Below are 113,209 nucleotides of genomic sequence, written 5' to 3' on the forward strand. Positions count from 1 at the left end.
GCCGGCCGCGGCTTCCTGCCCGCCCCCGGACCGGTCACCAAGTTCGTGCCCCCCACCGGCCCCGGCGTCCGGATGGACTCCGGCGTCGAAACCGGATCGGTGATCGGCGGCCAGTTCGACTCCATGCTCGCCAAGCTCATCGTCACCGGCGCCACCCGCAACGAAGCCCTGGCCCGCGCCCGCCGCGCCCTGGCCGAATTCCAGGTCGAAGGACTGGCCACGGTGATCCCGTTCCACCGGGCCATCGTCTCCGACCCCGCGTTCATCGGTGACGGCGACGGCTTCGACGTCTACACCAAGTGGATCGAAACCGAATGGGACAACCAGGTCGAACCGTTCACCGGTAACCAGCCGATCGACGAGGACGAGTCCCTGCCCCGGCAGAACGTCGTCGTCGAGGTCGGCGGCCGCCGCGTCGAGGTGTCCCTGCCCGGCCAGTTCACCCTCGGCACCGGCACCGGCACCGGCACCGGAGCGGCCGGGGCGGTGCGGAAGAAGCCCAAGGCCCGCACCCGCGGCGGCGCCCACGGCGGCGCCGCGTCCGGTGACGCCGTCACCGCCCCCATGCAGGGCACCGTCGTCAAGGTCGCCGTCGAGGAAGGACAGCAGGTCGCCGAGGGCGACCTCATCGCCGTCCTCGAGGCCATGAAGATGGAAAACCCCGTCAACGCCCACAAGGCCGGCACCGTCACCGGCCTCGCCGTCGAACCCGGCGCCGCCATCACCCAGGGCACCGTCCTCGCCGAACTCAAATAGCCTGTGAGTACTTGTTAACCGCCCGCGGTTAACAAGTACTCACGGGTCAGTAGTCTGTACGCATGTCTGACGTTCCCGAGATCCGGATCGGCACGGCCGAACGTGAGCAGGCGCTGAACCAGTTGAGCGAACACTTCGCGGCGGGCCGGCTGACGGTCGTCGAGTTCGACGAGCGCAGCCTTGCGGTCACGAACGCCACGACGCGCGGTGAACTCGAACGAGTGTTCACCGATCTCCCGGCCACCATGGCCGACTCGCCCACCAAGGTCGAGTCGGTCGGACCGGACAGCGATCAGAACTGGCGCCGCATCGTGATGTCGGTGATCCCGTTCGTCGCCCTCGTGCTGTTCTTCGTGGTCCCGGTGGACAACAGCTGGTTGTTCTTCCTGATGATTCCTGCCGCAGGCGCCATCCTGTTCGGCACCCGCGACGACCGTCACCGTGATCGCCGCCGCGACCGTGATCGGGACCGCTGACATGGAACCTGTCGAGGTCAATGCCGGCGGCTGGTACCTGCGGGCCCTGCGCGCCGACGAACGGGTCGACGATCGCCCGGCACTCGCGGACGGTGGGATCGCCGAACCCGAATATGTCGCCCGCCGCACGGCGCAGTGGCTGAGCGACGAGCACTATTCGTGGGCGATCTGTCAGCCCAACACCGGCGAACTCCTCGCCGAGGTGGGGCTCACCCCGTCCGGTGACGCGGCGACCCTCACCGGGTGGGCGCGTCCCGGCCACGAGGATGCGCTCGCGAGCGGGTCCGATGCGGTGCAACGGTTCGCGGAAGGCGCACTGGGGTTCACGGTCGAGCGGTGAGCATGCGATCCGTTCCGGTGGCGGCGCTCACCGTTCTGGCCCTGGTCATGCTGTTGTCCCCAGCGTCGGCGACCCCCTCGGGCCCTGAGCACGCCGACAAGGTGGTGCATGCCGTGTTGTTCGCGGCGCTGGCCGCCGCCTCACGCTATGCGCTGCTGACGCCGCGGGTCACGGTGCTGTGGCTCGCGGCGTTCGCGGTGACCACCGAGATCCTGCAGGCTGTGTTGCCCATCGGCAGGCACGGTTCGGTCTGGGATCTCTGCGCCGACATGGTGGGTGTGGCGGTCGGGTTGTCCGTTCAGTCCGCGATCATGCGCTCCCGCAGCACGGCCTGAACCGCGGTGTCGAGGCCGAGGCCGTCGGTGAAATACCCTTCGATGGTCCCGTAGTGCTCGCGCATCACGGCCAGCGACACCTCCAGGTACTGCTGACGAACTCCGAGCACCGGCTCGAGCAACGCCGGGTCGCCGCCGGCGTCGACGAACCGCTCGAACACGGCCGAAAACGACGGAAGCAGAAGTTCGTTGGTCAGCAGGTAGTCGTGGAAGACGTCCTCCTCGCTGACTCCGACGAGCAGCAACAGCGCCGCGGTGGCCCATCCCGTCCGGTCCTTGCCCGTGGTGCAGTGCACGAGAGCGGGCATGGTGCCGTCCGAGGCGAGGCCGTCGAACAACGCCCGGTACGACGACACCGCACTCGGCATCAGGACGAAATCGCGGTAGCTGCCTTCGAAGTACTCGATCGCGCGGCCGCCTCCCAGCTCGCGTTCGGCGATCATCGGGTCGGCGATCACTTGGAGCATCTGGGCGGGAATCGACCGTATCCCCTTGTCGGCGAGCACATCCAACGCGACCTCACGCGCCCCGCTGGGGAGAATGTCCGGGGCCGCGTCACGCTCGTCGGCGGTGCGCAGGTCGTAAACCGTCCGAACGCCGAGGTCGGCGAGCAGCGGCAGATCCGTGTCCACGACCCGGCTGAGATCGGTCGATCGGTAGTACACGCCCGTGCGCACCTTCTGGCCGTCTCCGGTGCGGTAGCCGCCGACGTCTCGCAGGTTGGGCACGGACGTGAGCGGTATCGGCGTCATGCGTCGACGGTACCGCCCAGCACCCGGGCCAGCGCATCCACGGCGGCGTCGAGTTCCGCTGTCGTCACCGTGAGGGGCGGACGGAACCTGATCCCGCGCTTGCCGGTCGGCAGGATCAGCACCCGCTCGCGGTCCCGCAGGTCCGCGACGACCCGGTCCCGTCGCTGCGACGTCGGGAGCGTGATCGCACACATGAGGCCGCGTCCCCGCGGCTCGGTCACGTCGGCGTTCGCGCGGGCGAGTTCCCGCAGTCGTTCGAGGAGATGCGCCCCGGTCATCCGGGCCCGGTCGACGAGCCGGTCCTCCTCGATGATCTCCAGGATCCGGCGGGACCGCACCATGTCGGTGAGGTTGCCACCCCAGGTGGAGTTGATCCGCGAGCTGACCGCGAACACGTTGCCGGGGACGTCGTCCACCCTGCCGCCGGCCATGATTCCGCAGACCTGGGTCTTCTTGCCGAATGCGACGACGTCGGGGTGCACTCCCAATTGCTGGTACGCCCAGGCGGTGCCGGTGAGACCGCATCCGGTCTGCACCTCGTCGAGGACGAAGAGAGCGTCGTTGTCCCGGCAGAGTGCTTCCATCGCCTGGAAGAATTCCGGGCGGAAGTGGTGGTCTCCCCCCTCACCCTGGATCGGCTCGGCGATGAAACATGCCACGTCCGACGGGTTCTCGGCGAAGGCGCGCCGCGCCTGGTCGAGTGCGTGACGTTCGGCTTCCTCCACATTCCGCCCGTCCGCGAGGTACGGGGAGTCGATGCGCGGCCAGTCGAACTTGGGGTACCGCGCCACCTTGCCTGGCTCGGTGTTGGTGAGCGACATGGTGTATCCGCTGCGGCCGTGGAACGCCTCGGTCAGATGGAGCACCTTCGAGCCGAGCGCCGGGTCGAGCCCTCGGCTCTCGTTGAGCCTGCTCTTCCAGTCGAACGCCACCTTGAGTGCGTTCTCGACGGCGAGCGCGCCACCGTCGATGAAGAAGAGGTGCGGCAGTGCGGGATCCCCGAGTACGCGGGCGAACGTCTCGACGAACCGCGCCATCGGGACGGTGTAGATGTCGGAGTTGCTCGGCTTGTTGATCGCGGCCGCCGCCAGTTCCCGGCGGAAGGCGTCGTCGTCGGCGAGTGCGGGGTGATTCATCCCCAGGGCCGACGACGCGAAGAACCCGAACATGTCCAGGTAGCTGGTGCCGTCCCGGAGGTCGACGAGATGCGTCCCGCGGGAGCGTTCCAGGTCGAGCACCAGGTCGAAACCGTCGACCAGAATGCGCTCGCGCAGCACATCGTGCACCTGGCTCGCGGGCAGCTCGCCCCCACTTCCGGTGAATCGAATCGCGGTGCTCATACCGAGAGATTACGTCAAAATTCCTGTCGAGCGGCGACGTTCCGGCAACATATCCGGCACAAGACTCATCTGTCGTAAAATGTTTGCAGGATGATGGTGCTGCGGGTGTGTACGTTGGCGGTGGCCCGGATCTCCTGCAGCAGGTGTTCGAGCTCCCGCGGCGACGCGACGCGCACCAGCAGCACGTAGCTTTCCTCCCCCGCGACCGAGTGGCAGGCTTCGATGGCGGGAAGGTCCCGCAACCGGGCGGGCGCATCGTCGGGCTGCGACGGATCGAGAGGGGTGATCGCGACGAATGCGGAAAGTCCGTGCCCGAGCGCATCCGGATCGATCTTCGCGGTGTACCCGCGGATCACTTTGCGGGCCTCGAGTCTGCGTACCCTCGACTGCACCGCGGAGATCGACAGCCCGGCCTTCTCGGCCAGGGTCGCCAGAGTCGCCCGGCCGTCGGCCACCAGCTCCTGCATCAGTACCCGATCGATGTCGTCGAGAGGAGTATGGGGTGCGTCGCTACGGAAAGATTCCACCACCAGCGCAGGCTAGCCCAGCGGAGGTGCACCATGGTTGAAACCTGGGAGCTGCGCGACCGCTTCGCCCGGGCGCTCGCCGCGACGTACGGTCGGGAGGTGCCCGCGTACGGTGTGCTGGTCGAGGTGGCCGATGCGGTCAACGCCGATTTTGCGGCGAGAACTCCTGCCGATGCCGAACGCTTCGGCGGCCTCTCCCGCGTCGCCGCGGAGCGTCGCGGTGCGATCCGGCTCGCCGGACCGGCCGAACTGCGTCAGGCCGCCATCCTGTTCGCCGGCTTCGGGATGCATCCCGTCGGATGCTACGACCGGCGGGACGCATCGACTCCCGCTCCCGTCGTCGCAACGACATTTCGTCCCGTCGATCCGATGGAATTGGCCCGCAACCCGTTCGGGATGTTCGCATCGATGCTCGTCACCGCCGACCGCCGGTTCTTCGGCGCCGACCTGCAGCGCCGTGTCGAGAACCTGCTCGCCGCGCGCACGGTGTTTTCCACCGAACTGTTGCACCTCGCCGCGCTCGCCGCCGAGGAGGGCGGACTCACGGCACCGTCGGCGGAACGGTTCGTCGCCCTCGCGGCCACGGTCTTCGACCCGCAGCAGAGCGCGGCCGACCGATCCTGGCACGTCCGACTCCGGCAAGCCTCCCCCGTCGCCGCCGCCATCGGTGGGCGCACCGGCGTACCTGTCGTGCACCTGGCGCCCCGGGTCTTCGACCTCGACGACCTGTGCGCGCGCTCGGCGGAGCGCGGCCTCGCCACGATCGACGGCGCCGCGTGCCCGCCCGCCCGGCGCCGCCTCGACGTTCTCGTGCGCCACGCGTCGTTTCACGCGCTCGCCGACCCGGACCGGATCGTGGTCGCGGAGTCGCGCGGGGTCGCACTGACACCCGAAGGACGCGAACTGTTCGACCGCCCGGCGGACGCCGATGCCGCCGACGCGGAGCGCGAGTTCCCCCGCACGGACGCCGAACTCGAGGCACGGGGGTTCGCGTATTTCACCCACCGCCGCGTCGGCGGTGAACGAGTGCGGGAGCCGATCGTCTACGAGGACTACCTTCCGGTGGGCGGCGGCGGGCCCGACCACCACCTACGGTGGCTCGCCGAGACCCTCGGCCGGCCCGTGACGAACCCGTTCACGCTCTACCGACGACAGCAGGACGCCACCCGAGAGAGGACAGCATCGTGAATCTTCCCGCCCCCGAGGAATTGTGCCGACGCGCCGAGGATGCGCTGATCCGGTGCGGCGCCGAGATCACCGAGGCCGGCAACCCACTCGTCGCGCGCACACCGATCACCGGAACCGAATTGCGCACGGTGACCGCCAGCAGCGCCGACGACGTGGACCGGGCGATCACCACAACGCACGAGGCATTTCTGGAGTGGCGGTCCGTCCCCGCTCCTCAGCGCGGCGTCGTGGTACGCCGGCTGGGTCAGCTTCTGACAGAGCACAAGACCGATCTGGCGGAACTCGTCACCCTCGAGGCAGGCAAGATTCCGTCCGAGGCGCAGGGCGAAGTGCAGGAGATGATCGACATCTGCGAATTCGCGGTCGGGTTGTCCCGCCAGTTGTACGGCAGGACGATGGCGTCGGAACGTCCCGGACATCGCCTCATGGAGACGTGGCATCCGCTGGGGGTGGTCGGGGTGATCTCTGCCTTCAATTTCCCCGTCGCCGTGTGGTCGTGGAACACCGCCGTCGCCCTGGTCTGCGGCGACACGGTGGTGTGGAAGCCGTCCGACCGGACTCCGCTCACGGCGATCGCCTGTGACGCCCTCCTGGCACAGGCGGCCCGGGACGTCGGCGCACCCGCAGGAATCCACGCGGTGATCCAGGGTGGGGGCGACGTCGGCGAGCGACTCGTCGACGACGCTCGCGTCGCGTTGGTCAGCGCCACCGGATCGGTGCGGATGGGTCGCGCGGTGGGGCCGCGGGTCGCCGCGCGTTTCGGCAAATGCCTGCTCGAACTGGGCGGCAACAATGCGGCGGTCGTCGCCCCGTCCGCCGACCTCGATCTGGCGGTACGGGGCATCGTGTTCTCCGCGGCAGGCACGGCGGGGCAACGCTGCACATCCCTGCGACGGCTGATCGTGCACTCGTCCGTCGCGGACGAACTGGTGCAACGCATCTCCTCGGCCTACGGCCAGCTGAAGGTCGGGAATCCGTTCGACGACGGAGTCCTCGTCGGTCCGCTGGTCAACCGATCCGCGTTCGACGCCATGCAGACCGCCCTCGACAAGGCCCGCGCCGACGGCGGGTCCGTCATCTGCGGCGGCGAACGGCACGGCGGCAACGACTCCGCGTACTACGTCTCTCCGGCCGTCGTCCGCATGCCGGCCCAGACGTCGGTGGTCCGGGAAGAGACCTTCGCCCCGATCCTCTACGTCCTCACCTACGACACCTTCGATCAGGCGATCACGTTGCACAACGAAGTGCCCCAGGGTCTTTCGTCGTCGATCTTCACCACCGACCAGCGTGAGGCCGAGAGGTTCCTCGCGGCAGACGGTTCCGACTGCGGCATCGCCAACGTGAACATCGGCACGTCCGGCGCGGAAATCGGTGGGGCCTTCGGCGGGGAAAAGGAAACGGGCGGCGGACGCGAGTCGGGGTCGGACGCATGGAAGGCCTACATGCGCCGCGCGACCAACACCGTCAACTACTCCGACCAACTCCCGCTCGCACAGGGGGTGGAGTTCACCTGATCGACGGTGCCGACCGGCTACTCTCGGGGCGTGAGCAACTGGACCGAGATGGCGCGTGAGATTGCCGAGAACGTCTTGTTCCCGGTGGCCGACAGCGTCGACGCAGACGGCGAGATTCCCGACAGTCACTTCGAGACGCTCGCCGCCGACGGTTTCTACGGGCTCGCGGCACCCGGTGAGGACAGCGTGACGCCGTCGGTGCTGGTCGATGTGATGGAGACGTTGTGCGGCGGCTGCCTCGCGACGGCGTTCACGTGGATGCAGCATCACGGCGTCGTGGCCGGTCTCGCCGGCTCACCGAACACCGCGCTGCAGGATCGCTACCTCGACGGACTCATCGACGGCACGGTGCGGGCCGGCGTCGCGCTGGCCGGAGCGATTCCCGTCCCGCCGACGCTGTGGGCGCGCAGCGTCGACGACGGATATGTGCTCGATGGGGTGTCGCCGTTCGTGACCGGCTGGGGCATCGTCGATCTTCTCCAGGTGTCGGCGCGAGACGAATTCGACGACTCCATCGTGCACGTCATCATTCCAGCGCAGCCGCTGCGAGGGCTCACCGCCGAGGAACTGCCGCTGATCGCGGCCCGCGGATCCAACACCGTCCGGTTGACATTCGACGGCCTCGCGGTGCCACGGGACCTGGTGAGTGCCGTCGTCTCCCCCGACGATTTCGCGAAGAGCCAGATCTTCGGGTCGTGGCTAAACGGGTGTATGGCGATGGGCATCACCCGCCGGGCGATCAGCGAATTGGACACTCTCGGGGTGGACGCGGACCCGTTCGAGGAGCAGGCCGCGAGGGCACGTCTCGATCTGAACGCCGCCCTCGAAGGCCGGGCCGACATCTCCGACGCGCGTGCTCGCGCTTCGGAACTCGCGATCCGTACCGCGACCGCCCTCGTCACGGCGAAGGGCAGTTCGTCCCTGCTCGCCGGGAACACCGCGGAACGGCTGATGCGCGAGGCAACTTTCACGCTCGTCGCCGCCGGACGGCCGGCGATCAAGTCCGCTCTACTGGGACGCCTCAGCCGCGACTAGCGGTTCCCGCGGGTCTCGATCGGCGGAACACGATGTCGGTGCCGTCGTCTACTCTTCGACGGCTCCACCGTGACGCACCGGCCCTTCGATCGAAGCGAGACAACGTGTTCAGGATGATCGGCGCAGTTGCTCTGGCGCTACTCGCGGTGGGTGCGTACGTGATGTTCTCCGAGCACGAGCCCGCCACCCTCGAGTTGCCGTCGCCGTCGTTCGTCCCGGCGACAGCAGATCTCACGACAGTGTGAGGCAGCGGCTACGGCACTCCGTCTCCGGCCCGTGCCCGGCCGCGGGCTTTCCGGCGTGCGTGAGCGATCATCTCACCGGCGTGGTGTCGGTGATTGATTCGCGGTTTCCTGTCCGGGTCGATGTGCGGCGGTGGGATCCATTCGGTGCGTCCGGCGTACGCGGCACCGGACGGCGCGCTGGTGGTCGTCCAGCCTGCGGGCCCGTCGTGGACCTGGGCGTGGCAGGCATCGCACGCGAGCGTCAGCGAGTCGATGTCGGTGTGTCCGCCCTTGTGCCACTCCTGTACGTGGTGCACGGCGCACAGGCTCGCCGGGGCGGCGCATCCCGCTCGGGTGCATCCGCCCTCGGCAGCGATCAGAGCGAGGCGTTGGTCCGCGCTGGCCACTCGCCGGCGCCGCCCCAGATGTAGCGGCCGGCCATTGTGGTCGAACAGGACGAGCACCGGGTGTGCGTGTTCGGCGAGCTTCAGCGCGTCGTCGACAGGGAGGAGTCCACCGGTGGCGGTGGTGGCCACCCCGCCGGCCGCCTTCTCGAGTTGCTCGAGCGTCATGGTGACGATCGCCGTGACGGGCAGGCCCCGATGCCGACCGAGAATCCCGGATTCGAGCATCACCCGGAAGATCGCGCTGAGGGCGTCGTGGTTTCTCTGCGCCGCGGTGCGGGTGTCCCTCGCCGCGGCCGCGACCAACGCTTCACGATCGATCGACGGGTCCTCCGCGTCGCCGCGTGGTGACTGCGGGTCGTCCGGGTTGTTCATACCGGGCCGGGCCCATTTCGCGAGGATCGGGTCGAGTAGGGCGCGAGCGGTGGGGTCGAGCTCCCCGGAGATCTTCGACATCAGTCCGGAATCCTGACGGCCCAGCGAAACGCCGCGCCGTCTGGAGCGATCACGATCGTCTCCCAGATTCCCGTCGGGATCGAGATGAGCGAGGAGTCGGTGGCCCGCATTCTCTACGTCCTCCGGCGTACCGCCGCGCGCACATTCAGCCAGGATGGATTCGGCTGTGGCGATGTCCGAGTTCGACACGGCGTGCGGGATCTTGCGCATGATCTTCGCGACTGCGCGGGCGTGCTCGGGGCCGATGGCACCGTCGCGTTGGGCGGCCGCGGTTTCCGGCAGTGTTGCGGGCAGACTTTCACCCGACAGCGTGTGCCAGGTTCCGAGGTTGCGGGCGGCCGAGACCCGGGCCGACGCGTCCGACGCCGACACTCGCAGCACCTCGACCAGGAGCTTGTTCGGCGAGTTGTAGCCGAGCGTCGCGGGGAGCGAGCGTTCGACGCTCTCGACGATCAGCCGCTGCGAGACTGCGCCCGCGCGGCGCAGGGACTTCTCGAGCTGCTGCAGGGTCAGCACCACATCGGTATCGGGCATCCCACTGAGATCGGCGTCGAGCAGTCCCGTGACGGCAGCGGCCAATGCCGTCAGGTGTTCTGTCACCTGATCTGCTACCAACCCCCCGGTCGAACTCATGTTCGAATGATACTGCGCCCCACCGACACGTTTCGCCGACCATCTACCACGCCCAGGCTTCTCCCTCGGCACTACTTGATGGCGGTGGCGTTGGCGGGTGAGCCGACGCCACCGGTGAGGTTGAGGGGTTTGACGGTGAGCAGGCATTCGTAGCGGCGGTCTCGTGCGCAGTCGTCACCGAGTTCGTCGAGTTTCCACAGCTCGCCGATGGGCAGGCCGAGGAGCGCGATGAGTTCCTGGTGCATCATCCCGTGGTCGGTGTCGGCGCCGAAGGGTGAATTCGCCACTGCTGGCAGGCGTTCGAGGGCGAAGGTGTCGGATGCGGCGAGCGCGACCCGGTGGTCGGCGAACCAGTCGATCGCGGCCTGCGACTGCGCGAGACCGGTGCAGGTCTTGGTCTGGTGGATCCGGTTCTGTTCGTCCGCGGTGGCCTCGGTGAGGAACCACTGCGCCCATCCGGTGCGGATCAGCAGCAGGTCACCGGGACGCAAACACACGTCTTGCGCGGCAAGGGTGTCGTCGAGTTCGCCGATGTCGAGGGCCTCACCCCGGGCGTGATCGATCGGGCTGCCGGCGGCGGTGCGGTGCCGGCCGACGTCGATGAGGACGCCGCGCCCGGCGATCGGGTGCTCGGACCACCGGTTGATGCCGAGCGCGGGATTCCCTTCGACGACGGCCTCGTCGGGTGTGCCGTTGTAGAAGCCGTGCTCGGCGTGGCGGCGGTGCCGCAGTCCGTCGAGGTGGCTGGCGGCCTGAGGCCAGAAGCCGTCGAGGTAGTCGTCGCGGTGGTCACGGTGCCGGGACACGAGGTGGTGCTCGGGGGCGCTGCGCAGCGTCGCCAGGGACGGCACGAACGCGTCGAGCGGGTAGTCGAGTCCGAAGACGGCGCCCCGCCGGATCAGGTGTGCGGCGTCGCGGACCTCGTCGGGCCCTGCGTAATTGGCCATTCCCCGTTCTGGAGTGGTGCCGAACGCACCCCAGGTGGATCGCGTGGGTGTTGTGGTGGCGTCATCGACCGGCATCGGACACGTCCCCGAGTTCTCGTGCGGGGTGCCCGGTGTAGGCGGGCAGCAGGGTGCGGGGAATGGGCCCCTTGTTGCGCCCGCCCTGCTGTGTCTGCTCCCAGCCGTGGGCGAGGATGCCGACCGACCGGGACAGGACGAACAGCCCGCGACCGAGAGGTGGCGGGAAGCCGAGTTCCGCGTAGACGACGGCGGTGGCGCCGTCGATGTTCATCGGGACCGGCCGGGTGCGTCCGGCGGCGAGCGACTGTTCGAGCGCCAGTGCGGCGTGCAGGTACTGCCCGGACACGGCGCCGTCGTCGCGGGCCTCGGCGACGAGGGACAGCAGTGGGTCGCGGCGCGGGTCGCGCGGGTGGAATCGGTGCCCGAATCCGGGCACATACCGTTTGGCGGCACGGTAGTCGGCGACGATGCGGTCGGCGACCGGGCGTAGTTCGGTGGGGTCGGATGCTCGCTCGACGATGTCGGCGAGCACGCTCATGCACTGCTCCCCGGCGCCGCCGTGGACGTCGCCGAGCATCCCGACGCCGGTGGCCATCACGTTGTTGAGCCCGACCCCGCACGTGGCAGCCATCCGGGCGGCGGCGATCGAGGGGGCCTGCGGCCCGTGGTCGACGGCGGCGACGAGGGCCGCGTCCAGGAGTCGTTCCTGCCACGCGGTGGGGCGCTGCCCACGGATCATCAGCCAGACCATGCCGGCGTAGGAGGTTGCCGGAATCAGATCCTCGACGGCGTAGCCGCGATACCGGATGACGCCGGGGGTGATGTCGCTGATCTCAGTGCGCCACCAGCCGGTGACGTCGTCGATGGTGGTCTGGTCCGCGCCGGGAACCGGGCGGCGTTCGGTGGTGGTCATACCGCGCCTTCCGTGTGCAGGTCGGCGATCTCGGCGGAGCTGAAGCCGAGATCGGTGAGCAGTTCGTCGGTGTGTTGGCTCAGCGTCGGGGGCGGTGACGCCGGGGCGAGGGGTTCGCCGTTGACGTGGAATCCGGTGCCCAGGACGCTGACCGTGCGATCGGGCAGGTCGACCCGGTGGACCAGTTCGCGTTCGGTGATCTGCTCGAGGTCGAGGGAGTCGGTGACGTCGAGGACCAGCCCGGCCGGAACTCCGGCCTCGTTGAGCAGCGGCTCCCACTCGCGGGCGGTCTTGGCCGCCAGCGCGGACTCGACCTCGACCCGCAGTTCCGGGCGGCGGTTCTTGCGGTCGTCGCGCAACGCGAATCGGGGGTCGTCGATGAGGTCTTCGCGGCCGATCAGTTTGCAGAGGATCTCGAACTGTTCCTGCTTGTTAGCCGCGATGTTGAGGGCGCCGGAACCGGTCCGGAACGTCGCCGACGGTGCGCCGGTGGGATTTTCGTTGCCGTTCGCGCTGGGTTGCCGTCCGGCGATGAGGTAGTCGGAGACCACCCAGCCCAACGCGGTCAGCGAACTCTCGAGCATCGACACGTCGAGGTAGACGCCTTCCCCGGTGCGGGCGCGGGATGCGAGAGCGCCGTTGATTGCCATCGCGGCGGTCATCCCGCCGAGGGTGTCGCATACCGGGAACCCGACCCGCAGCGGTGCGGTCTCGGGCGTGCCGGTGACCGCGCTCATCCCGGACAGGCCCTGGATGATCTGGTCGTACGCGGGACGCTCACGCATCGGCCCGGTCTGCCCGAAACCGGAGATCGCGCAGTACACCAGCCGTGGGTTCATCGTGTGCAGCTCGTCCCAGGAGTACCCGAGGCGGCCGAGGACACCCGGCCGGAAGTTCTCGACGAGCACGTCAGCGCCCTCGATCAACCGGTCGAATACCGTCCGGCCGGCCGCACTCTTGAGATTGACGGTGATCGAACGCTTTCCTGCGTTCTGCGCCACGAAGGAGGCACCGAGCTTCTGGCTCGACAGCGCGGTGTCGGCACCGAGCTGTCGAGCCAGGTCGCCGCTGCCGGGCACTTCGACCTTGACGACGTCGGCACCCATCAGCGAGAGCTGGTAGCTCGCGTACGGGCCGGCGAGGACGTTGGTGAGATCCAGGACTCGAACTCCGTCGAGCAGCTTCATCGGAAGATCCTTTCCGTGGGCGAATCCCACCGAACACAGGTGTCGTTGTGTGACAGGCCTAACCTTATCACCAAAACCATCTAGTGGTCTAGATGCACCACCAGATGGTTTTTAGTGAGGTTCGGTGCCTCTTCGATTGTGGAGATCGGTTTCGCCGAACCGTAGAGTGGCGTATCGACAGCCAGCGCTGAAGAGGGAGGATCAGAGGTGACCGCGGTACCGATGGATTCAGCAGAGAAGCCCGCCGTCGCCGACTCCGGCGTGCGCAGCGTCACCCGGGTGATCGACCTCCTCGAGCTCTTCGACACGGCGCACCCGACCCGCACGCTCAAGGAACTCGTCGAGGGCACGGCACTGCCGAAGACCACCGTCGTCCGACTGGTGGCGACGATGTGCGCGCGCAGCGTGCTGACCACGCGGGCGGACGGGACCTACAGCCTCGGCCCCGAGATGCTGCGCTGGGTGCGCCTGGCGGGCACGACCTGGGCGCCGCCGGAAGAAGTCGTCGACGTGATGCGCCAGCTCAGTGCCGACACCGGGGAGACGGTGAACCTGTACATCCGGCAGGGCCTGTCCCGGGTGGTGGTCGCCCAGTGCGAGAGCACCGCCACCGTGCGAAGCGTCATCCCGCTCGGTGTGCCGTACCCGCTGTGGGCCGGCGCCGCCGGCAGGATCCTGCTGCAGGCCGCTCCGGAGATCGTCGACGAGGTGGCCGCGGACTCCCCGCACGGGCCGGAGTTCGCGAACGAGCTGCGCCGGAGGGTCGAAGCCGGCCACGAACGCGGCTACCAGCTCGTCCACGGGGAACGCGAACTCGGCTCCTCCGGGCTGTCGTTCCCGATTACCGACGCGCACGGAACGGTCCGGGCGGCGCTGACGCTCGGTGGGCCCACCGGCCGGTTCACCGAAGACCGCACTCCCCGGTACATCGAGTGCACCCGGATTGCGGCCGAGAAGATTTCGGCTGTCGGCCTGCCCGGCCTCGACTGACCCCGCCATACACAGAGAAAAAGGCTCTCCCCTCGGCCGGAATCAGCCGAGGGGAACGACGCTCGTCCTACCTCACGAGCGGGCGTCGATTCGGCGCGCCAGCTTCGACAGCCCGACGTTCATCAGCAGGTAGATGATCGCGATCAAGACATAGACCGGGATGGCGTACTGCCCGCCGAGGTACTCCACCGCGACCCGTCCGCTGCGGAGCAGTTCCGTGTAGCCGATGACGAAACCGAGGGAGGTTTCCTTCACGATCGTCACCACCTGGCTGATGAGGGCCGGCAGCATGATCCGGATCGCTTGCGGCAGCAGGATGATGCGGAAGATCTGCGTCTTGCGCATCCCGATCGCGGCTGCCGCCTCGGCCTGGCCGCGGGGCAGCGCCGCGACGCCCGCCCGGAAGATCTCGCTCATCACGGCACTGTTGTAGAGCGAGATGCCGATGGTCAGCGCCCAGAACGTCGGGACGACGATCCCGAAGCGGGGCGCGCCGAGGAAGATGAAGAAGATCAGCACCAGCAACGGCAGACCGCGGAAGATCTCCACCCACACCCGCACGATTCCACGCAGAATCGTGTTGTCGGACATGCGCAGTGCCGCGAGCATCATGCCGAAGAGCACCGACAAGATGATGGCGACGATCGCGCACTGGATGGTGGCGAACAGGCCCTTCAGGACACTGCGCATCAGGTCGCGGTCGAGCAGCACCGACCACAGGTCGGGGCTGAGCTGGCCGTGGGAGCCGAGCTGGTACAGCCCCAGGGCCGCGATGATCGCGACCACGCCGGCGCCGATCCAGGTGGCGTTGCGGACTTTCCGTTGCCCCTGCGGGCCGAGGACGTCGTACATCGGAGTCGTGGGTTTCGTCGCTGTCGCTGTCGTTGTCATCGGGCCACCGCGACTTTCTTCTCGACGATGTTGGCGATCGTCCCGGCAGGGATGGTGATCGCCAGGTACAGGATGCTGGTGGCCGCCAGGATCCACAGCACGTCCTGGGAGTCCTCGGCGACGAGTCCCTCGGCGCGGGTGAGCAGTTCGGCGACACCGAACGCGCTGGCGATCGCCGAGCTCTTGGTGAGCGCGATGAAGACGTTGATCAGCGGGGGGACGACGCTGCGGAACGCCTGCGGGAGGACGATATAGCGCATCGACCGGCCGAAAGTGAGTCCGATGGAGCGGCCCGCTTCGAACTGCCCGATCGGGATCGCGTTGATTCCGGACCGGATGGCCTCGCAGAAGAACGCGGAGTAGTAGATCGCCAGGGCGGCGACTGCCGCCCAGAAGAACGGGATCTTGATGCCCAGTTGAGGGAACGCGAACAGGGTCATGAAATAGATGACGGCAGTGGGCACGTTGCGGAAGGTTTCGACGTACCCGGACCCGATCGATTGCAGGAGCGGGATCGGGGAGACGCGGAACGATGCGAGGATCGTCCCTCCGATCAGCGCCAGGACCGTGGAGACGCCGATCAGCGCGAGCGTGACGACGAGGCCCTCCATCAGGGCGCCGAAATTCTCGACTACGGTGTGCATGGGATGTCCTCGGAGTGAGACGAAGGATTCAGGTGCAGGGCTGCAGCGGCGGCATGACCGGCTGCTGGGTGTAGCGGCCGAGACTGTCGGCCCAGGCTTCCTCGGCGGAGCCGTCGGTGTAGAAATCGGTGATCGCGGAGTTGAGGAACTCGCAGAACGCTCGATCACCCTTGGCGATGCCCACGCCCCACGACTCGACCGCGAAGGGTTTGTTGATCAGTTCGATGTCCTTCTGATCCTTGCTGACGTACCCGGCGCCGATCGGCCCCTGCGTGGCGAGGGCGTCGACCGACCCGTTCTTCAGGGCGTCGATGCACTTGGACGACACGTCGAACTCGATCAGATTCGTCTGCGGGAAGTTCTTGCGCAGCGACGCCGAGACGGCACCGCCGAGGGTCGAGCACACCGTCACCCCGTTCGGGGTCTGCGGATCGGTGATGTTCTTCGGGTTGCCCTTCACCGTCACCAAGTCGTTGTTGATGTCCAGGTACGGACCACCGAAGCTGATGACCTGACGGCGCTTGTCGTTGATCGACAGGGTCGCGACGACGACGTCGACCTTGTCCTGTTGGAGCAGTTGCTCACGGCTGGCGGAGTTCGCCTCCGTCCACTCGATCCGGTCTGCCGGGACACCGAGTTTGCCGGCGATGTAGCGAACCAGGTCGATTTCGTAACCCTCCTGCTCGCCGCGCAGGTTGCGCGCCGACAGCCCGGGGTGATCGAACCGGGTTCCCACCCGCAGGATCCCGTCGCGGGCGATCTTCTCCATCGTCGTACCGGGCGCGAATTGCGGGGACTGCGCGACCGCCGGGGTGATGCCCGTGGTCACGGTCGAGCGGGTGCCGAACAGGGCGATGCCGGCGATGGCGAGCACGGCCACCAACGGCACGATCGCCTTACGGGAAAACCTCATGACAGACAACCTTTTTCGTGTGGACTCGGACGCGGCGGTCAGTGCAGGACCTTCGAGAGGAAGTCCTTGGCGCGCGCGGAACGCGGATTGGCGAAGAACTCGTCGGGTTCGGCCTGTTCGACGATCTGCCCGGCGTCCATGAAGATCACCCGGTTCGCCGCCGACCGCGCGAAGGCCATCTCGTGGGTGACCACGACCATCGTCATCCCGGTCTGCGCGAGTTCCTTCATCACCTCGAGAACCTCGTTGACCATCTCCGGGTCGAGGGCGGACGTCGGCTCGTCGAACAGCAGCACCTTCGGCTTCATCGCCAGGGCGCGGGCGATCGCTGCGCGCTGCTGCTGGCCGCCGGACAGCTGCGCCGGCATCTTCTCGGCCTGATTGCCCACCCCCACCCGGTCGAGGAGCGTGCGCGCCGTCGCCTCGGCCTCCTTCTTCGAAACTCCGAGGACCTTGGTCGGCCCGAGCATGACGTTCTCCAGGATCGTCATGTGGGAGAAGAGGTTGAACGACTGAAACACCATTCCGACCTCGGCACGGAGTCGCGCGAGTTGCCTACCCTCGTGCGGCAGTTCGACGCCGTCGAGCAGGATCCGTCCGGAGCTGATCGGCTCGAGCCGGTTGATGGTGCGGCACAACGTCGACTTTCCCGACCCGGACGGGCCGATCACCACCAGCACCTCACCCGCGGAGATGTCCAGATCGATGTCCGTGAGCACGTGATGGGCGCCGAAGTACTTGTTCACCCCCTCCATGCGCACCAGCGCAGGCACTTCGAAGGACGACGACGAGAGCGACGTTTGATCGATGGTCGAGTGCATGATGCTCCTCCGTAAAACAGCCCGACAGGTCATGTCTGTGACGGAACGGATCCCCACACCGCACGGCGGGGAAGTGATCCAGGTCATGTTCCGATGACACGAAAGTAGCATACGAACCATCAGGCGGTCCATAGAAATCATCTAGTGGATCGCTTTGGTATTTCAGTCCATGCCACACGGGGTGTCGTACCCCCGGTGCACTATGGAACGGTGACCGATGTCCTGGGCAGGTTCTCTGCCGCCACGCGCGAGTGGTTCGGCGGCGCCTTTCCTGCGCCGACGGCCGCCCAGCTCGGTGCGTGGGAGTCGATCGCCAGCCGCGCACACACGCTCGTCGTGGCCCCCACCGGGTCGGGCAAGACGCTGTCCGCGTTCCTGTGGTCCCTCGACCAGCTCGCCGCCACCGACGGCAAGGACCGCAAGACCAAGGTCCTCTACATCTCCCCGCTGAAGGCACTGGGCGTCGACGTCGAACGCAACCTGCGCGCGCCGCTCGTGGGGATCACGCAGACGGCGAAACGGCTCGGGCTCACGCCGCCGGAGATCTCGGTGGGCGTCCGCTCCGGCGACACACCGGCCGGCGACCGGCGCGCGCTGATCAAGAATCCGCCCGACATCCTCATCACCACCCCCGAGTCACTGTTCCTCATGCTCACGTCCGCCGCGCGCGAGACGCTGACGCAGGTCGACACCGTCATCGTCGACGAGGTGCACGCGGTGGCCGGCACCAAGCGCGGCGCGCACCTGGCGTTGTCGCTCGAACGCCTCGACCAGCTGCTCGAGACGCCGGCGCAGCGCATCGGACTGTCCGCGACGGTGCGGCCCCACGAGGAGGTGGGCCGGTTCCTGTCCGGTTCGGCGCCCATCCGGATCGTGGCGCCGCCGTCGCCGAAGACGTTCGACCTCACCGTGCAGGTGCCCGTCGAGGACATGACGGAACTCGGGGTGGCGGAACCCGCCGAGGGTTCGGCCTCGGCGACCCCGCAGGCGGGGTCGATCTGGCCGCACGTCGAGGAACAGATCGTCGACCTCGTGCTGGCGCACCGGTCGTCCATCGTGTTCGCCAACTCGCGGCGCCTCGCCGAACGCCTCACCGCGCGTCTCAACGAGATCTACGCCGAACGCGCCGGAACCGCCGTCGACAAGAACCCGAAACCCGCCTCGCAGATCGGCACGCCGTCCGAGGTCAATTTCGGCGCGGACCCCCTGCTCGCCCGCGCCCACCACGGGTCGGTCAGCAAGGATCAGCGGGCCCTCATCGAGGACGACCTCAAGTCGGGACGGCTACGGTGCGTGGTCGCGACGAGCAGCCTCGAACTCGGAATCGACATGGGTGCAGTCGATCTCGTGATCCAGGTGGAGGCCCCGCCGTCGGTGGCGAACGGGTTGCAGCGCGTCGGCCGCGCCGGACACCAGGTCGGGGAGATCTCGCGCGGCGTGGTGTTCCCCAAGCACCGCACGGACCTCGTGCACTGCGCCGTCACCGTCGAGCGGATGGTCACCGGCAAGATCGAGGCGCTCGCCGTCCCCGCCAACCCGCTCGACATCCTCGCCCAGCACACCGTGGCGGCCACCGCACTCGAACCGCTCGACGTCGACGACTGGTTCGAGACGGTCCGGCGCAGCGGCTCGTTCGCGACGCTGCCGCGCTCTGCGTACGAGTCCACCCTCGACCTCCTCGCGGGTCTCTACCCCTCCGACGAATTCGCCGAACTGCGGCCCCGCCTCGTCTGGGATCGCGAGGCCAACACCCTCACCGGACGTCCCGGGGCACAGCGACTCGCCGTCACGTCGGGTGGTGCCATCCCCGACCGCGGTCTGTTCACGGTGTACATGGTCGGTGAGAAGGCTTCCCGCGTCGGCGAACTCGACGAGGAGATGGTGTACGAGTCGCGGGTCACCGACGTCTTCGCACTCGGGGCCACCAGCTGGCGGATCGAGGAGATCACCTTCGACCGGGTGCTGGTCAGCCCCGCCTACGGTCAGCCGGGGCGCCTGCCGTTCTGGCACGGCGACGGGCTGGGGCGTCCGGCCGAGCTGGGCGAGGCCCTCGGACAGTTCCTGCGGGAGATCTCGCTGGGGCACGAGACTGAGGTGCAGGAACGCTGCCGCACCGGCGGACTCGACGAGAACGCCACCAGCAATCTCGTGCAGCTCGTCGCCGAGCAGAAGGCGGCGACCGGGCAGGTCCCCACCGACCGCACGCTGGTGGTCGAACGGTTCCGTGACGAACTCGGCGACTGGCGGCTCATCCTGCACTCGCCGTACGGTCAGCGCGTCCACGCCCCGTGGGCGCTGGCCGTGAGCGCCAGGCTCAGCGAACGGTACGGTCTCGACTCGAACGCGACCGCCTCCGACGACGGCATCATCGTGCGCCTCCCCGACACCGACGACACCCCGCCCGGCGCCGCCCTGTTCGCGTTCGACACCGACGAGATCGAGGACATCGTCACCGAACAGGTCGGCGGGTCCGCGCTGTTCGCGTCGCGGTTCCGCGAATGTGCGGCCCGGGCGCTGCTGCTGCCACGCCGCACACCGGGCAAACGCGCGCCGCTCTGGCAGCAGCGCCAACGGTCCGCCCAGCTGCTCGACGTGGCCCGCAGGTATCCGACGTTCCCGATTCTGCTCGAGACCGTCCGCGAGTGCCTGCAGGACGTGTACGACCTCCCGGCGCTGAAAGACCTGTTCCGCAAGCTCGCACGCCGTCAGATTCGCATCGTCGAGGTCGAGACGCAGTCGCCGTCGCCGTTCGCGGGCGCGCTGCTGTTCAACTATGTCGGCGAGTTCATGTACGAGGGCGACAGCCCCCTCGCCGAGCGCCGGGCGGCGGCCCTGTCCCTGGACTCGACGCTGCTGGCGGAGCTGCTCGGGCGGGTGGAACTGCGCGAACTGCTCGACGCCGACGTCATCACCCACGCCGAACTCGAACTGCAGCGTGTGCTCCCCGACCGCAAGGCGAAGGACCTGGAGGGCGTCGCCGACCTGCTGCGCCTGCTCGGGCCCCTCACCTCCGAGGAAGTCGCCGCCCGGTCGACGACCGATCCCGCCCCCTGGCTCGACGAGCTCGTGCGCGCCAAACGAGCGCTCGCCGTGTCGTTCGCCGGTCACGACTGGTGGACGGCCATCGAGGATGCGGCACGCCTACGGGACGGCCTCGGGGTGCCGCTGCCGATCGGTGTTCCCGCCGCGTTCATCGAACCCGTCGACGATCCTCTGGCCGACCTGTTCAGCCGGTACGCCCGCACCCATGGCCCGTTCACGGTCACCGACGCGGCTGCCCGGTTCGGGCTCGGCTCGGCGGTGGCCCGCGACGTGTTGCAGCGGCTCGCACAGGGCAAACGGGTCGTCGAGGGCGAATTTCGTCCCGGCGCCACGGGCAGCGAATGGTGCGACGCCGAGGTGCTCCGCCGTCTCCGCAGGCGTTCGCTGGCCGCCGCGCGTCAGGAGGTCGAACCGGTCAGCACGGCGACGCTTGGCCGCTTCCTCCCGAGCTGGCAGCACGTCGGGGGCACACTGCGCGGTATCGACGGGGTGGCCACCGTCGTGGAACAGCTTGCGGGCGTTCCGGTTCCCGCGTCGGCGCTCGAATCCCTGATCCTGCCGTCGCGGGTTGCCGACTACTCCCCCGCCATGCTCGACGAACTCACGTCCACCGGTGAGGTGTTGTGGTCGGGAGCGGGCAGCATCTCGGGCAAGGACGGATGGGTGTGTCTCCACCCGGCCGACACCGCTCCGCTCACACTGACCGCGCCGGTGGAATCGGAACTCTCGGAGGTGCAGAGCCGGGTCCTCGACACGCTGTCCGGCGGCGGCGCGTACTTCTTCCGGCAACTCGCGGACACCCTCGACATGTCCGACGACACGGCACTGGCCACCGCCTTGTGGGATCTGGTGTGGCTCGGACATATCGGCAACGACACCCTCGCCCCGGTGCGCGCCCTGCTGTCGGACACGACTCGGACCACGACGAGCCACCGCGTGCCGCGACGACCACCACGCGCTCGCGCCTACCGCAGCCTCGCCGTTCCCAAGCGCACCGCGCCGCCCACGGTCGGGGGCCGGTGGTCGATCCTCCCCGCCGCCGAATCCGATGCCACCCTGCGCGCCAGCGCCACCGCCGAACTGCTGCTGGAGCGATACGGGGTGGTCACGCGCGGGTCCGTGATGACCGAGAACGTGCCCGGTGGCTTCGCGTTGATGTACAAGGTGCTGGGCACGTTCGAAGACAACGGTCGCTGCCGGCGGGGACATTTCGTCGAATCGCTCGGCGGTGCGCAATTCTCCACCCCACCCGTGGTGGACCGACTCCGGAGCTACGGCGACTCACTCGAGGGCAGACATACCGCGCTGCCCGCCGTGACGCTCGCCGCGAGCGATCCGGCCAACCCGTACGGTGCGGCGCTCCCCTGGCCGAAACGCGGTGACGACGCACCCGCGCACCGGCCCGGACGCAAGGCCGGCGGACTGGTGGTGCTGGTGGAGGGTGAGCTGATCCTGTTCGTCGAACGGGGCGGTCGCACGGTGCTCACGTTCACCGACGACCCCGGTGTTCTCCGCACCGCGGCCGTCGCCCTCGCCGGGGTCGTCAAACGCGGCGGGATCGACAAGATCGTGGTCGAGAAGGTCGACGGCGACACCATCCACGGCAGCGACTTCGCTCCGATCCTGACCGAGGCCGGATTCTCGCCCACGCCGCGCGGTTTCCGGTTGCGGGCCTGAGATGCCCGAAGGCGACACCGTCTGGCGCACCGCCAACTCGCTGCGCGACGCCCTGGTGGGCAAGGTACTGACCAGGTGTGACGTGCGGGTGCCGCGATATGCGACCGTCGACCTGTCCGGCCAGGTCGTCGACGAGGTCGTCAGCCGGGGAAAGCACCTCCTCATCCGCGTCGGCGACCACTCCATCCACACCCATCTGAAGATGGAGGGCGCGTGGCACATCTACGCGCCGGACTCGAAGTGGAGGCGGCCGACCCATCAGGCGCGCATCGTGCTCGCCACCGATGATCGGGTGGCGGTCGGATTTTCGCTGGGCATCACCGAGATCCTGGCGCGTGACGACGAGGAGTCCGCGGTCGGGCACCTCGGTCCCGACGTGCTGGGACCGGATTGGGACGCCGACACCGCGATCCGCAATCTGCGGGCCGCCGGCGACCAGCCCATCGGCCTGGCGCTCGTCGACCAGCGCAACCTGGCCGGTCTCGGCAACGTGTACCGCAACGAAGTCTGCTTCCTCCGCGGCGTCCACCCCTACACTCCGTCGAATGCGGTGGCCGATCTGCCCGCGATGGTGGCGCTGGCGCACCGCATGATTCACGCCGACAAGAACAACTCCATCCGGCATCGGTCGTGGGTGTACGGGCGGGCCGGACAGCGCTGCCGCCGGTGCCGGACGGTGATCGAGGGCCACGACCTCGGTCAGCAGCAGATCTTCTTCTGCACGTACTGCCAGCCGCCCGTCGGGACCTAACGCAGAACCGTGGTCGGTGGCCCGAGCGGTGGCGGCCTGCGTGTCCGCCGGCGGCCGAACAGCCAGGCGGCACCGTCCGGCACCCACAGCACCGCGGCGGTGGCGATGGTCAACAGATATGTCGGTGCGATGACGGGCAGGAGAATGCAGCCGAGCAGGGCGACGGGGAAATCCCTGCGCCACAGCAGGGACAGCGCGACCGGCAGCACGAGAAAGAGGGCGGCGAGACCGAAGTGCGCGGTGGCCAGTGCCCACGGCACCCCCACCACCCAGCACACCATGCCCAGCACGTGGTGCGCGATCAGCAGGAACCGGGCAAAGTCGGTGAAGCTCCAGAATCGTCCGACCTCGACCCCGACCCAGAAGATGCGACTGCGGAACGGCCCGACGCCCTCGTCGAGCAGGGCCAGCCGGAACAGCTCGTCCGCGCGCCGTCGCAGCGCGTTGCCCTCCTGCCCCTGTGCGCTCGCACGTTTGCAGAGGTCGTCGTGCATGATCGCGGGCAGCAACTGACGGCCGTACGGGGTGAGCAGTCCTTGCAGCGGGGCGGGGATCGACGCGAGATCCGTGCGCAGCAGACACGGCATCGGCGCGCACCCGGGCACCGTCACCACCGTGTCGTCGTGGACGTAGACGAATTCGCCGACGAGTTGGAAGAACTTGCGGTCGAGCACCCGGAGCTCGGGTTGCGGGCGAGTCGGATCGTCCACGGATACCTGGAACGGCATGCGCACCTCACTCGTGGCCGGCCTTGTTTGCCTCCACCACCAGAGTGACGCAATGCGCGACGAATTGCTCGCGCGACGCGGCAACAGTTCCGTCGAGGTATCCGATGAACAGAGTCGTGAGTGCGCCCACGACACCGATCGCGACGAGTTGCTTCTCCACCTCGTCGTCGACGGCCGAGAGCTGGTCGTGCACCAGCCCGACGAAGCCGGGCATGAGGTCGATGCCCCGCCGGCTCAGCGCGGGTTCGGACAGCGGGGCGAGCAGCAGCACACGGCCCATCGCGGGATCGTCGACCATCAGTTTCACGAACGCGTCGACGGCGGCCTCGGCGCGCTCCCGGGCGGTTCGGGTGGACGCGACGGCCTCGACGAGCGCGGTCTGCGCCTGATCGCCCACGGCGGCGTAGACCGAGCGCACGAATTCGTCCCGGTCCCGGAACGACTCGTAGAAGTACCGCTCGGTGAGCGACGCGGCGCGGCAGACCGCGCGCACGTTCACCGCCGGACCGTCCGGCGCACCGAGCAGCGCGACGCCCGCGCGCAGCAGCGAGTTCCGCCGCGCTTCCCGTCGGTCCTCCAACGTCACTCGTCCGCCTCCGTTCTTGACTACGCGTGTTGTCAGATCTTAGTCTGACAACGTGTGTAGTCACTTGAACGCGGACGGCACGCCCGTCCCGGCCCCGGCTCCCATCCCGCTCGGCCCCGATTCGCTGACCTGGAAGTATTTCGGCGACTGGCGCGGAATGCTGCAGGGCGTCTGGGCCGGGTCGATGCAGAACATGCATCCCGGACTCGGCGCGGGCGTCGAGGAACACTCCCGCTTCTTCGACGAGCGCTGGCAGCGGCTCTACCGGTCGCTGTACCCGATCGGCGGCGTCGTGTTCGACGGCGACCGTGCGCAGCAGACCGCCGAACAGGTGCGCGGATACCACGACACCATCAAGGGGATCGACAAGCACGGCCGCAGGTATCACGCCCTCGATCCCGACACGTTCTACTGGGCGCACGCCACCTTCTTCATGGGCACCGTCCTCACGGGCGACCACTTCATGGGTGGTCTCGGCGAGGACCAGAAGCGCCGGCTGTTCACCGAGCACATCCAGTGGTACCGGCTCTACGGGATGAGCATGCGGCCCGTCCCCGACACCTGGGAGGCCTTCCAGGAGTACTGGGACCACATGTGCCGCAACGTCCTCGAAGACAACAAGGCCACCCGCGACGTCCTCGACCTCTCCGGTCTCGGCGTGCCCCCGTTCCTGTCGTGGCTACCCGATCCGATCTGGGCGATCCTCCGTGTCCCGGTGGCGAAGGGATTCGTGTGGCTCACCGTCGGCATGTACGACCCACCGGTCCGCGACCTCCTCGGCTACCGCTGGACCACGCGCGACGCGCGGCTGCACAAGGCCGTCGGCCGCGCGGTGGGCGCCGCCTTCCGCCTCGTCCCGTGGCGGTACCGCTATCACCCGCGTGCCCGCGCCGGCTGGGACCGCGAGACCGGGCGAACGCCCGCACACGCACCGCTCGTCCACACGCCGCCGCGCAATCTTCCACCGGCCGGACGGCGCGACGACCCGCAGCACTACAGCCCGAAACTCTGAGTTCCCAGGGAGCTCACAGACAACGAACACACTGCTCACGGGTTCGAGGACGATGCTCGATCCCATGGAATTCTTCGCTGTTGCAGCCCTCGTCGTCATGGCGCTCTCCGGGGTCGTCGCCGCACACGCACCGAAATCGCTCGTCCACACTCGCTGATCGCATGCGCATGGAATGCTCGGGAGCATGGAGTGGGACCTTCCGAAGCTCTTCAACCGCCCCGCGCAGTTGACCGATGCCTCGATCGACACCGAACGTGTCGCCCGCCGCATCAGCGCCTACATCTACGGCAACATCCTCGTCCTCGCCGCGCTGATCCCCGTCACCAAGGCGCAGGAAACCGTCGGCATCGCGATCGTCGTCGGGGCGGCGCTGTCCACGTTCCTCGCGCACGTGTTCGCCGAGTCCGTCGGCCAGACACTGCGTCTCGACCGCACCCTCACCCGTGCCGAACGCGGCGGGGAACTCCGCGACGGCCTGCCCATCCTCACGTCGGCCGTGTTTCCCAGCGTCATCCTGGGCATTGCGCTGATCGGCTGGCTGGAGCCGAGAACGGCGCAGCTGATCGCCGAGTTGGTGATGATCACGAGGATCGCGTCGATCAGTTACGTGATCAGCCGACTGCGCCGCGAGAAGGTCACGTCCGGCACCCATTGGGCGGCGTTCGGTCTGGCCGTGGTCGCGACGATCATCGTGATCATCAAGGTATTTCTGACACACTGACCGGCGGTTCGAGCAGTTCGATGCGCGATTCGGGAGCCGCCGCCCGCAACGCGTCGGCGGACAGGTCGTCGGGCTGAGCCTGCGACTGCACCTCCGCCTCCACCCGCGCCTGATACGTCTTCACCTCACGGTCGACGTCGTCGGCGTCCCAGCCGAGGACCGGAGCCACCAGCTGCGCCACCTGCTCGGCACAGTTCACACCGCGGTGCGAGTACTCGATCGCGATGCGCGTGCGCCGGGCGAGGATGTCGTCGAGATGCAGCGCACCCTCGGCCGCCGCCGCGTACACGACCTCCACCTGCAGGTACGCGGGCGCATCCGTGATCGGCTGGAGCAGTTCCGGCTTGTCGGACGCCAGATCGAGCACCTCGCCGATCAGCGACCCGTACCGGTCCAGCAGGTGCTTCACGCGGTACGGGTGCAGTCCGTACAACTGGCCGAGGTGGACGGTCTGGTTGACCAGCGCGAAGTAGCCGTCCGCGCCCACGAGGGGGACCTTCTCGGTGATGGACGGCGCCATCCGCGCCGGAATGTCTTCGGCCGCGAGATCCACGGCGTCCTCGGCCATCACACGGTACGTGGTGTATTTGCCGCCGGCGATGGCGACGAGACCCGGCGCGACCCGCGCGACGGCGTGCTCGCGGGACAGCTTGGACGTCTCGTCGCTCTCCCCCGCGAGCAACGGACGCAAACCCGCGTAGACGCCGTCGATGTCGTCGTGGGTCAGCGAGGTCACCAGCACCTTGTTGACGTGGCCGAGGATGTAGTCGATGTCGGCCTTGGTGGCCGCCGGGTGCGCGAGGTCGAGGTTCCAGTCCGTGTCGGTGGTGCCGATGATCCAGTGGCTGCCCCACGGGATCACGAACAGCACCGACTTCTCGGTGCGGAGGATGATCGCGGCGTCGCTCACGATCCGGTCGCGCGGCACGACGATGTGGACGCCCTTGGAGGCGCGGACCCGGAACCGGCCCCGCTGTCGCGACAGCGCCTGGATCTCGTCGGTCCACACTCCCGTGGCGTTGATGACGACGTGCGCCTTCACGTCCGCGGTGCGCCCGTCCTCACAGTCCCGGATCCGCACCCCGGACACCCGGTCCGCTTCCCGGAGGAAACCGACCACCTGCGTCGACGTCCGCACGACGGCCCCGTAGTGGGCGGCGGTGCGCGCGACGGTCATGGTGTGCCGGGCGTCGTCGACGACGGTGTCGTAGTACTGGATGCCGCCGGTCAGCGAGTTGCGTTTGAGCCCGGGCGCCATCCGCAGCGCACCCGCGCGAGTGAGATGCTTCTGCGCCGGAACCGATTTGGCGCCGCCCATCCGGTCGTAGAGGAAGATGCCCGCCGCCATGTAGGGGCGCTCCCACAGCCGGTGGGTGATCGGGAACAAGAACTTGAGCGGCTTCACGAGATGCGGCGCGAGGGTGGTCAGCGACAGTTCCCGTTCGCGCAGCGCCTCCCGGACCAGACCGAATTCGAGCTGTTCGAGATAGCGCAGGCCGCCGTGGAACATCTTCGACGAGCGACTCGACGTTCCCGACGCGTAGTCGCGCGCCTCCACCAGCGCCACCTTCAGCCCGCGGGTGGCCGCGTCGAGCGCCGCACCGGCCCCGACCACACCGCCGCCGATCACGACCACGTCGAACTGTTCGGTCTGCAGCTTGTCCCAGGCGGCATCGCGCTGCCGGGGACCGAGGAACTGCACACCTGGCTGACTACTCAACTCGGGCTCCTGTGAGATGACGACGGATTCATGCCCAGGCTAGTAGCTTCATGCGTGTGATTCAGTACATCGCCGCGATAGACCAGGGCACCACCTCCAGCCGCTGCATGATCTTCGATCACGACGGTGCGGTGGTCAGTGTCGCCCAGAAGGAACACGACCAGTTCTTTCCGCGCGCAGGCTGGGTGGAACACGACCCGATGCAGCTGTGGATCAACACCCGCGAGGTGGTGGCGTCCGCGCTCGCGAAAGCCGATCTCACCAAACGCGACATCGCCGCGATCGGCATCACCAATCAGCGCGAGACGGCGGTGGTGTGGGACCGGAACACCGGAGAACCCGTGTACAACGCGATCGTCTGGCAGGACACGCGCACCGACGCACTGTGCACGGAACTCGGCGGCGACGAGGGGTCCGGCCGGTACCGGAAGCGCACCGGCCTGCCGCTGTCCACGTATTTCTCGGGGCCGAAGGTCCGATGGATCCTCGACAACGTCGACGGCGCACGCGAGAAGGCGGACGCGGGCGAACTCTGCTTCGGCACCATCGACAGCTGGATTCTGTGGCACATCACGGAGGGCACCCACGTGACGGATGTCACCAACGCGTCCCGCACTCTGCTGATGAATCTCGAGACGCTCGACTGGGATCCGGAGATCTGCGCCGATTTCGGCATTCCGATGTCGATGCTGCCCGAGATCCGCAGCTCGTCCGAGGTCTACGGCGTCGGACGCGAACGCGGGACGCTGCCGGGCGTGCCCGTCGCGGGAATCCTCGGCGACCAGCAGGCAGCGACGTTCGGGCAGGCCTGCCTGTCGGAGGGCGAAGCGAAGAACACGTACGGGACGGGGAACTTCCTGCTGCTCAACACAGGGACCACACCCGTGCACAGCAAGCACGGCCTCCTCACCACCGTCTGCTACAAGATCGGTGACGCGCCGGCCGTGTACGCACTGGAGGGGTCGGTCGCCGTCACCGGTTCACTGGTGCAGTGGCTGCGCGACAACCTGGGAATCATCCAGTCGGCCAAGGACATCGAGGACCTGGCGAAGTCGGTCGACGACAACGGCGGCGCGTATTTCGTGCCCGCGTTCTCCGGACTGTTCGCACCACGGTGGCGTCCCGACGCCCGCGGCGCCATCGTGGGGCTCACCCGGTTCGTGAACAAGGGCCACCTCGCCCGGGCGGCGCTGGAGGCCACCGCGTACCAGACCCGCGAGGTGATCGAGGCGATGCGCGCCGACTCCGGTGTCGCCCTCGCGACGCTGAAGGTGGACGGCGGCATGGTCGTCAACGAGACCCTCATGCAGTTCCAGTCCGACATCCTCGGCGTGCCCGTCATCCGTCCCGTCGTCAACGAGACGACGGCGCTGGGCGCGGCCTATGCGGCCGGTCTTGCGGTCGGGTTCTGGGAGAGCGAGGACGACATCCGGGCGAACTGGGCCGTCGACAAGACGTGGGAGCCCGCGATGGACGAGGCCGAGTCCACCCGGCTCTACGCCGAGTGGAACAAGGCCGTCGAACGGACCTACGACTGGGCGTGATCGGCGTAGGCCGCGCCGAGTCGCGCCGCCGCATCCGTCAGCGTGTCCTCAGAACAGGTCGCGAAGCACAGCCGCAGCGCGCTCCGGTGCCCGGCGGCGACGCCGAACGCGGATCCGGGGACGAAGGCCACGCCGTGCTCCACCGCGGTCTGCAGCAGCGCCGCGGTGTCCAGGCCCGGGTCGGCGAACTCGGTCCAGCAGAACATCCCGCCGACTGCTGACGACACCCGGGCGCGGTCGCCGAACGTCGAGGACACGCCGTCGGCGAGTGCCCGGGCACGGGACCCGTACCGGTCGCGCAGCATGTCGAGGTGCAGGTCCAGCCACGGTTCGTCGGACAGCAGTCCCGCGGCGATCTGGTGCGTCAGGGACGAACCGCACAGGTCTGCGCCCTGCTTGAGCAGTTCGACGGCCTCGCACACCCGCCGGTCGCCGTGCAGCCACCCGACCCGGAGTGCGGGTGCCAGGATCTTCGAGGCGCTGGACAGCCGGATCACCCGATCCGACAGTGCCGCCACGGGCGCGGGGGGTGGACCGTCGAAGAAGAGTTCGCCGTACGGGTCGTCCTCGACCACCCAGAAGCCGTACCGGTCGGCCAGCGCGGCGAGGTGCTCCCGGCGCCCCTGCGCGAGGACGACGCCGCGCGGATTGTGGAAGTTGCTCACCGTGTGGACCACGGCGGGCCGCAGCCCGTCGGTGAGCAGACCCTCCAGGGCCGCGGTGTCCATGCCGTCGGCGTCGAGCGGGACGGACCGGACGTCGGCCTCCGCCGCCCGGAACACCTGCAGCGCTCCGGTGTAGGCGGGTTCCTCGACGATCACGACGTCGCCGGGATCGAGGAGCACCTGAGCCAGGAGGCTCAGCGCCTGCTGCGAGCCGTGGGTGACGACGACGTCCGCGGCGCCCAGCGGTCTGCCGATCCGGGCGCCCTCACGTTCGGCGAGCACGTCGCGGAGCCGGCGCAACCCGGTGGTCTCGCCGTACTGGACGGACGCCGGGTCCGCGAGCGCGAGTTCCGCTTCCTTCCGGATGCGTTCGCGCGGAATGAATTCAGGGTCGGGCAGCCCGCCGGCGAGGCTGACGACGTCGGGCCGGGCGGTGAGGGTGAGCAGGTCACGGATGGCGGAGCTGTGCAGCCCCGCCATGCGGCGGGCGAGTGAGTGCGGCATGTACGACTCCCAGGAGGCACGTCGAAGCGGAGGTCAGGTGGGGAACACCCTGTCCGTCCTGGGTCTGCGGGGCGGGAGAGCGCCGAGGCACGGTCGATGATTTCGAACCGTGCCTCGACTATCCCACCGCACACGTCAGTATGTGAAATGCGCCTCTCACATTTCGGGATCAGTCCAGGTCGTCGTGCCGCATCAGCTGACGTGCCGCCTCGGTGATCGACCCGGTCAGCGACGGGTACACCGAGAACGTCGCGGCGAGATCGTTGACGGTGAGGTTGTTCTGCACGGCGATCGCGATGGGGAGGATCAATTCCGACCCGTTGGGGGCGACCACCACGCCGCCGATCACCACACCGGTGGCCGGGCGGCAGAAGATCTTCACGAAACCGCGGCGCAGACCGGACATCTTCGCGCGCGGGTTGGTGTTGAGCGGCAGCATGACGGTGCGGGCGGGCACCTCGCCGTCGTCGATCGCGGCCTGGCTCACGCCCACCGTCGCGATCTCGGGGCGGGTGAACACCGCCGACGCCACCGTCTTCAGCTTGATCGGGCTGACGCCCTCACCGAGCGCGTGGTACATCGCGATGCGGCCCTGCATGGCGGCGACCGACGCCAGCGGCAGCAGGCCGGTGCAGTCGCCCGCCGCGTAGATCCCCGACACCGGCGTCCGCGACACCCGGTCGACACGCAGGTAGCCACCCTTGTCGAGTTCGATGCCCACCTTCTCCAGCCCGAGATTCTGGGTGTTGGGCACCGAACCGACGGTCATCAGGGCGTGGCTGCCCTCGACCGTCCGGCCGTCGGCGAGCACGACGACGATGCCGTCCTCGGTGCGCTTCACGGCGTCGGCCCGGGCGTGCTTGACGAGGGTGACGCCGCGTTCGGCGAGGACGTCCTCGAGCACGAGGGCGGCGTCGGCGTCCTCGCCGGGCAGGACGCGGTCGCGGCTGGACACCAGGGTGACCTTGACACCCATCTCGGTGTAGGCGGACACGAACTCGGCGCCGGTCACACCGGAACCGACGACGACGAGGTGCGTCGGCAGCTCGTCCAGGTCGTAGAGGTCGCGCCAGGTCAGGATGCGCTCGCCGTCCGGCTCGGCGCCGGGGATCACGCGGGGGCTCGCACCGGTGGCGATGAGGACGACGTCGGCGTCGAGGGTCTTCTGCTCACCGTTCTCCAGGGTGGCGCACACCTGGTGCGACGCCATGCCGAGCCGCGAGTCGGTGAGCTCGGCGGTGCCCGACAGCAACTCGACCCCGACCGTCTGCAGGCGGGTGCGGATGTCGGAGGACTGCGCCTGCGCGAGGCTCTTCACGCGGGCGTGGATCTGCGGCAGGGCGACCGTGGCCTGTTCCGGATCGAGCGCGATGCCCAGGTCGGTGGCGCGCCGCATGTCGGTGCGCACCCCGGTGGAGGCGATGAACGTCTTGGACGGCACGCAGTCGAACAGGACGCAGGCGCCGCCCAGCCCGTCCGAATCGATCAAGGAGACGGAGGCGCCGTGCTGTGCGGCCACCAGCGCTGCCTCGTATCCGGCAGGCCCGCCACCAATGATCACGATTCGGGTCATCTGTCCTCCAATTCAACTGACGACCGGGGTCTCCGGCCGGCTTCTCGAGCGGTCGCAGCGCGTCGTGTCGTGCACTGCATGCAACAGATTACTAGCCACCGTTTAGGCTTGCCGCCGTGTCGATCTATGCCGCCTACGGGTCCAACATGCATCCGGAGCAGATGTTGCAGCGCTGCCCTCACTCACCGATGGCGGGGACGGGGTGGCTGCACGGCTGGCGCCTGACGTTCAGTGGCGGGGACATCGGCTGGGAGGGCGCACTCGCCACCGTGGTCGAGGACCCCGATTCCAAGGTGTTCGTCGTGCTCTACGACGTCCCCGAGGAGGACGAGGTCAGCCTCGACCGCTGGGAGGGCTCCGAGCTCGGCATCCACCGCAAGATCCGCGTCCGCGTGGACACCGACGGCGAACCCGTTCTCGCGTGGCTGTACGTGCTCGACGCCTACGAGGGCGGCCTGCCGTCGGCGCGCTACCTCGGGGTGATGGCCGACGCCGCGGAGATCGCCGGAGCCCCCTCCGACTACGTGCGCGACCTGCGCACCCGCAACAGCCGCAACGTCGGGCCCGGCACCGAATAGGGCCTGCCGGGCCTCAACCCAGCACGAGGCTCGACAGCACCCGCACACCCACGCCCAGCGCCCGCTCGTCCAGGTCGAACGTGGGCTGGTGGATGTCGAGTTGCTCGCCGACGCCCGACCACACACCCAGCCGGGCCATCGCGCCGGGAACCTCTTCGAGATACCAGGAGAAGTCCTCGCCGCCGCCGGACTGCGGCGTGTCGGCGAGGGCGTCCGGGCCAACCGTCCGGATGGCGTCCTCGAACATGCGGGTCGACACCTCGTCGTTGACGACCGGAGGGACACCGCGGCGGTAGTTGAGCTGGTAGCGGACCCCGGTGGGCGCGAGCAGCCCGTGGACGATCTCCCGGACCAGCGGTTCGAGCATCTCCCACGTCTCGTGGTCGCCGGTCCGCACGGTGCCGGTCATCATGCCGGTCTGGGGGATGGCGTTGGGAGCCCGGCCGGCGCTGACGGCGCCCCACACCATCACGGTGCCGGTGCGCGGGTCGATGCGGCGGCTCAGCATTCCCGGCAACCCGGTGACGACGGTACCCAGCGCGAACACGAGGTCGGTGGTCAGATGCGGACGCGAGGTGTGCCCGCCCGGTGAGTCGAGCACCACCTCGATCGTGTCGGCCGCGGACGTGATCGCACCGAGCCGGACGCCGACCCGCCCGGCCGCCAGCCGCGGATCGCAGTGCAGGGCGAAGATCCGCGACACACCGTCGAGCCGCCCGGCCGCGACCACCTCGAGCGCGCCGCCGGGCATGACCTCCTCCGCGGGCTGGAAGATCAGCCGGACACCCACCGGCAGGTCCGGGATCTCGCTGAGCGCCAGCCCCGTTCCGAGCAGGATCGTGGTGTGAGCGTCGTGCCCGCACGCGTGCGACACACCAGGGACGGTCGACGAGTACGTGGCGCCGGTCAGTTCCTGGAGCGGGAGGGCGTCCATGTCGGCGCGCAAGGCGATGCGGGGCCCGTCCGACGGTCCGAGGTCACAGGTGAGCCCCGTTCCCCCGGGAAGCAGTTCGGGTGTCAGACCGGCCGCCGCCAGCCGTGTCCCCACGAATTCCGTCGTCGCGTACTCGTGCCGCGCCAGTTCGGGATTGGCGTGGATGTGCCGCCGCCACTGGGAGAGTTCGTCGGTGTGAGCGAGAATCCATTTGTCGACTGCCGCGTTCACCGGCGATCAACTCCTTCCAACAGCCGCACCCGCTGTGTGTCGTCCGTTGCGGCGCGAACTGCCGTGCGAGCCAGTGCAATCGCTCCGTCGACCACGGCGCGGTCGGCGGACTCCGTGATGCACGCCGCCGCGAACCGGGGCTGATGCGTCACCGCCCCGTCCGAGTCGAGGCCGATGATGGGGTGAATTCCGGGCAGGACGTTGGTGACGTTGCCCATGTCGGTACTGCCCAGCGGCCGGACGCCCTCCCACTCGAGCGGCAGCGGCGTCCGTCCCATGTCGACGATCTGCTCGCGGTACGTCGCGACCAGCCAGGGGTCGGGCGTGAGTTCCGTGTACGTGGGCGAGACCGTGCGGATCTCGTGGGTGCAGCCGGTGGCGAGGGCCCCTGCCGCGAAGCACGCCTCCGCGCGTGCCGTCAGCTCGGACAGCGCCCATCCCGTCTCGGCACGCAGGTAGTAGAGCATCTCGGCGCGTGCAGGGACGATGTTGGGTGCGGTGCCGCCGTCGGAGACGATCCCGTGGATCTGCTGGCCCGGCGAGAGGTGTTGGCGGAGCAGGCCGATGCCGACCTGCGCGACGGTGGCCGCGTCGGCGGCGTTGCGGCCGAACTCGGGTGCGGCGGACGCGTGCGCCTCGCGGCCGTTGAACGTGACCGCGATGTCGGCCAGCGCGAGCGACGTCGCCCCCGTGATGTCGATCGGACCCGGGTGGACCATCAGCGCGGCCGCGACACCGTCGAAGACACCCCGCTCGAGCATGACGATCTTTCCGCCGCCACTCTCCTCGGCGGGCGTCCCGATGACCCGCACCGTGATCCCGAGCCGCTCGGCCACCGTGGCGAGCGCGACGCCGGCGCCGACGGCCGACGCCGCGATGATGTTGTGCCCGCACGCGTGGCCGATCTCCGGAAGGGCGTCGTACTCGGCGCAGATGCCGATGACGAGGTCGCCGCTGCCGAAGGACGCGTCGAACGCCGTCGGCAGGTCCGCGACCCCCGACCGCACGTCGAACCCGCTGCGTTTGAGCAGTTCGGTGATCTTCGCGACGCTGCGGAACTCCTCGAACGCGAGTTCGGGTTCGCTGTGGATCGAATGGGACAGCGCTATCAGATCGGTCTCGATTGACCTGACCGCCGCCTCGACATCCGCATTCACGTGCTCATTCTCTCACCCGAAGCTGAAGTTGCTCTTGTCCGTCACCGTGGCGAGCGCGGCGAGGGCGTCGTGATGGATGCCGCGCTTGATCCCGGCCAGGTTGGCGCCGCGGGTGGCGGTGAGCGCGGCGGCCCGCGTCACGGCCGCCGCGAGGACGCCGTCACCGTCCGCGATCTCGTCGACGATGCCCGCTGCCAGCGCGTCGGGACCGCCGTAGCGGCGGCCCGTCGTCATCGCCTCGACCGCGGTCTGCTTGGGCAGGCGCCCGTTCAGGAGCGCCGACATTCCCACGGTGAAGGGGATGTTCAGCGACACCTCGGGGAGGCAGTAGAACCCGCGGTCGGCGCGCATGACCCGGAAGTCGTGCGACGACGCGAGCATCGCGCCGGCACCGAAACCGTGCCCCTGGACCGCGGCGACGGTGGCCATCGGGAAGGCGAGGAGGCGGCTGTAGATCGTGTGCACGCGGTCGAGATAGTCCGGCAACTTGTCGGTGTTCGCGAAGATCCAGGTGGTGTCCAGGCCGTTCGTGAAGTACTTGCCCGTCGCGGTCGTCACCAGGGCCGCGGGTCCCTCGGAGGCTTCCGCCTCGTCCAGCGCGGCGTGGGTGGCGTCGATCCAGTCCGGATGGAAGCGGTTCTCGTTGTCCGTCTCGCCCTCGTTGCCGAGGTACAGGATGAATACGTCACCGTCGCGATCTAGATAGGGCATGGGTGGAAGACTATCGCCTCATGGGAACGCCAGACGCCGCGGCCGCCGCGCTCGCCGCGCACACGAACTGCGCCGAACACTCGATCGCCGTCGTCCTCGGATCGGGGTGGAATGCCGCCGCCGACCGGTTCGGCGAATCGCTCTGCACGGTGCCGATGGCCGATCTGCCGGGCTTCACTCCCCCGTCGGCCGCGGGCCATGCCGGCACGATCCGATCCGTGGACGTGGGCGGCAAGCGGATCCTCGTCCTGCTCGGCCGCACCCATGCCTACGAGGGCCACCCCCTCTCGTCCGTCGTCCACCCGGTGCGCACCGCGATCGCGGCCGGGGCGACGACCGTCATCCTGACGAACGCCGCCGGCGGAATTCGCGAGGACTTCGGCGTCGGCCAGCCGGTCCTCATCAGCGACCACCTCAATCTCACGGCCCGGTCTCCGCTCGTGGGCGCGGAATTCGTGGACCTCGTCGACGCCTACGACCCCGAACTGCGTGCCCTCGCCCGCGACATCGACGAGTCACTGGTCGAGGGCGTCTACGCCGGTCTGCCCGGACCGCACTACGAGACTCCGGCCGAGATCCGGATGCTGCGCACGATGGGCGCGGATCTCGTCGGCATGTCCACTGTCCACGAGACCATCGCCGCACGCGCACTGGGCGCCCGCGTCCTCGGGATCTCGATGGTGACGAACCTCGCCGCCGGCATCACCGGGGAACACCTGAATCACGAGGAGGTCCTCGCCGCGGGCCGGGCCTCGGCCGACCGCATGGGCGGGCTCCTGCGCGAACTGGTGGAACGCTTGTGACCGATCCGATCGCGGAGTGGATCGACGCCGATCCCGACCCCCGGACCCGGGCGGAACTGGCGGCGCTGTCCCCCGGCGAACTCGCCGACCGATTCGCCGCGCCGCTGACCTTCGGCACGGCGGGACTGCGTGGACCGGTGCGGGCAGGCCCGAACGGCATGAACCTCGCCGTCGTGATCCGCACGACGGCCGGGCTGAGCGCGTGGTTGAAGGACCGTTGCCTGGGCGGATCCACCGTCGTGGTCGGGCGTGACGCGCGGCACGGATCCGAGGCGTTCGCGCACGCCGCCGCCGAAGTGCTGGCGGGCGCCGGATTCTCGGTCGTCCTGCTCCCCCGCCCTCTGCCGACGCCGGTCGTCGCGTTCGCGGTGCGCCACCTCCGCGCCGCCGCCGGCATCCAGATCACCGCATCCCACAACCCCGCCGCCGACAACGGGTACAAGGTGTACCTGGACGGCGGCGCCCAGCTGATCTCGCCGTCCGACCGGGAGATCGAGGCGTCGATCACCCGCGTCGGACCGGCGAATCTGGTGCCCCGCCTTCCGGTTCCACCGGCATCCGACGACCTCGTCGACCTCTACGTCGACCGGGTCGCGTCCCTGCCCGCCGGGCGGTCGCGCACCCTGCGCATCGCGCTCACCGCGATGCACGGCGTCGGCGGCGAGACCGCGGTCGCCGCACTGACCTCGGCCGGATTCACCGACGTCCACACCGTCGCCGCACAATTCGACCCCGACCCCGACTTCCCGACCGTCGAGTTCCCCAACCCAGAGGAGCCGGGCGCCTCGGCCGCCGTCCTCGCGCTCGCCGAGGAGGTCGGCGCCGACATCGCGCTGGCCCTCGACCCCGACGCCGACCGGTGCGCCGTGGGGGTGCGCGGGCCGGACGGCTGGCGGATGCTCCGCGGCGACGAGACCGGGGTCCTGCTCGGCGACCACGTCCTCGCCTCCGCCGCGGCGGATTCGCTCGTCGCCACGACCATCGTCTCGTCCGCCCTGCTCGAAAAACTGGCCGCCGCGCGCGGCGCCCGCTTCGCCCGCACGCTCACCGGTTTCAAGTGGCTCGTCCGCGCCGGCGAGGGTCTCGTCTACGCCTATGAGGAGGCGATCGGACACTGCGTCGACCCGGAGTCGGTGCGCGACAAGGACGGCATCTCCGCCGCGGTGGTGACCGCCGACCTCGCCGCGACCCTGCGTGCGGAGGGATCGACGCTGCTGGACCGGCTGGACGACTACGCCGTCGAATTCGGCGTGCATGCCGGAGACCAGGTGTCGCGGCGCGTCACCGACCCCGCGGACATCGCCGCGATGATGCGGCGCCTGCGATCGGACCTGCCCGCCGAGCTGGCGGGCGAACCCGTCGAGGCCACCGATCTCGCGGACCTGCGCGGGCAGTCCCGCACCGACGCCGTCGTCCTCGCCGGGCCGACCGTGCGGATGGTCGTGCGCCCCTCGGGAACCGAGCCCAAGCTCAAGTGCTACCTCGAGGTGGTCGTCCCGGCACCGGACCGGTCGGCGCTCCCCGCGGCCCGCGCGGTGGCGGCGGCGCGGTTGAACCTGTTGCGGGAGTTCGCCGGAGCCCTGTAACCGACGAGTGTCAGCGTGGCCCGAACTGCCGGTCCCCGGCGTCGCCGAGGCCCGGCACGATGAACGCGTCGTCGTTGAGTCCCTCGTCGACCGCCGCCGTCACGAGTCGCACCGGATGTCCCGCCGCCGACAGTGCCGCAACACCTTCGGGCGCCGCGACCACGCAGATCGCCGTGACGTCGGTGGCGCCGCGGGCGACGAGCAGGTCGATCGTATGCACCATCGAACCACCGGTCGCGAGCATCGGGTCGAGGACGTACACCGGGATGCCGGACAGATCCGCGGGCAGCGACTCCAGGTACGGGACCGGCAGATGGGTCTGCTCGTCCCGGGCCATGCCGACGAAACCGACGCGCGCCTGCGGAATCAGACTGCTGGCCTGCTCGACCATGCCCAGGCCGGCCCGCAGGACGGGGACGAGCAGCGGCGGATGACTCAGCCGCACTCCGTCGGTGGTCGCAATCGGCGTGACCACGTCGAACGTCTCGACCGGAGCCTCGCGCGTCGCCTCGTACACCAGCATGTGCGTCAGCCTTCGCAGGGCGGCGCGAAATGTGGCATTGTCGCTGCGCGCATCGCGCATCGTTGTCAGGAGGACGGCTGCGAGCGGGTGGTCGACGACGTGCGTGTTCATGCTCGAAGAATAAGGGGGCGCGCGGCGAGATTTCGCAAGAGAGCGATTCTCGGCGGATCGGGGGTGGAACCGAATCTCTGTCACGCGCGTCCAATAAGGTGACCGGTATCAAATCCGACTGGGGGGATGACGATGAACGATTTGAGGGCGGATACCGCAAGTATCGCCGAGTTCGCGGCCACGGCAGGGACCATGGCGGCGGAGATGCAGGCCGCAAGCCTCGGCGCAGCCGCCGCGGGCCCTCTGCTGCTCGGGCCGGTCTTCGGGGTGATCGGTGGCGACTTCGTCGCGGCCTTCGCCACGGCGCACGCCGCGCATCTGGCGTCCATCGAGAAATTGTCGGGCGTGCTCGGCGCGATCAGCGCCACCGCCCTCGCGAATGCCGCTGCGTACGAGGGCACCGAGACTGCCACCACGGCCGCGCTCGCCGCGGGCGCCGTCGGGCTGGAGGCCTGACCGTGATCCCCCTCGATCTGCTCACCCGCCCGATCCTCGATCTGCTCGGGGCATTCGGCAGCGGCGTCCTCCCCGCCGGTGGACCCGCCGACGCTCTCCGTGCGTCCTCGGTCGCCATCGACGCGGTACACGACACCGGCCGCACCGGTATCAGCTCGATCTACGGCGACTGGCAGGGCAAGGGCGGCACCGGTGCGATCGTGAAGACCGAGGAGGCACAGCGCGCGACGGTCGCGGTCTCCGATCGCGGCAACGACATGGCCGACGTCGTCGCCGCGGCCTCCGAGATCGTCCGCGCCGGAATGACGCAACTGGAGGAGATCCTGCAGTCGTTCGTCTCCCTCGCGGTCGCGGCCGGACCGGCCCTGGCCACCCCGCCCGGTCAGGCGATGATCGTCGCGGCGGCACTCGACCATCTCGGCCGGGCCACCGCCGCGGTCACGAAAGTGCGGGCCGAACTCGCCGAGCAGACCGGGAAGATGGTCACCCTCACACCGGCCGAAGACATCCCCGCCGCGCCTGCGCCCACCGCGCCGGCGAGCACGACCGCGGCGAGCACGGCGCCCGCCTCTGCGGCCCCCGTCACACCTGTCGGCTCCGACGCCGTGAGCCGCGCGGCGTCCGGGTTCGCGAGTTCGTCGGGAACGTCGCCGATGTCGGGACTGACGAGCATCTCCGCCCCGGCCGCGCATTCGTCGGGCAGGCGCGCGGCGAGCGGTTCGCGACCGGACACCCTCACCGGCAGGTCCGGAGGCTCCGGCCACGCGCCGTCCACCTCGGACCCCGCGCACAGCGGCGAGGGCGTCGAGATCGTCCTGCCCGACGGCAGCACCGCCGTCGCCCCCAACAAGGAAGCGGCCGATGCGGTGCGCAACGCGCTGTCGCAGCAGGGTGTCCCGTACGTCTGGGGCGGGACGTCCCCGGGTGAGGGCCTCGACTGCAGCGGTCTGACGCAGTGGGCGTACGGCGAAGCGGGCGTGGGTCTTCCCCGGCTGGCGCAGGAACAGAACGTCGGCACCGCAGTCGACCCCGGCGACCTCATGCCCGGCGATCTCGCCGTCTGGGACGGTCACGTCGCGATGGTGATCGGCAACGGTCAACTCGTGGAGGCCGGTGATCCCGTGCAGGTCGGCCCGATTCGTACCAGCAACAGCGGCATGGGCTTCTACGGCTTCTACCGACCGACGGAATGACAGGAATCATGTTTCCCCCCACCCCACCACCGGCGGGCACGACGGCCGCAGTCAGCAACCGCTCTGGCACCGTCTCGGTTCGGACCACCGAGCAGGGTCTGCCGCTCGAGCTCCGCATCGATCCGCGCGAACTCCGCTACGGCGGCCAGCGGCTCGCGGACGAGATCCTGACACTCTGCCGGCGCTCGGCGAGGGAGGCCGGGGCGAGGCGGCGCGACGAACTCGCCCGCGACGGCATGCCCGCCGAGATTCTCGACAAGCTCGGTCTGCCCACCCGCTCCGAGGTCGCCGCCGCGCAGGCGATCGAGGACGAGGAAGAACCCACCCCGACGAGTTGGATGCGACCACTGTGAGCGAACACGACATGGATGCGATCGTGGGGCGGGCCACCGAACAGGTGGCACTGCTCGAGGAGGCCCTTGCCGGACTGCGGGCGATCACCGCGCGGGCGTCGAGCGAGTCCGATCAGGTCACCGCCGAAGTCGACGGGAACGGCACGCTGACCGGCCTCTGGATGGACGATTCCATCTCGACGCTCGACGCCCGCGCTCTCGCGACCATGATCACGAGCACCACCCGGGAAGCCGCCCGGCTCGCCACCGAACAACGCACGCGGGTCAGTAGCGCGTTGCAGGACGGGTTCGGGAAGGTGTGACCGTCACGGCGCCGGAAACGGTCAGCACACGGCCCGGGTATAACTTTGGCCGCGGGGTCGATAGGCTTCGCGCCATGGCTGGAGATATCGTCCCGATCGAACTCGGTCTCACCGACGGAGACCTCGTGACACTGTGGGCACCACGGTGGCGTGAGGGCGACGACGAGTGGGAAGCATTCCTGGGTCACGAGGAAGACCTGTACGGATTCGAATCGGTGGCCGAACTGGCCGCCTTCATCCGTACGAACACCGACAACGATCTCGTCGAGCACCCCGCCTGGGGTGTGGTGTCCGGGCTCTCCGCTGCCGAGCTCGAACCCGACGAGAACTTCTGCTTCGACCTGATCGGTGTGCCGGAGCTGGCCGCGAGCGACCCCGACGCTCTGGTCGTGAGCGAGCTCGAAGACACGCTCAACATGGTGCGCAACATCGGTGAGGTCTGCGAACTGGACGTGGTCACCAAGTTCTTCAACGCGAACCCCATCCTGGGCGCGCTCCCCGCCGGCGCCAGCGCTTTCGAGGGACGCGAGGGCGAGGAACTGTGGGCTCAGATCGGCACGGCCATCGCGAAGGGCTGGGATGACGTCCTCGACGCCGTCGACAACATCGTGGCCACCCCGGAGGTGGACGCCGAGGCGGTAGCCGTGGCCGAGGCCGAGCTGGTCGCGGCCGACGAGAACACCGTCGACGTGGACGACGTCGCCGAAGAGGCCGAGGAAGACGAGGAGTTCGTCGCACTCGATCTGGGGAGCACGGAGGAGGAAGAGGAAGAAGAGGACGACACGTTCTGGGGGGCGGTGGGAGTGGACCCCGTCAAGATCATCACGTCTGGGGAAACGTACTTCACCCTCCGGTGCTACCTGGACGACGACGCGATCTTCCTCGGCCGCGACGGCGCGATCTTCGTCTTCACGTCCGAGCGCGCACTGGCCCGGTACCTCGCCGACAACCACGAGCACGCCCTCGCGCAGGTCAGCACGTACGAGGAGATCCAGGTGGCGGCCGTCGACGGGTCGCTCGAGGTGGAGGTCACCGACGAGAACGTGTACGTGCTGCCGGGTCTGGCCGACGACCTCGCTGCGGGGCCGGAATCCGTCGACGCGGACCAACTCGACCTCGCCGTCGAATTGTTCACCGATGCAGCCGATTTCGCCGATGACGATTCGGTGGAAACCGCACTCGCCTCGTCCGAGCCGCTGGGCTGGTACGTCTCGTTCGTCCTCAACCCGGACCCGACGCGGATGGCGCCGAGCGCGCCCTTCGATGCCGAGGCCACGGCGTGGCGGACGCTCGAGCGGGAGTTCGAGGCCCGCCTGCGGAAGGTCTGAGCACCCGCCCTCGGGCGCTCAGCCCACCAGCACCGCGAATCCCGGCTTGATCACCTCGTCGATCAGCTGTAGCCGCTGATCGAACGGGATGAAGGCCGACTTCATCGCGTTGATGGTGTACCGCTCGAGGTCCGTCCAGCCGTAGCCGAACGTTTCGACCAACCGGAGCATCTCCTGGCTCATGCTCGTGTCGCTCATCAGCCGATTGTCGGTGTTGACGGTGACCCGGAACCGCAACCGGGCGAGCAGGTCGAACGGATGGTTCTCGAGTGCGTCCACCGCCCCGGTCTGGACGTTGGAACTGGGACACAGCTCGAGGGGGATCCTCTTGTCCCGCACATAGTTCGCCAGCTTGCCGAGCACCGGGACGCCGTCGTCGCCAATCGTGATGTCGTCGGTGATCCGGACCCCGTGACCGAGTCGGTCGGTGCCGCAGAACGCGATGGCCTCGTGAATGGACGGCAGACCGAACGCCTCACCCGCGTGAATGGTGAAGTGCGCATTGCTGCCCCGCATGTACTCGAAGGCGTCGAGGTGGCGGCTCGGCGGATTGCCGGCCTCGGCGCCGGCGATGTCGAATCCGACGACGCCGCGGTCCCGGAACCGGATCGCCAGTTCCGCGATCTCCCGGGACCGCGCCGCGTGCCGCATCGCGGTGAGCAGGACCCCGACCCGGATGTTCTGGCCACGCACCTCCGCCGCGGACTCCCCCGCCTCGAATCCGAGCAGGACCTGCTCCACCACCTCGTCCAGTGTCAGCCCCTCCTCGAGGTGCTGCTCCGGCGCGAAGCGGACCTCGGCGTAGACCACACCGTCGTCGGCGAGATCCTCGGCGCATTCGCGGGCCACGCGTTCGAGTCCGACCGGCGTCTGCATGACGGCGACCGTGTGCGCGAATGTCTCGAGGTATCTCTCGAGCGAACCGCTGTCGGCGGCCTCGCGGAACCACGTGGCCAGCGCGGGCGCCGTGTCGGCGGGCAGCGCGTCGTAGCCGCAGTCGCGGGCCAGTTCGAGAACCGTCTCGGGCCGGAGTCCTCCGTCGAGATGGTCGTGCAGCAACACCTTCGGCGCTCGGCGCAGGGCCGACAGATCCAGTGCGGTCATGCGTCGACGTTAGCGTGACGGATCCTCGATCCGCTCGATGACGAGCGGCGCGGTGACCGGCGGCGCGTCGGCGACCACCGTCCAGGCTTCGGAAAGTGCGGCTTTCGCGGCGGCGAACCGTTCGGGCGTGTCGGTATGCAGCGTGACGAGCGGGGTTCCCACCGACACGGTCTCCCCCGGCTTCGCGTGCAGTTCGACACCCGCCCCCGCCTGCACCGGTTCGCCCTGCCGGGCACGCCCCGCGCCGAGCCGCCAGGCGGCGAGTCCGACCGCCATGGCATCGAGTCCGCACACCACACCGTCCGACTCGGAGAGCACCACCTCGGTGTGCCGGGCGGTCGGCAGCGGGGCGTAGGGGTCGCCGCCCTGGGCGGAGATCATCTTCCGCCAGCGATCCATGGCCGACCCGTCGCGCAGCTTGTCCGCTGGGTCGACGCCATCGATTCCAGCCGCCTTCAACATTTCTCGCGCGAGTTCGAGGGTCAGCTCCACGACGTCGGACGGGCCGCCCCCGGCCAGCACCTCCAGCGACTCCCGCACTTCGAGGGCGTTGCCCGCGGTGTGACCGAGTGGTGCGTCCATCGCCGTGAGCACCGCCATCGTCCGCACTCCGGCGTCGCTCCCGAGGTCGACCATCGTCTGCGCGAGTTCGCGCGCGTCGTCGAGTTTCTTCATGAACGCACCCGACCCGACCTTGACGTCGAGCACGAGCGCGCCGGTGCCCTCGGCGATCTTCTTGCTCATGATCGAGCTGGCGATCAGGGGAATCGACTCGACCGTCCCGGTGACGTCGCGCAGCGCGTACAACCGCCGGTCCGCCGGTGCCAGATCTGCCCCGGCGGCGCAGACGACCGCTCCGACGGCGGGGTCGGACAGGATCTCGGCCATCTCGGCGGTGTCGAGGTCGGCGCGCCAGCCGGGGATCGACTCGAGCTTGTCGAGAGTTCCGCCGGTGTGCCCGAGCCCGCGCCCCGACAGCTGCGGTACGGCGGCACCACACGCGGCGACCAGCGGAGCGAGCGGCAGCGTGATCTTGTCGCCGACACCACCGGTCGAGTGTTTGTCCACGGTGGGTCTGCCCAGATGGGTGAAGTCGAGGCGGCGACCGGACGAGATCATCGCCGTGGTCCAGCGGCTCACCTCCTCGCGCGTCATCCCGCGGAAGAAGATCGCCATGGCCAGCGCCGACATCTGCTCGTCGGCCACGACACCCCGGGTGAATGCCTCCACCACCCAGTCGATCTCTGCCCCGGACAGTTCCCTGCCGTCGCGTTTGGCGGCGATGATCGACGAGGCGTCATGCATGGCTGATTCTTCCCTTCTCCTCCGGACCGAAAGCGTCCGGTAGCAGCTGTTCCAGTGGTCGCACGCCGGCCCGGTGGTCGACGAGCAGTCCGGGACCACCGTGCTCGAAGAGAATCTGCCGGCAGCGTCCGCACGGCATGAGTATGTCGCCACTCGCGTCACAGCAGGTGAAGGCGATTAATCGGCCTCCGCCGCCCGCAAACAAGTTACCGACCAGTACACACTCGGCGCAGAGCCCCAGACCGTATGAGACATTTTCCACATTGCATCCGACGACGATTCGTCCATCGTCGACGAGCGCCGCCGCGCCCACCGCGAACCCGGAGTAGGGCGCGTACGCCCGCTCCATCACCTCACGCGCGTTGGCGCGCAACAGTTTCCACTCGATCTCGACCATGGTTCCCCATCCAATCATGGAGGCTGAATGGATGCAGAGATTCGCCCGGGACAACCCTATCCGCATTGGAGAGGCAAACCTAACTTCATTTGCAGGGGCGGTACGAACCCCGACTCGAATTAGTTCCCCCGTTTCCGTTGGGTTTAGAGTTCAGAGAAGTCGGTTCAGGATCACGTCGGGTCCCCAGTTGTGGTATGTCCGCAACGCTGCGCAGACTCGACACGTCCACCAATGACGTTGGAGGCACAGCACTCGATGAGTACTACGACTGAAGCCGCTCCGGCCAAGGAGCGCACACGGTCGCTTTACCGGGGCGACCCCGGAATGTGGTCCTGGGTATTGCACCGGATCACAGGCGTAATGACGTTCTTCTTCCTATTCGTGCACGTGCTGGATACCGCGCTGGTGCGTGTGAATCCCGACACGTACGACAGTGTCATCGAGACCTACAAGAACCCGATCGTCGGGCTCATGGAGCTCGCTCTCGTCGCCGCGGTGCTGTACCACGCACTGAACGGCGTCCGGGTGATGCTGGTGGACTTCTGGTCCAAGGGACCGCAGTACCAGCGCCTGATGCTCTGGGTAATCCTCGCGATCTGGTTCCTGGTGATGATCCCGGGCGCCGGCCGCATCTTCTACAACATGTTTGCGGGGCACTGACATGACGACAGAAGCCAAGAGTCTCGGCAAGACCTACGACCGTCCCGCCAGCCTGGACAACCCGCGCTCACCGCGCCGGAGCGCGAAGAACAACTTCGAGCTGTACGCCTGGCTGTTCATGCGGTTCTCCGGGCTCGCCCTGATCTTCCTCGTGCTCGGCCACCTCTTCATCATGCTGATGCTCGACGACGGCGTGCACCGCATCAACTTCGCGTTCGTCGCAGGCCGCTGGTCGAGCCCGTTCTGGCAGTTCTGGGACCTCACCATGCTGTGGCTTGCCCAGCTGCACGGCGGTAACGGACTCCGCACGGTCATCGCGGACTACTCCCGCAAGGACTCCACGCGCTTCTGGCTGACCACGATCCTCGTTCTCTCGATGATCCTGATCATGGGCCTCGGCACGTACGTCATCTTCACCTTCGACCCCAATATCTCGGCGAGCTAGGGGAGCACAGACTTCATGCAGGAACACCGTTATGACGTGGTCATCGTCGGTGCCGGCGGCGCCGGCATGCGCGCAGCGATCGAGGCCGGTCCCCGCGCCCGCACCGCGGTACTGACCAAGCTCTACCCCACCCGCAGCCACACCGGCGCGGCCCAGGGCGGCATGTGCGCCGCACTGGCGAACGTGGAGGAAGACAACTGGGAGTGGCACACCTTCGACACGGTCAAGGGCGGCGACTACCTCGCCGACCAGGACGCCGTCGAGATCATGGCCAAGGAGGCCATCGACGCGGTGCTCGACCTCGAGAAGATGGGTCTGCCGTTCAACCGCACGCCCGAGGGCAAGATCGACCAGCGTCGTTTCGGTGGTCACACCCGCGATCACGGTAAGGCCCCCGTGCGCCGCGCATGTTATGCCGCGGACCGCACCGGTCACATGATCCTGCAGACCCTCTACCAGAACTGCGTCAAGCACGACGTCGAGTTCTTCAACGAGTTCTACGCTCTCGACATCGCGATCACCGAGACCGAGAACGGCCCCGTCGCCACCGGCGTCATCGCCTACGAGCTGGCCACCGGCGAGATCCACGTCTTCCACGCGAAGTCCATCGTGTTCGCCACCGGCGGCTCGGGACGCATGTACAAGACGACGTCCAACGCGCACACCCTCACCGGTGACGGCATGGGCATCATCTTCCGCAAGGGCCTCCCGCTGGAGGACATGGAGTTCCACCAGTTCCATCCGACAGGCCTGGCCGGTCTCGGCATCCTCATCTCCGAGGCCGTGCGCGGTGAGGGCGGCATCCTCCGCAACGCCGACGGCGAACGGTTCATGGAGCGCTACGCCCCCACCATCAAGGACCTCGCACCCCGCGACATCGTCGCGCGGTCGATGGTGCTCGAGGTGCTCGAGGGACGCGGCGCGGGACCGAACAAGGATTACGTCTACATCGACGTGACCCACATCCCGGAGGAAGTCCTCGACGAGAAGCTCCCCGACATCATGGAGTTCTCCCGCACCTACCTCGGTGTGGACCCCGTCAAGGAACCCGTGCCGGTGTACCCCACCTGCCACTACGTCATGGGCGGCATCCCCACCAGGATCAACGGTGAGGTTTTGCGCAACAACGACGAGATCGTCCAGGGCCTGTACGCCGCCGGCGAATGCGCCTGCGTCTCCGTCCACGGCGCCAACCGCCTCGGCACCAACTCGCTGCTCGACATCAACGTCTTCGGACGTCGCGCCGGCATCGCCGCCGCCGAGCACGCTAACAACAGCGAGTTCGTCGACATGCCCGAGACGCCCGAGAAGATGGTCGACGAGTGGATGGCCACCATCCTCTCGGACCACGGCCACGAGCGTGTCGCGGACATCCGCAGCGAACTGCAGCAGTCGATGGACAACAACGCCTCGGTGTTCCGTACCGAAGAGCGCCTCACCCAGGCACTCAAGGACGTGCGCGCCCTCAAGGAGCGCTACAACCACATCACGGTGCAGGACAAGGGCAAGCGCTACAACAGCGATCTGCTCGAGGCCGTCGAGCTCGGCTTCCTCCTCGAAATGGCGGAGGTCACCGTCGTCGGTGCACTGAACCGCAAGGAATCGCGTGGCGGCCACGCCCGCGAGGACTTCCCGGACCGCAACGACGCCGAGTACATGAAGCACACGATGGCATACAAGGAGGGCGACGGCCTGCTCTCCGACATCCGTCTCGACTACAAGCCGGTAGTCCAGACCCGTTACGAGCCGATGGAGCGTAAGTACTGATGAGCGCACCTGCAGTCGACAAGAGCGAGAACAAGTCGGATCTTCCGCCCGTTCCCGAGGGTGCCGTCATGGTCACCCTCAAGATCGCGCGGATGAACCCGGAGTCCGGCGAGGGCCAGCACTGGGACAGCTTCCAGGTGCCGGCGCTGCCGACCGACCGCATGCTGAACCTGCTCCTGTACGTGAAGGGCTACCTCGACGGCACGCTCACGTTCCGCCGCAGCTGCGCCCACGGCGTGTGCGGTTCGGACGCGATGCGGATCAACGGCGTCAACCGCCTGGCCTGCAAGCTCCTCATGAAGGACATGCTGCCCAAGGACGGCAAGCCGGTCACGATCACCGTCGAGCCCATCAAGGGCCTGCCGGTGGAGAAGGACCTCGTCGTCGACATGGAGCCCTTCTTCGACGCGTTCCGCGCCGTGAAGCCGTTCCTCATCACCACCGGCAACGAGCCCACCCGTGAGCGCATCCAGTCGCAGCACGACCGGGCCCGCTTCGACGACACCACCAAGTGCATCCTGTGCGCGTGCTGCACCACGTCGTGCCCCGTGTACTGGAGTGACGGCAGCTACTTCGGTCCCGCCGCCATCGTCAACGCTCACCGCTTCATCTTCGACAGCCGTGACGAGGGCGCGTCGGAGCGTCTCGACATCCTCAACGACAAGGACGGTGTCTGGCGCTGCCGGACCACGTTCAACTGCACCGACGCGTGCCCCCGTGGCATCCAGGTGACGAAGGCGATCCAGGAAGTCAAGCGCGCGCTGCTGTTCGCACGCTGAGTCCGGTCACCGAGCACGTTCCAGGGCGCCCCCGACCACATCCGGTCGGGGGCGCCCTGCGTCGTGCTCGAGCTCACTGTCCGAGCGGCTCCACCGCGGGATCTCCGCGCTAGTGTCGAGAACAGATGCTCCCGACGGACAGTGAGGTTCACATGGCGCAGTCGCTTTCTCCCGCGGTGGTCACGGTCACCGGAGCGGCAGGCAGCATCGGCTACGCGGCGCTCTTCCGGATCGCCGCCGGCGCGATGCTCGGCCCCGACACCCCGATTCGATTGCGGCTCTTGGAGATTCCGTCCGCTGTCGGTGCGGCCGAGGGCACCGCGATGGAGCTCGACGACAGCGCGTTCCCGCTGTTGCGCGACGTCGAGGTCCACGACGACCCGAAGCAGGGCTTCGACGGCACCGACGTGGCGCTCCTCATCGGATCGCGTCCCCGCTCCAAGGGCATGGAGCGCGGTGACCTGCTCGCGGCGAACGGGCAAATCTTCACCGTGCAGGGCCGCGCGATCAACCAGGTTGCGGCCGACGGAGTCCGGGTACTGGTCGTGGGCAACCCGGCCAACACCAACGCGCTCGTCGCCGCGAACAACGCACCCGATGTGCCCGCGGAGCGGTTCACGGCGCTGACCCGGCTCGACCACAACCGCGCGATCGCCCAGCTGGCGAGGCACTCCGGCGCCGCGGTGAAGGACATCAGCCGCGTCGCGATCTGGGGCAACCACTCGGGCACCCAGTACCCCGACATCTTCCATGCGAGGGTGGGGAGCCGGTCCGGCGCCGAGCTCGCCGCCGACCGCGAGTGGCTCACCGGCGATTTCATTCCCACGGTCGCGAACCGGGGCAGCGCGATCATCGAGGCTCGCGGCGCATCGTCCGCGGCGTCCGCCGCCAATGCCGCGATCGACCACGTGCACGACTGGGTACTCGGCACCCCGGAGGACGACTGGACGTCCGTTGCCCTGCCCTCCACGGGGGCGTACGGGGTGCCGGACGGGCTCGTCAGCTCGTTCCCGGTTCGCTCGGTCGACGGGGCCTGGCAGATCGTGGAGGGGCTGGAGATCGACGACTTCTCGCGGAAGCGGATCGATGCGTCGGTGGCGGAACTCGAGTCCGAACGCGACGCCGTCCGGGACATGGGTTTCATCTGACCCCGGGCATCCCTCCCCGCAGCGGTGCGGAGACGTCACGAATACGTGTCGACACGTGTCCGTTTTCGGAACCGGCCCGGTCATCGCATACGCTGCATTTCCGATGATGTGGCGTCGAGTGTGTACCGCGGTCGTGTCCGGAACCCTGCTGGCCGGACTCTCGGTGAGCGCTGCCGGGGCGATTCCGCCGGCGGTCCCCGCCTCCCCCACGTCGGTGCCGTTCACCACCCCGAACACCGACGACTGCCCGCACCGGTCGGCCCCGGCCCCGGCCGTCGACATGTCGGAGGTGCCGCAGCCGGGTGATCCGGCGCCGACGGCCGTATCGGTGCCCGACGAGCCGGTCGGCGGGCCGCGGCTCGCCGAATGCGGAGTGAGCCTGCCCGACGGCGCACCGGCGTTGCCCGCCGACATCGTGGCGTCCGGCTGGGTGCTGGCGGACATCGACAGCGGCGAGGTTCTCGCGGCGAAGGACCCGCACGGCCGGTACCGGCCGGCGAGCACCATCAAGATGCTGCTCGCTCTCGTCGCGCTCGACGAGCTGGATCTCGACAAGACCGTCACTGCCACCGCCGAAGACGCCGCCGTCGAGGGCAGTGCGGTCGGGATCGGCAAGAACGGTCAGTACACGAACCGGCAGCTGATGCAGGGTCTGGTCATGGCGTCCGGCAACGACGCGGCGCACCTCCTCGCCCGGCAACTCGGCGGCGACGCGGCAACCGTCGAGAAGATGAACCACCTCGCCGACACCCTCGGCGCCCACGACACGAGAACCGCGACCCCGTCGGGGCTCGACGGTCCCGGCATGAGCAGCTCGCCGTTCGACCTCGCGCTCATCTTCCACACCGCGATGAAGAACCCGACGTTCGCGGAGCTGATCTCCACGGAGACGGTCCAGTTCCCGGGATTCCCCAAGGATCCCGCGATCCCGGACGATCAGGACCGCCCCCCGTTCGCGCTCGCGAACGACAACCAGCTGCTCTACAACTACCCGGGCGCACTGGGCGGCAAGACCGGATACACCGACGATGCCCGCCATACGTACGTCGGCGGCGCCGATCACGACGGTCGCCGTCTGATGGTGACGCTGATGGGAGCCGAGGCCCAGCCGATCCGGACGTGGGAACAGGCGGCGCGTCTGCTGGACTACGGTTTCGCCCTCGACCGCGACGCAGGGGTGGGGTCACTGGAAGACCTGTACCCGGCCGAGAACAGCTCCGACGCGGTGCTTGCCGCACCGCCGCAACAGGATTCGGCCGCCGCGACGTCTTCCGTCGTCGCGTCCGGTTCCGATCATCCCGACAACACGCTGGTTCTGCGGGCGGGCATCGGAATCGTCGGGGCGGCCGTCGTTCTCGTGCTGGTGCTCTGCGCGCGCCGGCTGTCGCGGCGGCGCTGACGGGCCCCGCTCGGCTCAGTGCTTGTTGCGGGTGAACAGTCCGGACAACCCCAGCGCGGCAAGGGCGCCCACTCCGACCAACGCGATGCCTCCACGCACACCCGGACCTTCGTGGACCTCGATCCGCGGGGTGATGACGGCCGGATCCGGCGGCGGCACGAACGCGAGCTCCATGCTGGCCTTGGTGGTCGCGGCCCACGCCGTGCAGAAGAGCAGCATCCGGGACGTCAGGTAGATGAACACGAGCAGGCCGATGATCGGGCCGAACGCCACGCCTGCCGGACCCGCGGTGACGGCCGTGAGGTAGATGGCCCCGACCTGCTTGAAGATCTCGAACACCACGGCCGCGAGCAGCGCGGCCTTGATCGCACTGCGGAACGTCACCGGCTCCCGGGGCAGTCGGGCGATCACCCAGGCGAACACCGCCCACGTCGCGACCAGCGAGAGCACGGCCGACAGTGCGCGTAACCCGGCGTCGATGCCGGGCACCTCGTCGAGGTTGAGGAACTCGACCACGGTCCGCGCGACGGGACCGCTGCTCAGCGCGGACGATCCGATCGAGACGACCATCGCCAGGCCCAGCCCGAGCAGTGCGGCGGCGTCGCCCAGCTTGGTGCGCACGAATCCCTGCGACTCGCGTTGGCTCTCCCACATCGCCGTCAGCGCATCACGCAGGTTGGCCATCCACCCCAGGCCCGCGTACGCGGCACCGAGCAGACCGAGAATACCGACGCTGGCACGGGAGGCGATTGCCGAATCGATGACGGTGTTGAGCGTGTCACCGAGACTTCCGGGAACATTCTTGGTGATGGCGTCCTGCAGTTCCTGCAGCAACTCCGGCTGACCGGCGAGGACGAAACCGGCGATGGCGAACGCGACCATCAGGATCGGAATCAGTGCGAGCACACTGAAATACGTGATTCCCGCCGCGTAGTAGTCGCCCTTCTGCTGCTGGTACCGCTGGGCGGCCCGCATCAGATGGTCGAACCAGGGGCGCGCTGCCCGCTGCCTCTCGAGAAAACTCGGTTCGTCAGCCACAGTGCTATCCCTTCGGTGTCAGGAACCCTACCTTCTCGTACACGGCCGCCAGGGTCTGCGACGACACTTCACGGGCGCGGTGGGCGCCCGCCGCGATGACCCGGTCGAGCTCCGCCTCGTCCGAGAGGTAACCCTCCACTTTCGCCTTCAACGGTGTCACGAATTCGGCGAGAACGTCGGCCGTATCGGTTTTCAGATCGCCGTAGCCCTTGCCCTCGTACCCGGCCACCAACGTCTCGACCGGGGTGCCGGACAGCGCCGACTGGATCGTGAGGAGGTTGCTCACACCGGGCTTGGCCTGCGGGTCGTAGCGGATCTCGCGTTCGTTGTCGGTGACCGCGGACTTGATCTTCTTCGCCGACACCTTGGGGTCGTCGAGGAGATTGATCAAGCCGGCCGGGCTGGGACCGGACTTGCTCATCTTCGACGTCGGATCCTGCAGGTCGTAGATCTTGGCGGTGCCCTTGATGATCTGCGCCTCGGGAATGACGAACGCCTTCCCGAACCGCGTGTTGAACCGCTGCGCGAGGTCGCGGGCCAGTTCGAGGTGCTGACGCTGGTCCTCGCCGACGGGGACCCGCTGCGGGCGGTAGAGCAGGATGTCGGCGGCCATCAGCACCGGATACGTGAACAGCCCGACGCTCGCGTTCTCACTGCCCTGCTTCGCCGACTTGTCCTTGAACTGCGTCATCCGGCTGGCTTCGCCGAAACCGGTGATGCAGTTGAGAACCCATGCGAGCTGCGCGTGCTCGGGAACCTGACTCTGGACGAACAGGGTGGCGCGGTCGGGGTCGATCCCGAGCGCCAGCAACTGCGCCGCCGCGATCTTCGTGCGGCGGCGCAGCTCCTTCGGATCCTGCGCCACCGTGATCGCGTGGAGGTCGGGGATGAAGTAGAACGCGTCGAAGTCGTCCTGCAGCGGCACCCACTGCTGCAGCGCACCCAGGAAGTTGCCGAGGTGGAACGAGTCGGCGGTGGGCTGGATGCCGGAGAGCACCCGCGGTTTCGCGGTGGGTTTCTGAGCTGCAGGGGTCGACATGAGTACTGATCTTTTCACGTGGGCCGTGACGACACGAATCAGATACCGCCCGTCACCGGTACTGGACGGTGACCGGCGCGTGATCGGACCACCGCTGGTCGTAGGTTTCGGCACGTTCGACGACGGCCTGCTTGGCGCGCTCCGCCAGTTCCCGGGTGGCGATCTGGTAGTCGATCCGCCAGCCGGAGTCGTTGTCGAACGCCTTCCCGCGGTACGACCACCACGAGTACGGGCCCGCGACGTCGGGATTCAGCTGACGGACCACGTCGGTCCAGTGCGCATCGTCCGCGAACAGCGCCGACATCCACTCCCGCTCGTGGGGCAGGAACCCGGAGTTCTTCTTGTTCGTCTTCCAGTTCTTCAGGTCCAGTTCGGTGTGGGCGATGTTCCAGTCGCCGCAGACCACGACGTGCCGTCCCGCCGCGGCGGCGGTGCGTGCGGTGTCGGTGAGGTACCGGGCGAAGGAGTCCATGAACCGCTCCTTCTCCTCCTGCCGCGGTGTCTGGGCCTCCCCGGAGGGCAGGTACAGACTCGCCACGGTCAGGTCGTCGAAGTCGGCCTCGAGGTACCGGCCTGCGGCCGCGAACTCGTCGTCACCGTGGCCTACCCGGAACGCGTCGGCCGGCCTGCGGGACAGGATCGCGACGCCGTTGCGTCCCTTCGACGACGGTTCCGCGGACACCAGGTTCCATCCGCCCTCCAGGGCGGGCGCGAGCGTCTCGGCCAGTTGCTCGTCGGACGCCCGGGTCTCCTGCAGACACACGACGTCGGCCTCCGTGCGCTCGATCCACTCGGTGAGCCCCTTGCGGGCGGCGGCGCGAACGCCGTTGACATTGACGGTGGTGATGATGTGTGGCACGGCAAGCACCGTAGCGGACGCGTACGACAGCGCGGCTACCGAGACGAACGGGCGCTGCGGCGTTCCATCGCGACCGCCACGGTGAGAACCACGAGACCCGCGACGGCGAGCAGCGCACCCACCGCGGCGGGCGCGGTGTAGCCGTAGCCGGCCGTGATGACGACGCCGCCGATCCACGCCCCGAACGCGTTCGCGATGTTGAGTGCCGCGTGGTTGAGCGAGGCGGCGAGGGTCTGCGCGTCGGCGGCGACGTCCATCAGCCGGGTCTGCAGTCCGGGCACCATCGACGCTCCCGCCGCACCGACGAAGAACACGAGCAGCAGCGCCGTGTACGGGTTGTGGGAGGCGGTCACGAAGATCCCGAGCAGCACCCCGAGCGCGGTCATCGAGGCGAACAGGCCGGGAATCAGCGCCCTGTCGGCGAGCTTGCCGCCGATCAGATTGCCTGCGACCATGCCCAGCCCGTAGATCATCAGGGCCAGCGGCACCAGCGACCGTGACAGTCCGGCGACGTCGGTGAGCGTGGTGCTGATGTATGTGTAGACGGCGAACATGCCACCGAAACCGACCATGCCGATGATCAACGTCATCCACACCTGCGGGCGGCGCAGGGCACCGAGTTCGGTGAGGGGATTCGTCATCCGCATGGCGGCGAGCGCGGGCACCCACGACCAGATCGCCCCCAGGGTCACCACACCGATCACCGCGACCAGGGCGAAGGCGCTGCGCCAGCCGAGCGACTGGCCCAGCCACGAGGCGACGGGCACGCCGACGACGTTGGCCACCGACAGTCCCATCATGACCAGCGCGACCGCCCTGGCCCGCCGGCCGCGGTCCGCGAGGTGCGCCGCGACGAGGGCCGCGACACCGAAATAGGCGCCGTGCGGGAGGCCCGCCACGAACCGTGCAACCATCAGCACCCCGTAGTTCGGTGCGAACACGGTGGCGGCGTTGCCGATCGTGAACGCTGCCATCAACGCGATCAGCAGCGTCTTGCGGGGCACCCGCGCGGTCAGGGCCGCGATGAGCGGCGCACCGACGACCACGCCCAGCGCGTACGCCGAGATGACGTGCCCGGCGATCGGCTCGGTGATGCCGAGGCTCGACGCCATCTCGGGCAACAGGCCCATCGCCACGAACTCGGTGGTCCCGATCCCGAAGCCGCCGAGAGCCAGCGCGATCATGGCGAGCGTGCGGACGGACGGATGCTGGGCGACGACACCGACGGGACCGGACGGGCGGGCAGGCGCGGAAGTAGTCACGAAGAAGAGTCAACGACCGCACCCCGGGATCTCTTCCCGCGTCCGCCGTGGGGTGAGCACACTCACTTCCCCGGCGCACCTCCCCGGGAGACGACGAACGGGACGCCCCGACGTGGGGAGCGTCCCGTTCCGTACTGCCGTCGTGCGGTGTCTACTGCTCGGCGATCGCCTTCTGGAGATTGATGTCCAGCGTGCCGAGGAACTCCTCGGTGGTGAGGTAGCCCTGGTCGCCGCCGACCAGCATCGCGAGGTCCTTGGTCATCTGGCCGCCCTCGACGGTCCTGATGACCACGTCTTCGAGTTCCTGCGCGAAGCCGATGACGTCGGGGGTGTTGTCCAGCTTGCCGCGGTGTTCGAGTCCACGGGTCCACGCGAAGATCGACGCGATGGGGTTGGTGGACGTCGGCTTGCCCTGCTGGTGCTGACGGTAGTGACGCGTCACGGTGCCGTGCGCGGCCTCCGCCTCACACGTCTTTCCGTCCGGGGTCAGCAGCACGGAGGTCATGAGACCCAGCGAACCGAAGCCCTGCGCGACGGTGTCGGACTGGACGTCGCCGTCGTAGTTCTTGCAGGCCCAGACGTAGCCGCCCTCCCACTTGAGCGCCGACGCGACCATGTCGTCGATGAGGCGGTGCTCGTAGGTGAGGCCCGCCGCGTCGAACTCCGGCTTGAATTCGGTCTCGTAGACGTGCTGGAAGATGTCCTTGAACGCGCCGTCGTACGCCTTGAGGATGGTGTTCTTCGTCGACAGGTACACCGGGTAGTTCTGCTGCAGGCCGTAGTTGAGCGAGGCGCGCGCGAAGTCCTCGATGGACTTGGTGAAGTTGTACTGACCCTGGACGACGCCGCCGCCCTCGGGGAAGTTCACCAGTTCGTGCTCGATCGGCTCGCTGCCGTCCTCGGGCGTGTAGGTGATCATCACCTTGCCGGGACCGGGGACCTTGAAGTCGGTGGCGCGGTACTGGTCACCGAAGGCGTGACGGCCGATGATGATCGGCTTGGTCCAGCCCGGAACCAATCGCGGAACGTTGGAGATGATGATCGGCGCGCGGAAGATCGTGCCACCGAGGATGTTGCGGATCGTGCCGTTGGGCGACCGCCACATCTTCTTGAGGCCGAACTCCTCGACGCGCGCCTCGTCCGGGGTGATGGTCGCGCACTTGACGCCGACGCCGTGCTTCTTGATCGCGTTGGCGGCGTCGACGGTCACCTGGTCGTCGGTCTCGTCCCGGTACTCGATGCCGAGGTCGTAGTACTCCAGATTCACATCCAGGTAAGGATGGATCAGCTTGTCTTTGATGAACTGCCAGATGATGCGTGTCATCTCGTCGCCGTCGAGTTCGACGACGGTGCCCTCAACCTTGATCTTGGACATGGGTGCTTCGCGTCCTCCTAGGAAGATTCCCTGGTTACACGGTTGCGGGCGCACTTCCTGAGTGGGTCCGCGAACGGTTCGCTTATCAAACGTAGACGGTCACAGCGGCCCCTGGGAGACCGCGCTTTAACAAGACAAGCGTACTGCTATGCGCCGGGCCCGCAACCCACGGGGCGCCGGAAGCCACCCCTACCGACGGGTAACTTTTGCCTGCTCGTGGCCCTGATCGGTGCCGTTTCCGGTCGTTCGACCCCAGCCGCTAAGATTCACCACAGGTCATGAGTGCCAGCAACGAGCCCCGGCTAGCTGGCCGGCAACCCTCCACCGCGGTGGGGTGCCCCGGGTGATGACCTGGTTCCCTGATTCATACAACAGTCGGGTGACAAGCGCGGGTCCGACATCGGAGGTTCATGATGTGTTGTTGTTGTCGTAGATAGACCCCAGACAAGCCCTGCGCGCGAACGGACAGCTCGTCGTCCGCGCCTCGTCAGACCACTGGAGTAGACAGCACATGACCGAGAACTGGTCGTTCGAGACCAAGCAGATCCACGCCGGGCAGACGTCCGACGCGACCACCAAGGCGCGGGCGCTGCCGATCTACCAGACCACCTCGTACACGTTCGACAGCACCGATCACGCTGCCGCGCTGTTCGGTCTGGCCGAACCGGGCAACATCTACACCCGCATCATGAACCCCACGCAGGACGCGGTCGAGCAGCGCATCGCGGCCCTCGAAGGCGGCGTCGCCGCGCTTCTGCTCGCGTCGGGTCAGGCCGCCGAGACGTTCGCGATCCTGAACCTCGCCGAGGCCGGCGACCACATCGTCTCCAGCCCGCGGCTCTACGGCGGCACGTACAACCTCTTCCACTACTCGCTGCCCAAGCTCGGCATCGAGGTCTCGTTCGTCGACGACCCCGACGACCTCGAGCAGTGGCGCGCCGCCGTCCGCCCCAACACGAAGGCGTTCTACGGCGAGACCATCTCCAACCCGCGCAACGACGTCCTCGACCTGCCCGGCATCTCCGGGGTCGCGCATCAGCACGGCATCCCGCTGATCGTCGACAACACGGTGGCCACCCCCTACCTGATCCGACCCCTCGAGCACGGCGCGGACATCGTGGTGCACTCCGCCACCAAGTACCTCGGCGGGCACGGCACCGCGATCGCCGGGGTCATCGTCGACGGCGGCACGTTCGACTGGACCCAGGGCCGCCACAGCAACTTCACCACGCCCGACCCGAGCTACCACGGTGTCGTCTTCTCCGAACTCGGACCGCCCGCGTTCGCCCTCAAGGCACGCGTGCAGCTGCTGCGCGACCTCGGCTCGGCGGTCTCCCCGTTCAACGCGTTCCTCATCGCGCAGGGCCTCGAGACCCTCAGCCTGCGCATGGAACGCCACGTGTCGAACGCGACCGCGGTCGCCGAGTACCTCGACGCCCGGCCGGATGTCGTATCCGTCGGATACGCCGGGCTCACGTCCTCGCCCTGGCACGAGCGGGCGAAGCAGATCGCCCCGAGAGGCGCGGGCGCCATCGTGACGTTCGAGCTCGCCGGCGGCATCGACGCGGGCAAGAAGTTCGTCAACGCGCTCACCCTGCACAGCCACGTCGCGAACATCGGCGACGTCCGGTCACTGGTGATCCACCCGGCGTCCACCACGCACTCCCAGCTGACCCCCGAGGAGCAGGCCGCGAGCGGCGTCACTCCCGGACTGGTCCGGCTGGCTGTCGGCATCGAAGGGATCGACGACATCATCGCCGATATCGAGACCGGACTTACGGCGGCGGCATCTTGACAGTGAGCGCAATACAGAACCTGCCCGTGGCGGACGGACGTCTCGGCACCCTGGACATCGGCCCCCTCGAACTCGAGAGCGGAGAGGTCCTCCCCTCGGTGACGCTCGCCGTGCAGCGGTGGGGTGAGCTGTCCCCGAACCGGGACAACGTGGTGCTCGTCGAGCACGCCCTCACCGGTGACTCCCACGTCACCGGACCCGTCACCGACGAGCACCCCTCCCCCGGCTGGTGGACGGGAATGGTCGGGCCCGGCGCGCCGATCGACACCGACGAGTGGTGTGTCGTCGCCACCAACGTCCTGGGTGGCTGCCGCGGCACCACCGGTCCCGGTTCGATCGCCGAGGACGGTCGCCCGTGGGGCAGCCGCTTCCCGGAGATCTCCATCCGCGACCAGATCGCCGCCGAGAAGAAGTTCACCGACCTGCTGGGCATCGAGAAGCTGGCGTCCGTCGTCGGTGGTTCGATGGGCGGAATGCGCGCACTCGAGTGGGCCGTGACCTACCCGGACCGGATCGCGTCCGCGCTCGTCCTCGCCGTCGGCGCCCGCGCGACCGCCGACCAGATCGGCACGCAGACCACCCAGATCGAGGCCATCACCAGCGACCCCGACTGGCAGGGCGGCGACTACCACGGCACCGGCCGGATCCCGCGCTCCGGATTGCGCATCGCCCGGCGGATCGCGCACCTCACGTACCGCACCGAGAGCGAGCTCGACTCCCGGTTCGCGAACTCTCCGCAGGACGACGAGGACCCGTGGCGCGGCGGACGGTACTCCGTCGAGAGCTACCTCCAGCACCAGGCGGACAAGCTGGTCGGCCGGTTCGATCCGGGCACCTATGTACTCCTGTCGGAGGCCATGAACCGCCACGACGTGGGCCGCGGTCGCGGTGGTATCGCCGCCGCACTGAGCACGATCACCGCACCCGTGATCGTCGGCGGAGTCGACTCCGACCGCCTCTACCCGATCCGCCTGCAGGAGGATCTGGCCGACGACATCCCCACGTGCGACGGCCTGCGGGTCCTCAATTCACGGGACGGCCACGACGGGTTCCTCACCGAGGCCGCGGCGGTCGCGAAGCTGCTGTCCGAAACGATGCAGCTGGCACGCGCCGGGCGCTGACCCCGGCGCGGGACGACGCCCGCTCGGACCGCTAGTCGGTGCCGAGCGGGTCGATCGACACGGCCAGCCACACGATCGCGCCGCCGACGGCCACGAGTGCGCCCACGTCGAAAGGCTTGCTGCGCACCGCGAGCAGCCCCACCCGCTCCGACGGCATCGTCAACCGGAAGACCGCCGCCAGGAGGGTGGCGACGCCGAACACGAAGGCTCCTCGCCGCCACCGATCCGCGAGCACGAACCCGACGGCCACCACGATGACGACGAGGACTGCCAGCATCGGCAGGTTCTTCTTCGCGAACTGCCCCCAGTCGGCCATCTCAGCCGAGAGACGCTGCGACACGCTCGGCCCGCTCCACGACGTTGGTCAGCAGGAAGGCCCGGGTGAGCGGTCCGACACCACCGGGGTTCGGCGACAGGAAACCGGCGACCTCGGCGACGTCCGCCGCCACGTCGCCGCGCAGTCCGTCCTCGGTGCGGCTCACACCCACGTCGAGTACCGCCGCGCCGGGCTTGACCATGTCGGCCGTCACCAGCCCGGGGACACCGGCCGCCGCGATCACGATGTCGGCGCGGCGCACCTCGGCGGCGAGATCCCGCGTCTTGGTGTGACAGAGGGTGACGGTGGCGTTTTCGCTGCGCCGGGTGAACAGCAGACCGATCGGCCGGCCGACCGTGATTCCGCGGCCGACCACGACGACGTTCGCGCCCGCGATCGGCACCTCGTAGCGGCGCAGCAGGTGCAGGATTCCGCGCGGCGTGCACGGCAGCGGCGCTTCCTTGCCGAGCACCAGCCGGCCCAGGTTGACCGGGTGCAGGCCGTCGGCGTCCTTGTCGGGGTCGATGCGCTCGAGGGCGGCGTTCTCGTCGAGCTGCTTCGGCACGGGGAGCTGCACGATGTATCCGGTGCAGTCCGGATTCGCGTTGAGCTCGTCGATGGTGGCGTCGAGCTTGTCCTGCGTGATGTCGCCGGGCAGATCGCGGCGGATCGAGGTGATCCCGACCTTGGCGCAGTCGTTGTGCTTGCCGCGCACGTAGGCGGCCGACCCCGGGTCGTCGCCCACCAGAACGGTGCCGAGACCGGGCGTGATGCCCTTGTCCTTCAGGGCGCTCACCCGCACCTTCAGGTCTTCGAAGATTTCGTCGCGGGTCGCCTTGCCATCGAGGATCGTTGCAGTCACGTGCCCCATTCTCTCAGGTTCGCCAGACCCGCGTCAGGTCGGTTCCACCATGAGGCCGTTGGCTGTCGCGTAGGCGATGGCCTGGGTGAGTTCGATCTGCGCCTTGTCCAGTGAGGCCGCCGTCCACAGGTTCGCGTCGACGTGGGCTCCACGCAGGTCGGCACCGTCGAATTTCGCGCCACCGGTGCGGGCGCCGAGCAGGTCCGCCGAGCGGAGCACGGCCCGCCGGAGGTCGGTGCGGACGAGGTTGGCTTCCCGGAACCGGCAGTCCGTGAGATCGAGTCCGCGCAGGTCCGCGCCGCCGAGCGACACGAGCGTGAAGTCGCATTCGTCGAACACCATCGGGCGCAGCCTGCAGTGGTCGAATTCCGATCCGAGGAAGCTGCAGTTGCGGAACTCGCTGTGCCACAGCGTCGTTCTCGTGAACGAACAGGACCGGAACGCCGTACCCACGTGATGCGACTCGGCGAGGTCTGCCCCGGTGAAATCGCAGTCGGTGAAGATCACCGACTCGGTGCGGAGTTCACTCAAGTCGGCGTCGCGGAAATTGCATTTCGTGTAGTGCCGTCGCTGCCAGTTCTGCGCGGGGAGCCGGGCGTCGCCGTAATCCTCACCCACCACTTCTTCCACCGGATCCATGCGTCCATCATGCCGCGCCGCGGTGGGGCCCTAAGCTGTGCGGGTGTTCCGAGTGATGTTCCACGAACCCCGAATCCCACCCAACACCGGCAACGCCATCCGCATGGTGGCGGGCACCGGTTGCGAACTGCACCTGGTGGGCCCACTCGGATTCGACCTGTCCGAACCGAAACTCAAACGAGCCGGGCTCGACTACCACGACCTGGCGTCGGTGACCGTGCACGAGAACCTCGAGGCGGCCTGGGCTGCGATGCGGCCGGAGCGGGTGTACGCGTTCACCGCCCACGCCACCGTCTCGTACGCCGACATCGCGTACCAGCCCGGCGACGTCCTGCTGTTCGGCCCGGAACCCACCGGACTGTCCGCGGAGGTGCTGGCCGACCCGCACGTCACGGAGCGGCTCCGCATCCCGATGCTGCCCGGCCGGCGCTCCCTGAACCTGTCCAACGCCGCCGCCCTCGTCACCTACGAGGCGTGGCGCCAGCACGGATTCAGCGGCGCGGCCCGGTAACCGCGGCCGCGCCGGCACCGAGGGCGATGTCCAGGAAGTCGCGTGCGGCGCCCTGCACCCCGCGCACCGGATCCCACACCGCGGACAGGCGGCGCGGCATGCTCAGCCCCTCCACCTGAACGGAGGCCAGGCGGCCGTCCGTCAGATCGGCGGCCACCGCGAGGGACGACAGCACCGCCGGCGCATTGCCCGCGACGACCGCCGCCTTCACGGCCGTGCACGACGTCAACTCCAGCAACGGCGGGACACACTGCGGCACCGCGTTCTCCAGCGTGGTGCGTGTTCCGGAACCGGACTCCCGCTGGATCATCGGCGTCGCGGCGAGTTCGGACACCGGAATCGGTGACCGGCGCACCCATTCGTGCTCCGGCGGCACCACGACCACCAGATGGTCGCGGCCGATCTCCCGCACCTGCAGTCCCGCCGGAATGTCCGGGCCCTCGACGAAACCGAGATCCGCCTCACCGGACAGCACCCGTGCGGTCACCTCCGACGAGTTCAGCAACCGCACGTTGGTCACCACGTTCGGGTACTTGCGCCGCATCGCGACGGTCCATCCGGGGACCAGGTACTCGGCGATCGTCATGCTGGCCGCCACCGTCAGTCCGGCTTGCCGCTCGCCGCGCAGGGCGGCGACCCCGGACGCCAGTTCCTCGGCCGTGGCGAGGATGTGGCTCGCCCATTCCAGGATCAAGGCGCCCTCCGACGTGGGTCGCACCCCGCTCGCGCCGCGACTGAACACCTTGATGCCGAACTGGCGCTCGGCGGACCGCACACGTGCACTGACGGCCTGCTGGCTGAGCCCGTGTTCGCGGCCCGCCGCGCCCATGCTCCCGAGCCGCTCGACGGACAGCAGGACGTCGAGGGCACCGAGTTCGGGGACACGGGGAGACAGCGGCACAACCCAAGGCTAGTCCCACAAACGCGATTTGTGGGCATTCAACGACAAGCCTTCTACCGGCCACGACGATGCCGCGGCAGGCTTCTGGTATGACCCCGAATTGGTTCGCAGCAGTGATGGGCACCGGCATCGTCGCAGTCGTCGCCGCGGCTTTTCCCGCCGACGTTCTCGTGGCCCGCACGGTCGCCGAGATCTTCTGGCTGATCGCCGTGACGCTGCTCACCGGGCTGACGACCGCACTCGCGCGGCACTGGATTCTTCGCCGCTACGACGCCCTCGCGGACGCCCGGAGCCACACGATGTTCCCGTTCTACGGCGCGGTGGCGATGGCTGTACTGACCGTCGGTGCCGCCACCGGATCGGCGGGCCACGAACTGCTCGGCGGTGCCGCCGTCGCCGTCGCGGCCATCCTGTGGACGATCGGGACCGCGCTCGGGCTCGTCACCTTCGCCGTCATGGCCCGCAGGCTGACCCGGCCGCACCAGGTGGCCCCGGCGCCGTCCTGGCTCATGCCCGTCGTGCCGCCCATGGTGTCGGCCGCCACGGGGTCCGCACTGGTCCGGCATCTCGCGGACGGCGCACCGCGGATCGCGCTGCTGGTGCTCTGCTACGCACTGTTCGCCCTCGCGCTGAGCGCGGCGCTGACCGTCGCCGCCGTCGTCGGGAGCCACCTGGTGCGCAACGGCCTCCCCGACATCCCGCTCGTTCCCACGCTGTGGATTCCGCTCGGCGTCATCGGACAGTCGGTGGCGGCGATCAATCTGCTCGGCGGCGCCTCCGGCCAGGCCTGGCTGCATTCGGTGGGTGTGGTCTACGGGACCACGGTCGGCGCGCTCGGTGTCGTCACCCTCGCGACGCTCGTCACCGTGACCGCCGGCGCGTTTCGGCGCGGGCTGACGTTCGCACCGAGCTGGTGGAGCTTCACCTTCCCGGTCGGCACGTGCGCGCTGGGCGCGAACTCGCTGGGCGTCGCACTGGATTCGGTCGTGATCGTGGGCGCAGGCGTGACCCTGTGGTGCGCGCTGCTCCTGATCTGGGGCACCGTCGCCGTCAACACGCTGCGGCACGTCACCGGACTACTCGGCGAGCGCGTCGCCCGGGACCGGGTCCACGCCTACGGCGCAGCCCGCTGACCACCCGTCAGGCGCCCGACTCGACGGGCCGCCCGGACTGCATCCACGCGGACGTCCCGCCCGCGACCGACACGGCGTTGATTCCCCGCGCATTCAGGTACTCCGCGGCCTGCAGGCTCCGGCCACCCACCGCGCAGATCACGTAGACGACCTCGGCGTCCGGGATCTCGTCCACCCGCGCAACGAACTCGCTGAGCGGGATCAGCGTCACACCGGGAACCCGCGCCTGCGCGTACTCGTCGGCCTCGCGCACGTCGATGACGGGGGCACCCGACGCCAACGCACCGTCCAGGGCCTTCAGGTCGACTTCGATCATGGGGTCTTCGCCTCTTCTCGTTCCGGCGCCGGGCCCGGCGGGGGGCTGGGCTGCCTGTTGGACATCCGGCGCAGACGGTACGCGCCGTACCCGATCAGTGCGATGACGGCCACGAATCCGAACCAGGGAATCAGCGCTCCCACGACCACGGCGCCGCCCTTGATCGCGGACAGCAGGGCGTTCCAACCCGCGACGACGCCTTCCCAGAAGTTGTCCGGACCGGGACTGGGTTGTGCGGCATCGGTGGCGGTGACGTCGATCGTGAGCGTCGCCAGCGCCACCTGGTCGCTCAGCGACCGCTTCTGGGCGGTCAGACTGTCGAGTTCGCCCTGACGCTCCGACAGTGCACGCTCGGCCTCGATCAGATCCGCCGTGTTGGCCGCCGACGTGATGAGGGCCTGCAAGCGGGTGACGGACGCCGTCAAGGCTCCGATCCGGGCGTCGAGGTCCTGCGACTGCATCGTCACGTCGCTCTTCGTGACGCTGACGCTGGTGACCTTGCCGAGTCGACGCAGATCGTCCAGCGTCCGGGTGAGCGAATCGGCGGGCACGCGGATGGTCAGGGAACTGCTCGCGTCCTGGTCGTCGGAGCCCGGCTGTTCGGTGAGCTGGTCGACGCGCCCGCCCAGATCGTCGACCTCGTCCACGATCTGCCTGCCGACGGCCACCGGGTCGTCGGCGGTGATCGCGACCTGGCCGGTGATGATCTCCTGCCGGTCGGTGGGTGCCTGATCCTTCGCGGGTTGCTGGACCGCGCCACCGATTTCCATCCCGCTCGGGTTCCCCGTCGCGGGGGCGGGCGACGGCTGGGAAGAATCGCTTCCGGAACCACTACACCCCGCAAGCGCCAGGGTGGCCACGACGATCGCCGACAAGACGTATCTCCTCATGTCCGAATGCTAGCGGTGCGCGCTCACCGGAAGTCCCGGGATTTGGCGGACACCCGCAGATCCATCAGCTGCAACCGATCCGCCACCACCGTCACCGCCCCCTCCGCGTTCTGCACCCTGCCGCGGATCAGCAGTGCGGGTGCCGTGTTGGCGAGCTTGCGGTACTTCGCCCACAATCCCACCGAACACACCACATTGACCATCCCGGTCTCGTCCTCGAGGTTGATGAACGTGACTCCCGCCGCCGTCGCCGGGCGCTGCCGGTGGGTCACCGCCCCTCCCACCAGAACCCGGTCGCCGTCGGGGACATCGAGCAGGTGCGCCGCCGGGACCACCCCGAGCGCGTCGAGTTGCGGACGCAGGAACTGGGTGGGGTACGTGTCCGGGGACACCCCGGTGGCCCACACGTCGGCCGCGGCCAGTTCGAGATCGCTCATCCCCGGCAGGGTCGGCGCGCGGGTGGACGCCCCGATCCCCGGCAGCCGGTCGCGGCGCTCCCCCGCCGCGGCGCCCGCCGCCCACAACGCTTCCCGCCGGGACAACCCGAAACTGTCGAGAGCACCCGCGGTAGCCAGCGATTCGGCCTGCGCCGTGCTCAGTTCCACCCGGCCGGTGAGGTCGAGGAACGACGTGTACGGCCCTCCGTCGCCGCGGGATTCGACGATCCGCTCGGCCAGCGCGGTCCCGATGTGCCGCACCTCCCCGAGCCCGAGACGCACCTCCGTTCCATCCGCCTCGACGGTGGCGTGCGCGAGACTCGCATTGATGTCCGCGCCGCGCACCTGCACCCCGTGCCTGCGGGCGTCGGCCACCAGCGACTGCGGCGAGTAGAACCCCATCGGCTGCGCCCGCAGCAGACCGGCGCAGAACGCCGCCGGATGATGCAGCTTGAACCACGACGAATAGAACACGAGGGCGGCGAAACTCTGCGAATGGCTTTCGGGGAAACCGAAATTCGCGAAGGCGTACAACTTCTCGTAGATCCGGTCGGCCACGTCGCCGCCGATCCCGTGCACGTCCCGCATCCCCTGGTAGAACCGCCCCCGCAACCGTTCCATCTTCTCCGGCGACCGCTTGGATCCCATGGCCCGGCGCAGCTGGTCGGCCTCGGCCGGGCTGAAACCCGCGACGTCGACCGCCATCTGCATCAACTGCTCCTGGAACAGCGGCACACCCAGCGTCCGCTTCAGCGCCTTCTCCAGGGACGGGTGATCGTAGGTCACCGGCTCTAGCTTGTTGCGGCGGCGGATGTACGGGTGCACCGAACCGCCCTGGATCGGACCGGGGCGGATGAGCGCCACCTCCACCACCAGATCGTAGAAGTTCCGCGGTTTCAGCCTCGGCAGGGTGGCCATCTGGGCCCGCGACTCCACCTGGAACACCCCCACCGAGTCCGCCCGCTGCAACATCTCGTAGACGGTGCTCTCCGAGAGGTCCAGTTGCGCCAGATCCACCTCGATCCCCTTGTGCTCGGCCACCAGGTCGATCATGTAGTGCAGCGCCGAGAGCATCCCGAGGCCCAGCATGTCGAACTTCACCAGACCCACTGCCGCGCAATCGTCCTTGTCCCACTGCAGAACACTGCGGTTCTCCATGCGCGCCCACTCCACCGGGCACACGTCGGCGATCGGCCGGTCGCAGATCACCATGCCTCCCGAGTGGATGCCGAGGTGCCGCGGAAACCCCTCGATCTGCGCGGCCAGTTCGAGGACGGCCGGCGGAATGTCGGTGCCGGCCTCCTTCCCGATGCCGCCCCAGCGGCTGACCTGTTTGCTCCACGCGTCCTGCTGCCCCTGCGAGAAACCCAGCGCCCGGGCCATGTCCCGCACCGAGGACTTCCCGCGGTACGTGATGACGTTCGCCACCTGCGCCGCGTACTGGCGTCCGTACTTGGCGTAGACGTGCTGGATGGCCTCCTCCCGGCGATCGGATTCGATGTCGACGTCGATGTCCGGGGGGCCGTCGCGTTCGGGTGAGAGGAAACGTTCGAACAGCAGCTTGTTGCGGACGGGATCCACGTTGGTGATGCCGATGGCGAAGCAGACGGCGGAGTTGGCCGCCGAACCCCTTCCCTGACAGAGGATGTCGTTGTTCTTGCAGAACGACACGATGTCGTGGACCACCAGGAAGTAGCCCGGAAAGTTCAGCTCGGTGATGATGTCCAGTTCGTGCTCGATCTGCCGGTAGGCCTCCGGCCGGTCCGCCTGCGCACCGTAACGGCGTCGTGCTCCGTCCATCGTGAGCTGCCGCAGCCAACTCGCCTCGGTGTGCCCGTCGGGCACGTCGAACGGGGGCAGTTGCGGCGCGATGAGCCGTAGGTCGAACGCGCACTCCAGACCGAGGTCCGCGGCACCGCGCACGGCTTCCGGATACGCGGCGAAGAGGTGTGCCATCTCCTCACCGGACCGCAGGTGCGCTCCGCCGGCAGGCGCCAGGTGCCCGGCCGCGTCGTCGAGACTCTGCCGGGCCCGGACGGCGGCCATCGCCATGGCCAGCCTTCGCCGCGGCGGTCCCGCGAAGTGCGCGGCCGTGGACGCGATCACCCGAAGTCCGTGCCGCTGTGCGAGTTCGGCGAGGCAGGCGTTGCGCTCACCGTCCTCCGCGACGCCGTGATGGGTGAGTTCCACCGTGACCCGGTCGGCCCCGAACCGGTCGATCAGTTCCCGCAGCCGTCCGGCTGCGGCGTCCGGGCCACCGTCGGCCAGCGCCTGACGCACATGACCCTTCCGACACCCGGTCAGGATCTGCCAGTGCCCACCGGCCGCGTCGGCGAGACGGTCGAGGTCGTAACGGAGTTTGCCCTTCTCCCCTCCCGCGAGGTGCGCCGCCGCGATCTCCCGGGAGAGCCTTCGGTACCCTTCCTGACCTCGCGCCAGCACCAGCAGATGCGCGTCGTCCAACGACAGTTCGGAGCCGAACACGGTGCGCATGTTCAGTTCCTTCGCCGCCTCCGCGAACCGGACCACACCGTAGAACCCGTCGTGGTCGGTGAGCGCAATGGCCTCGAGACCGAGCCGGACGGCCTCCTCCACCAACTCTTCCGGCGGCGAGGCGCCGTCGAGGAAACTGAACGCCGAATGCGCGTGGAGTTCGGCATACGGAACGGTGGAGCCGATGCGTTCCCGACGGCCCGCCCGGTACTCGCCCCGCTTGCGCGACCACGCGGGACTGTCGCCGCCGTCGCCCGGATACAGCGACTCCGGGGGAATCCGCCCCGGCCGGCCCGACAGGACCCGCTCCATCTCGGACCATGTCGGCGGACCGTTTCCCCAACCCATCTGGCTACACCTCTTCATGCCGCGCACATGCCGTGCCGAGACCATGGAAGATGCCGCTGGGGAAGGCGCATCGTTCGAACGGGAGTTCGAATGCCGTCAGTCTGCCATCGCATGCCCGGGCGGGTCAATGCGGGGCACCGGACTCATGTCACGAGCGCGGCCAGTCCTCGCAACCGGTCGTCGGCAGGTCTTCTCGGGCAGCTCACGCACTTGTCCGGCCCGGGGGTCTCGTAGATCAGGCAGCACGACGCCCGCTGCGTGAACCGGCGGGACACCGCCCCGGCGCGCACGTCGACGAACCGCGGGTCGGGCATCACGACCCCCGCCCGGTGCAAGGCGTCCACCAGTTCCCGGGCGAAGACACTGCCGCGTACCCGGTCGCCGCAGGCCGCGCCGGCGTCGAGGGCCCGGTTGGCGATCGAATCCGTCGCGATCGCCCACATCGCGGCCTGCCGCACTCCGGCCGCCGCGGCGAGGGCGTCGATGATCGGCGTCAGCGCCCCGGCCATCTCCGAGGCCAGCACGGACAGCCCCTCGGCGACCGGCAGCGCCGACGACGCGGTCAGGCCGCCGAGAGACCCGTCGCCGCGCAGGAACGCCACGGCGTCGCCGAGCCTCGGCCGGGCGGCGAACCCCGTGACGAGCGCGGTCGCGATCGGGATTCCGGTCAGTGTCGAACTGGCCGCGTACCACCAGAGGGTGCCGTCGACGCGGGGATCGCCACTGCCCCACCGCCGCGCCGTGTCCGCGATCCGGTCCGCGAGCCAGCCGGGATCGGTCAGGCGGTCGGCCGGGAACGAGGAGTCGCCGGGGTCCCCGATCTGGTCGGCGATCATCGGGACGCGGCGGACGGTCGCTTCGTAGACACGCCGCAGTTGCTCATCCATCGGCCGGTCCCGGGATCTCCCTCGACAGCCGCTGACCGGTGATCGTCATCCGACCATCCTGCACGACGAGTGCGGGCCACCCCCACCGGGAACTCCTCGATCCGCACTACAGTCGGCAGTCGCACCGCCCCCTCACACCATCCGGAGTTGACGCATGACACGTTGGGCCTCGACCGTTGTTTCACGCAAATGGTGGGTCCTGACCCTCGCCGTGATCGCCGTTCTGGTGAGCGGTGCCTGGGGCACCGGCGTCTTCGCGAAACTCAGCTCGGGTGGATTCACCGACCCCGGTAGCGAATCCGCCGAGGTGGCCCGGATCGTCCAGGACAACCTGGGTCCACAGACCCCGGACATCATCGTCATCTACACCTCACCCGACGGGAAGACGCTGGACGACCTCGGCCCCGAGGTCACCGCGAGCCTCGACCGGTTCGCGGCCGATGTGCCGACGTATGCGGTGACGTCCTACTGGACCGCGGACGCGACGAGGAAACAGTTGATGGTGTCGAAGGACGGCACCAAGGCGTCGGCCGCGATCACCGTCGACCCCGGTGCCGGGATCACCGCTGCCACGTTCGACGACCTGCTGCCGAAGCTCGAGGTGGAGGGCATCGACACCGAGTTCGCGGGCAACTCGGTGGTGGGTGTGGCGTTCGACAACCGGCTGCAACGGGACCTGGTGCTGGCCGAGGCGATCGCGATCCCGATCACTCTCGTGCTGCTGGTCTTCATCTTCGGCGGGCTGGTGGCCGCTGCCGTTCCGGTGTTCGTCGGGCTGCTCTCGATCTTCAGCGCCCTGGCCACGCTGCGCCTGCTGACCCTGTTCACCGACGTCAGTTCGTTCGCGATCAATGTGGCCTCCCTGCTCGGCCTGGGGCTCGCGATCGACTACGGCCTGTTCATCGTCGGACGTTTCCGCGAGGAACTCGAATCCGGCGCCGATGTCGCCGAGGCGACCCGGCGCACCGTCCTGACGGCGGGCCGCACCGTGCTGTTCTCCGGTCTGCTTCTCGTGTGCGCGTTCTCGGGCATGCTGGTGTTTCCGCAGGACGTGATCAAATCGCTCGGATTCGGCGCGATGGCCGCGGTCGCGAGCGCGGCTCTGCTGTCCCTGACCGCGGTCCCGGCACTGCTCGCGATCCTGGGACACCGAATCAACGCATTGAGCTGGCGCAAGGACGCGGCCCAGCGCGGTGAGGTGCGCGCCCGCAGGTTCTGGGGTTCGGTCGTCACGTGGGTGATGCGGCGACCGGTCGCCATCGCGGTCGGCATCGTCGCGGGGTTGATGGTCCTCGCCTCGCCCCTGCTCAGTGCGTCACTCGGTGAGGTCACGTACACGGCGCTGCCGGAGAACGATCCCGCACGCATCGCCACCGACACTCTGAGCACCGAATTTCCCACCACCGGAAACGGCGCCACCCTCATCCTCCGGGGCACCGACGGCACGGCCCCGACCGCCGCCGACGGCGCCGCGGTCGCCCAGGCCGCCGGCCGGGTGGCCGGTATCGGGGCGGCCACCGTCGTCGCGTCCGGCAACGAACTGGTCGCGATCCAGGCCGTCTACTCCGAGGGCGTCACCACCGACGACCAGAGCGCCGCGGTGGCGGGTCTGCGCGCCCTCGCCGCGCCGGAGGGGACCGAACTTCTCGTCGGCGGCGGTCAGGCGACCGTCGACGACGGCAACGCGGCGATCGTGCACGGCATGCCGGTGATGATCGCGATCATGGTGGGTTCGACGCTGGTGTTGTTGTTTTTGGCGTTCGGGTCGGTGGTGCTGCCGATCAAGGCGGTCGCGATGGCGGGGTTGAGCCTCGCCGCCACGTTCGGTGTGCTCACGTGGATCTTCGAGCTGGGGCACGGTGCGAGTCTGCTGGGGGTCAGCCCGAATCCCCTCGAGGCGACGTTCGTGGTGCTCATCCTCGCCGTGGTCTTCGGCCTGTCGACCGACTACGAGGTGTTCCTGATGTCGCGCATGGTCGAGGCCCACGAGGCGGGCGCGACCACGGAGGAGGCGGTGCGTTTCGGCACCGAGCGCACGGGCCGGATCGTCACGGCCGCCGCGCTGCTGCTCGTGGTGGTGACCGGAGCGTTCACCGTCTCCGGCCTGTCGATCATGCGGCTTCTCGGCGTGGGCATGATCGTCGCCCTCCTCGTCGACGCGACGGTCGTCCGGATGCTCCTCGTTCCGTCCCTCGTAAAGCTGATGGGCGAGGCCAACTGGTGGGCTCCGGCATGGATGAAGACGGTGCACGCCAAGGTGGGCCTCGGCCACTAGTGCAATATCTTACCGAGGAGTAAGTTCGGGGTCATGGCCACCTACCTCGTCACCGGCGGAACCGGATTCCTGGGTCGGCACGTGCTGCCCCTCATCCTCGACCGCGATGAATCAGCCGAGATCCACGTCCTCGTCCGCCGCGCGTCGGTCGCGCGACTGGAGACCCTCGTCGAGGGCATGCCCGGCGGCGAGAGGGTGCATCCACTGATCGGCGACCTGACCGAGCCGGGCCTCGGCATCACCTCGGCACCCGCGGCCGACCACGTCCTGCACCTCGGCGCGATCTACGACCTCACGGTGGGTGACGAGCAGGCCGCCACCAATGTCGACGGCACCCGCTCGGTGATCGAACTGGCCCGGCAACTGGACGCCACCCTTCACCACGTCTCCTCGATCGCCGTCGCCGGCGACCACGAAGGACCCTTCCGGGAAACCGATTTCGACCTCGGTCAGGGTTTTCCGACCCCGTACCACCGCACCAAATTCGAGGCCGAGAAACTGGTCCGCGAGGCCGAGGGCGTGCGCAGGCGCATCTACCGCCCCTCCGCGGTGGTCGGCAGTTCGGTCACCGGCGAGATGGACAAGATCGACGGTCCGTACTATCTGTTCCCCGCCATCGCGGCGCTCGCGAAACTCCCCGCGGCCCTGCCCGTGGCGGTCCCCCGGATCGGATCGACCAACGTCGTCCCCGTCGACTACGTGGCGGCGGCCCTCGTGGAGTTGATGTCGGCGCCCGGACGAGACGGCCGGACGTTCCATCTCGTGAATCCGCGACCCCAGCCGGTCCGGGAGATCTACGCCGCGCTCGCGAAGGCCGCCGGCGCACCGCACCCCGCGGCCGGCCTGCCCGGCGGACTCGTCCGCCCCTTCCTCACCCCCACCCCCGACTCGGCCCTCGACGCGGCCCGCAAGGTCGTTCTCGGCGGCCTCGGCATTCCGCCGGTCCTCGTCGAGAACATGACCCTGCCCACGGTGTTCGTGAACGACGACACCCGGGAAGCGCTGCGCGGCACAGGAATAGATGTCCCCGATTTCGCGTCGTACGCCGGCCGCCTGTGGTCGTACTGGCGCGAGAACCTCGACCCCGACCGCGCGCGACGGCCCCACCCGGCCGGACCGCTCGTGGGCAGGCACGTCGTGATCACCGGCGCATCGTCCGGGATCGGCCGCAGCTCTGCGATCGCGACGGCCCGCAAGGGCGCGACGGTGATTCTCCTAGCCCGGCGCACCGAGGAACTCGACGCGGTGGTTTCCGAGATCCGCGCCGCGGGCGGCGAGGCCTTCGGATACACCTGCGACATCACCGACGACGAGTCGGTGGAACACACCGTCAAAGCCGTTCTCGCCGAACACGATCACGTCGACATGCTGGTCAACAACGCCGGACGTTCGATCCGGCGGGGTCTCTACCACTCGACGGACCGGTTCCACGACTTCGAGCGGACCATGGCCGTCAACTACTTCGGCGCCGTCCGCCTCGTCCTCGCGTTCCTCCCGCAGATGCGCGAACGGCGGTTCGGGCACATCGTCAACATCAGCAGCGCCGGGGTCCAGGGTGCGACACCGCGGTTCGCCGCCTACATCGCGAGCAAGTCGGCGCTCGACGGCTTCACCGATGTCGCGGCGTCCGAAACCCTGTCGGACGGAATCACCTTCACCACCATCCACATGCCGTTGGTGGAGACACCGATGATCGCACCCACCGGCCGGTACAACGTGGGTCCGATCACGTCACCGGAGAAGGCGGCCGCGATGGTGGTCCGGGCGCTGATCGAACGCCCCAAGCGCATCGACGTCCCCACCGGCACGCTCGGGGAACTCGGCCACGTCTTCGCGCCCGCCGTCAAGGACCGCGTGATGCACCAGATGTACCGCATGTTCCCCGACTCACCGGCGGCGAAAGGTGAGAGCACGGCGGACGCGGCACCGGTTCCCCGGCACGCGCCGGAACCCCGGCAGCACACGTCGTCGGTGCTGGGCCGCGCCGCCCGGAAGGTCGGAAGGCTGGTGCCCGGCACCCACTGGTGACCGTCTCAGGGGGCGAGCGCGCGGATTCCGGTGGCGACGACCGGTCGCACCGGCTTCGGCGCCGCCCCGCAACTCGCCGGCCGGGGCGGCAGTTCCCGTTCCTCCACCTCGACGGCCCAGCGGCGTCCGTCGCGGTGGGTGACGATCGAATTCGCAAGGACCGTCAGATCGTCCGCGGCGGCGTCCACGAATTCGCGGACGGCGAGTTCCGCGACCTGTCCCGGCACGTCCCAGCAACTGCGTCCGCGCAGCCCGGTCGGGTACACCTCGCCGCGGGCCGCGGCGCGCACCGCCTCGACGCTCTGCCGCACCGACAGCCTGCCGTACGTGTAGCCCGTCGGCAGCAGGATCTGCGACGGCGCGAAGCGGTGCCCACCGGTGTGTGAGCACTCCCACACGGCGTCGCCGAATTCCTCGGCCAGTGCCGCCGCGACCGGACGTCCGAGGACGGCGCAGCACTGATCTCGTTTTCCGTGCGCGCACACCAGCACGACGGGGTCCGTCACGGGCGTTCCCAGACCGGGCGCGGTCCCGGCGACCAGACCGAGGTCGAGATCGAGGAGGTCCTCCGGGAACGCGATCTCGAGCCGCTCGCACCACGACCGCGCGGGATGCGACTGCGCCAGCAGCACCGTGCGCCGATCCGGGGCCGCGGCGTTGCGGCCCGGTCGGCGGATGAACATGATCCGCACCCCGGCCGCGTCCGCGCGGGCGCCGAGTTCCCGGGCGAGGTCCGGGCCGAGCGCCGTGCCGTCGAGCACGTCCCGGCCCCAGGCACCCGGAAATTCCAGGCACACCCATCCGGTGACCTGCGCAGCGGTCCCTGCGAGGGGTTCGTCGCAAGCGGACAGCGCGGAGCAGGTGGCGGTGATCGTGTCGGGCACGATGCCATTGTGTCAGCCCCGAAAATCGGTCAGTCGTGGAACTTCCTGCGTTCCGCCAACTGCTGGACGAACTTCTCGATGCGGCGGGCACGCGTCTCCGGGCGTTTCGCGTCCTGCAGTCGGTAGAAGATGGCGTACCGGTTGTGGCTGTCGAGCGTCGCGTAGAAGGCCTCCGCCTCGGGATTCTGCGCGAGGGCGTCCAAGAAGTCCTGCGGGATCTCCGCGGCCTTCTGTCCCGCGTACGCGCGGTCCCAGCGACCGTCTGCTCTGGCCCGTTCCACTTCCGCCGCCCCGGCGGGTTCGAGGAGACCGGCCTCGGCGAGTTTCTCGGCGAACTCCCGGTTCCGCTTCGACCACGGGCTCCGCGACGAGCGCGGGGTGAACCGCTGCACGAAGAAGTCGTCGTCGACGCGGCGGACCTGGCTGTCGATCCAGCCGTAGCAGAGCGCGACCTCGAGGGCCTGGTCGTAGCCGATCGACGAATGCGCCGACCCCTTCTTGGCCATCTTCAGCCAGACGCCGGGTGAGGAGTCGTGATGGGCGCCGAGCCACTGCCGGAACTCGGCCTGACCGGTGAAGTACTCGACGCCGAGTTCGGCAGCACACATGTGCCCGAATCTAGCGGGAGAACAGCTTTCCCGCCCAGACTCGCACGAATCCCTGGGACAGGTATCCGAGTGCGCCGAGGGCAAGGACCCACTTGGTGACGCTGACCGCGCTGGTGGCCCGGACGGTCGCGTCGGTGATGTGCTCGCGGTGCGACAGCAGGTGCAGTCCGACGAGGTTCTCGGCGTAGTCCCCCGCCGCCGAGATCACCGGGGCCGCCGCCAGCGCCCACTGCGTGCGCGTCGACAACGGTGTCAACTCGGCCAGACGCTGTGCGCCCGTGCGCAACGCGACCGCGTAGATCACCGGATGGACGAAGTCCGGGTAGTAGTGGCTCCGGTAACGCGCCGTCTCGGCGGCGGTCATGCCGTCGAGTATCGCCGTGTAGGACCGGGCGGACCGGGCCGTCTGGATCTCGGCGAGCCGCGGTGCCATCGGGCCGAGCAGCCGGATGATATTCGCCTGCGAGATCACGAAAGCTGCGGACCAGCCGAGGAGCCTGCGATCGAGTGTGGTGAGCGCCATGAGCCGATCCTGCCACCCGCCACCGCGGGGCGTTCCTCAGCCCGCGGCCTCGGACATCGCCTGGGCGTCCTCCTCCCCGAACTTCTCCTCGAGCGCCTCGGGCGAGTAATCCAGATCGATCTCCTCGACCGGGCGTCCCCGTGCGGACTCGATCGCGCCCAGCCTGCGCTGTGCCCGATCCGCCGCGTAGTCGATGAATTCCTGGTCGTCGAGGCCGTACGGCTGCACCTCGAATTGCTTGTTGACCCAGTCGATCATGCCCAGTGCCATCGGCATCAGTTCCGCCATCCGCTCCTGGACGACCCCCCAGTTGCTGTCGTCGGCGGCCACGTGCCTGCGACACGTGAACGTCCCCCACGCCATGTGGCGCCGTTCGTCGTCGCCGATCCTGCGGACGAGTTCCTGCATGCCCGGCAGGATCCCCCTCGTCGTACACACCTTCTGCCACGCGTAGTACCCGGTGAGCGCAAGGCTGCCCTCGATGACGTGGTTGTAGGTGACGCTGGCCCGCACCTGATTGGCCGGGCTGGGATCGGTCTCGAGCACCTTCAGCGAACCCGGCAACTCCTCGTAGAACAACTGCCGGTAGAACGGGTTGTCGGCGACGAACGGGTGCAGGTCCCGGGTCAGGCCCACCGCGTCCATCCACAGCCGGAACACCTGAGTGTGTTTGGCCTCCTCGAAACAGAACTGCGTGAGATACATCTCGTCGCCGAAGCGACCCTCGGCAGCCATCGCCTTCATGAACGGCTGAATGTCCTCGGTGACCGCTTCCTCACCGGCGATGAACTGTGCGACCAGATACGTGGAGTTGCGCTGCTGCTCCGAGTTCAGCCCCTCCCAGTCTTCCGCGTCCCGGGTGAAGTCGAGGTCCGTGGGGTTCCAGAACTTGGCGTTGCCTTTCGTGAACAGACGCAACGGGAACGCGTCCCAGTTGAGTCCCCCGGCGCGGAGTGAGCTGAATCCCTGCCTGCCGGGCGCGTAGGGGCGTCCGGGCGTGAGTGTCGACATCGTGGGCCTTCTTCCGGACGTGCGGACACGTTGTCTCGACGCCCCGCAGTTTCGGGTGTTCGTCGCGACGGTGCGGTCGGTCCGAGCCCCGCTTCCGTTCCCACGCTAGTCCTGTCGGGACCGTCGCGGTTTACATTTTCCGACTTTTTGTCAGCCCGGTTCGGGCGTCGTCAGGAACGGCAGGACCGCCGCCGCGAACTCGTCGTACCGGTCGCGATGAATGCTGTGCCCGCCGGGAAACACCACCACCCGGCACCTCGGAATCGCCGCGACCGCGGACTCGAGCCTGCGGGGATCCACCATTCCGCCCGGGCCGCCCCGCAGGATGAGCGTGTCGGCCTCGATGTCCGGCAATCGGTCCCACCACAACGGATCCGGGCGGCGGAACTGCTCGATCGCGGAGCCCGTCATCGACCGATCGAAGGCGAACGCGGCCCGCGGATGACGGATCAGGCTCGTCGTCGCGTGCCACAGTTCCGGCAACGACGGCAGCCGGTTCGCGAAGACCTGCTCCGGGTCACCGGGCCGCAGCGGAAGCGGCGCCTCCTCGATCACCAGCCTGCGGACCAGCCCCGGGCGGGCCTGCGCCGCGAGCGACGCGGCATGACCGCCGAGCGAATGCCCGACGAGATCCACCCGGGCCAGCCCGAGGTTGTCGCACACCTCCACCACGTCGGCACCGAACTCGTCGAAAAGGTACGACGCGGCCCGCGCACTGCGACCGTGTCCCCGCAGGTCGAGCACGAGGACCCGGCGCCCACGGGCGACGAGCGCACGGGCGAATCGATCCCAGGTGCCGCCGTCACCGCCCATCCCGTGCACCAGGACCACCGGCACCGTTGCCGGTTCCGGGGATTCACCGCTGTCCCGGTAGGCGATCTCGATACCGGCACGCGTCGGGGTCGTCCTGCTCGTGTCCACGACAATCCAGACTAGCGAGTACGGACACCCCGGCCGCGGACTACCGGCCCGACCCGTACGGGCGGGTGATGATCTCCAGATAATGGCCCGACGGGTCGAGGAAGTAGACGCCCCGCCCGCCGTCGTTGGTGTTGATGGTGCCCGGCAGCGTCTGCCGCGGATCCGCCCAGTGGTCGAGCCCCCACTCGACGATGAGGCCGTAGATCCGGTCGAAGTCGTCCTCCCCGACGAGGAAGGCGTAGTGCTGCGGCGGGAAGTCGATCGGCGGCTCCGCGAAGTCGAGGGACACCCCGTTGTCGAGGGCGACCGCCAGGAAATGCCCGGCAGGCACGGCGTCCGGCAGTCCGAACAAGGTGGTGAAGAAGGTCGCCGATTCCTGCTTGTTCTTGGCGGCGACGATCGTGTGATTGAAAGAAATGGTCACAGTCGACCCTTTCTGGATCTGCCACGAGCCGACGATGCGGCTGTGGCCGGCCTCCATGCCTGACGCTGTCCGCCACCGGCACGCGACCCACTGCACAGCAAAGCATTTCGAACGGTCGGTTCGCAAGGGATGTCGGGGATCGCCGGTGTCACTCGTAGATTCCCTCCACCGACCAACGGCCCGCCGTGCAGATCACCAGCAGCGCCCGCGACTCCTCCAGCAGCACCTGGGCCCGGGCCGCCGTCCGGGCCGCCGGAGGGTCCCACCACCGCTCGTCCACTGGCCACGGTCCGGCCCATCCACACACCGCCCACTCCCGGCTCCCCCACCGCAACCGGGCAGGAGGCGCGCTGAACACACCCCGTTCCGTGACCGTCACGGCCGTACCCCGCTCGTCCGACATCCACACCTCCGGATGGGCGGTCAGTACCGCGGCAGGCGCCGGTTCCGGCAGCGTGCCCGGCCACGGCTCCGACGGATCGTTGCGGGGGATCAACTCGTCGCCCAACGGCAGCAACGTGATGCGCTCCGCCGGGCCCCGCCCACCGCTGAGGACCCCCACCTGCACGGCTTCCCCGCCGAGCAGTCCCTGCACCCGCACCAGAGCCCGCCGGGCGCGCTCGTCCTGATCGCCGACCCCACCCCACAGCCCCAGTTGCAGGGCGCCGGCCGCCACCACTTCCACCGGTTCGAGCCGCAGGACGGCGATACCGGCGGTGGGTCGCTTCTCGCTACGACCGGTCAGCCATCCGTCCAGCTGCCACCGCACCCGGTCGGCCGTGGCCTCCGGGGTCAACGGTTCCGCGCATCTCCAGATCCGGGACAGCTGCTCACCGTTGCCGGTGCTCGCCGAGATGGACAGCCGGGTGCAGGCCACCGCGGCGTCCGACAGCGTGCGATGAAGCTTCTCCGCCAGCGCGCGCCCCGCGAAGGCGGCGGCGTCGACCCGTTCGATCACGGGATCGCAGTGCTCCTCGACCTCCAGGTCGGGAGGCAGCGACCGGCCCGACGGGGGACGCTCCGGCTCGCCGCGTGCGGCCCGATGCGCCAGCACCGCATCGGTTCCGAACCGCGACGCCACATCGCCCGCCGACAGTGCGGCGAAACTGCCGATCGTGCGCAGCCCGAGCCGGTGCAGCAGATCGACCAGCTCACCGCGATGCGGCGCCGCGAGGCTCGGCTCGGCGGCCAGCTCCCTCATCGGCAGCGGCGCCAGGAAGGCCGCTCCCTCCCCGGCCGGCACGAGAGTTGCTCTGCGCGCGGCGATCACGGCCGTGGACAGCTGATCGGCGATACCGACCTGACACTCCACCCCCACCGCCGACACCTGATCCACCAACCGTTCCGCGGCGGCTTCCTCCGAACCGAAGTACCGGGCGACGCCGCGAGCGGACAGCACCACGAGACCGGGACGCAGCACCTCGACACCGGGCGCCACCGCGTCGACGGCCGAGGCGACCGGCTCGAACAGCCGCGCGTCGCGGTCGGGATCGGCTGTCACCACGTGCAACCGGGGGCACCGGGCCTGGGACTCGCGGCGGCGCAGACCTCTGCGCACCCCGTCCGCGCGGGCCGGCGCCGAGCAGGCGATCACCCGATTGCCCGACGTCACCGCCACCGGATGAGTCGGGGGGAGGTCCGCGGCCGCGGCTGCCGCGACGGCGGGCCAGTCCGGACACCACAGCGCCAGCACCCGGCTCACAGGCCCACTACCTCCGCTCCCTCGGGGACGGGACCGTTCTCGAGGGGCACCACCGGTTCCGGCGTGCTCACCCACTCCACCCTGCCCTGCGCCGACCGCACGTCCAGCCGGGTGGTGCGCGGCTGGAACGACCTCCCCCGAGCGCACACCGCCAGGCTGAGGGAACGCAATCGTCCGCATCCCCGGTCCTGAGATCCGTTGCCCAGCCCCGCATATCCGTGCACCCGGGCTTCCAGCCTCATCTCCGCACCGTCCCAGTGCCCGTCCGTGACGACCAGGGTCGACCCCTTGCTCCGGGCCCGGGCCACCACCGCACGCGTCCGGGACGGCGCCACCGATGCCCCGCCCAGTCCGAGCACCACCAGATCCATTCCGTCCAGCAGCACCGCGGCGATCTCCACCGGATCGGCGCCCGGGTCGGGGATCAGGGCCAGCCGTTCCAGTTGCGCGCCCATCTCGACCGCCGCCAGCACCCCGAGCCGGGGATGCCCGATCACCGCGACGTGGCCCCCGTCCGCGGTCACCGATGCGACCAGCCCCAGCAGGAGCGAAGTGGCACCCGACACCGACACCACCGAACCGCGCACCAGCCCGCCCCGGGGAAGGAGATCGGCCAGCGCAGCCGGAACCGGGAGCACCCCGGCGGCGTGGGAATCGGGAACCGCCGGGGCACCCGTCGTGGGACGCGCACTCTCCACCGGGGCACGGTTCGCCACCGACTCCCCGCGTGCGGGGACGGCGGCCATCCGGCGCCGGAGGAGGTCCAGACGCTCCTGCCGGGACAGCCCGGACAGCTCAGCAGACCCCGGTACCCCGGCCACTTCAGCCAACTCGACACCCCTGACACTCGGCACCAACAGCGGTCGGCAACCACGGGGAAGACGCGGCTCGAACAGACGCTTTGTTCGAACGTATTTTCGAACCCGTTTCAAGTAAAGCGGGTCGGTAGTGGCCCGTCAAGTGGACCCCGAACGGCCAGGTCAGGACCGTCGCGCATCCCGTGTCCGCGCAATCCTCTAACCTGAACGCGTGATGGAGCAGGAGCAGAGCGAGAGGGGCATCGGACCCGAATACCTGGTGGCCGGACGGTACCGACTGCGGTCCAAACTGGGCGGCGGCGGAATGGGCGCGGTGTGGCTCGCGCGGGATACCCTGCTGCACCGCGACGTCGCCATCAAACAGGTCACCACGACCGCCGGACTCGACCCCGACGAGGCCCGGCGCGTCCGCGAACGCACCATGCGGGAAGGGCGCAACGCTGCCAAACTCGCCCACAGTCATTCCATCGCGATGTACGACGTGGCACTCGAGGCCGGCGAACCCTGGCTGGTCATGGAGTACCTGCCGTCGCGCAGTCTCGCCCAGGCGATGAACATCGCCGACACCCTGCCCCCGCTGGAGGTTGCGCAGATCGGCGCGCAGGTGGCCGACGCGCTCACCGCCGCGCACGCCGCCGGGATCGTGCACCGGGACATCAAGCCGGGCAACATCCTCGTCGCCGACCGCGGCCGGGAACTCGGCACGGTGAAGATCAGCGACTTCGGAATCGCCCGCGCCAAAGGCGATTCCGCCGACAACACGAACGGGGTCATCACCGGCACACCGGCGTACTTCTCCCCCGAGGTCGCCCGCGGCCAGGATCCCACCGAGGCCAGCGACGTCTTCTCGCTCGGTTCCACGCTGTACACCGTCGTCGAGGGCCAGCCGCCGTTCGGGATCGACTCGGATTCCATTGCACTCCTGCACCGGGTCGCGAAGGCCGAGATCTACCGTCCGAGCAAGGCCGGACCGCTCACCGACACGCTGCTGCACCTGCTCGAACCCGACCCGGCGCGTCGTCCGACGATGGCCGAGGCCCGCGACGCGCTGGCCCGGGTGGCCATGGCAGGCGACGGCAACGTCGCGCACCTCGTCGGCTCGCCGGTCTATTCCGCGGACGGCACCATCCCGGCGTGGGCGCACCGCTCGACGCCGCTGCCCGATTCACGGCGGCGGACCAAGCTGGTGAGTTCCACCCAGGCCGGTCTGCCCGCGGTGCATCAGAGCACCCCGTTGAAGAATGTGCCCCGTCCGCTCGGCCGGCTGCAGTGGCCCCCGCGCCCCGCGAAACCCGCTCCGGGTGCGCCGGCCCCGACGGTCCGCGACCAGGTGGTGGCGTGGGCGCCGATCGCGATGGGTGTCATGGTCGCGATCCTGATCCTGGCTGTACTGGTGGCCGTGATCGTCCTTCTCGCGCAGCCCTGAGAACCGTCGACCTCAGTCGATCCGCCGGCGGTGCGCCCACCGGGTGAGCGCATTCCGGTTGGACTGCTGCGTCTTCCGCAGCACGTTCGACGCATGGGTTTCGACGGTCTTCACCGAAATCACAAGTTCCTCGGCGATCTCGCGGTATGTGTACCCCCGGGCGAGCAGCCGCAGCACTTCCAGCTCCCGCGGCGTCAGCGAATCGAGCTCCGGATCCAGTTGCGGCTCAGGAGCATTGGACCGTCCGGTGAAGGAGTCCAGCACGAAGCCCGCCAGTCGCGGGCTGAACACGGCGTCACCGCCGGCGACCCGGCGCACGCCGTCGGCCAATTCCGCTCCCGAGATCGTCTTGGTGACGTACCCCCGGGCGCCCGCGCGGATGACGGCGATCACGTCCTCGGCGGCGTCGGACACACTCAACGCCAGGCACACCGGACCCGACTCGATGCCCCGCAGCACCGCGACACCGCCCCCGTCGGGCATATGGACGTCGAGCAGCACGACGTGCGGTGAGGTGGCGTTGATTCCGGCCACCGCCTCCGCGACACCGCCCGCCTCGCCCACCACTTCCATGTCCGCCTCCCTGCCGAGTTCGGCGCGGACACCGGAGCGGAACACGGCATGATCGTCGACGAGAAAGACACGGTACGGGGGCGTTTCAGGCAAAGTCACTGCGGCTGGTCCTCGCGTGGGCGGTAGTGTCACCCCACTCTAGAGGCTGTCGCAGGATTTCCCGCTCATGCCGGCACGTCCTCGACGCCGGCACCGTCCGCGCCCTCGGATCCGCCCGCTCCCGGCCACGTCCGGCCGTTCCGCGGCATGTGAATTCGCACCTCGGTGCCCTTGCCGGGCGCGGACCGCACGTCGACGTGCCCGCCTCTGCGCTCGATCCGCCCCCGAATCGACTTCGCCAGCCCTTGACGGTCCGGGGACACCTCGTCGACGTCGAACCCGACGCCCCGATCCCGGACGAACACGCTGACCTGTTCGCGCTCGGCCTCGGCGAACAGGTTGATGTCCGTCTCACCGGAGTGCTTGGCCGCGTTGACCAGCGCCTCCCGGGCCGCGCCGAGCACCGCTGTGAAACTCTCCTTCGACAGTCCCTCGCCGGTGCCCTCGACATCGAGTGCCACGTCGCCCACGGTCACCGGTCGCACCGTGACACCGTGGTGGTCCTCCACCTCGCCGGCGATGATGCGCAGCGCCTCCGCGAGACTCGACTGGTCGGTGTCTCCCCCGCCGAACAACCACTTCCGCAGTTCCCGTTCCTGACCGCGGGCGAGCCGCGCGACCTCCTGCGGGTGATCGGCCTGCTTCTGGATCAGCGCCAGTGTCTGGAGAACGGAGTCGTGCAGGTGCGACGCGATCTCCTCGCGCTCGTCGTTGCGGATCCTGGCGGCGCGTTCCGCCCCGAGTGCGCGCCACAGCCGCAACCACAGGGGAACGGTCAGCAACCCGGCACCGACGAGGGTGACGACCACGGCCAGCAGCGACGACCGCAGCGCGTCGAAGTCGACCTGCGCGAGGATCACCACGCCGAGACCGGACACGATCAGTGTCACGCCGCCGAGCACCCGGGCCCACGTCAGGACGGTGGGACGCTGCGGCAACCCGATGACGGTCCGCGGCCCCTCCGAATCGAACTCGCGCCACACCAGCGCCGCACCCACCGCCACCACGATGATCGGCGCGATCACCGCACCGACCCGGCCGCTGAACAGCCACGACAGGGCGGATGCGCCGGCCAGTCCGATCGCGATCAGTCCGTACGCCCGCCGCCGCTCGGAGGCAGTGGGCTTCTCGGCGTCGGAGCCCGCGGCCGTGAAGATCCACAACAGCCCGTAGCCGACGATGCCCGCGCCGGCGAGTGCGGCCAGGCACGCGAACGCGACCCGCACCTTCATCACGTCGACGCCCAGCTGGTCTGCGATACCGCCGGCGACGCCGCCCACGATCCGACCGCCGGCCCGGCGTTCGAGCCGTGGCATGACGACACCGCCGGGCGGTACCGGCGCGGTCACTGCGGCCGCGGACGTGTTCGACACTGGGTGCACACCTTCGATACTGGCACGATCCCCGGGTGGCGGCATCAGGGTCAGACCCTGACTTCGACGCCCGCGACGGCCCACCCCGGGCGGAAAGATCAGGGTAGTTCCCGATGTACGCGCGCCACGCCGGCCGGAACGATGGTCGTATGAGCAATGGGAGCTTCCAAGAGCAGATACAAGATCTGTGGCGGACCCGACCGGTGCGGTTGCCCGGCCGCGGCCACGTCGCCGGTGTCTGTGCCGGAATCGGCTACCGCTACGGCGTCGATCCCGTACTGATACGAGTCGCGTTCGTCGTGTCCACCATTTTCGGCGGTGCCGGCGTGCTCCTCTACCTGGCGTGCTGGCTCGCCCTCACGAAGTCGGGCGACCCGGCCTCGCCCGCGGAGTCGCTGGTCGGACGCGGTCACAGCTCCGACTCGGGCACCAAGACCATCGTCCTCCTCGTCGCGCTGGCGATCGCCCTGAGCACCGTCGGACCTTTCGGCGTCGGCCTCGGCGGCTCCGGACTGATCAGCATGGCGCTCATGCTCGGTGGCCTGTGGCTGCTGTACCAACGGCAGCCGATACCCCCGCCGCTGCCGACCGGAGCCGTCGCGCCCGGGGTCGGGACCGGGTATCCCGGGACGAGCTTCTCGCCCGGCCAGTTCGGCGCCAACCCGTTCGGTCCGGGCACCTACGGTCCGGCCGCGTACGGTCCGTACACGAAGCTTCCCGACTCCTACACGCCGAGCACTCCGCCCGCCCCGGACGAGGGCCCGGCCGACGCCCCCACCGAGGTGCTGAAGCCCGACACCGCTGCCGCCCAGACGGATCCGGTGTCGTTCGAGAAGTCACCACCCCCCGATCCGCGGGTCGATACACCATCGGCCCCGTTCGCACCGCTCGAACCGAGGCCGCCGGCGTGGGATCCGCTCGGTGTCGCCCCGTTCGCCTGGGACCTGCCCGAACCCGCCAGGACCGTCACTCCCGCAGTACAACCGGAGCGCAGGCACTCGCGCCTGACCACCACGGTGATCGGACTGGCGATTCTCGCCGCGGCCGCGGCGACGGCGTTGTCGGTCGCCACCGGGTCCGACTGGTTGAACCCCGGCCGGATCGGGGCCGTCGCCCTCGCGGTCATCGGCGTGGGACTGCTGATCGGCGGCTTCCTGCGCAAGGGCTACGGACTTCTCGTCGTCGCGGGACCGCTGATCGGATTCGTGATCCTCGCGTCGATCGTCGGGGCTCTCGACCTGAGCCGCGACAACATGGGTGATCGAACGTGGACGCCGCTGACGACAGCCCAGATCGATCCCGCCTACTCCGGTGGATTCGGCAGCTTCACCCTCGACCTCCGGAACGTCACGCTCACCGAGGACAAGACAGTCGACGTCAGCGGACAGTTCGGTGAGGTCGTGGTGCTGGTGCCGCCCGGCATGAACGTCGACAACCACTGCACCGCCCAGTTCGGTGAGGCGCAATGCCTCGGGGAGGGTCTCGACGGCGGCGTCGACGGCACGGACGGTCACGTCCTGACCCTCAATGCCGATGTCCGATTCGGAAGTGTGGAGGTACACCGTGGATGACGTCGACGACACTCAGGACACCGGGCAGACCCGGACGCGGAAGCGACCGTCGCCGCTCCTGATCCTCGCCGGGGTGGCAGCGCTCCTCGTGAGCGGGTGGGCGCTCGTGGGGCCGTTCTCCCTCGACCCGCTCGCGAACGTCGAGTTCCGCTGGCTGTTCGTGCTGGCCGCGGTACTGGTCGGCCTGGTGCTCGTGTTCGCACCCAACCGGCGGAAATAGAAACGCACTACGCGGAGGCGCGGTGAGCGAACTCGCTCACCGCGCCTAGTGCGTCACTCCCACTCGATGGTGCCCGGCGGCTTGCTCGTGATGTCCAGCACGACCCGGTTGACGTCGTGCACCTCGTTGGTGATCCGGGTGGAGATCCGCTCGAGAACGTCGTAGGGCAGTCGCGTCCAGTCCGCGGTCATCGCGTCCTCGCTCGACACGGGGCGGAGCACGATCGGGTGCCCGTACGTGCGTCCGTCACCCTGCACACCGACGCTGCGGACGTCGGCCAGCAGCACCACCGGGCACTGCCAGATCTGACCGTCCAGCCCGGCGGCTGTCAGCTCTTCGCGCGCAATCGAATCCGCGTGACGCAGGATCTCGAGCCGCTCCTGGGTGACCTCGCCGATGATGCGGATGCCGAGCCCGGGACCGGGGAACGGCTGGCGCCCCACGATCTCCTCGGGCAGCCCCAGCTCGCGTCCCACCGCACGGACCTCGTCCTTGAACAGCAGCCGCAGCGGTTCGACGAGCGCGAACTGCAGGTCTTCCGGCAGACCGCCCACATTGTGATGGCTCTTGATGTTGGCCGTGCCGGTGCCGCCACCGGATTCCACGACGTCCGGGTACAGGGTGCCCTGCACGAGGAATTCGACCGTGTCGCCGTGGGCGGCGTTCTCGCCCAGCACGTCGCTGACCGCGCCTTCGAAGCTGCGGATGAACTCGCGGCCGATGATCTTGCGCTTGGTCTCCGGATCGGAGACACCGGCCAGCTCGCCGAGGAAGGTGTCGGCGGCGTCGACCGTGATCAGCTTCGCTCCGGTCGCGGCGACGAAGTCCTGCTCCACCTGCGCACGCTCACCCGCGCGCATCAGACCGTGGTCGACGAACACACATGTCAGGTTGTCGCCGATCGCCCGCTGCACCAGCGCCGCGGCGACAGCGGAGTCGACACCGCCCGACAGCCCGCAGATCGCCTTGCCGTCGCCGACCTGCTCGCGGACCTGCTCGACGAGGGCGTCGGCGATGTTCGCGGCCGTCCACGCCGGCGGAATGCCCGCGATCTCGTGGAGGAACCGGCTGAGCACCTGCTGGCCGTGCGGCGAATGCAGGACCTCCGGGTGGTACTGCACGCCGGCGAGCTTGCGGGCCCGGTCCTCGAACGCGGCGACGGGGGCGCCCTCGCTCGTGGCCGTCACCTCGAACCCTTCGGGCGCCTCGGTGACCGCGTCGCCGTGGCTCATCCACACGGGCTGACGGGACGGCAGGCCGTCGTGCAGCAGACCACCCTGCACCGTCAGGTCGGTGCGGCCGTACTCACGGGTGCCGGTGTGTGCCACCGTTCCGCCGAGCGCCCCGGCCATGGCCTGGAATCCGTAGCAGATACCGAATACCGGCACGTCCAGATCGAACAGCGCCGGATCGAGCTGGGGCGCACCGTCGGCGTAGACGCTCGACGGACCGCCCGACAGCACCACGGCGAGGGGATTCTTGGCCGCGATCTCCTCGACGGTCGCGGTGTGCGGAACCACCTCGGAGTAGACCTTCGCCTCACGCACCCGCCGGGCGATCAGCTGCGCGTACTGCGCGCCGAAGTCGACGACGAGGACCGGTCTCTGTTGCTCGATATCTGCCACCGGGTCAGTCTAATCGGCGCAGCTCCGTGGTCTGCGCGACCCCATGACCCGGCCACGCTGCCGCTATGCAACGCCGTGCTTCTGCGCGTCGGGCACCGCGGAGCCGCTGCGGATCTCGACGATCGGCAGCACCAGGGCGGCGGGGGCGCCCGCGGGCACGACCGGCGCGATCGGTGCGACCGGGTTCAGGCGCCGGTATCCCTCGCCCTGCGCCGGACGGAGGTCCTCTTCACCCTTGTTCGGCCACAGCGAGGCCGCCCGCTCCGCCTGCGCCGAGATCGTCAGCGACGGGTTGACGCCCAGGTTCGCGGACACGGCGGACCCGTCGACGACACTCAGCGTCGGGTACCCCCACACGCGGTGGTAGGGGTCGATGACGCCCTTCGACGGCTCCGACGCGATCGTGCATCCGCCGAGGAAGTGGGCCGTGAGCGGAATGTTGAACACGTCCCCCCAGGTTCCGCCCGCGCGGCCGTCGATCTTCTCCGCGATGCGGCGGGTCGCCTCGTTGCCCGCCGGGATCCAGCTCGGGTTCGGCTCCCCGTGGCCCTGCTTGCTGGTGACCTTGCGCCGGCCGAACAGTCCCTTCTTCGTGTACGTGGTGATGGAGTTGTCGAGGTTCTGCATCACCAGCGCGATGATGGTGCGCTCGCTCCACTTGTACGGGGTGAGGACCTTCAACGCCTTGGGATCCTTCGCCAGCTCCCGGAGGAACGTCATCCACCGCCGCCCGCCGCCGTCCGTCAGCAGGGTCTGCAGCAGGGCCATCGAGTTCGACCCCTTGCCGTACCGCACGGGTTCGACGTGGGTGTCGGCGGTCGGGTGGAACGACGACGTGATCGCGACGCCCTTGGTGAGTTCGAGCGCCGGGTCCACCTTGTTCTTGGCGGCGCCGAGAATCGACTCGGAATTGGTGCGGGTGAGCACGCCCAGCCGGTCGGAGATCTTGGGCAGCGCGCCCGTCTCCTTCTGGTCGAACAGCAGGTGTTGCGTCCCCCACGTTCCCGCGGCCAGCACGACGTTCGCGGCGGTGTACGTCCTGCGGTTCCGGTTCTTCCGCGGACCGCTGCGGCGGGTGAAGACGTCCCACGTTCCGTCGGACGCCTCGCGCAGACCGCTGACCGTCGTCATCGGGATGATCTCGGCGCCCGCCTTCTCGGCGAGACCCAGGTAATTCTTCAGCAGGGTGTTCTTGGCGCCGTGCCGACATCCGGTCATGCACTCGCCGCATTCGATGCACCCCGTGCGGTCGGGGCCGACGCCGCCGAAGTACGGGTCCGGCACGGTCTTGCCCGCTTCACCGAAGAACACACCGACCGGGGTCTGGATGAACGTGTCGCCCACACCCATGTCCTCGGCGACCGACTTGATGATCTCGTCGGCGGGGGTCATGTGCGGATTCTGGACCACTCCCAGCATCTTCCGGGCCTGCTCGTAGTACGGCGTGAGCTCGTCGTGCCAGTCGGTGATGTGCGACCACTGCTTGTCCTGGAAGAAGGAGGCCGGCGGCTTGTAGAGGGTATTGGCGTAGTTGAGCGACCCGCCACCGACACCCGCGCCGGCGAGGATCAGGCAGTCGCGCAGCAGGTGGACGCGCTGGATGCCGAAGAATCCGAGGGCCGGCGCCCACAGGAACTTCTTGACGTCCCAGCTGGTCTTCGCGAAATCGGCGTCGGCGTAGCGGCGGCCCGCCTCGAGGACGCCGACCTTGTAGCCCTTCTCCACCAATCGGAGCGCGGTGACGCTGCCACCGAATCCCGAACCGACTATGAGGACGTCGTAATCCGTTGCGCGCTGCTTGCTCATCACTCGACCTCCAACGAAACCTGAGTTATTACTCGCCAGTATGCACCCCGCGATTGTGACAGCTGCCACAAGGGTTGCCTAACTGTAACGCCAGGTATCAGAAACGGTCGCGGTACCCGCAAACGACCGTCGCCCGATGCCTCATCGGTGCAGTTGAACTGCACCGATGTGACATCGGGCGACGAATGAAGACGAAAGCGGTGGAGAGCGGAAGTCTCAGGCGCGGACGGTCAGGCCCACCTTCTGGAATTCCTTCAGATCCGAGTACCCCGACTTCGCCATCGAACGGCGCAGACCGCCGACGAAGTTCAGGGAGCCGAACGGGTCGTCCGACGGACCGGTCAGCACCCGGTCGAGCGACGGGCGCTCACCGAACGCGACGGGCAGCATCGTCCCGCGCGGGACCGACGGATGCGCGGCGGCCGACGGCCAGTACCAGCCGCCGCCGGGGGCCTCCGCGGCCACGGCCAGCGGCGCGCCCAGGACAGCGGCGTCCGCGCCGCAGGCGATCGCCTTCGCGAGATCGCCCGAGGAGGTGATGTTGCCGTCCGCGATGACGTGGACGTAGCGCCCACCCGTCTCGTCGAGGTAGTCGCGGCGGGCAGCGGCGGCGTCCGCGATGGCCGTGGCCATCGGCAGTCCGATGCCGAGCACCTCACCGGTGGTGGTGGCGCCCTCGGTCGAGCCGTATCCGACGATCACACCCGCCGCGCCCGTGCGCATCAGGTGCAGCGCGGTGCGATGATCGCTCACGCCACCGGCCACGACGGGGACGTCGAGTTCGGAGATGAACGTCTTGAGGTTCAGCGGCTCGCTGTCGCCGTGGGCGACGTGCTCGGCGGAGATGATCGTGCCGTGCACGACCAGCAGGTCGATGCCCGCCTCCAGCAACAGCGGGGTGAGCGCCCGGGCGTTCTGCGGGCTCACCCGGACCGCGGTCGTGACGCCCGCGTCACGGACCTGCGCGACCGCGGCGGCGAGGAGACCCGGCTGCAACGGCGCCGCATGCAGCTCCTGCAGCTTCTTGATCGGCGCCTCGACGTCGACGTCCGACTCCGCCAGCGCGACGAGGTCGGCGAGCTTCGCCTCGACGTCCGCGTGCCGGCCCCACAGACCCTCACCGTTGATGACCCCGAGGCCACCACGCTTGCCGAGTTCGATCGCGAACGACGGCGACACGAGCGCGTCGGTCGGATGCGTCAGCACCGGGATGTCGAACCGGTATGCGTCGAGCTGCCAGGCCGTCGACACCTCCTTGGAGGAGCGGGTCCGGCGGGAGGGGACGATGTCGATGTCGTCCAGCTCATAGGTTCGTCGGGCTGTTCGGCCCATGCCGATCTCAACGAGGTCGCGCACGCGCGCCCCTTTCTCGTGAATCGTGACTGGTTGCTAGCGGGCGGTGTAGTTGGGAGCTTCGACCGTCATCGTGATGTCGTGCGGGTGGCTCTCCTTCAGACCCGCGGCCGTGATCTGCACGAACTGCGCGTTCTGCAGCTCCTCGATCGACGACGCTCCCGTGTAGCCCATGGCGGCGCGCAGACCACCCGTGAGCTGATGCGTGACCTGGGACAGCGGCCCGCGGAACGCGACCCGGCCCTCGATGCCCTCCGGGACCAGCTTGTCCTCGGACAGCACGTCGTCCTGGAAGTAGCGGTCCTTCGAGTACGACTTGGCGGCGCCGCGGCTCTGCATCGCGCCGAGCGACCCCATGCCCCGGTAGCTCTTGTACTGCTTGCCGTTCACCAGGATCAGCTCGCCCGGCGACTCGGCGGTGCCCGCGAGCAGCGAACCGAGCATGGCCGTCGATGCGCCCGCCGCCAGCGCCTTCGCGATGTCGCCGGAGAATTGCAGGCCGCCGTCGGCGATCACCGGCACACCGTGCGGCTTCGCCGCGGCGACCGCTTCGAGGATCGCGGTGATCTGCGGGGCGCCGACACCGGCGATGACGCGGGTGGTGCAGATCGAGCCCGGTCCGACACCCACCTTGACCGCGTCGACACCGGCTTCGATGAGGGCAGCCGCACCACTGCGGGTGGCGACGTTGCCGCCGATGATCTGCACACGCTCGTCGACCTCGGCCTTGAGCTTCGAGATCATGTCCAGGACGCCGGCCGAGTGCCCGTGAGCGCTGTCGACGACGAGGACGTCCACGCCGGCGTCGGTGAGAGCCATCGCACGACTCCACGCCTCGTCACCCACACCCACGGCGGCACCGACGAGGAGCCGGCCGTCGCGGTCCTTGGTGGCGTCCGGATGCTGCTCGGTCTTCACGAAGTCCTTGACCGTGATGAGACCGGTGAGCTTGCCCTGCCCGTCCACGATCGGCAGCTTCTCGATCTTGTGACGGCGAAGCAGGCCCAGCGCCACCTCCGCGGTGACACCCTCCTGCGCGGTGATCAGCGGCGCCTTGGTCATGACCTCGGACACGGCCCGATTCTGGTCGACCTCGAAGCGCATGTCGCGGTTGGTGATGATGCCCACCAGTTGCCCGGCCGCATCGGTCACCGGCAGTCCGGAGATCCGGAAGCGGGCACATTTGGCGTCCACCTCGGCGAGGGTGTCGGACGGCTTGCACGTGACCGGATCGGTGACCATTCCCGCCTCGGACCGCTTGACCGTCTCGACCTGCCCCGCCTGGGCCTCGACCGACAGGTTGCGGTGCAGGACGCCCATGCCACCGGCGCGAGCCATGGCAATGGCCATCCGCGCCTCGGTGACGGTGTCCATCGCGGAGCTGACGAGGGGCACTCGCAGCCGGATGTCGCGGGTCAGCTGACTCGACGTGTCGACCTGGCCGGGAATGACATTCGACGCCGCCGGCAAGAGCAGGACGTCGTCGTACGTGAGACCCAGCATCGCGACCTTGTTCGGGTCGTCACCGCCGGTGTGTACATGCCCTGCTGAACTTGTCATGCGGTTCGGGCCCTCCATGGAACATAGGTGCAGCGCCGCGGCGCCGTCTGTGGACAGTCGGATCTTCGATCCGGTTTACAGGGAAAAGTCCGGAGCGTCGATCGATATTCCCAGCTCCGGGAACCATGATATCGGCTCGGCGCGATCACCACGGAGCCCACCCACGCTGGGCGTACGCCGAACGGCTGGCGCAGACCGGGCTGACCTGCGTACCGTGGTGCTGTGCGCGATCAACTGCCTCCAGGTCTGCCCCCGGACCCCTTCGCCGGCGACCCCGCCGACCCGTCCGCAGCTCTCGATGCGATCGAACCGGGCCAGCCACTCGACCCCCACGAGCGTCTCGCCGTGGAGGAAGATCTGGCTGACCTCGCCGTGTACGAGGCGCTGCTGGCCCATCGTGGGATCCGCGGGCTCGTCGTCTGCTGCGAAGACTGCCAGCAAGATCACTACCACGATTGGGACATGCTCCGTGCCAATCTCCTCCAGCTTCTGGTCGACGGCACCGTGCGCCCGCACGAGCCCGCCTACGACCCGACACCCGAGGCCTACGTCACGTGGGATTATTGCCGTGGCTACGCCGACGCCTCGATGAACGACGCTCTGCACGGGGACGGCTTCGACGCCTGATCCGGCACGCCTACCGATACAAACGACTGTGGCCCGACACTTCGCGTGTCGGGCCACAGTCGTTCGTGCTGGAAGAGTGCGCCGCTAACTGGTGGGCGGCGGCACCGGCACCGTGGTCGTGGTGGGCAGCGGTGCCGACGACGGCACCTGCGGGACCTGCTGCTGGGTGGACGGCTCCGTTGCCGGAGTGTCCGAGGGCAGCACCGGGAGCTGCATGATCGTGGGATCGGGGTTCGGCGACGGCAACGTCTCCGGCGGCGGAAGCGTCGGCAACTGCGGCAGTTGCGGCAACGGGATTGCCGGAAGTCCCGGAATCTGCAGATCGGTGGGCAGGGTGCCCGTGCCCGGCAGCGGGCCGACTCCCGGCAACGTCGTGGCACCCGGGGTGCCCGGCAGGGTGGCCGGCATCTCGTTGGTCTGCGCCGGCGCGTTCGTCGTGGTGGTGCCGGGTGACGTCGTCGTCGGCGGCGTGGTGGGAGCGATCTTCTCGACTTCCGCGGCGAGCTTCGCACGCCACACGTCGAGTTCGTTCCGCAGGTCGGAGTCGCGGACTCCGCCGGAACGGCCGGCGGCGTTGTCCAGCATGTGCTGTGCCGACTCGGCGTCGCCCACCGCGATCAGCCGCTCGGCTTCCTGCAGCTGCGACGTGGTGTCGATCTGCGCGACGGTCGAATCGGCCTGCTGGCTGAACACGACCGACTTGACGCTCCACAGCGGATCGCCCGGTTCGGCGTTGTACGAGAAGATGGTGGCGCCACCCATGACGACCGCGATCGCGGCGGCAGCGCCTGCGATGGGTCGCAGCAGGCGGAGCTTGCTGCGGGCAGCGCTGCGTGCCGAACGGGCGTCCGAGGCGTCGATCGCCGCGATCACGTCGTCGAGCAGCGGTCCGGTCGGCATCGGCGTCGCCACGATGTCGGCGCGCCAATTCGTCAGCAGAAGCGCGAGCTCGTATTGCTCCGGCGAATCCGTTGCAACGGGACCGCCACCGGCGATCGCGTCGATCAGCGCATCGTCACGGCGCACTGCCGCGACGTCCACCGGTGCCTCGTCTCCTGGGAGATCGGCATCGGGATTGCCGTTGCGCTTGATGCCCCTAGCCAAACCTCTCACCTGCCCTCGTCACTTCTTTTTTCAGTTTCGCGATGGCTCGGTGTTGAGCCACGCGGACAGCTCCCGCAGTACTACCCACGGCCGCGGCCGTCTCCTCCGCCGACATACCGACCACGAGGCGGAGGATCAAGATCTCCCGGTGCTTCTCCGGCAGCGTGCTCAGCAGTTCGTTCATCTGCCTGCTCGCTTCCGAGTCCAGCGCCCTCTGTTCGGGTCCGTCGTCGTTGGCTACGACATCGGGTACTTCGGCGACGGGCTCCGACTTGTTACGTGCGGAGTTCCGATGCGCGTCGGCGACCTTGTGCGCGGCGATCCCGTAGACGAATGCCATGAACGGCCGGCCTTGGTCCTCGTAGCGAGGCAAGGCCGTCATCACGGCGAGGCACACTTCTTGCGCCACGTCGTCCGCGGAGAGTTGTCCCCTCTCCGCAGCACCGACCCTGGCTCTGCAGTAACGCACAACCAAGGGCCGAATGTTTTCCAGGACCAGAGCTAAAGCGGCCCGGTCGCCCTGCGTTGCAGCGGCGACGGCGGAGTCCAACTCCTCGCTCGTATTAGTCATCGTTGCTAGATATCCTGGCGTTACAGTGGCACCTCCCCCGATGGGTGTGCTCCCGCTCTCAGCGGAACACTCCAAGAGTAACGGTGCCGACCGAACGGTATTCGCGGGGATTCACACCGATTCGCGCACAATCGAGCCGTAGCCCGCCCGACCAGCGGTGTCAGATTCGGAAGCGCCCACCTCGCGCCCGGATCAGGGCTTCGCACTCCTCACGCGCCGCCTGGACACGTGAGTCCGACGTCACACCGCCCAGCAACATCGCAGCTGCCCACTTCAGAGGTATCAGGCCGTGCCGGTCGCAACGGTCGAGCACGTCGGCGGCGAGCCGTGCCGCGGGACCGGAATCGGGCTCCCCGGTCATCGCCGCGCTGCGCAGCAGGTCCGATTTGACGTCGTGGCGCGCGGATCCGGAGGCCTCCGAAATTTCCGCGGCGGTATCGGCGTGGCGGCGCGCCGAGGCGAAGTCGCCGGCCGCGAGGAACAGCTCCGCGCTCACCCAGTGGGCGCGGATCCGCTGCCGCCACAGCCGATCCGCGAGTTCCTCGTCCAGGTGCTCGGCGCACCGTTCGAGGAGGCGTCTGCCGAGTGCGAGACGACCGCATCCCAGGGCGTCTGCGGCAAGCCCGGTCAGCGCGTCGCAGCGGGCTTCGCGGACGAGGACGCCGCAGTCGTCACCGGAACCGATTCCGACCACCGCAAGGGCCCGGCCGTCGAATCCGGAGGCGAGACGGTGCCAGCCGAGCTGGCGCAGCAGTGACGCCTGCGTGCTCCACGCCAGCGAGACGACCCCGGGTTCGACGTCGTCGCCCCTCGTCAGCGCCTCCAGCTCGGCACGGGCCCGGCTGTAGTGCCCTCGCGCGCCCCACACCACTGCGCGCATCCAGCGCTCGACCGGAACGTCGGCGTCCGGCAGCGGGCTCACCCCCGGCTCGGCACCGAAAGCGGCGCGGTTCAACGATGTCGTGACTTCGGAACGGTGACTGGAATCGGGCACGCCGGAATCATTGCACCGGCGAGATCTATGGCACCGGCGAGATCATGGCAGCGCCGGGCGGCCGCGCGTCAGGTGACCGCGAGGACGGCGTCGACGGCCTCGCCGAGGGTGCCCAGTGCGGCGATCGACCGTGGCAGTTCCTGGGCATGGCATCCGGGGCCACTCGCGAGCACGGTCAGGCCGGTGCGGCGGCGGCGGATCGCCCGCACGAGAGACGGGACGTCGCATCCGGACGACGGCAACCACAGGATGATCACGTCCGGCTCGGCGTTGGTCACGGCGGCGAGGAGCGCGGACCGGCACACGGGCAGCGCCGTCCGCGTGTCGACCGAGGCGGTGGCGAGCGCTGCGCCCAGCGCCCGGAATTCGAGGCCGTAGGGATCGGGGGGCACCGCTTCTCGGGTGTCCACGGGGACGCGCACCAGCAGCACACGGCCACCGGCTCCGATGGGCGCGTCGAGCGTCATCGTCGACACGATCCCCGCAACGCAGTCGGTGAAGACGCGAACACTGGCGGCGGCGGCCTCCGAGTTCCTCCCGTCGTCCGCCCACTCGAGCACGGGAACGACCAGACTCGTCCACATCGAAACGAAACCCCGCTCCGCGGCCGCCCGCACGATGATCCGCCGGATGGTCACGACATCTCGTACCAGCAGCGCTCCCGATAAATTCCGGATCGAGGCCTCGCCGTCACCGAGGCCGGAAAATGCCGACAAAAGGTTCGACGAGTCTGTTTTCGTTCCGTTCACCGAGTTGTCATGCAGATTTTCCTCGTCCGGTCGCGGGTCCTTTTCTGACGAAAATGTAGCCATTGCGTTAATCGCATATCTCGCCGCCTCGGCAGAGTTTGCCCCGCCGTCCAACGCCTGTTGCATGCACTCGAGTCTTGCGACGTCGAGCCGCGTGTATCTGCGGTGGCTCCCCTGCAGGTGGACGGACGGCCCGATGCCGTACCTGCGGTCCCAGGTACGGAGCGTCGAAGGAGCGACGCCGAGCTTCCTGGCCAGTGCAGATACCGAGATCGTGGGTCCCTCGTCGGGGGATCCGGAGGGGTGCTGGGTTTCAGGCTCCGCGGGCTGGGGCACCCGGACATCGTCACCCGCGATCCGGGGTCTTTCAACCCGAAACGGAATCATGGAACCGCGGGAATGTAAATATTTTCCAGGTTAACTTTCAGCTTGTGGGATATGTAAATCACCACTGTGAACAACTATTGACGCGATTTCGCAAGCGACTCTACGGTTAGCGACGTGAATGATTCAGTGGCTTGAACTTGCGTTCGAGCCCACGGTCCGCTCGTCGCCAGAGGCGAGCTTGCAGCTAAGGAGTCCACATGCCTGCACCCAACCACCTACCCGGCCCGAACGCGGATATCTGGGATTGGCAGATGCACGGACTGTGCCGCGGAGTCGACTCCTCGATGTTCTTCCATCCCGACGGGGAGCGTGGGCGGGCCCGCGCACAGCGGGAGACCCGTGCGAAGGAAATGTGCAGACGCTGCCCAGTCCTCGCCCAGTGCCGCAACCACGCCCTGAGCGTGTCCGAGCCCTACGGCATCTGGGGCGGAATGTCCGAGACCGAACGCGAAATGCACGCCCGTCACCGGCGCGGCCGGATCGCGGTCTGACCCCACTACGACGCTCACCGAGGAACCCTCGCCGCCGCGCGGGGGTTCCTCGCATCACATCGATCCCCTCGCCACCCATCCACGGCGACTCGGTCTCCGAATGCCTACCGGCTGGGAGAGATGAGTGGAAATGCACGCTACCGTGGTTCTCGATGAAACGAGAAGAGTGTCGGTGACGAACCACGAGGGCAACTTGCCAGCAGAAGACGTGTGCCCGGCGGACGCAACCGGGGCACGCACCGCCCGGGCCACCGAGTCCGCAGAGCTCTCCGACGCCATGGCCCGGGTCGCGAACGGCGACGCCGAGGCGTTCGCCGAGCTGTACGACCGGACGAGCGCCCGGATCCACGGAATGGTGCTGCGCGTTCTCCGGGATCCCGGTTACGCCGAGGAGACGACACAGGAAGTCTTCCTCCAGGCTTGGCGCACCGCGTCGAATTTCGATCCCGCTCGCGGCTCTGCCCTGTCCTGGCTGATGACGCTCGCGCACCGCCGGGCGGTCGACCGGGTGCGGTCCGAGCAGGCGGGCACCGACCGCGAGGCACTCTACGAGAACACCAACGTCGCCGGTCCGTTCGACCACGTCACCGAGGAGGTGACCCGGCGCCTCGAGCATCAGTCGGTGCTCGCCTGCCTCGACTCCCTCACCGACATGCAACGCGAGTCGGTCGCGATGGCGTACTACGACGGTCGCACCTACCGAGAGGTCGCCTCCCAGCTGGGGGTTGCACTGTCGACGGTCAAGACGCGCATCCGTGACGGTTTGACGCGGCTGCGCGGCTGCCTGGGAGGGCTGTGACATGAACGACGAACTCGTGGGCATGGCGTACCCGTATGCGCTCGACGCGCTCGACGTCACCGAACGCCACGAACTCGACACCGATCTCGCCGCGACGGACGAGCGGACGCGGTCCACGTTCACCGACGAGGTTCGCCGGATCCACGAAGCGTTCGCGGTGGTGAGTGCGGTCGGCGCCGTCGACCCCCCGCCGTACGTGCGGGCACGACTTCTCGCCGAGGTCGGGAGGTCCGCACCGGGACACACACCGGCAGAACACTCCCCGTCAGGGCCGATCTCGCTGACCGAGCGCCGATCCCGTCGGCGTCGCTGGCAGATCGCCGTCGCGGCGGCCGCTGCGGTCGGCGTGCTCGCCGGCGGCACGGTGATCGTCCGGCAGCTCACCGAGGGTCCGGCGCCCACCGTGGCGGAGCAGGTGATGGACGCCGCCGACATGCATTCGTCGACGAGTGCGATCGCGGCAGGCGGGTCGGCGACCGCCAGCTACTCGAGGTCGCAGGACGCCGTCGTGTTCGTGCTGGACGGCGTGGCCCCGCCCGCACCCGACACCGTGTACCAGCTGTGGTTGATGCCCGAATCGGGGGATGCGCCGGTGCCGGCCGGAACCCTGTCGCCCTCCGACGTCCTGTCGAACACGCCCGTCGTCCTCGACGACGTCGGGTCGATGTCGAAGCTGGCCGTCACCGTCGAGCCGCCCGGCGGGTCACCGCAGCCGACGTCGGATCCGTTCGCGGTGCTGCAATTGAGCTGATCCGGCGCAGGCCGGACGGAAGAAACCCCCGCGCGGTGATCCGCACGGGGGTTTCTTCGGCTGAACGGTCGGATTGTCCGACCGGCGCGACGGCAGAGCCTAGTGGCTGTGCCCGTGACCGGTCTGAGCCTCTTCCTCTTCCGCCGGCTTGTCGACGACGGCGCTCTCGGTGGTGAGGATCATCCGCGCGACCGAGGCCGCGTTGACGACCGCGGAGCGGGTGACCTTCACCGGGTCGACGACGCCGTCGGCGAGCAGGTCGCCGTAGGTGAGGGTCGCGGCGTTGAAACCGTGTCCCTTGGGCTGCTCGGCAACCTTGCTGGTCACGACGGACCCGTCGAGGCCGGCGTTGCTGGCGATCCAGAACAGCGGCGCCTGCAGGGCTTCGCGCACGACCTTGACGCCCGTGCCTTCGTCACCGGTCAGACCGAGGTTGTCGGCCAGCTCGGTGCTCGCCTGGACGAGGGCGGAACCGCCACCGGGGACGATGCCCTCGGCGACCGCGGCCTTGGCGGCGTTGACGGCGTCCTCGACACGGAACTTGCGCTCCTTGAGGTCCGTCTCGGTGGCTGCGCCGACCTTGATGACAGCGACGCCACCGGCCAGCTTCGCCAGACGCTCTTCGAGCTTCTCGCGATCCCAGTCGGAGTCGGTGTTCTCGATCTCGCGGCGCAGCTGCGCGACGCGGCCCTTGATGTCGTCGTCGGTTCCGGCGCCGTCGACGATGGTGGTCTCGTCCTTGCTGACCACGACGCGACGTGCGCTGCCGAGCAGGTCCAGGCCTGCGTCCTTCAGCGTGAGGCCGACGTCGGAGTTGATGACCGTGCCGCCGGTGACGACGGCGAGGTCGTCGAGGAACGCCTTCCGGCGGTCACCGAAGAACGGCGCCTTGACGGCGACGGCCTTGATGGTCTTCCGGATGGAGTTGACCACGAGCGTCGAGAGAACCTCGCCCTCGACGTCCTCCGCGATGATGAGGAGCGGCTTGCCGCTCTCGGCCACCTTCTCCAGCAGCGGCAGGAAGTCGGGCAGGGACGTGATCTTCTCGCGGAACAGCAGCACGAGTGCGTCCTCGTACACGGCCTTCTGGGCGTCGAGATCCGTGACGAAGTACGGCGACAGGTAGCCCTTGTCGAACTGGACACCCTCGGTGATCACGAGCTCGGTCGCCAGGGTCGAGGACTCCTCCACCGTGACGACACCGTCGGTGCCGACGCGGGTGAGCGCCTCTCCGACCATCTCGCCGATCTCCTCGTCGCGCGAGGAGACGGTCGCGACCTGGGCGATGGAGTTCTTGCCCTCCACCGGCTTCGCGACGGCGAGCAGTGCCTCGACGACCTTGTCGGCCGCGGCGTTGATGCCGATGCCGAGTGCCATCGGGTTGGCACCCGCGGCGATGTTCTTCAGACCGCCCCGCACGATGGCCTGGGCCAGCACGGTCGCGGTGGTGGTGCCGTCGCCTGCGACGTCGTTGGTCTTGGTGGCGACGCTCTTGACGAGCTGCGCGCCGAGGTTCTCGAACGGGTCCTCGAGCTCGATTTCCCGGGCGATGCTGACACCGTCGTTGGTGACGGTCGGGCCGCCGAAGGCCTTTGCCAGCACTACGTGGCGGCCACGCGGACCCAAGGTCACCTTGACCGCGTCGGCAAGCTTGTCGACTCCACGCTCGAGAGACCGGCGTGCGACCTCGTTGAACTCAATCTGCTTGGACATGTGTTCTGTCTTCTCCTGGATCTCAGGGTTACGCGCGTGAACGCACTCCGCCCCGGGATCCTGTGGGGACTCCGGGGCGGATCACGTATGGCTTACTTGGAGACGACAGCCAGCACGTCGCGTGCCGACAGGATCAGGTACTCCTGGCCGGCGTACTTGATCTCGGTTCCGCCGTACTTGGAGTAGATGACCGTGTCACCCTCCTTGACGTCGACCGGGATGCGGTTGCCCTGCTCGTTGACGCGGCCTTCGCCGACTGCGACGACGGTGCCCTCCTGGGGCTTCTCCTTGGCCGTGTCGGGAATGACCAGGCCGGAGGCAGTCGTCGTCTCAGCCTCGTTGGCCTGGACGAGGATCTTGTCCTCGAGCGGCTTGATGTTGACGCTCGCCACGATGAGCCCTCCACTTTGGGGTATGCGGATCCGGAGACTTCTCCGGACTCCTTGTTTGAGTGTTTCGTTTACGGCACGTCACACAGCCCCGTCGTCGCGGGTGCCGGAGCTCGATCGGCGCCACTTGGCACTCTATACGTGAGAGTGCCAACCCTCAAGGAGAAGGGGGTGGTAGATCGCGCCGAGCCGAAAAACGGCCTGCCTCACGGGTCGTCACCTAAGGTTCCCCTGGTGTCTGACATCAATCGGCGTAAATTCCTGACAATTGCCGGGCTCGGGGCCATCGGAACGGTGGGGTTCGGCGCACGCCCGTGGGGGTTGCAGTACGCGGGGGCGGCGCCGCTACCCACGTCCGGGGCCGGGACCACGCTCGAAGCGGTGGCCGTCCCGCTCGGAGCCTCGGGGTACCGCAAGCTCGGCGCGGGAGCGGGGTGGCCGACGATCGTCCGCACCGAACTCGCCGAAGCCCGCAGCGGGCGCGAAGACCGGCGCACCGCACTCGCCTCCCTCGTCCAGCTCACGGACGTGCACCTGGTCGACGCCCAGTCCCCCATGCGCTTCGAATACGTGCACCCCTTCACCGGTTCCGCGTTCCGCCCACACGAGACCCTCACCGCACAGGGTCTCGTCGCGCTGGTCGCACGCGTCAACGCGCTCGCGTCCGGCCCGCACACGCAGCGCCCGTTCGACGCCGTCGTGAGCACTGGCGACAACACCGACAACAAGGAGTTCGCCGAACTCGGCTGGTTCCTCACCGCGCTCAACGGCGGCACCATCGTCCCCAACACGGGCGCCCCGGACCGGTACGAAGGAGTGCAGAACTCGGGTGCGGATCTCTACTGGAACCCCGAATCCTCCGTCCAGGACATGTACAAGAAGGCCGGCTTCCCGGAGATCCCCGGACTGCTCGACGCCGCGATCCGCCCCGTCACGAGCCCTGGCCTGCGCACCCCCTGGTACTGCGTCTTCGGCAATCACGACGACTCTGTGGAAGGCACCGTCCCCAGCGGCATCCCCCCGCTCGAAGCCATGTACACCGGTTCGCTGAAATTCGAGGTCCCCGGCTCGCCGGAGCAGGCGAAGGCGGTCGACATCGCCACCAAGTTCGACCCCGCGGCCCTTCCCGGCGCGCTGTCCGCATTCACGACCCCACCGCGGGTCGTCACACCCGACCCCGCGCGGGCGCCGTTCACACCCCGTCAGTTCATCGCCGCGCATCTGGACCCGGCCAACACGGGCCCCGGACCGGCCGGTCACGGATTCGCGCCCGATGCCGGGGAGACCGGCATCGGCTACTACTCGTTCGACATCGCCCCGGGCGTGGTCGGCATCAGCATGGATTCCACCAACCGGGCGGGTTTCGTCGACGGCTCGCTGGGCGCGGCGCAGTTCCAGTGGATCGAGGACACCCTGACGGCAGGCAGCAGCCGCTACTACGACACGGCGGGCCGCCCGGTGTCGCAGGCCCGCAGCGACACGTGGTTCGTCCTGTTCAGCCACCACACCAGCGGCAGCATGGACAACGTCGTCCCCGACCCCTCGGCCCCGTCCGAGCCCCGGATCCGGGGGTCACGACTGGTGGATCTGCTGCACCGATTCCCGAACGTCCTCGCCTGGGTCAACGGACATACCCACGAGAACCGGATCACCCCGTGGCCCGGAGCGACTCCGGAGCAGTCGTTCTGGGAAATCAACACGGCCTCGCACATCGACTTCCCCCAGCACGGCCGGATCGTCGAAGTGGTCGACAACGCCGACGGAACCGTGTCGCTGCTCACGACGCTGTTCGAGGCCGACAGCCCCTACGCCGTCGATCACACCGATCTCTCCCCGCTCGGGCTGGCGTCGCTGTACCGGGAGTTGTCGTTCAACGACATTCACGCCGACCCCGACCTGCTCGGCGGGACGCCGGACCGGAACGTGGAACTGGTACTGGTGTCGGGCCGTTAGGTCCGGCGCCTGCGGGCCCACTGGACGGCCGCGACGATCACCCGGATGCCGACGCCGAGCAAGATGAGATTTCCGATCATCTGCACGCTCACGACGGCTCTCGACGGGTCGGTCGTCGCGGCGATGTCGCCGAACCCGACCGTCGAAAATACGGTGATCGAGAAGTAGAGGGCTCCCATGCGGGTGAGGGGCTCGGTGAAGTAACCCGGATCACTCTCGGACATCAGGCAATAGCCGGTCGCAAAGCCGAGCAGGTAGAGCGGCACGATGAGAGCCAGCGCCTCGATCGCCTGGAGCGTGGGTACCTCGGACCGCATGATCCGCCGGACCTGCCACACCGCGGCCACCACGACCACGGCGATGCCACCCACCAGGAAGAGCACGGCGGACAGGTCCCCCAGCGAGGTCCACGGTGTGGCGAAATACACCACCCCGCACAGCAGGACGGTGCTCAGGGGGCGCAGAACCGCGCGCACTACGAGCCGTCGGCGCTCACGTCTCGTGAGGGTGCGGAAATCGCTGGCGCGTCGCATGAGATTCCTTTGGACAACTGTGCAGGTGAGACCGGATATCGAGCGCAATCTTCGTCTTCCAGGGCCGAAAGTCGGGAGCGAAATCCGTTTGTTTTCTGTAACGTTCAGATAACAGTCGCCGATTCAACGGGCAGGAATTCCTCGCTGAACTGGGCGTTCCGACAGAGATGGCAGGTCACGCGTCGAATACGTGAGGGGGTGTGTGATGGGTATGTCCCTGGGCATGTCGACCGGTGCGGCAGGTGTGGGTTCCGCCCTCCTCAGCACAGCCGCCAACGGTGCGCAGAACGTCGAGTTCCGCTACCTGTCCGCCGATCAGGCGCACATCGACCTCGGCGACCTGGTCCGTTCCTCCATCTCGCTGATGACCACCCAGGTTCCCGCCGATCCCACCACTCCCGACGCGTTCGCCGTCGCGTACCGGACGGCGGAGCAGGCGCATTCGATCCGCAGCGCCGTCAGCAGGCAGCGGCATCGCGTGCATCTCGTGCCCGAGACCGCCGCCACCCTCACCTATCTGCGGCACACCGGCGAGGTCGCTCAGCACGCCACCGTCGCGATCGTCGACTTCGGCGAGTCCGGGCTGTCCGTCGCGGTCGTCGATCAGGTGGACGGCACCGTCCTGCACGCCGACCGCACCAGCCACGTGAGCGGCACCGGTATCGACGACCTCGTCTACCACCACGTCGTCGGCAGTCTCGCCACTCCGCATCCCCTTCGGCACCTGGACCGCGATCTGCTCTCGGCGCGGTGCCGTGTCGCGAAGGAGCAGTTGTCCTCGGAGCCGAACGCGCACGTCGACATCGACCTGCAGGGCATCCGCCCGATCGAGATCAGCCGCAGCAGGTTCGAGGAGATCGCGGCACCGACGGTCCGGGTCGCGGTCGAGTTCATCCGCGCCACCGTCGCCGACTCCCCGCGTCCTCCCGACGCGCTGGCGCTGGTCGGTGGTGGCGCGAACATTCCGGCGATCGCCTCCGCCGTCGCCGACGCGTTCACCGCTCGCGTCATCGCGGTGCCCGAACCGGACACGGCGACAGCGAAGGGTGCAGCGCTGCTGGCTGTCTCCTCCGCCATCCGAAACTACCCGGCCACCGAATCGAACCGCCCGGGTTCGGCGACGAAGGTGTCCGGGGCGCTCGTTGGCGCCCTGGTCGTCGGCGGGCTCGTCCTCGGCTACGGCGTGAAGGAACTCGCACCCGCCCCGGATCCCAGCGTCTCCCCCGCCGGGACCGACACGTTCCAGACCACAGAACAGGTCACGACCACGACGACGGATGCACCTCCCGCCACGAGGATTCCGTCGTACGATCCCACGCCGACACGGGACTACTCCCCGAACCCGGTGGCCCCGCCCACGTCGGAACCGCAGACGAACCGCACCCCGGAGCACGTGCCCGACTCGTCGAGTGCGACCACCACTCCGCCCCCGCCGACCACGACCCCGCAGCCGACGCCGACCGCTCCGGCGCGGCCGCCCCTGCCCGGCACCAACCCGCCGCAACCGGCTTGGCCGCACATCGAGTGGCCCGCCATTCCGCCGCTGTGGCCGCAGGTTCCGGGAGAATCCACCCCGAACGAACCGAGCCCCGTCGCCCCGGCCCCGGGCGTTCCCGAGGTGGCGCCGCCGGCCGGCACGCCCGGGGCACCGGCAGCACCGGCGGAGCCCCCGGCATCCGAGGGGCTCTTCCCGATCGTCCCGGCGCCGGGCACGGTCGCTCCGAGCCCGAACGCCTCGCAACCGAGCGGCGCTCAACCCGAGGCGGCGCTGACTCCGCCTGCCACCGAGACCGTCACGATCCCGGTCAGCTGAACACCTGACTGGTCGCCACCGACAGTCCCGGATCGCTCGCCACCGTCAGCAGGGACGGCGCGGCGCCGCCCGCGATCAGGTGGGCACCCAGGGACGCGATCATGACTCCGTTGTCGGTGCACAAGCGCGGCTTGGGAACCCGCAGCGTCAGGCCCGCGTCGGCGCAGCGTTCCTCGGCGAGCGCGCGGATACGCGAGTTGGCCGTGGCACCCCCACCGAGGACCAGAGTGTCGACGCCGACGTCACGGGCGGCACGCACCGCTTTCATCGTCAGCACGTCGGCCACGGCCTCCTGGAAGCTCGCCGCGATGTCCGGCACCGAACACACCTCCCCGGCACGCTCCTTCGATTCGACATATCGCGCGACAGCCGTCTTCAGGCCGGAGAACGAGAAGTCGTGCCGCGCATCGCGCGGCCCGGTCATGCCGCGCGGGAACGGAATCGCGTTCCGGTCGCCGTCCTGCGCCGCGGCGTCGAGGGCGGGCCCACCGGGGAAGCCGAGTCCGAGGAGGCGGGCCACCTTGTCGAACGCTTCGCCGGCTGCGTCGTCGACGGTCGTGCCCAGTTCGACGATGGGTTTCGCGAGATCCTCGACGTGCAGGAGGTGCGTGTGCCCCCCCGACACGAGCAGCGCCACGCAGGGCGGCATCGGCCCGTGCTCGAGGGTGTCCACCGAGACGTGGCCGCCGAGGTGATTCACGGCGTAGAACGGGACGTCCCATGCCGCCGCATAGGCTTTCGCGGCCGCGACACCGACGAGCAGGGCACCGGCCAGGCCGGGTCCGATGGTGACGGCAAGCGCGTCCGGCCTGGCGATCCCGGCCGCCGCGAGGGCACGCCTCATCGTCGGGACGATGGCCTCGAGATGTGCGCGGGACGCGACCTCCGGCACCACCCCTCCGTAGCGGGCGTGCTGGTCGACACTGGACGCGACCTCGTCGGCGAGAAGTTCACATGTTCCGTCGCCGTTCCACCGGACGATGCCGACTCCGGTCTCGTCACAAGAGCTTTCGATCCCCATGACGATCATTGCACCGGCTCCTCACCCGATCCGGGCCGGCGCATGGTGAACGCGTCCGCACCGCTCGGTTGGTAGTACTTCTTACGGGTTCCCACGATCTCGAATCCTTCACGTCGGTACAGCGCGATCGCCGCGTCGTTGTCGGTCCGCACTTCGAGAAACACCGGACCGCCGCGGGTGTCGGCGACGCGGAGAAGCTCGTCGAGGAGGGCGCCGCCGATGCCCCGGCGCTGGCAGGCCGGGTCCGTTCCGATCGTGTGTATCTCGGATTCCGGATGCGCACCATCGCCCAGCAGGGCGATGCCGGCGTATCCGACGACGTGGCCCGACTCGTCCCGCGCCACGGTGTAGCGCACGTGCGGGGCGGCGAGTTCCGCCCTGAACGCGCTTGCGCTCCAGGGCCCGTCGCCGACGAAGAGGAGGGTCTCGAGTTCCGCGCAGCGTTCGGCGTCCGCTGCCGACATCGGTTCGATGCGGAACGTCATTTCTTCCGGTCCGCCAACTCGACTGCGTCCGGGCGCCGCAGGTACAGCGGGACCAGCGCGTCCGGGGCGCTGCCACTGAACAGGGCCCCCGCGGCCACCGCGACCAGCCCTGCGGGCGAGGGCGTTTCCACGGGTTCGACGGGCAGATCGAAGAAGTCGACGTGCGACGGCGATCCCGCGACCACCTCGGACGGCATGGGCTCGAGTTCGCGCGGCTTCACCACCGCCGGACCCTCCACCCGCACTCCCGCCGAATACCGCGCCCAGTACACCTCCCGGCGGCGTGCGTCCGTGACGACGAGCAGATTGCGGTCCCCGCCCACCTGGGCGGCGATGGCGTCGAGGCTGCACACGCCGTGCGCCGGAATGCCGAGGGCATCGGCGAACGCGGCGGCGGTAGCCATCCCCACGCGCAGTCCGGTGAACGGTCCGGGCCCGGCCCCGACCACCACCGCGTCGAGGTCCGCGGCGACGTGACCCGACTCGGTGAGGCATTCGAGGATGTGCGGGGTGAGCACTTCCGCGTGGGCACGCGGGTTGACCGTCACGCGCACCGCGAGGGTGTGCACCGCCCCGACCGATGCGGAATCGGCCGAAACCCGGACGACTCCGGCGGTCACGGCAGGCGTGGATGTGTCGATGGCGAGAACAAGCACGGTAACTGAGGGTACTCGCACGTCAGAACGGCTCCCGACACCTGACCCGTCAGGAAATCCACTCCCAGTGGGCCGTGCGGACGTCCGTCTCCGGTTCGCGGCGCAGACGCACCCGCAGGTGGCGGTCGACCAGTTGCTCGACGATGCCCTCTCCCCATTCGACGACGACTACCGCTGCAGCCAGGTCGGTGTCGAGGTCGAGCGCGTCGAGTTCGTCCAGCGCGTGCGGGCCGCTGCCACCCAGCCGGTACGCGTCCACGTGCACCATCCCGACCGGTGCACCCCCACCCGGCCGAGTCCCCGCCCGGTGCTCCCGCGCGATCACGAATGTGGGCGAAGTCACTCGCCCCTGCACGCCGAGCCCGGCCCCGATTCCCTTCGTCAGTGCGGTCTTCCCCGCACCGAGAGGGCCGTCGAGCACCACGAGATCACCGGCGACGAGTCCCCGGGCGAGGTTCCGCCCGAACTCCTCGGTGTCCTCCGCCGTCGCCAGCACCACGGTCCCGCTCACGGGCAGTACTCCCTCCTCAGCCGACATCGGAATGCTCACGCGATTCGAACGTGGCCAGGCCACGGTGCAGCACCCGGTCGACCGCGTCCGACACCACAGTGGGGAACTCGAGCTGCACCAGGTGGCCGGCGCCGCGCACCCGCACCAGTTCGGACTCCGGAAGGTCCGCCGCCAATTTCCGGGAGCTGCCGAACGGGATGGTCATGTCGCTGTCGCCGCACACCACGACGGACGGGGTGCGTTCGAGCGCCTCGAGTGACGCGGACTCGTCGTGCAATTCGAGCGTGCGCAGGAAGTTCACGATGGTGACCACCGACGTCCGGTCCAGCATCGAGTCGGAGAACCTGTGCAGCCGCGGACTCACGTCCGTGCCGTACGACGCCGCCCGCAGGATTGGGGTGATCAGGACGCGGGCCGCGCCGCGCGCGTGCTGGACGAGTTCGGGCGAGGTCCGGACGGCGAGCCGGAAGCCGTCGATGACCGGGTTCTGCAGGTTCCGCGTCAAACCGGTCTCGCTGAGCCCGGCTGCGGCCGTGGCCACCAGGCCCGCACCGATCACCCGGGCCGCCACCAGCTCGGGCCGTTGCCCCGCGAAGGCGAGCACCGTCATCCCACCCATCGAATGCCCCACCAGCACAACCGGTCCGGTGGGTGCCTTCGCCTCGACGACGGTCGCGAGATCGGCGCCGAGCTGAGCGATGGTGCAGCTCGCCGCGGACGGCACACCCGAATCGCCGTGCCCGCGTTGGTCGTAGAACACCATCCGCACGTCGTCGCCCCACCGCTCGGCGAGCTGACGGCGCTGGAAGTGCCACGACGTCATATCCAGGCAGTAGCCGTGCACGAATACCGCCGTCACCGGGGCGTCGTCAGGTCCGACCTCGCGAACGGTGAGCGCGACGCCGTCCTCGGTGACCACGACGCTGCGCCGATCCCGCGACATCAGCGTGAAGTCCTCGTCGCCGTAGATCTCCCGCCCCGGCCGGGTCGCGCTCCGCAGCGCATTGACTCCGGCCACCGAGCCCAGCGCCAGCGCGCTCAGCATCCCGCCGACCAGCCCCAACCGCTTCGACACCCCCATGGCCTACGTGCCTGCCCCGCCGATGTAGCTGCGCACCGTGCGTCCGCGAACTCCGGTCACCACCTCGTAGTGGATGGTGTCGAGTTCGTCGGCCCAGGCTTGCGCGTTGGGCTCGCCGAGGTCACCGTTGCCGAAGAACACCGCGGTGTCGCCTTCTCTGACTCCCCCGCCGTCCGGTCCGAGATCCACGACCACCTGGTCCATGCAGACCCGTCCGATCCCCGGGCGGCGCTCCGAGCCCAACTGGACCTCGAATCGGCCGCTGAGCGAACGGGGCAGCCCGTCGGCGTACCCGAACGGGAGCAATGCGACCGTCGTGTCGTGGGGGGCCACCCACATGTGCCCGTAGGACACGCCTTCACCCGCCGCCACCTTTTTCACCAGAGCCACCCTCGATCGCAGTGTCATCGCCGGGCGCAGCCCGAACTGACCGAGTTCGGGAACGGGCGACAGACCATATATCGCGATTCCCGGCCGAACCATGTCAAACCGCAGGTCGGGGCGGGTCAGGGTGGCCGCCGAATTGGACAGGTGCACCACTTCGGGAACCAGCCCGTGCCGCTTGGCATCCGCGATCGCGCCTTCGAGTCGTTCGCGCTGGGAATCGATCCACGCATGGTGCGGTTCGTCGGCATGCGCGAGATGCGAGAACATGCCGCGCAGCCGCACCACGCCCTCGGCCTGTGCGCGCGCCAGATCGACGAGGACCTGCGGCAGTTCGTCGGGTGCGACGCCGTTGCGGTTCAGCCCCGTGTCGACCTTGATCGTGACGATCGCGGTGGTGCCGACGCTCCGGGCGGCAGCGACCACCGCGGCGAGGTGGCGGGGCGAGGAGACACCGAGTTCCACACCGGCCGCGATCGCGGGGGCGAAATCGGCGTCGACGGTGTGCAGCCACGCCAGGACGGGCGCCTCGATTCCCGCACGGCGCAGCGTCAGCGCCTCCGACACCGTCGTCACGCCCAGTTCCGACGCGCCCGCGGCCAGCGCCGCCCGGGCGACGGGCACCGCACCGTGGTTGTAGCCGTCCGCCTTCACGACGGCCATCAGCGCCGCGTCACGGGCACTGTCGCGCAGGATACGGACGTTGTGCGCGATCGCGTCCAGATCCACCACCGCTTCCGCCTGAGGCGCCGATGTCGGCCCGCCGGTCGCCGCGAGTTCGCTGTGGCCGTCCTCGTCCGCCGGTACTGCTTCAGCAAGCGTCATATGGTCGATCCTGCCATTCACGGTGCAGCCGGTGTTTCCTCGGGTGACACCCCCGCACGCAGGACCCTGATCGACTCCCTGAGGTGCGCGAGCAGGGTTCCGGCGGAGATCGGTGCTGTTCCACGCCCGGCGGAGCGGTCTGCGCCCCCGCCGCGAGCCGCCAGGTTCGCGGCGAGCGAGTGCGCTCGGGCGCCCACCGCGGCCGCGCGCTCCGGGGCGATGCCCGCGGCCATGAGTGAGCCGACGATCCCGGCGAGCACGTCCCCGGCGCCCGCGGTGGCGGACCACGACCCACCCGCCTCGTTGACGAGAACCCGTCCACCAGGTTCCGCGATCACCGTGGCCCGCCCCTTGAGCAGCACGTGGACGTTCCAGTCGGCAGCGAGAGCCCGCGTCGACGCGACCCGGTCCGGACCGGGATCCTTCCCCGTCAGCCGGGCGAACTCACCCGCGTGTGGTGTCAGCAGCGTCGCCGCGGTCCGCGACCGCACCAGGTCGGGGTCCTCGGCGAGCAGGGTGAGACCGTCCGCGTCGACCAGAACCGGCACGTCGGATTCGAGGACCGTGCGCAGTGTGCGCCGGGCGGCGTCGTCGGTGCCCATGCCCGGCCCCACCACCCAGGACTGGACGCGTCCGGCCTGCGCGAGGTCGGGAGTCGCGATCACCTCCGGCGAGTGCGCGAGCACCTCCCTCGTGCACGGCCCGGCGTACCGGACCAGCCCCGACGTGGCCGTGACGGCTGCGCCGGTGCACAGAACGCCCGCTCCGGGATAGCCGTCACTGCCGGCGACCACCCCGACGACCCCCTGCGAGTACTTGTCGTCGCCCGGTCCCGGCACCGGCCACGCGGCACCCACGTCGGCGGCGTCGAGTGCGATGATTCCGGCGCCGCCGAGCGGCAGTCCGATGTCCACCAGCTCCACTCGGCCGCAGTGCGCCGGCCCGAGAGCGTGGACCGGTTTGAGGGCGCCGAACGCAACGGTGACGGCGGCCCGCACGGCCGGTCCGTCGACCGCCCCGGTGTCCGGATCCACACCGCTCGGCAGATCCGCCGACACGATCGGCGCGTCGATCCGGTCGACGACGGCCGCAGCATCGGGACGCAGCGGTCCCCGGCCGGAAATTCCCACGATCCCGTCGATCACCAGATCGGGCAGGCCCGGATCGTCGGAGGGAGTGGCCGTCCGGCCGCCGGCCGCGGTGAACGCCGCCAGCCCCGACTCGTGAGTCTTCTCCGGTTTCAGCAGCACCGCGGTGGCCGCGACACCCCGTCTGCGTAGCATCGACGCCGCCCACAGCGCGTCCCCACCGTTGTCCCCGGACCCCACCAGCACCCGGATCGTGCGGCCTGCGACGCCCCCGGTCCGCGCCCGCAGTTCCGTCGCCACCACGGTGGCCAGCCCGTGTGCGGCGCGCCGCATCAGTGCGCCGTCGGGAAGCGACGCCAGCAGCGGCGCCTCGGCGGATCGAACCTCGTCAGCGGTGTAGTAGCCCCGCATGGGAACTCCTCGTCGTGCCGGCGTCACGGCCGGCCGCTGTGCGGTGAAGGGTCGGTACGGGGTCAGACTACGCTCGACCTCATGCGTGGACGTGGAAGGTCGTGGATCGCCGGAGTGGCTCTCGCCGCATGTATTTCGATGACGGGGGCCGTGTCCGGCTGCAGTTCACCGGCCGCGGAGGTGCCGGAGGCGCCTGCCGGTCCCGTGGTGCAGGTCGCGAACATGGCCTACGCGCCCGCCACACTCACCGTCAAGGCCGGAGACACCGTCACCTGGAACTTCGACGACCGCGGCGTCACCCACGACGTGGTCGGTGTCGGCGCCGCGAAGAGCGTCCTCCGGAGCAGGCTGATGCAGACCGGCACATTCACCTACACGTTCACCGAACCGGGAACCTACGACTACACGTGCTCGCTGCACCCGGACATGACGGGCACCGTCATCGTGACCCCGTAGGGGGCGCGGCCCGTGCCGCGCCCCTCGACCGGCGCTATTCGACGGTGACGGACTTCGCGAGGTTGCGCGGCTTGTCGACGTCGTATCCGCGGGTCTGCGCGACCTCCGCCGCGAAGACCTGCAACGGCACCGTCGACAGCAACGGCTGCAGCAACGTCGGCGCCGCCGGGATCTCGATCAGGTGGTCGGCGAACGGGCGCACGGCCTCGTCCCCCTCCTCCGCGATCACGACGGTCCGCGCGCCGCGGGCCTGGATCTCCCGGATGTTGCTCAGCAGCTTCGAGTGCAGCACCGCGCGCCCCTTCGGGGACGGCATCACGATGATCACCGGCAGCCCGTCCTCGATCAACGCGATCGGACCGTGCTTGAGCTCGCCCGCCGCGAAACCCTCGGCGTGCATGTACGCCAGCTCCTTGAGCTTGAGCGCACCCTCGAGCGCCACGGGGTATCCCACGTGCCTGCCTAGGAACAGCACCGTCGACGACGACGCCAACTCCCGCGCCAGCGCCCGCACCGGCTCGACCGTCTCGAGGACGCGGCCCACCAGATCGGGCATCGCCTCGAGGTCGGCGTACTCGCGGGCGACCTCGTCCGGGTACTTGGTGCCGCGCGCCTGGGCCAGCGCCAGGCCGACCAGGTAGTTCGCCGTGACCTGCGCGAGGAACGCCTTGGTCGACGCGACACCGATCTCCGGACCCGCCCGGGTGTAGAGGACGGCGTCGGCCTCGCGCGGAATCTGCGCGCCGTTCGTGTTGCACACCGCCAAAACCCGAGCCTTCTGGTCCTTGGCGTGCCGCACTGCCTCGAGGGTGTCCGCCGTCTCACCGGACTGCGAAATGGCGACGACCAGCGTCGACCGGTCGAGAACCGGATCGCGGTAGCGGAATTCGCTGGCGAGCTCGACCTCGACGGGCAGACGAGTCCAGTGCTCGATGGCGTACTTCGCGAGCAGACCCGAGTGGTACGCGCTACCGCAGGCGACGACGAAGACCTTGTCGACGTCGCGCAATTCCTGATCCGACAGTCGCTGCTCGTCGAGAACGATCTTCCCGTCCGCGAAGTGACCCAGAAGAGTGTCCGCGACCGCGGCCGGCTGCTCCTCGATCTCCTTGAGCATGAAGTAGTCGTGGCCGCCCTTCTCGGCGGCGGCGAGGTCCCAGTCGATGCGGAACGGCCGGCCCTGCGCCTCGGATCCGTCGAAGTTCAGAATCGAGTAGCCGTCCGCGGTGATCACGACCACCTGGTCCTGGCCGAGCTCGACTGCGTCACGGGTGTGCTCGATGAACGCGGCGACGTCG

The 113,209-nt window shown here is 68.8% G+C and carries 109 protein-coding genes, 1 pseudogene and 1 riboswitch (1 of these 111 cut by a window edge); of the genes and pseudogenes, 44 read left to right on the forward strand and 66 right to left on the reverse strand.

The window, feature by feature from the left end:
• From ACFTWF_RS09085 to ACFTWF_RS09100, 4 genes are all read left to right on the forward strand, one after another.
• A partial coding sequence (locus ACFTWF_RS09085; protein WP_378460910.1) for a biotin/lipoyl-containing protein occupies positions 1-756 on the forward strand: 756 nt, incomplete at its 5' end.
• Positions 757-818: 62 nt separating this feature from the next.
• Positions 819-1,232 carry a DUF1707 domain-containing protein gene (locus ACFTWF_RS09090; RefSeq protein WP_378460911.1) on the forward strand — a complete coding sequence of 138 codons (414 nt, stop codon included), beginning with the start codon at positions 819-821 and terminating at the stop codon, positions 1,230-1,232.
• A 1-nt stretch (position 1,233) separates the two neighbouring features.
• Positions 1,234-1,572, forward strand: a complete 339-nt coding sequence (locus ACFTWF_RS09095; RefSeq protein ID WP_378460912.1) for a hypothetical protein — start codon at positions 1,234-1,236, stop codon at positions 1,570-1,572.
• A 2-nt stretch (positions 1,573-1,574) separates the two neighbouring features.
• Positions 1,575-1,907 (forward strand): VanZ family protein, encoded by a 333-nt coding sequence (locus ACFTWF_RS09100; RefSeq protein WP_378461168.1) that lies wholly within the window; start codon positions 1,575-1,577, stop codon positions 1,905-1,907.
• Here ACFTWF_RS09100 and ACFTWF_RS09105 read toward each other — a convergent pair.
• From ACFTWF_RS09105 to ACFTWF_RS09115, 3 genes are all read right to left on the reverse strand, one after another.
• Entirely contained in the window at positions 1,871-2,659 is a 789-nt protein-coding gene (locus tag ACFTWF_RS09105) for a tyrosine-protein phosphatase (protein ID WP_378460913.1), read from the reverse strand. The two genes, ACFTWF_RS09100 and ACFTWF_RS09105, sit on opposite strands and share 37 nt — an antisense overlap.
• Positions 2,656-3,999 carry an L-lysine 6-transaminase gene (gene lat, locus ACFTWF_RS09110; protein WP_378460914.1) on the reverse strand — a complete coding sequence of 448 codons (1,344 nt, stop codon included), beginning with the start codon at positions 3,997-3,999 and terminating at the stop codon, positions 2,656-2,658. The genes ACFTWF_RS09105 and lat overlap by 4 nt, the downstream gene beginning before the upstream one ends.
• A 65-nt stretch (positions 4,000-4,064) precedes the next feature.
• Positions 4,065-4,529, reverse strand: coding sequence for an Lrp/AsnC family transcriptional regulator (locus ACFTWF_RS09115; protein ID WP_378460915.1), 465 nt, complete (start codon positions 4,527-4,529; stop codon positions 4,065-4,067).
• Positions 4,530-4,559: 30 nt separating this feature from the next.
• Between ACFTWF_RS09115 and ACFTWF_RS09120 the strand changes: the two genes are divergently transcribed.
• From ACFTWF_RS09120 to ACFTWF_RS09135, 4 genes are all read left to right on the forward strand, one after another.
• On the forward strand, positions 4,560-5,714 hold the full coding sequence (locus tag ACFTWF_RS09120) for a 2-oxoadipate dioxygenase/decarboxylase family protein (protein ID WP_378460916.1): 1,155 nt from the start codon (positions 4,560-4,562) through the stop codon (positions 5,712-5,714).
• The gene (locus ACFTWF_RS09125; protein WP_378460917.1) at positions 5,711-7,228 is read left to right on the forward strand and encodes an aldehyde dehydrogenase family protein; all 1,518 of its coding nucleotides are present in this window, start codon (positions 5,711-5,713) and stop codon (positions 7,226-7,228) included. The genes ACFTWF_RS09120 and ACFTWF_RS09125 overlap by 4 nt, the downstream gene beginning before the upstream one ends.
• A 30-nt stretch (positions 7,229-7,258) precedes the next feature.
• Positions 7,259-8,263: an acyl-CoA dehydrogenase family protein gene (locus tag ACFTWF_RS09130; RefSeq protein ID WP_378460918.1), complete on the forward strand. Its 1,005-nt coding sequence runs from the start codon at positions 7,259-7,261 to the stop codon at positions 8,261-8,263.
• Positions 8,264-8,376: 113 nt separating this feature from the next.
• Positions 8,377-8,508: a hypothetical protein gene (locus ACFTWF_RS09135; protein ID WP_378460919.1), complete on the forward strand. Its 132-nt coding sequence runs from the start codon at positions 8,377-8,379 to the stop codon at positions 8,506-8,508.
• Positions 8,509-8,516: 8 nt separating this feature from the next.
• Here ACFTWF_RS09135 and ACFTWF_RS09140 read toward each other — a convergent pair whose 3' ends face one another.
• The 4 genes from ACFTWF_RS09140 to ACFTWF_RS09155 form a co-directional block, all read right to left on the reverse strand.
• A complete protein-coding gene (locus ACFTWF_RS09140) occupies positions 8,517-9,881 on the reverse strand; it encodes a DUF222 domain-containing protein (protein WP_378461169.1) in 1,365 nt (454 codons plus the stop codon).
• 170 nt (positions 9,882-10,051) lie between these two features.
• Complete coding sequence (locus tag ACFTWF_RS09145; RefSeq protein ID WP_378460920.1) at positions 10,052-10,927, reverse strand: cyclase family protein; 876 nt, start codon at positions 10,925-10,927, stop codon at positions 10,052-10,054.
• 61 nt (positions 10,928-10,988) lie between these two features.
• Positions 10,989-11,858, reverse strand: coding sequence for a citryl-CoA lyase (locus tag ACFTWF_RS09150; protein ID WP_378460921.1), 870 nt, complete (start codon positions 11,856-11,858; stop codon positions 10,989-10,991).
• Entirely contained in the window at positions 11,855-13,045 is a 1,191-nt protein-coding gene (locus tag ACFTWF_RS09155) for a CaiB/BaiF CoA transferase family protein (RefSeq protein ID WP_378460922.1), read from the reverse strand. The genes ACFTWF_RS09150 and ACFTWF_RS09155 overlap by 4 nt, the downstream gene beginning before the upstream one ends.
• A gap of 207 nt (positions 13,046-13,252) precedes the next feature.
• Here ACFTWF_RS09155 and ACFTWF_RS09160 point away from each other — a divergent pair, with 207 nt between their 5' ends.
• Complete coding sequence (locus ACFTWF_RS09160) at positions 13,253-14,035, forward strand: IclR family transcriptional regulator (RefSeq protein ID WP_378460923.1); 783 nt, start codon at positions 13,253-13,255, stop codon at positions 14,033-14,035.
• 72 nt (positions 14,036-14,107) lie between these two features.
• Here the strand turns inward: ACFTWF_RS09160 and ACFTWF_RS09165 are convergent, their stop codons facing one another.
• Genes ACFTWF_RS09165 through ACFTWF_RS09180 form a run of 4 tightly spaced genes read right to left on the reverse strand, consistent with a single transcriptional unit; the run spans position 14,108 to position 17,238 of the window.
• Positions 14,108-14,926, reverse strand: coding sequence for an amino acid ABC transporter permease (locus ACFTWF_RS09165; RefSeq protein WP_378460924.1), 819 nt, complete (start codon positions 14,924-14,926; stop codon positions 14,108-14,110).
• Positions 14,923-15,570 (reverse strand): amino acid ABC transporter permease, encoded by a 648-nt coding sequence (locus ACFTWF_RS09170; protein ID WP_378460925.1) that lies wholly within the window; start codon positions 15,568-15,570, stop codon positions 14,923-14,925. The genes ACFTWF_RS09165 and ACFTWF_RS09170 overlap by 4 nt, the downstream gene beginning before the upstream one ends.
• Before the next feature lie 28 nt (positions 15,571-15,598).
• Complete coding sequence (locus tag ACFTWF_RS09175) at positions 15,599-16,483, reverse strand: glutamate ABC transporter substrate-binding protein (protein WP_378460926.1); 885 nt, start codon at positions 16,481-16,483, stop codon at positions 15,599-15,601.
• 38 nt (positions 16,484-16,521) lie between these two features.
• Complete coding sequence (locus tag ACFTWF_RS09180; protein WP_378461170.1) at positions 16,522-17,238, reverse strand: amino acid ABC transporter ATP-binding protein; 717 nt, start codon at positions 17,236-17,238, stop codon at positions 16,522-16,524.
• Between the two features lie 276 nt (positions 17,239-17,514).
• On the opposite strand from ACFTWF_RS09180, the gene ACFTWF_RS09185 reads away from it, so the two are divergent.
• Complete coding sequence (locus tag ACFTWF_RS09185; protein WP_378460927.1) at positions 17,515-22,023, forward strand: ATP-dependent helicase; 4,509 nt, start codon at positions 17,515-17,517, stop codon at positions 22,021-22,023.
• Position 22,024: 1 nt separating this feature from the next.
• Positions 22,025-22,774, forward strand: a complete 750-nt coding sequence (locus ACFTWF_RS09190) for a DNA-formamidopyrimidine glycosylase family protein (protein ID WP_378460928.1) — start codon at positions 22,025-22,027, stop codon at positions 22,772-22,774.
• On the opposite strand, the gene ACFTWF_RS09195 is transcribed toward ACFTWF_RS09190, so the two are convergent.
• Positions 22,771-23,502: a DUF1353 domain-containing protein gene (locus ACFTWF_RS09195; RefSeq protein ID WP_378460929.1), complete on the reverse strand. Its 732-nt coding sequence runs from the start codon at positions 23,500-23,502 to the stop codon at positions 22,771-22,773. The genes ACFTWF_RS09190 and ACFTWF_RS09195 overlap by 4 nt on opposite strands.
• A gap of 7 nt (positions 23,503-23,509) precedes the next feature.
• On the reverse strand, positions 23,510-24,088 hold the full coding sequence (locus ACFTWF_RS09200) for a TetR/AcrR family transcriptional regulator (protein WP_378460930.1): 579 nt from the start codon (positions 24,086-24,088) through the stop codon (positions 23,510-23,512).
• 52 nt (positions 24,089-24,140) lie between these two features.
• Here ACFTWF_RS09200 and ACFTWF_RS09205 point away from each other — a divergent pair, with 52 nt between their 5' ends.
• Both ACFTWF_RS09205 and ACFTWF_RS09210 read left to right on the forward strand, forming a co-directional pair.
• Positions 24,141-25,100 (forward strand): oxygenase MpaB family protein, encoded by a 960-nt coding sequence (locus tag ACFTWF_RS09205; protein ID WP_378460931.1) that lies wholly within the window; start codon positions 24,141-24,143, stop codon positions 25,098-25,100.
• Positions 25,101-25,284: 184 nt separating this feature from the next.
• Positions 25,285-25,821 (forward strand): hypothetical protein, encoded by a 537-nt coding sequence (locus ACFTWF_RS09210; RefSeq protein WP_378460932.1) that lies wholly within the window; start codon positions 25,285-25,287, stop codon positions 25,819-25,821.
• On the opposite strand, the gene glpD is transcribed toward ACFTWF_RS09210, so the two are convergent.
• On the reverse strand, positions 25,799-27,541 hold the full coding sequence (glpD, locus tag ACFTWF_RS09215) for a glycerol-3-phosphate dehydrogenase (RefSeq protein ID WP_378460933.1): 1,743 nt from the start codon (positions 27,539-27,541) through the stop codon (positions 25,799-25,801). The two genes, ACFTWF_RS09210 and glpD, sit on opposite strands and share 23 nt — an antisense overlap.
• A 50-nt stretch (positions 27,542-27,591) precedes the next feature.
• On the opposite strand from glpD, the gene glpK reads away from it, so the two are divergent.
• A complete protein-coding gene (gene glpK, locus ACFTWF_RS09220; protein ID WP_378460934.1) occupies positions 27,592-29,085 on the forward strand; it encodes a glycerol kinase GlpK in 1,494 nt (497 codons plus the stop codon).
• Here the strand turns inward: glpK and ACFTWF_RS09225 are convergent.
• Both ACFTWF_RS09225 and ACFTWF_RS09230 read right to left on the reverse strand, forming a co-directional pair.
• Positions 29,070-30,254, reverse strand: coding sequence for a PLP-dependent aminotransferase family protein (locus ACFTWF_RS09225; protein WP_378460935.1), 1,185 nt, complete (start codon positions 30,252-30,254; stop codon positions 29,070-29,072). The two genes, glpK and ACFTWF_RS09225, sit on opposite strands and share 16 nt — an antisense overlap.
• A gap of 169 nt (positions 30,255-30,423) precedes the next feature.
• Complete coding sequence (locus ACFTWF_RS09230; protein ID WP_378460936.1) at positions 30,424-31,827, reverse strand: NAD(P)H-quinone dehydrogenase; 1,404 nt, start codon at positions 31,825-31,827, stop codon at positions 30,424-30,426.
• Positions 31,828-31,943: 116 nt separating this feature from the next.
• On the opposite strand from ACFTWF_RS09230, the gene ACFTWF_RS09235 reads away from it, so the two are divergent.
• Positions 31,944-32,405 carry a gamma-glutamylcyclotransferase gene (locus ACFTWF_RS09235; protein WP_005256966.1) on the forward strand — a complete coding sequence of 154 codons (462 nt, stop codon included), beginning with the start codon at positions 31,944-31,946 and terminating at the stop codon, positions 32,403-32,405.
• A 13-nt stretch (positions 32,406-32,418) separates the two neighbouring features.
• On the opposite strand, the gene ACFTWF_RS09240 is transcribed toward ACFTWF_RS09235, so the two are convergent.
• The 3 genes from ACFTWF_RS09240 to ACFTWF_RS09250 are packed head-to-tail and all read right to left on the reverse strand — an operon-like array spanning position 32,419 to position 35,438.
• Positions 32,419-33,570, reverse strand: a complete 1,152-nt coding sequence (locus ACFTWF_RS09240; protein WP_378460937.1) for a M20 family metallopeptidase — start codon at positions 33,568-33,570, stop codon at positions 32,419-32,421.
• Positions 33,567-34,727, reverse strand: a complete 1,161-nt coding sequence (locus tag ACFTWF_RS09245; RefSeq protein ID WP_378460938.1) for a M20 family metallopeptidase — start codon at positions 34,725-34,727, stop codon at positions 33,567-33,569. The genes ACFTWF_RS09240 and ACFTWF_RS09245 overlap by 4 nt, the downstream gene beginning before the upstream one ends.
• Positions 34,728-34,739: 12 nt before the next feature.
• A complete protein-coding gene (locus ACFTWF_RS09250) occupies positions 34,740-35,438 on the reverse strand; it encodes an enoyl-CoA hydratase/isomerase family protein (RefSeq protein ID WP_378460939.1) in 699 nt (232 codons plus the stop codon).
• 20 nt (positions 35,439-35,458) lie between these two features.
• Between ACFTWF_RS09250 and ACFTWF_RS09255 the strand changes: the two genes are divergently transcribed.
• Both ACFTWF_RS09255 and ACFTWF_RS09260 read left to right on the forward strand, forming a co-directional pair.
• Positions 35,459-36,241: a purine-nucleoside phosphorylase gene (locus ACFTWF_RS09255; protein ID WP_378460940.1), complete on the forward strand. Its 783-nt coding sequence runs from the start codon at positions 35,459-35,461 to the stop codon at positions 36,239-36,241.
• Positions 36,238-37,827, forward strand: a complete 1,590-nt coding sequence (locus tag ACFTWF_RS09260) for a phospho-sugar mutase (RefSeq protein ID WP_378460941.1) — start codon at positions 36,238-36,240, stop codon at positions 37,825-37,827. The genes ACFTWF_RS09255 and ACFTWF_RS09260 overlap by 4 nt, the downstream gene beginning before the upstream one ends.
• A gap of 10 nt (positions 37,828-37,837) precedes the next feature.
• Here ACFTWF_RS09260 and upp read toward each other — a convergent pair whose 3' ends face one another.
• A complete protein-coding gene (upp, locus tag ACFTWF_RS09265) occupies positions 37,838-38,461 on the reverse strand; it encodes a uracil phosphoribosyltransferase (protein WP_378460942.1) in 624 nt (207 codons plus the stop codon).
• Between the two features lie 132 nt (positions 38,462-38,593).
• On the opposite strand from upp, the gene ACFTWF_RS09270 reads away from it, so the two are divergent.
• The 5 genes from ACFTWF_RS09270 (at position 38,594) to ACFTWF_RS09290 (ending at position 42,093) form a co-directional block, all read left to right on the forward strand.
• A complete protein-coding gene (locus ACFTWF_RS09270; RefSeq protein WP_378460943.1) occupies positions 38,594-38,917 on the forward strand; it encodes a type VII secretion target in 324 nt (107 codons plus the stop codon).
• A gap of 2 nt (positions 38,918-38,919) precedes the next feature.
• Entirely contained in the window at positions 38,920-40,110 is a 1,191-nt protein-coding gene (locus tag ACFTWF_RS09275) for a C40 family peptidase (protein ID WP_378460944.1), read from the forward strand.
• A gap of 8 nt (positions 40,111-40,118) precedes the next feature.
• Positions 40,119-40,463, forward strand: coding sequence for a hypothetical protein (locus ACFTWF_RS09280; RefSeq protein ID WP_378460945.1), 345 nt, complete (start codon positions 40,119-40,121; stop codon positions 40,461-40,463).
• A complete protein-coding gene (locus tag ACFTWF_RS09285) occupies positions 40,460-40,765 on the forward strand; it encodes a YbaB/EbfC family nucleoid-associated protein (protein WP_378460946.1) in 306 nt (101 codons plus the stop codon). Before ACFTWF_RS09280 ends, ACFTWF_RS09285 begins: the two co-directional genes overlap by 4 nt.
• Positions 40,766-40,839: 74 nt before the next feature.
• Positions 40,840-42,093 (forward strand): primosomal protein, encoded by a 1,254-nt coding sequence (locus ACFTWF_RS09290; protein WP_378460947.1) that lies wholly within the window; start codon positions 40,840-40,842, stop codon positions 42,091-42,093.
• 18 nt (positions 42,094-42,111) lie between these two features.
• On the opposite strand, the gene ACFTWF_RS09295 is transcribed toward ACFTWF_RS09290, so the two are convergent.
• From ACFTWF_RS09295 to ACFTWF_RS09305, 3 genes are read right to left on the reverse strand one after another with little or no spacing between them, the layout of a single operon-like run.
• Positions 42,112-43,197, reverse strand: a complete 1,086-nt coding sequence (locus ACFTWF_RS09295) for an adenosine deaminase (protein ID WP_378460948.1) — start codon at positions 43,195-43,197, stop codon at positions 42,112-42,114.
• A 9-nt stretch (positions 43,198-43,206) separates the two neighbouring features.
• Complete coding sequence (locus ACFTWF_RS09300) at positions 43,207-44,502, reverse strand: thymidine phosphorylase (RefSeq protein ID WP_378460949.1); 1,296 nt, start codon at positions 44,500-44,502, stop codon at positions 43,207-43,209.
• Positions 44,495-44,899, reverse strand: coding sequence for a cytidine deaminase (locus tag ACFTWF_RS09305; RefSeq protein WP_378460950.1), 405 nt, complete (start codon positions 44,897-44,899; stop codon positions 44,495-44,497). The genes ACFTWF_RS09300 and ACFTWF_RS09305 overlap by 8 nt, the downstream gene beginning before the upstream one ends.
• A 255-nt stretch (positions 44,900-45,154) precedes the next feature.
• Here ACFTWF_RS09305 and sdhC point away from each other — a divergent pair, with 255 nt between their 5' ends.
• The 6 genes from sdhC (at position 45,155) to ACFTWF_RS09335 (ending at position 51,097) form a co-directional block, all read left to right on the forward strand.
• Positions 45,155-45,559: a succinate dehydrogenase, cytochrome b556 subunit gene (sdhC, locus tag ACFTWF_RS09310; RefSeq protein WP_005239889.1), complete on the forward strand. Its 405-nt coding sequence runs from the start codon at positions 45,155-45,157 to the stop codon at positions 45,557-45,559.
• A gap of 1 nt (position 45,560) precedes the next feature.
• Positions 45,561-46,004 (forward strand): succinate dehydrogenase hydrophobic membrane anchor subunit, encoded by a 444-nt coding sequence (locus ACFTWF_RS09315; protein ID WP_185728952.1) that lies wholly within the window; start codon positions 45,561-45,563, stop codon positions 46,002-46,004.
• A gap of 15 nt (positions 46,005-46,019) precedes the next feature.
• On the forward strand, positions 46,020-47,771 hold the full coding sequence (sdhA, locus tag ACFTWF_RS09320) for a succinate dehydrogenase flavoprotein subunit (protein WP_378460951.1): 1,752 nt from the start codon (positions 46,020-46,022) through the stop codon (positions 47,769-47,771).
• Complete coding sequence (locus ACFTWF_RS09325) at positions 47,771-48,550, forward strand: succinate dehydrogenase iron-sulfur subunit (RefSeq protein ID WP_005256985.1); 780 nt, start codon at positions 47,771-47,773, stop codon at positions 48,548-48,550. The genes sdhA and ACFTWF_RS09325 overlap by 1 nt, the downstream gene beginning before the upstream one ends.
• 152 nt (positions 48,551-48,702) lie before the next feature.
• Entirely contained in the window at positions 48,703-49,698 is a 996-nt protein-coding gene (locus ACFTWF_RS09330) for a malate dehydrogenase (RefSeq protein ID WP_378460952.1), read from the forward strand.
• Positions 49,699-49,816: 118 nt separating this feature from the next.
• Positions 49,817-51,097 carry a D-alanyl-D-alanine carboxypeptidase family protein gene (locus tag ACFTWF_RS09335; RefSeq protein ID WP_378460953.1) on the forward strand — a complete coding sequence of 427 codons (1,281 nt, stop codon included), beginning with the start codon at positions 49,817-49,819 and terminating at the stop codon, positions 51,095-51,097.
• Positions 51,098-51,112: 15 nt separating this feature from the next.
• Here the strand turns inward: ACFTWF_RS09335 and yhjD are convergent, their stop codons facing one another.
• From yhjD to ACFTWF_RS09360, 5 genes are all read right to left on the reverse strand, one after another.
• The gene (gene yhjD, locus ACFTWF_RS09340; protein WP_378460954.1) at positions 51,113-52,135 is read right to left on the reverse strand and encodes an inner membrane protein YhjD; all 1,023 of its coding nucleotides are present in this window, start codon (positions 52,133-52,135) and stop codon (positions 51,113-51,115) included.
• Positions 52,136-52,139: 4 nt separating this feature from the next.
• Positions 52,140-53,174: a tryptophan--tRNA ligase gene (gene trpS / locus ACFTWF_RS09345; protein ID WP_378460955.1), complete on the reverse strand. Its 1,035-nt coding sequence runs from the start codon at positions 53,172-53,174 to the stop codon at positions 52,140-52,142.
• Positions 53,175-53,226: 52 nt separating this feature from the next.
• Positions 53,227-54,033: an exodeoxyribonuclease III gene (locus ACFTWF_RS09350; RefSeq protein ID WP_378460956.1), complete on the reverse strand. Its 807-nt coding sequence runs from the start codon at positions 54,031-54,033 to the stop codon at positions 53,227-53,229.
• A gap of 35 nt (positions 54,034-54,068) precedes the next feature.
• The gene (locus ACFTWF_RS09355; RefSeq protein WP_378460957.1) at positions 54,069-55,295 is read right to left on the reverse strand and encodes an MFS transporter; all 1,227 of its coding nucleotides are present in this window, start codon (positions 55,293-55,295) and stop codon (positions 54,069-54,071) included.
• Between the two features lie 151 nt (positions 55,296-55,446).
• Complete coding sequence (locus tag ACFTWF_RS09360; protein WP_378460958.1) at positions 55,447-56,670, reverse strand: NADP-dependent isocitrate dehydrogenase; 1,224 nt, start codon at positions 56,668-56,670, stop codon at positions 55,447-55,449.
• Positions 56,671-56,944: 274 nt separating this feature from the next.
• A riboswitch (SAM riboswitch) is annotated at positions 56,945-57,065 on the forward strand.
• 116 nt (positions 57,066-57,181) lie between these two features.
• Here ACFTWF_RS09360 and ACFTWF_RS09365 point away from each other — a divergent pair.
• Together ACFTWF_RS09365 and ACFTWF_RS09370 are read left to right on the forward strand one after the other, a co-directional pair.
• Positions 57,182-58,465, forward strand: a complete 1,284-nt coding sequence (locus ACFTWF_RS09365; RefSeq protein ID WP_378460959.1) for a bifunctional o-acetylhomoserine/o-acetylserine sulfhydrylase — start codon at positions 57,182-57,184, stop codon at positions 58,463-58,465.
• On the forward strand, positions 58,462-59,586 hold the full coding sequence (locus ACFTWF_RS09370; RefSeq protein WP_378460960.1) for a homoserine O-acetyltransferase: 1,125 nt from the start codon (positions 58,462-58,464) through the stop codon (positions 59,584-59,586). The genes ACFTWF_RS09365 and ACFTWF_RS09370 overlap by 4 nt, the downstream gene beginning before the upstream one ends.
• Before the next feature lie 31 nt (positions 59,587-59,617).
• On the opposite strand, the gene ACFTWF_RS09375 is transcribed toward ACFTWF_RS09370, so the two are convergent.
• Genes ACFTWF_RS09375 through ACFTWF_RS09385 form a run of 3 tightly spaced genes read right to left on the reverse strand, consistent with a single transcriptional unit; the run spans position 59,618 to position 61,403 of the window.
• Entirely contained in the window at positions 59,618-59,902 is a 285-nt protein-coding gene (locus ACFTWF_RS09375; RefSeq protein WP_185730088.1) for a DUF3017 domain-containing protein, read from the reverse strand.
• A 1-nt stretch (position 59,903) separates the two neighbouring features.
• Positions 59,904-60,764 (reverse strand): bifunctional methylenetetrahydrofolate dehydrogenase/methenyltetrahydrofolate cyclohydrolase, encoded by an 861-nt coding sequence (locus ACFTWF_RS09380; RefSeq protein WP_378460961.1) that lies wholly within the window; start codon positions 60,762-60,764, stop codon positions 59,904-59,906.
• A 33-nt stretch (positions 60,765-60,797) separates the two neighbouring features.
• Positions 60,798-61,403 (reverse strand): pentapeptide repeat-containing protein, encoded by a 606-nt coding sequence (locus ACFTWF_RS09385; RefSeq protein WP_378460962.1) that lies wholly within the window; start codon positions 61,401-61,403, stop codon positions 60,798-60,800.
• Positions 61,404-61,446: 43 nt separating this feature from the next.
• On the opposite strand from ACFTWF_RS09385, the gene ACFTWF_RS09390 reads away from it, so the two are divergent.
• Positions 61,447-61,914, forward strand: a complete 468-nt coding sequence (locus ACFTWF_RS09390; RefSeq protein WP_378460963.1) for a tRNA (cytidine(34)-2'-O)-methyltransferase — start codon at positions 61,447-61,449, stop codon at positions 61,912-61,914.
• Here ACFTWF_RS09390 and ACFTWF_RS09395 read toward each other — a convergent pair.
• Positions 61,895-62,815: a LysR family transcriptional regulator gene (locus tag ACFTWF_RS09395; RefSeq protein WP_378460964.1), complete on the reverse strand. Its 921-nt coding sequence runs from the start codon at positions 62,813-62,815 to the stop codon at positions 61,895-61,897. The two genes, ACFTWF_RS09390 and ACFTWF_RS09395, sit on opposite strands and share 20 nt — an antisense overlap.
• Positions 62,816-62,904: 89 nt before the next feature.
• On the opposite strand from ACFTWF_RS09395, the gene ACFTWF_RS09400 reads away from it, so the two are divergent.
• On the forward strand, positions 62,905-63,948 hold the full coding sequence (locus tag ACFTWF_RS09400; protein WP_378460965.1) for a TDT family transporter: 1,044 nt from the start codon (positions 62,905-62,907) through the stop codon (positions 63,946-63,948).
• Between the two features lie 7 nt (positions 63,949-63,955).
• On the opposite strand, the gene ACFTWF_RS09405 is transcribed toward ACFTWF_RS09400, so the two are convergent.
• The 4 genes from ACFTWF_RS09405 to ACFTWF_RS09420 form a co-directional block, all read right to left on the reverse strand.
• Positions 63,956-64,264, reverse strand: coding sequence for a rhodanese-like domain-containing protein (locus ACFTWF_RS09405; protein WP_378460966.1), 309 nt, complete (start codon positions 64,262-64,264; stop codon positions 63,956-63,958).
• Positions 64,261-65,154 carry a DUF4349 domain-containing protein gene (locus tag ACFTWF_RS09410; RefSeq protein WP_378460967.1) on the reverse strand — a complete coding sequence of 298 codons (894 nt, stop codon included), beginning with the start codon at positions 65,152-65,154 and terminating at the stop codon, positions 64,261-64,263. Before ACFTWF_RS09410 ends, ACFTWF_RS09405 begins: the two co-directional genes overlap by 4 nt.
• A 23-nt stretch (positions 65,155-65,177) precedes the next feature.
• On the reverse strand, positions 65,178-68,432 hold the full coding sequence (locus tag ACFTWF_RS09415; RefSeq protein ID WP_378460968.1) for an error-prone DNA polymerase: 3,255 nt from the start codon (positions 68,430-68,432) through the stop codon (positions 65,178-65,180).
• Positions 68,433-68,575: 143 nt separating this feature from the next.
• Complete coding sequence (locus tag ACFTWF_RS09420; protein WP_378460969.1) at positions 68,576-69,319, reverse strand: (2Fe-2S)-binding protein; 744 nt, start codon at positions 69,317-69,319, stop codon at positions 68,576-68,578.
• Between the two features lie 154 nt (positions 69,320-69,473).
• On the opposite strand from ACFTWF_RS09420, the gene ACFTWF_RS09425 reads away from it, so the two are divergent.
• Together ACFTWF_RS09425 and ACFTWF_RS09430 are read left to right on the forward strand one after the other, a co-directional pair.
• Complete coding sequence (locus tag ACFTWF_RS09425) at positions 69,474-71,594, forward strand: MMPL family transporter (protein ID WP_378460970.1); 2,121 nt, start codon at positions 69,474-69,476, stop codon at positions 71,592-71,594.
• A gap of 33 nt (positions 71,595-71,627) precedes the next feature.
• Positions 71,628-73,622, forward strand: coding sequence for an SDR family oxidoreductase (locus tag ACFTWF_RS09430; protein WP_378460971.1), 1,995 nt, complete (start codon positions 71,628-71,630; stop codon positions 73,620-73,622).
• A gap of 5 nt (positions 73,623-73,627) precedes the next feature.
• Here the strand turns inward: ACFTWF_RS09430 and ACFTWF_RS09435 are convergent, their stop codons facing one another.
• From ACFTWF_RS09435 to ACFTWF_RS09470, 8 genes are all read right to left on the reverse strand, one after another.
• Entirely contained in the window at positions 73,628-74,506 is an 879-nt protein-coding gene (locus ACFTWF_RS09435; protein WP_378460972.1) for a sucrase ferredoxin, read from the reverse strand.
• A 29-nt stretch (positions 74,507-74,535) separates the two neighbouring features.
• The gene (locus ACFTWF_RS09440) at positions 74,536-75,114 is read right to left on the reverse strand and encodes a YdeI family protein (RefSeq protein WP_378460973.1); all 579 of its coding nucleotides are present in this window, start codon (positions 75,112-75,114) and stop codon (positions 74,536-74,538) included.
• 10 nt (positions 75,115-75,124) lie between these two features.
• Complete coding sequence (locus ACFTWF_RS09445) at positions 75,125-75,637, reverse strand: hypothetical protein (protein WP_378460974.1); 513 nt, start codon at positions 75,635-75,637, stop codon at positions 75,125-75,127.
• A 36-nt stretch (positions 75,638-75,673) separates the two neighbouring features.
• Complete coding sequence (locus tag ACFTWF_RS09450; RefSeq protein ID WP_378460975.1) at positions 75,674-76,648, reverse strand: R2-like ligand-binding oxidase; 975 nt, start codon at positions 76,646-76,648, stop codon at positions 75,674-75,676.
• Positions 76,649-76,798: 150 nt separating this feature from the next.
• Positions 76,799-77,569: an alpha/beta fold hydrolase gene (locus ACFTWF_RS09455; RefSeq protein WP_378460976.1), complete on the reverse strand. Its 771-nt coding sequence runs from the start codon at positions 77,567-77,569 to the stop codon at positions 76,799-76,801.
• A 40-nt stretch (positions 77,570-77,609) separates the two neighbouring features.
• A complete protein-coding gene (locus ACFTWF_RS09460; protein WP_378460977.1) occupies positions 77,610-77,993 on the reverse strand; it encodes a VOC family protein in 384 nt (127 codons plus the stop codon).
• Between the two features lie 148 nt (positions 77,994-78,141).
• Positions 78,142-79,695: a DNA polymerase Y family protein gene (locus ACFTWF_RS09465; RefSeq protein WP_378460978.1), complete on the reverse strand. Its 1,554-nt coding sequence runs from the start codon at positions 79,693-79,695 to the stop codon at positions 78,142-78,144.
• The gene (locus ACFTWF_RS09470) at positions 79,692-80,525 is read right to left on the reverse strand and encodes a hypothetical protein (protein ID WP_378460979.1); all 834 of its coding nucleotides are present in this window, start codon (positions 80,523-80,525) and stop codon (positions 79,692-79,694) included. The genes ACFTWF_RS09465 and ACFTWF_RS09470 overlap by 4 nt, the downstream gene beginning before the upstream one ends.
• Before the next feature lie 202 nt (positions 80,526-80,727).
• Between ACFTWF_RS09470 and ACFTWF_RS09475 the strand changes: the two genes are divergently transcribed.
• On the forward strand, positions 80,728-81,939 hold the full coding sequence (locus tag ACFTWF_RS09475) for a serine/threonine-protein kinase (protein WP_378460980.1): 1,212 nt from the start codon (positions 80,728-80,730) through the stop codon (positions 81,937-81,939).
• Between the two features lie 12 nt (positions 81,940-81,951).
• Here ACFTWF_RS09475 and ACFTWF_RS09480 read toward each other — a convergent pair whose 3' ends face one another.
• Positions 81,952-82,611: a response regulator transcription factor gene (locus tag ACFTWF_RS09480; protein ID WP_009479420.1), complete on the reverse strand. Its 660-nt coding sequence runs from the start codon at positions 82,609-82,611 to the stop codon at positions 81,952-81,954.
• 65 nt (positions 82,612-82,676) lie between these two features.
• A complete protein-coding gene (locus ACFTWF_RS09485) occupies positions 82,677-84,029 on the reverse strand; it encodes a PspC domain-containing protein (protein WP_378460981.1) in 1,353 nt (450 codons plus the stop codon).
• Positions 84,030-84,097: 68 nt separating this feature from the next.
• On the opposite strand from ACFTWF_RS09485, the gene ACFTWF_RS09490 reads away from it, so the two are divergent.
• Both ACFTWF_RS09490 and ACFTWF_RS09495 read left to right on the forward strand, forming a co-directional pair.
• Complete coding sequence (locus tag ACFTWF_RS09490; protein ID WP_378460982.1) at positions 84,098-85,555, forward strand: PspC domain-containing protein; 1,458 nt, start codon at positions 84,098-84,100, stop codon at positions 85,553-85,555.
• Positions 85,548-85,775, forward strand: a complete 228-nt coding sequence (locus ACFTWF_RS09495; RefSeq protein ID WP_378460983.1) for a hypothetical protein — start codon at positions 85,548-85,550, stop codon at positions 85,773-85,775. The genes ACFTWF_RS09490 and ACFTWF_RS09495 overlap by 8 nt, the downstream gene beginning before the upstream one ends.
• 53 nt (positions 85,776-85,828) lie before the next feature.
• Here ACFTWF_RS09495 and guaA read toward each other — a convergent pair whose 3' ends face one another.
• The 4 genes from guaA to guaB form a co-directional block, all read right to left on the reverse strand.
• Positions 85,829-87,400 carry a glutamine-hydrolyzing GMP synthase gene (gene guaA, locus ACFTWF_RS09500; RefSeq protein ID WP_378460984.1) on the reverse strand — a complete coding sequence of 524 codons (1,572 nt, stop codon included), beginning with the start codon at positions 87,398-87,400 and terminating at the stop codon, positions 85,829-85,831.
• 63 nt (positions 87,401-87,463) lie between these two features.
• Positions 87,464-89,206, reverse strand: coding sequence for a GMC family oxidoreductase N-terminal domain-containing protein (locus tag ACFTWF_RS09505; RefSeq protein ID WP_378460985.1), 1,743 nt, complete (start codon positions 89,204-89,206; stop codon positions 87,464-87,466).
• A 216-nt stretch (positions 89,207-89,422) separates the two neighbouring features.
• On the reverse strand, positions 89,423-90,562 hold the full coding sequence (locus tag ACFTWF_RS09510) for a GuaB3 family IMP dehydrogenase-related protein (protein ID WP_378460986.1): 1,140 nt from the start codon (positions 90,560-90,562) through the stop codon (positions 89,423-89,425).
• Positions 90,563-90,595: 33 nt separating this feature from the next.
• Entirely contained in the window at positions 90,596-92,119 is a 1,524-nt protein-coding gene (guaB, locus tag ACFTWF_RS09515; protein ID WP_005239781.1) for an IMP dehydrogenase, read from the reverse strand.
• Between the two features lie 222 nt (positions 92,120-92,341).
• On the opposite strand from guaB, the gene ACFTWF_RS09520 reads away from it, so the two are divergent.
• Complete coding sequence (locus ACFTWF_RS09520) at positions 92,342-92,746, forward strand: DUF5319 domain-containing protein (RefSeq protein WP_005239778.1); 405 nt, start codon at positions 92,342-92,344, stop codon at positions 92,744-92,746.
• 84 nt (positions 92,747-92,830) lie between these two features.
• On the opposite strand, the gene ACFTWF_RS09525 is transcribed toward ACFTWF_RS09520, so the two are convergent.
• The 5 genes and pseudogenes from ACFTWF_RS09525 to ACFTWF_RS09545 all read right to left on the reverse strand — a co-directional run.
• Entirely contained in the window at positions 92,831-93,859 is a 1,029-nt protein-coding gene (locus ACFTWF_RS09525) for an anti-sigma-D factor RsdA (RefSeq protein WP_378460987.1), read from the reverse strand.
• A complete protein-coding gene (locus ACFTWF_RS09530; RefSeq protein ID WP_005239770.1) occupies positions 93,843-94,421 on the reverse strand; it encodes a sigma-70 family RNA polymerase sigma factor in 579 nt (192 codons plus the stop codon). Before ACFTWF_RS09530 ends, ACFTWF_RS09525 begins: the two co-directional genes overlap by 17 nt.
• A 160-nt stretch (positions 94,422-94,581) precedes the next feature.
• A complete protein-coding gene (locus tag ACFTWF_RS09535; protein ID WP_378460988.1) occupies positions 94,582-95,415 on the reverse strand; it encodes a hypothetical protein in 834 nt (277 codons plus the stop codon).
• A 68-nt stretch (positions 95,416-95,483) separates the two neighbouring features.
• Positions 95,484-96,053 (reverse strand): transcriptional regulator, encoded by a 570-nt coding sequence (locus ACFTWF_RS09540; RefSeq protein WP_378461171.1) that lies wholly within the window; start codon positions 96,051-96,053, stop codon positions 95,484-95,486.
• A gap of 198 nt (positions 96,054-96,251) precedes the next feature.
• A pseudogene (locus ACFTWF_RS09545) lies at positions 96,252-96,551 on the reverse strand (MerR family transcriptional regulator); the annotation flags it as partial.
• Positions 96,552-96,748: 197 nt separating this feature from the next.
• Here ACFTWF_RS09545 and ACFTWF_RS09550 point away from each other — a divergent pair.
• The 3 genes from ACFTWF_RS09550 to ACFTWF_RS09560 all read left to right on the forward strand — a co-directional run bounded on the left by ACFTWF_RS09550 (position 96,749) and on the right by ACFTWF_RS09560 (position 98,592).
• Positions 96,749-97,042, forward strand: a complete 294-nt coding sequence (locus tag ACFTWF_RS09550; protein WP_005239766.1) for a WhiB family transcriptional regulator — start codon at positions 96,749-96,751, stop codon at positions 97,040-97,042.
• A gap of 130 nt (positions 97,043-97,172) precedes the next feature.
• On the forward strand, positions 97,173-97,841 hold the full coding sequence (locus tag ACFTWF_RS09555; protein ID WP_378460989.1) for a sigma-70 family RNA polymerase sigma factor: 669 nt from the start codon (positions 97,173-97,175) through the stop codon (positions 97,839-97,841).
• 1 nt (position 97,842) lies between these two features.
• The gene (locus tag ACFTWF_RS09560; protein ID WP_378460990.1) at positions 97,843-98,592 is read left to right on the forward strand and encodes an anti-sigma factor domain-containing protein; all 750 of its coding nucleotides are present in this window, start codon (positions 97,843-97,845) and stop codon (positions 98,590-98,592) included.
• 99 nt (positions 98,593-98,691) lie between these two features.
• Here ACFTWF_RS09560 and groL read toward each other — a convergent pair whose 3' ends face one another.
• Both groL and groES read right to left on the reverse strand, forming a co-directional pair.
• Positions 98,692-100,305 (reverse strand): chaperonin GroEL, encoded by a 1,614-nt coding sequence (gene groL, locus ACFTWF_RS09565; RefSeq protein WP_378460991.1) that lies wholly within the window; start codon positions 100,303-100,305, stop codon positions 98,692-98,694.
• A gap of 92 nt (positions 100,306-100,397) precedes the next feature.
• Positions 100,398-100,697: a co-chaperone GroES gene (gene groES / locus ACFTWF_RS09570; protein WP_003940763.1), complete on the reverse strand. Its 300-nt coding sequence runs from the start codon at positions 100,695-100,697 to the stop codon at positions 100,398-100,400.
• Positions 100,698-100,928: 231 nt separating this feature from the next.
• On the opposite strand from groES, the gene ACFTWF_RS09575 reads away from it, so the two are divergent.
• Complete coding sequence (locus ACFTWF_RS09575) at positions 100,929-102,647, forward strand: TIGR03767 family metallophosphoesterase (protein ID WP_378460992.1); 1,719 nt, start codon at positions 100,929-100,931, stop codon at positions 102,645-102,647.
• Here the strand turns inward: ACFTWF_RS09575 and ACFTWF_RS09580 are convergent.
• Positions 102,644-103,180, reverse strand: coding sequence for a potassium channel family protein (locus tag ACFTWF_RS09580; RefSeq protein WP_378460993.1), 537 nt, complete (start codon positions 103,178-103,180; stop codon positions 102,644-102,646). The two genes, ACFTWF_RS09575 and ACFTWF_RS09580, sit on opposite strands and share 4 nt — an antisense overlap.
• 205 nt (positions 103,181-103,385) lie before the next feature.
• On the opposite strand from ACFTWF_RS09580, the gene ACFTWF_RS09585 reads away from it, so the two are divergent.
• On the forward strand, positions 103,386-104,993 hold the full coding sequence (locus tag ACFTWF_RS09585) for an Hsp70 family protein (RefSeq protein WP_378460994.1): 1,608 nt from the start codon (positions 103,386-103,388) through the stop codon (positions 104,991-104,993).
• On the opposite strand, the gene tsaD is transcribed toward ACFTWF_RS09585, so the two are convergent.
• From tsaD to ACFTWF_RS09620, 7 genes are read right to left on the reverse strand one after another with little or no spacing between them, the layout of a single operon-like run.
• On the reverse strand, positions 104,986-106,023 hold the full coding sequence (tsaD, locus tag ACFTWF_RS09590) for a tRNA (adenosine(37)-N6)-threonylcarbamoyltransferase complex transferase subunit TsaD (RefSeq protein WP_378460995.1): 1,038 nt from the start codon (positions 106,021-106,023) through the stop codon (positions 104,986-104,988). The genes ACFTWF_RS09585 and tsaD overlap by 8 nt on opposite strands.
• A complete protein-coding gene (gene rimI / locus ACFTWF_RS09595) occupies positions 106,020-106,499 on the reverse strand; it encodes a ribosomal protein S18-alanine N-acetyltransferase (protein ID WP_378460996.1) in 480 nt (159 codons plus the stop codon). The genes tsaD and rimI overlap by 4 nt, the downstream gene beginning before the upstream one ends.
• Positions 106,496-107,155: a tRNA (adenosine(37)-N6)-threonylcarbamoyltransferase complex dimerization subunit type 1 TsaB gene (gene tsaB / locus ACFTWF_RS09600; RefSeq protein ID WP_378460997.1), complete on the reverse strand. Its 660-nt coding sequence runs from the start codon at positions 107,153-107,155 to the stop codon at positions 106,496-106,498. The genes rimI and tsaB overlap by 4 nt, the downstream gene beginning before the upstream one ends.
• Positions 107,156-107,204: 49 nt before the next feature.
• Positions 107,205-107,693 carry a tRNA (adenosine(37)-N6)-threonylcarbamoyltransferase complex ATPase subunit type 1 TsaE gene (tsaE, locus tag ACFTWF_RS09605; protein ID WP_378460998.1) on the reverse strand — a complete coding sequence of 163 codons (489 nt, stop codon included), beginning with the start codon at positions 107,691-107,693 and terminating at the stop codon, positions 107,205-107,207.
• A complete protein-coding gene (locus ACFTWF_RS09610) occupies positions 107,683-108,747 on the reverse strand; it encodes an alpha/beta fold hydrolase (protein ID WP_378460999.1) in 1,065 nt (354 codons plus the stop codon). Before ACFTWF_RS09610 ends, tsaE begins: the two co-directional genes overlap by 11 nt.
• Before the next feature lie 3 nt (positions 108,748-108,750).
• Positions 108,751-109,956 carry an alanine racemase gene (gene alr, locus ACFTWF_RS09615; RefSeq protein ID WP_378461000.1) on the reverse strand — a complete coding sequence of 402 codons (1,206 nt, stop codon included), beginning with the start codon at positions 109,954-109,956 and terminating at the stop codon, positions 108,751-108,753.
• 17 nt (positions 109,957-109,973) lie between these two features.
• A complete protein-coding gene (locus ACFTWF_RS09620) occupies positions 109,974-111,455 on the reverse strand; it encodes an NAD(P)H-hydrate dehydratase (protein WP_378461001.1) in 1,482 nt (493 codons plus the stop codon).
• Positions 111,456-111,536: 81 nt separating this feature from the next.
• Here ACFTWF_RS09620 and ACFTWF_RS09625 point away from each other — a divergent pair, with 81 nt between their 5' ends.
• Complete coding sequence (locus tag ACFTWF_RS09625) at positions 111,537-111,911, forward strand: cupredoxin domain-containing protein (RefSeq protein ID WP_378461002.1); 375 nt, start codon at positions 111,537-111,539, stop codon at positions 111,909-111,911.
• A 34-nt stretch (positions 111,912-111,945) separates the two neighbouring features.
• On the opposite strand, the gene glmS is transcribed toward ACFTWF_RS09625, so the two are convergent.
• Positions 111,946-113,209, reverse strand: the 3' portion of a protein-coding gene (gene glmS / locus ACFTWF_RS09630; protein ID WP_378461003.1) for a glutamine--fructose-6-phosphate transaminase (isomerizing). 599 nt of this gene lie beyond the right edge of the window; only the last 1,264 of its 1,863 coding nucleotides appear in the window; its start codon lies beyond the right edge, outside the window; it ends in the stop codon at positions 111,946-111,948.

Origin of the sequence: Rhodococcus sp. NPDC056960 (genome assembly GCF_042674125.1) — a bacterium.
GTDB lineage: Bacteria > Actinomycetota > Actinomycetes > Mycobacteriales > Mycobacteriaceae > Rhodococcus_F.

Coding starts and splice junctions, on each gene's coding strand:
- ACFTWF_RS09090 (WP_378460911.1), top strand. CDS start 819: ATGTCTGACGTTCCCGAGATCCGGATCGGCACGGCCGAACGTGAGCAG.
- ACFTWF_RS09095 (WP_378460912.1), top strand. CDS start 1,234: ATGGAACCTGTCGAGGTCAATGCCGGCGGCTGGTACCTGCGGGCCCTG.
- ACFTWF_RS09100 (WP_378461168.1), top strand. CDS start 1,575: ATGCGATCCGTTCCGGTGGCGGCGCTCACCGTTCTGGCCCTGGTCATG.
- ACFTWF_RS09105 (WP_378460913.1), bottom strand. CDS start 2,659: ATGACGCCGATACCGCTCACGTCCGTGCCCAACCTGCGAGACGTCGGC.
- lat (WP_378460914.1), bottom strand. CDS start 3,999: ATGAGCACCGCGATTCGATTCACCGGAAGTGGGGGCGAGCTGCCCGCG.
- ACFTWF_RS09120 (WP_378460916.1), top strand. CDS start 4,560: ATGGTTGAAACCTGGGAGCTGCGCGACCGCTTCGCCCGGGCGCTCGCC.
- ACFTWF_RS09135 (WP_378460919.1), top strand. CDS start 8,377: ATGATCGGCGCAGTTGCTCTGGCGCTACTCGCGGTGGGTGCGTACGTG.
- ACFTWF_RS09140 (WP_378461169.1), bottom strand. CDS start 9,881: ATGCCCGATACCGATGTGGTGCTGACCCTGCAGCAGCTCGAGAAGTCC.
- ACFTWF_RS09145 (WP_378460920.1), bottom strand. CDS start 10,927: ATGGCCAATTACGCAGGGCCCGACGAGGTCCGCGACGCCGCACACCTG.
- ACFTWF_RS09150 (WP_378460921.1), bottom strand. CDS start 11,858: ATGACCACCACCGAACGCCGCCCGGTTCCCGGCGCGGACCAGACCACC.
- ACFTWF_RS09155 (WP_378460922.1), bottom strand. CDS start 13,045: ATGAAGCTGCTCGACGGAGTTCGAGTCCTGGATCTCACCAACGTCCTC.
- ACFTWF_RS09165 (WP_378460924.1), bottom strand. CDS start 14,926: ATGACAACGACAGCGACAGCGACGAAACCCACGACTCCGATGTACGAC.
- ACFTWF_RS09170 (WP_378460925.1), bottom strand. CDS start 15,570: ATGCACACCGTAGTCGAGAATTTCGGCGCCCTGATGGAGGGCCTCGTC.
- ACFTWF_RS09175 (WP_378460926.1), bottom strand. CDS start 16,483: ATGAGGTTTTCCCGTAAGGCGATCGTGCCGTTGGTGGCCGTGCTCGCC.
- ACFTWF_RS09180 (WP_378461170.1), bottom strand. CDS start 17,238: ATGGAGGGGGTGAACAAGTACTTCGGCGCCCATCACGTGCTCACGGAC.
- ACFTWF_RS09190 (WP_378460928.1), top strand. CDS start 22,025: ATGCCCGAAGGCGACACCGTCTGGCGCACCGCCAACTCGCTGCGCGAC.
- ACFTWF_RS09195 (WP_378460929.1), bottom strand. CDS start 23,502: ATGCCGTTCCAGGTATCCGTGGACGATCCGACTCGCCCGCAACCCGAG.
- ACFTWF_RS09210 (WP_378460932.1), top strand. CDS start 25,285: ATGGAGTGGGACCTTCCGAAGCTCTTCAACCGCCCCGCGCAGTTGACC.
- glpK (WP_378460934.1), top strand. CDS start 27,592: ATGCGTGTGATTCAGTACATCGCCGCGATAGACCAGGGCACCACCTCC.
- ACFTWF_RS09225 (WP_378460935.1), bottom strand. CDS start 30,254: ATGCCGCACTCACTCGCCCGCCGCATGGCGGGGCTGCACAGCTCCGCC.
- ACFTWF_RS09230 (WP_378460936.1), bottom strand. CDS start 31,827: ATGACCCGAATCGTGATCATTGGTGGCGGGCCTGCCGGATACGAGGCA.
- ACFTWF_RS09250 (WP_378460939.1), bottom strand. CDS start 35,438: ATGCCCTATCTAGATCGCGACGGTGACGTATTCATCCTGTACCTCGGC.
- ACFTWF_RS09255 (WP_378460940.1), top strand. CDS start 35,459: ATGGGAACGCCAGACGCCGCGGCCGCCGCGCTCGCCGCGCACACGAAC.
- upp (WP_378460942.1), bottom strand. CDS start 38,461: ATGAACACGCACGTCGTCGACCACCCGCTCGCAGCCGTCCTCCTGACA.
- ACFTWF_RS09270 (WP_378460943.1), top strand. CDS start 38,594: ATGAACGATTTGAGGGCGGATACCGCAAGTATCGCCGAGTTCGCGGCC.
- ACFTWF_RS09280 (WP_378460945.1), top strand. CDS start 40,119: ATGTTTCCCCCCACCCCACCACCGGCGGGCACGACGGCCGCAGTCAGC.
- ACFTWF_RS09290 (WP_378460947.1), top strand. CDS start 40,840: ATGGCTGGAGATATCGTCCCGATCGAACTCGGTCTCACCGACGGAGAC.
- ACFTWF_RS09295 (WP_378460948.1), bottom strand. CDS start 43,197: ATGACCGCACTGGATCTGTCGGCCCTGCGCCGAGCGCCGAAGGTGTTG.
- ACFTWF_RS09300 (WP_378460949.1), bottom strand. CDS start 44,502: ATGCATGACGCCTCGTCGATCATCGCCGCCAAACGCGACGGCAGGGAA.
- ACFTWF_RS09305 (WP_378460950.1), bottom strand. CDS start 44,899: ATGGTCGAGATCGAGTGGAAACTGTTGCGCGCCAACGCGCGTGAGGTG.
- sdhC (WP_005239889.1), top strand. CDS start 45,155: ATGAGTACTACGACTGAAGCCGCTCCGGCCAAGGAGCGCACACGGTCG.
- ACFTWF_RS09315 (WP_185728952.1), top strand. CDS start 45,561: ATGACGACAGAAGCCAAGAGTCTCGGCAAGACCTACGACCGTCCCGCC.
- sdhA (WP_378460951.1), top strand. CDS start 46,020: ATGCAGGAACACCGTTATGACGTGGTCATCGTCGGTGCCGGCGGCGCC.
- ACFTWF_RS09325 (WP_005256985.1), top strand. CDS start 47,771: ATGAGCGCACCTGCAGTCGACAAGAGCGAGAACAAGTCGGATCTTCCG.
- ACFTWF_RS09330 (WP_378460952.1), top strand. CDS start 48,703: ATGGCGCAGTCGCTTTCTCCCGCGGTGGTCACGGTCACCGGAGCGGCA.
- trpS (WP_378460955.1), bottom strand. CDS start 53,174: ATGTCGACCCCTGCAGCTCAGAAACCCACCGCGAAACCGCGGGTGCTC.
- ACFTWF_RS09360 (WP_378460958.1), bottom strand. CDS start 56,670: ATGTCCAAGATCAAGGTTGAGGGCACCGTCGTCGAACTCGACGGCGAC.
- ACFTWF_RS09365 (WP_378460959.1), top strand. CDS start 57,182: ATGACCGAGAACTGGTCGTTCGAGACCAAGCAGATCCACGCCGGGCAG.
- ACFTWF_RS09375 (WP_185730088.1), bottom strand. CDS start 59,902: ATGGCCGACTGGGGGCAGTTCGCGAAGAAGAACCTGCCGATGCTGGCA.
- ACFTWF_RS09385 (WP_378460962.1), bottom strand. CDS start 61,403: ATGGATCCGGTGGAAGAAGTGGTGGGTGAGGATTACGGCGACGCCCGG.
- ACFTWF_RS09400 (WP_378460965.1), top strand. CDS start 62,905: ATGACCCCGAATTGGTTCGCAGCAGTGATGGGCACCGGCATCGTCGCA.
- ACFTWF_RS09405 (WP_378460966.1), bottom strand. CDS start 64,264: ATGATCGAAGTCGACCTGAAGGCCCTGGACGGTGCGTTGGCGTCGGGT.
- ACFTWF_RS09410 (WP_378460967.1), bottom strand. CDS start 65,154: ATGAGGAGATACGTCTTGTCGGCGATCGTCGTGGCCACCCTGGCGCTT.
- ACFTWF_RS09415 (WP_378460968.1), bottom strand. CDS start 68,432: ATGGGTTGGGGAAACGGTCCGCCGACATGGTCCGAGATGGAGCGGGTC.
- ACFTWF_RS09420 (WP_378460969.1), bottom strand. CDS start 69,319: ATGGATGAGCAACTGCGGCGTGTCTACGAAGCGACCGTCCGCCGCGTC.
- ACFTWF_RS09425 (WP_378460970.1), top strand. CDS start 69,474: ATGACACGTTGGGCCTCGACCGTTGTTTCACGCAAATGGTGGGTCCTG.
- ACFTWF_RS09430 (WP_378460971.1), top strand. CDS start 71,628: ATGGCCACCTACCTCGTCACCGGCGGAACCGGATTCCTGGGTCGGCAC.
- ACFTWF_RS09440 (WP_378460973.1), bottom strand. CDS start 75,114: ATGTGTGCTGCCGAACTCGGCGTCGAGTACTTCACCGGTCAGGCCGAG.
- ACFTWF_RS09445 (WP_378460974.1), bottom strand. CDS start 75,637: ATGGCGCTCACCACACTCGATCGCAGGCTCCTCGGCTGGTCCGCAGCT.
- ACFTWF_RS09450 (WP_378460975.1), bottom strand. CDS start 76,648: ATGTCGACACTCACGCCCGGACGCCCCTACGCGCCCGGCAGGCAGGGA.
- ACFTWF_RS09475 (WP_378460980.1), top strand. CDS start 80,728: ATGGAGCAGGAGCAGAGCGAGAGGGGCATCGGACCCGAATACCTGGTG.
- ACFTWF_RS09485 (WP_378460981.1), bottom strand. CDS start 84,029: ATGCCGCCACCCGGGGATCGTGCCAGTATCGAAGGTGTGCACCCAGTG.
- ACFTWF_RS09490 (WP_378460982.1), top strand. CDS start 84,098: ATGTACGCGCGCCACGCCGGCCGGAACGATGGTCGTATGAGCAATGGG.
- ACFTWF_RS09505 (WP_378460985.1), bottom strand. CDS start 89,206: ATGAGCAAGCAGCGCGCAACGGATTACGACGTCCTCATAGTCGGTTCG.
- guaB (WP_005239781.1), bottom strand. CDS start 92,119: ATGACAAGTTCAGCAGGGCATGTACACACCGGCGGTGACGACCCGAAC.
- ACFTWF_RS09530 (WP_005239770.1), bottom strand. CDS start 94,421: ATGACTAATACGAGCGAGGAGTTGGACTCCGCCGTCGCCGCTGCAACG.
- ACFTWF_RS09550 (WP_005239766.1), top strand. CDS start 96,749: ATGCCTGCACCCAACCACCTACCCGGCCCGAACGCGGATATCTGGGAT.
- ACFTWF_RS09555 (WP_378460989.1), top strand. CDS start 97,173: ATGCACGCTACCGTGGTTCTCGATGAAACGAGAAGAGTGTCGGTGACG.
- ACFTWF_RS09560 (WP_378460990.1), top strand. CDS start 97,843: ATGAACGACGAACTCGTGGGCATGGCGTACCCGTATGCGCTCGACGCG.
- groL (WP_378460991.1), bottom strand. CDS start 100,305: ATGTCCAAGCAGATTGAGTTCAACGAGGTCGCACGCCGGTCTCTCGAG.
- ACFTWF_RS09580 (WP_378460993.1), bottom strand. CDS start 103,180: ATGCGACGCGCCAGCGATTTCCGCACCCTCACGAGACGTGAGCGCCGA.
- ACFTWF_RS09585 (WP_378460994.1), top strand. CDS start 103,386: ATGGGTATGTCCCTGGGCATGTCGACCGGTGCGGCAGGTGTGGGTTCC.
- tsaD (WP_378460995.1), bottom strand. CDS start 106,023: ATGATCGTCATGGGGATCGAAAGCTCTTGTGACGAGACCGGAGTCGGC.
- rimI (WP_378460996.1), bottom strand. CDS start 106,499: ATGACGTTCCGCATCGAACCGATGTCGGCAGCGGACGCCGAACGCTGC.
- tsaE (WP_378460998.1), bottom strand. CDS start 107,693: ATGTCGGCTGAGGAGGGAGTACTGCCCGTGAGCGGGACCGTGGTGCTG.
- ACFTWF_RS09610 (WP_378460999.1), bottom strand. CDS start 108,747: ATGGGGGTGTCGAAGCGGTTGGGGCTGGTCGGCGGGATGCTGAGCGCG.
- alr (WP_378461000.1), bottom strand. CDS start 109,956: ATGACGCTTGCTGAAGCAGTACCGGCGGACGAGGACGGCCACAGCGAA.
- ACFTWF_RS09620 (WP_378461001.1), bottom strand. CDS start 111,455: ATGCGGGGCTACTACACCGCTGACGAGGTTCGATCCGCCGAGGCGCCG.
- ACFTWF_RS09625 (WP_378461002.1), top strand. CDS start 111,537: ATGCGTGGACGTGGAAGGTCGTGGATCGCCGGAGTGGCTCTCGCCGCA.